This is a genomic window from Paenibacillus uliginis N3/975 (assembly GCF_900177425.1).
GTDB classification, from domain to species: Bacteria; Bacillota; Bacilli; order Paenibacillales; family Paenibacillaceae; genus Paenibacillus_AQ; species Paenibacillus_AQ uliginis.
Window position 1 is genome coordinate 2668366 of record NZ_LT840184.1, and the last position, 115343, is coordinate 2783708.

The window sequence follows — 115343 nt, forward strand, 5'->3', positions numbered from 1 at the left end:
TGCGGGCAAAAATTACGGTACCTCGAACCTGCTTTTGGTCAAAAATTACGATGCGGACAGCAATCTGAACAGGCAAGCGTACATGAAATTTGATCTGAGTACACTTACCGGGGAGATTGGATCGGCCAAATTAAAGGTGTATGCCGTCGATACGGAGAATTCGACGATTGGCGTGCAGGCCTACGGCATGGAGGATGATGCGTGGGAGGAAAACACGGTTACCTGGAACAATAAACCTGAAATCGATCATTATTTGGATACCGTTAATGTAGGAAAAACGGCAAGCTGGCATGAATTTGATGTAACTGCCTTCGTCAAAAAGGAAATGGCTTTGGACGGAACGGCTAGCCTTGCGTTGGTGGAGCAAGCTGCGAAAGGCCATGCCGTATCGGTCAACAGCAAGGAAAACGCAGAGAACCGTCCCTATTTGGAAATTTCGGTCAATAGGACAAATGAAAATGCTCCGAGCTGGCCTGATGGCGGAGTTCTCAATGTTTCGAACATTACCGAGAACGGCATGCAACTGGAATGGTCTGCCGCGACCGATCCTGCAGGCGTGACCGGTTATACTGTTTATCAAAATGGAAGCGCTATCGGGAAGGCGAATGGCACGACGACCTCCTATGTGGTAACGGGGCTTGCGGTCGGCCAGAAGTATACGTTTAAAATTGAAGCCGGGAATACTCAAAATGAGTGGAGCAGTGACGGGCCATACATTACTGCGGCGACGCCGACAACAAAATTGGTTCAGCTTCGTCCAGGCAATGTGTTTACAGACGGAGAACCGATCAAATTTAAGGTGCGAACGGCAAGACCAACGGTATCGTGGGCCGTTTATGATTATCAAGGAGCGCTCGTGCAAGAGGGCGTTGAGCCATCAGTTCAAAATGAAGCCATATGGACAGTACCTCATTCGAAGTATGGTTATTTCACGCTGCAGGTTAGAGCGGAACTTGCGGGAAGCGATCCGGTTTTGATCAAGACGCCATTTGCCGTGCTTGCATCTCGGGATGAATCGGGGAATGAGCATTCGCCGTTCGGGGTGTCGACGCATTTGCACCGTTTTCCGCAAACGTTGACTGCCGATATCGTGAGCCTGATGAAGGATGCCGGCATCGGATTGGTGCGGGGCGGTTATGAGTGGCGTGGCATCGAGAAGCAGCAGGGCAGCTATACGTTTACTCCTCAGCCTGACTATTATATGAACATGCTGGATAAGGATCATTTTGACTTCCTTTTCGTTTCGGGATATACGAACCCCAATTACGACAATGACAGTACTCCGTATACGGATGCAGGGCGTGAAGGATTCGCCAATTACATGAAGGCTTACGTGGACCAATATCAAGGCCAGATGGATGCCGTCGAAGTGTATAACGAATTTTATGGTAGTTTCGGAGATCGCGGCAACGGTCCTGCCGATTCCAAACCCGAATATTACTATCCGCTGTTAAAGAAAACGTATGAAACGCTCAAAGCCTCTCACCCCGATTTGCCGGTTCTCGGAACATCGACGGCGGGGGATCTAAAATGGATCGAAGACGTGCTTAAACTTGGCGGGATGTCGTACATGGACGGCTTTTCGATTCATCCCTATTTATATCCCGGCCCGCCGGAAGGCTATGAAGACCTGATCACGGGTGTAAAGGATTTAATCCGAAAATACAACAATGGAAATTTGAAACCGATTTGGATTAACGAAACAGGTTGGCCGACGCAATTGGATGCCCGGGGCGTGGATGAGAAGACGCAAGCGAATTATCTGCTTCGTGCCTATGTCGTTGCCTTGGCGAATGGCGTGGAGAAGGTCGTTTGGTACGATTTGATCAATGACGGACTTCAAAATATAAACGAGGATAATTTCGGCCTTTTACGGAATCCGAACGATAAGCTTGGGAGCCTTACGCCGAAGCCCGCCTATACGTCCTTCGCAACCATGACAAAAATGTTGAATAGCAGGGCGTTCGTGCAACGGGATTCTACGGACAGCGATATCCGAAGCTATCTGTTTGACAAAAATGGCGGCAATGTCCGTGTTTTATGGACGACAAGTCCTTCTGTTCCGGCCGTCATTCGTACTACAAATCCGATCGAAATCACAGATATGATGGGGAATACGCATACGTATACACCTTATAACGGAAACGTATTTGTGACGTTAAGCAACGAACCGTTTTTTGTGGTTGGGGAAGTTACCGCTATCGAAAAGGATTCGACGTTTGCTCTGATGGGGGAATCTTCACAGGCAGGCGATTCGATGTCGTTCACCTTGCAAACCGATAACGCGATGTCCGAGGATTTTGATTTCAGCCTGAACGTGGAAGGGCAGCTTTATCCCGTTAAAACGCCAAGTGGGCAAAAAACCGAACAAACGATTCAAGTTCCGAGCGGAAACGAGCCAGGCAGCCGTTTGGTAACGGGCGTTTTGATGAAAGGAAATGAAAATGTCGGACTGCTTAGGAGTTCGTCTTCGACACTTCCATCCTATGATGTTCAGGTTCGCCCCATTATGAACGAACCGGATATGAGTAAAGCGCTTATGGTTGCAGTCAAGAACGAATCGAAATCAAAGGCATTACAGGTTAAAAAAGTGGATTGGCGATTTGGGACCCAATCGGGCACCGAGGTCCTAAACGCTTCGGTTCCGTCCGAATCTTCTACTTCTGTGGAAATTCCGCTTACCGGCTTTAGCAACGGCGTTACCAGTACCATTAAAGTGACTGTTTATATGGATGGTTTCGACCCGTACACTTATGAAGGAACTGCCGAATTTAATCCCGTTCCTCGCAGATCCGTCACGGTGGATGGGACGATTGATCCTGAAACCGCGGGCAGCGCATCCACGATCGATCTGTCCAAAGGTACGGTGAAAATGACCGGATATCAAGGGGCAGGCGATTTAAGTGGTAATCTTTGGCTAAGCTACGATTCCGACCGCTTCTATCTTTCCGCGAAGATTAAAGATGATATCCAAGCATCGACGTCCGCGGGGGCTGAGATTTGGAAAAACGATAGCATTCAATTTGCAGTTGCGAACGGTCTTCCGGGAGAAAGCCGTTATTGGTACGAATATGGAATTTCTCAAACCCCTGAAGGTCCGCAAATATACCGCTGGATTACGCCTCCGGGCGTGGAGAAGGGGGCGGTTGAGAATGGAAGTCTTGCCGTCACAAGAGACGAAGATCAGAACTACACCATCTATGAATTATCGCTGCCCTGGTCGGAAATAGCGCCGATTAAGGCGGAAAAGAATGGGGTAATCAGCTTCTCGATGCTTGTCAATGATAATGACGGAAACGGCAGGAAAGGATTTATTGAATGGGGAGGGGGTATCGGAGACGGGAAGCTGTCTTCAAAGTTTCGCTCCATGCAATGGTTGGTTACGGCTGACGCTACCCCGCCGAAAACGGTCGTTTCTCTTGAAGGGACGGAACGGAATGGCTGGTATGTAAGCAAAGTACAGGCAACGCTTAGCGCTACGGATGACTCATCCGACGTAACAACGACGGTATATAGCCTGGACGAAGGAAAGAACTGGCTGCTTTATACGACACCCTTGACGTTTGATGAAGACGGATCGTATACCCTCTCTTATAAATCGACCGACAATGCAGGGAATGCGGAGGAGGCACAAACAGTTACTTTTCGTATAGACCAGACCGCGCCGACAGCTTCAATCGTTTATAGCATTACAGAGCCTACCAACCAGGAGGTTGTCGCAACGATAAACCCAAGCGAGCCGGTTACGATTACGAACAACGGAGGGGCGGACAGTTATACGTTTTTGGAGAACGGAAGCTTTACCTTTGAGTTCGTCGACGGTGCCGGTAACCAAGGAACGGCGACGGCGGTTGTCAACAATATCGTTTCAAGTGCTTCAGGCGCGCCGGGAAAACCGAAGCTGTCATCCGATAACGGCCATGATACGGGCATCAAGGACGGCAGCTACAACATAACGATGAACTTGTGGTGGGGGAATAACGGAACAAGCTACAAATTATATGAGAACGACATCCTGATTGATACGCAAATGCTGAAGGACGCTTCGCCCAATGCCCAATCCACCGTAACGTCCATTACGTACAAGGAGAACGGGACGTATGAATATGTGGCTGAGCTGACGAATGCATACGGTACGACGCGAAGCGATGTCCTGGTTGTGCGCGTGAACGGTGCAGCGCCGGGCAAACCCGTTCTCTCACATGATAATTGGGACGGGGATGGAAATTTCAAAGTCACCATGAACCTGTGGTGGGGCACAAATGGATCGACGTACCGGTTGTATGAGAACGGCGTTCTTATCGATACCCAAACGCTTGACGATAAGACGCCACAAGCGCAATCGGCTGTAACGGAGATCCGTGACAAGACGGCGGGTACGTATGAATATCGATGCGAGCTTGTTAACGAAGCAGGGATGACATCGAGTGAAACAATAATAGTAAATGTACGTGAATGATGGTTAACAGCGTTATTCAACAAAAAAGTTAGTGTTTTGGAGACTGCCTGCTCTGAGGAGCGGGCAGTCTCTTTCAAACGCCTAAGGATCTAAGGATTGCATAGCTGAATGTTGAACACGAAAAATCGCCCTTACCTCGCGAGGAAGGGGCGATTTTAGCGCATTTTATTCGTAACAGCGCACTTCAAGGATTTCCGCTCGAGTGCCACCGTTCGTGGATGTTACAACGACGCGAAGCTTGCTTGTAAGTACGGGGGCTGCCAGTTTATGGACTTTTTTTCGCACATGATTATTGCATTCATCGGTTACGGTAATCCATTCGCCATTGATCCAGGCTTGGACTTGATAGTCTTTAACCAGCTCAGGAATAACCTCAAATGGGGTACGATGGTGATGCAGATTAATTAAATCTTCATTCACATCATCATTAAACGTGACATGGACGGATCGGATCTGAACAGGCTTCGTCCAGCCAAGTTCTAACCATTCTGGCGTGCTTGGTTCCATCGCTTGCGATGACCACATATGCGGTCCGCCGTATGGGCGAATATAACCGTCCGTCGCTTTATCTGCGGTAAGCCCTAAAGTCGGCGAACACAGCCTGAAGCACAAGGGCTTTCGAACAAAATCCTTGCCACTCCACTCCAGAACGGGCTGGTGATGATACATATCGCCAAAGTCCTTGAAGCTTTGCTCATTCACGGCGTGTTTGAAGGAGAGCACACCGGAGAGCGGGCGACCGGACTGATGCAGGGCAGCATCTGCATGCTTTTTCACTATGATGAACGCATTTTGCGCGGTTTTCGGATGCCATGACAGATTCGCCAGCGCCCATTGCTTCTCTCCGGCTTTAACTTCAATCTTGCAGGCCGATACAAGCGTATGGGGGACGTAGTTTTGCGGCTTGCTCGTGCTCCACAGCTCGACAGTAAGTTCAATATCATGTACAGCGTCGATCAGCAGCTCAACACCGTCGATACCGGGATCGGCAGGGACGATGAAACCAAGATCGGCATCCAGCGGCACCGTTCCAATCGACTCTTCCAGTGCGATCCGCGTTAACGTGCTGGATGCGGTCACTTCGGCCCGAAGCGCCAGATCGGTTGCATCCGTATTCCTGAGGCCTAACACCGATGCATCTTGACGAAGCAGCGTCTGCTGCAGTTCACCCAAGTATTCCGCGTGCAGCTTACGCGGCGAGACGTCGTTCTGTACGCATAGCGAAGCGGCTGTGCCTGCCGCTTCGCCAATAACGGCGCAAGTCGCCATGACGCGCGTCGTCCCGAAGGCAACGTGAGAGGCGCTGATATTGCGGCCTGCCATTAGCATATTGCACACATTGGCAGAGTAGAGAGAACGAAAGGGGATATGATAGCTTCCATCCGTGTACATATGCTTCGATCCTTTGGTTGTCGCATACATTCCTTGCGGCGGATGCAAGTCAATCGACCATCCGCCGAATGCGACGCGATCTTCGAATTCAACCTGGGCGATGATATCGTTCTGGTTGAGTACGTAATCGCCAATGAAACGGCGGTATTCTCTTTTGCCTGGTATGGAGCCGATCCATTCCAGTGTTAAGTTGTCGGCGTCGAACTTGCCGGAGTTTTTAATGTAATCCCAGATCCCGTAAATGACGGAAGACAATTCATCACGAATTCGCTCATTATCATGCACCGTGTCAAGCTCGCCGCCCCATTCGATCCACCAGTAAGCACAGCCGTTGTCGCCGCTGCGTATAACACGGTTCATAGGAATGGATGTCTTCGTGATGTCCTTGGCGAAGCTGGGGGCAATATACTTCACGGGATGACCAGCATCCTTCGTGTAGAAGAAAAGGGTGCTTCCCAGCGTAATGTCATCGGATACTAGCGGTGCCCATTCCTCGTTGAATTCTTCCTGCGATTCACGGCCGATGCGATGCTTGGCGCCAGCGAGGAAGCCGACCAAACCGTCGCCTGTACAATCCAGATAGACCTTGCTATCGAAGCGTATTCGGCGCTCCGATCCCATCATCCAGCCCGTTACGGTGGTAATCCGTCGGTTGTCTTCATGGCCACTCGCTTCCACTTCATGCACATCCGTATTCAGGAAAAGCGTAATGTTACTTTCCGCTTTCACCTTTTCGAGGACAATCAAATCCCATATATACGGATTCCCATCGATATTGCGGTATTGATTTTCAATAAACAACTCACCCATGATACCGGTTTCACGAGCATTCCGGTGAACGCCGTGCGAAGTCGCTCCGCATACCCAAACGCGTACTTCACTGCTTGAATTTCCGCCTAGAACGGGGCGATTTTGAACAAGTGAAACGGTTTGGCCCAAGCGGGCCGCAGCAACAGCCGCACAAACACCGGCCAGTCCGCCGCCGATAACGGTTATATCCGAGTTAACGGCTTCAAGTCTCATAACAACGATGGCACCTCACTTTAGTGGAATATCTTCAATTTCATTGTAAAAGATCCTATTTCCTTTGAACATGCATACAGTTACAATAAGCATATACTTTGTTTCATAAGAATAAGAGGTGCTTGTGGTGTCGCTGCCAGATATCGGACTGAAGCTTGTGTCTCATGTTTATTGGCATCAAAAGCCTGAATTTATGCTCCCGTCAGACAACTACTCCTGCTGGACTTTGTTTGCTGTTGAAGAGGGGCGTTTTCATTACACCATAGGAGCGGAGAGCGGTGAAGCAGGCTTTGGTGATTTGGTTCTTTGCCCGCCTCATCAACCGTTTCAACGGCAGATGCTCGAGCCATTGTCATTTCACTTTCTGCAATTTGTATGGTTGACTGAACCGTTTACCGCGAAAGAAGAAGGATGGAGCGGAAAGCTCAAGGTAATCGATACAGATAGGTTACGGTCTGACTATCGGTATTTAAGACAATTCGACAGAAGGGACGAAGCCTTCATGCAGCTTAAGCAGCATATGGTGATTGACATGCTAAGGCTGGTCATGCTGGAACAGAGCGAACAAAAGGGGAATTCGGGACAAAGCGATGTACTTATGGATGAAGCCCGGAAGCGATTGACGGAGCAAGCTTACGAAAGCTTCTCCATGCAAGAACTGGCCGAACAGTTAAAGCTGACGCCTGTACAGCTAACTCGTCGGTTCCGAAAAGCGTTCGACGTGACACCGTCCGAATTTCTCAACGAAGTTCGGCTTACAAGAGCACGGCATCTGCTGGAAGCCACGACACTGAAGTTGGATGAAATCGCTGCACAATGCGGGTATGAGAACGGCTTTTATCTGAGCCGTGTTTTCTCTAAGAATACGGGTATGCCACCGTCTGTATACCGTAGTCTGCACCGTGTGTAGCACAAAAGCAGTCGTTTCACTTATAAACCTTCATTAATTTCATTTTGTTGTGGTTAGGGCTCGATTTTGTAAACACACTATTTTTGTGGATGCTTGAGGACACACGTTCCACTAGTTCTCCATTTTTGACCTTTTTGGCTGTGTACGCGGACAGGGGATACGCTATTATCCGTAAACTCAGGGGATTCAGGGAGTTCACAAGCAAATAACGGAACCTAAGTCCGCGAGTATCACAAAAAAACGCTACTTCTCACAAATAACGGATTCTCTGTCCGACTTTCCATTCCCATCGGTAGAAGTCTAAAAAGAAACCCACAAAAAATTATCTAGTGTTTATATTATGTAAACAAGCACCTGATTAAAAATTTTAACATAGCAAATGAGGGCTTAAAAATGCACAATACAAGTAACCAAAAATACTCTCCATACATTTCTTTTAATAGGACACAATGGTCAACCTTGGGAGAGAACAATAACGATGCTTCTCTAAATGACATTAACCTTGGATCTCTTCAAGGAATAAATGAGCGCTTGTCATTAAAAGAAGTGACAGAAATCTATCTTCCTTTAACTCAACTGGTAAGATTACATTATTTGAACAAAAAAGATCTACATAGAACAAGTAACAATTTTTTTGGACTAAAAACCAACAAAGTTCCTTTTATCATTGGGATAGCTGGCAGTGTAGCTGTGGGTAAGAGTACAACTGCAAGAATCATTCAATATTTAATTTCACAATGGGTTGATAAGCCAAACGTGGAACTGGTCGCAACGGATGGTTTTCTTTATCCGAACGAACAACTTGAATCAAAAGGGCTAATGACAAAGAAGGGTTTTCCCGAAAGTTATGATGTTGTAAAACTTTTTAGCTTCCTGTCTGAATTAAAGTCAGGTAAAACCGAGGTAAAAGCTCCAGTATACTCCCATTTGAAATACAATATTCTTCCTGATAAAGAGCAAGTTATAAACAGTCCAGATGTAGTTATAGTTGAAGGAGTAAATGTACTTTCGCCTCCGAAACAAGCAAAAAAACAAATTAAAACATTCATCTCGGATTTCTTTGATCTCTCCATATATATTGATGCAAACGAATCTGACATTGAAAAATGGTACATAGAACGCTTTAATCTACTCCGTCGAACTGCATTTACGAATTCTGAATCCTATTTTCAAAAGTATGCCAATCTTTCAGAGGAAGAAGCTTTACAAATTGCTAATCGTATATGGAACGAAATAAACAGAGTGAATCTTATCGAAAATATTTTACCTACCAAAAATAGGGCAGATCTGATCTTAACAAAAGGTGAAGGACATTCTGTTACTGAGATTAATATTCGCAAACTATAAATTTACTCATCTTCAATAAGCTAACGGAGTTTGAATGCCCTGTTATACAGGTCGGCCCTGAGATTCAAGTTGGCATAGAAAAACAGGGTATTCCCTTTTCACTTATTCAACAAAAACACGTCAGTTCAGCAGCATTTCTAAGAACGCCCCGGCTGCAAGCGACGGAGACGAATGCTTTCGAACAGCGATACCGATATGCCGATCAGGCAGTGGAACTACCGTGCGAAGCTCCATTAAGGACCCGGACAATATACGTGACGTTACAAAGTCTCGTGGCATGAATGCCGCTCCGTACCCGCGCTCGGCGAATTCGGTTAGCATTTCCAGGCTATTCAGTTCGAAATCGGCTTCCGCTTCAACCCCTTGCGATCGGAACCATCCTTCGATGAAGGAACGCGTCGTGCTGCCGGGGGACAGCATCAAGAGAGGAAGCTCCATTAACCTCTCTGTCGTCAATGGCTCCAGTGACCAGTCTGCGAAGTTCCTTCCAACGACCACGCAATAAGGCAAAGCATATGAGGTGACGATCTCGATTTTTTCGTCCGATACGGGCAGATATACGTAGCCGAGATCCAACGAACCGCGCTTCAACCGCTCTAATATGAGGCTCGTCTGCCCTTGCGACAACTTGATGTGGATGTCGGAGTAACGGAAATGAAACTGGTCAAGTAAGGGAAGAAGGAAGTCTTTTACAATCGCGCCATTTGCGCCAATCCGTAGGTGTCCTTCACGAAACTGCTTCAGCTTTTTCATGCGGCTCTCAGCGGATTCAAGTTCCTCAAACGCTTGCCGGACATGCTGATATAGGGCCTGTCCTTCTTGTGTTAGCCGGACACCTTTAGATAATCGGTCAAACAGACTGACCCCGAGCGCCTTTTCTAGCTGCTTAATCGCATAACTCACGGAAGGCTGCGTCATATGAAGGCTTTGCGCAGCCTTGGTCAAATTGGAAGAGTCGGCAGCATGGAGGAAAATACGGTACCACTCCGTGTTGGCAATCATTTGTCATCAATCCTCTCTATGACAAGTATTGAATATTACAATTTCATTTATTACAAGTATACCCTTAAACTAAAGCAGAAGGAATTCTAAAGAGTAGGGGTGTAGGGACATGGCAGGAAGCACGTTCGGAGAGCGGTTGAAAGTTACCACGTTTGGGGAATCGCACGGAGAGGCGGTGGGCGTCATCGTTGAAGGCGTAACGCCAGGCGTCGAGTTGGATGAAGCATACGTCCAAATTCAGATGGATCGCAGAAAACCGGGGCAATCCTCCGTCACAACTCCTCGGAAGGAATATGATAAGATCCGCATCTTATCAGGTCTCTTCGAGGGTCGAACGACGGGGACTCCGCTGTGCATAATGCTTAACAACACGGACATGCGTCCGTCGGCGTACGACGATATCAAATCGATGTTCCGGCCCGGGCACGCGGATCTTGTCTACGAGAAAAAATACGGGTTGCGTGACCATCGCGGGAGTGGTAGGGCTTCGGGCAGGGAGACGGCAGCGCGTGTGGCCGCAGGAGCGGTTGCGCGCAAGCTGCTGGAACGGCGGGGCGTCTCGGTATTGGCGTATACAATCGAGATCGGTGGCATCCGATGCGAGACATTCGACTCCGATGCCATCGAACGCAACTCAGTGCGGGCTTGCGATCCCGTGGCGGCGGGACGCATGATCGAGCGAATCGAACAACTAGCTTCAAAGGGCGACAGCTGCGGGGGAATCGTGGAATGCCGGATTAGCGGCGTTGCAGCAGGAATTGGGGAGCCCGTGTTCGACAAGTTGGATGCGGAGCTGGCAAAGGCAATGCTGTCTGTCGGAGCGATCAAGGGCATCGAATTCGGTGCGGGCTTCCAGGCGGCATCGATGCTGGGTAGCGAACACAACGATCAGATGGACGCAAGTGGATTTCGCACAAACAATGCCGGCGGAATCATCGGAGGGATCAGCACCGGGGCGGATATCGTGTTCCGAGTTGCCGTAAAGCCGACCTCATCCATCTCAATTCCGCAACGGACCGTCGACTCGTATGGCAACGAACAGGAGATCGTGACGATAGGTAGGCACGATCCTTGTATCTGTCCTCGCGTTGTACCGGTGATTGAAGCAATGGCTTGTTTGGTGATCGAGGATCATTACAAGCGACAAGCAGCTTTGTTAGACGAATAAAAGGCTCTTTAACTAAAAGACAGTAAAGCATATTCTACAAGGAAAAGGACATCCCGCAAAGGATGTCCTTAAAACTTGCCGTTACAGATAGCTAGGTGAACCGTATTACAAATGAGGGAAATATTTTTCATCGCTTGAAGAATTCAAAGCTTTTCTGAAAAATTAACCTGCCTTGGTATTTCGTCTGACGTAATCTCTTCCCAATGCGTTACGCCACGAAACAAAGTTACATACAGTTTTATATATGCCCCCGTTTGAAGTTGTTTGCTGGTCGAGAAGCTCAGCTGCTTTGGCTTTCCTTGGTCTGTATAACCTGTTAATTCGTAATTGTATCTGCCGTTATCACCTTTTTTTGCTGAAGAATTATCTACGATGGTATAATACGTCGTTTTGCCTGCCGGATTGTCGGGGGTTAGCTTATCGGGGGCCATGAAGAACAGCCACAAGCAAGTCAAAATAATAAATACCAGAGCAAGTAATATAAATGTTTTTTTCATTCCGGGTTATCCTTTCTCTAATATATTCAGGAGGATTAAATGTCCTTGTGTTTCAGTCGATGGATGGACCAGATAGCAAACAATATGATAAAGATACCATTCATGAGGAGGAAGGCCAGGTTCTCCGTACGTGTAAGATCTTGCTGACTAAGTACACTCATTCCGATGGTCAGCAAGGAGAAGGGGAACAACATGCCGATTTTTAGTACATACATACCCAGGCCAAGAAAAACGGCGCACAAAGCGAGACCTATAGGTGTAGCAAAACTCCGTATACGTATCGACAAACCTAACTGCAGAGCGGCAATGGAGATGGAAGCAATCCAGCCGCGGAGGCTCCAAATCACCGTTTCCATTGGGAACGGGCCAGGGATGGAGAACATCTGGCCAGCTAACCAGTACATCACTATAAATAACGTCTGCGCTGATAAAATCAAAATGCTTACAATGATCAATTTAGCGATAAACAGGTTGGTTATGGGTAAAGGGGAAGCCAGTATCATATTCCAGTTCCGGTTGGCATGTTCCAGTCTGCATACATAAGCACAGCAGATGGCAATGAGTATAGGCAAGAAAAATTCCCCGTAAAATAAACTGACCTGTGTCCATAAGCTATACCAACCATTTTGCAGGGCAGCTTGATTGACGTAAAAGTTAAAACCTCCGATCAGCAGACTGATGACAGGCAGGATTGCCAGTACCAGGCTGATCCGGGAATGACGAAGTTTAAGCCATTCGGCAGAAATGCTCCTGAACATGTAGTTTCCTCCTTAGATCGCTTGCCTTGAGACATGGGTATTACCAGCAAAATAAAAAATTACAGTCGTTACAATTGACACTATCAGCAAACCGAGAGGCATCGTTCCCGTCACGTATGTTCCGGAGGAAGCTCTGTAGATATACGTGACCGGGCTCAGATCCATGTAATAGGACCAGATAAACCAATGGCGTATTGCCGAAGGAAATAGGCTTGACGTTGTTCCGATAAAACCGCCTAACATGCCCAGACATAAGGAAAAGGCCTGATTTTTCACTGCAAGGGATAACCATTGTTGTAAAGCCGTTATGGTTAAGTTGGTTAACAGCGTTCCCGCAATGAATTGTATCAACAGTGATACGGGCAACGGTCCGGAGATGTTTTTGAATAATCCGAACCCTACGATAAACACGGCTTGCGCAACGATTCCGTACAGAATTAGACTGTTGGCACATATGTATTTGGCCGCGTACACATGATTACGCCCTATATTGGTGGTCATTAACATTTTCCAGGTGCTCCCCTTGTGCTCCATATCACATAAGCGCGATACAACAATTGCTGAAATAATCGGCAGAAACAGACCGTTCATGGAAGAAATGCTAAAGATCAGTGCTTCCCAGCTTGCATTAGCTGCACTGCGGGAAATGGAGATGCTCATGGACATGGATGCCCATATCATCTCTGCGCTAAGGAATAGAGTCAGCATGACCCATATCTTTTTACGACGAATTTTGAAGTACTCCAGCGATAATGCTTTAATCACAGACTCCGCTCCTTTCCGGTAAGATCAAGAAAAATATCCTCCAGACTTTTTTGGTGTTCCTCAATACGACTTACGGGGATGTCGTGTTCAACCAGCAGTTTGTTCATCCGAGCTACTTCTTCTTCGCGCAAATATTCGAGCACAAGCCGTTTTCCCAGTATTCTGGGCATGTACCCTTGAGTTAGAAGCACTTTTTCAGCCCGGGCCATATCATTCGTTTGAATAAGTATCTTTGGCTTGTTGCTTGCCTGAAGGCTTTCCATCGTTCCTTGAAAAAGAAGTTTGCCGTCACTGATAATGCCTACAGAAGTAGCGATCTGTTCGATCTCTGTCAACAGATGACTGGAGAGCAGAATGGTCATCCCGTATTGCTTAGGGAGTGACTTGATTAATTCCCGGATCTCGCCGATACCTGCCGGATCAAGGCCGTTCGTAGGTTCATCCAAGATCAGCAGACTCGGAAATGCGAGTAAGGCCATGGCAATACCAAGACGCTGTTTCATACCAAGTGAATACTGGTCAGCTCGTTTATGCTTCTGGTTCTCAAGGCGAACAATTTTGAGTGCTTCATCAATATTTTTGCTCGGGACGTTCCGCAGGTGCTGCATGACTCTCATGTTCTCCAAGCCGGTCAGATGACCGTAATATGATGGAGACTCGATAAGAGAACCTGTTTTGTTCAGAATGTCTGGGCGATTGTTCCTCAAATCTTTACCAAACACGTTGACTGTGCCTTCAGTAGGCTTGATAAGACCAAGCAGCATTTTTAACGTTGTGGTTTTGCCGGCTCCGTTAGGGCCGAGAAAGCCAAAAATCTGACCAGTTTGAACAGCTAAATTAATCTGGTGTACCCGATGTGTGCCGCCATAAGATTTGGACAGATTACGGGTTTCAATTATAGGGGAAACGTTCATCAATCAACTCAGCTCCATTTCAATAAGTGTTTATCTTGTTTTAAATATAGAGTGGGCATCTTTCACTCAGCTGAAGATGACCTTACATTTACCTTAAATAGAAATGGAACAATCGGGTGCAAAACTTTATCATGTATAATTAAATAGGGTGATGTAAATTGGACATGATGAAGAATAAAAAAATATTGATTGTTGATGATGAACCGGAGATTCGGGAAATGATTGAGCGATTCTTGCGGAAAGAGGGCTTTTTTCGTATTTACACAGCAAAGGATTATAACACTGCGTTGTCCATTTGCAGGCTGGAGAAACCAGATATGGCCATTCTGGATGTTATGCTGCCTGACGGAGACGGGTTTTCGCTTCTCTCATCAATCCGATCTTTTTCGGACATGCCTGTGCTGTTTCTGTCTGCGCGTGGCGAGGATGAGGATCGGCTGTTGGGCCTAGGGATGGGGGCTGACGATTATATGGTTAAACCTTTTTTGCCGAGGGAACTGATTTTGCGGCTGATGGCTATTCTGAAGCGGGTGTATGCTTCCAATGTTGTCGAGAGACTACCTGTTTTTCGACTCGGTGGACAGTTAATCGATTTGGAAAGTGCTGTAGTAAAGAGAGAAGAGACAGAATTATCACTGACAGCTAAAGAGCACTCCATCCTGATTAAGTTGTATGAGAATCAGGGCCGAATTGTAACAAGTGATGCTTTATGCCAAGCGGTATGGGGAGATGACTGCTATGGTTACGAGAATACATTAATGGTTCATGTTCGAAGAATTCGGGAAAAAATAGAAGAGGACCCTTCTAACCCCGCATTTTTGCTAACGGTAAGAGGTTTAGGTTACAAGCTTATGGTACAGGAGTGCCGCTAATGGATGGAGTTGTCCGAATTTTACGGCGATTTGTCGGATCGACAATTCTGGTTTCTTTGATGTTACTGCTATTCAACCTGATTCTACTTGGTTCTCTTATATTTAAGGAAATCCATACACAGCCATCACCGGAGTCAGTTGTAGAGCAAATTGCCGCGGGGCTCGAAGGTAAGGATGGAAACTATACCTTGGCTCCACAGGCGATAAGTCTCCTGGATTCGAATCAGGCTTGGGCCATGCTACTGAATTCAGAGGGGAAGATGAAGTGGAGTGACCGGCTCCCTGAAGAGATTCCCCATACCTATAGCATCACGGATGTGGCCAAGTTTTCACGTTATTATCTAAAAGAATATCCCGTTTATGTATGGGAGCATAAAGAAGGATTGCTGGTTGTGGGCTATCCTAAAAACAGTTATGGAAAATATCAATTTAATTTTTTGACTGACTGGCTCAAGTCGCTACCTATAAGAATTTTGTTATTGCTGGTGTGTAATGTGGCGTTGGCCTTATTGCTATCGGTGCTGATCGGTACCCGACTCATTCGCGGCATAAGGCCCCTGATTAACGGAATTCAATCACTTGCGAAGGAGAAGCCGGTTCATGTCGAAACCAAGGGGATTTTTTACGATTTATCAGAAAGTATAAATGCTACGTCCAATATCTTGCAGAGTAAAAATGACGCTCTTAAAGCGAGGGATGAAGCACGTTCCAATTGGATTTCAGGGATTTCCCACGATATACGTACACCGCTGTCGATGATTCTGGGTTATGCCAGTGAACTGGAGGACCAGCCGGGGCTGACGACTGAACAGAAGCAGCAGGCTGGCATTATACGCCGCCAAGGGGAGAGGCTGCGTTCTCTGGTGAGTGACTTGAACCTTGTTTCTATGCTTGAGTACGAAATGCAGCCGCTTCACTTGAAGCAAATCAGGTTTTCGGTTATGGCTAGACAGGTGGCAACTGAATTTCTGAATAATGGCCTGGATGAACGTTATTCGATTACATTAAATATCCAAGAAGAGAGCCTATACATTATGGGGGATGAGAGATTATTGTATCGTGCTGTAACGAATCTTGTACATAACAGCGTGCTGCATAACCCGGAAGGATGCGAGATTATGCTGGAAACCTTACGGTCACCGAAAGATTCCTTTTATCTATTTGTAGTTTCTGATAACGGGACTGGCATCCCCAAAGAGTATTTATCCGACGTTGTTGTGCTTCCCTATACTACAGGGCGTATCCGTCCCGTTCGCCAGGGGCATGGTCTTGGGCTTCCTATGGTTGCACGCATCGCGCAAGCTCACCAGGGTCAACTTATGCTAGAGAGTGACACTGGACAAGGGTTAACTGCTGTGATAAAATTGCCTGCGCCATAGGCGAGGTTCCTGTCAGATGACTGTGACCTTGCCCCCGTAGAGTAGACAGTATTTTAAAACTGAAACACATAAAACAACCTTAGTTCGATATTCCACCGGACTAAGGTTATTTAGTTTGGCCTGAATTAATTCTTGCACTGTTATTCAAAAATTATCTCTGCATATTTCTGCAAATAATCGATTGGTATGGCGAGCCCTACGGTGATGGATTGATCCCCCTGTGTCGTATTTGAGGTGGCGAACACAACAGCGATAACGTTCCCCTCCTTGTTGATCACAGGGCTGCCGCTGTTTCCGTTATGGATAGGCGCCTGTATCATAAGCATGGGAAGCTCACGCTTCTCAGATGAAGTCAATCCTAGCACGGTACCTTCAGTGGCGATTCGGTAAAATGCTAACGGATTGCCAATGACATTTATAGGGTCGCCCTCTTGATACGATGTCTCTGTTTCCAGTTGCAGTGTAGGCAGGTTGGTCTCATCGTCTCTAATTTTAAGTATGGCGATATCGAGTTCTATGTCACTGACGATGACATCTGCCAGATATGATTTTCCATGAAGGAACTGGATAATGCCAGCTTTGTCATCTGCCATTACATGTTGATTCGTAATAATGAGGCCGCTCGGTGCGATATTAAAGCCTGTGCCTTTTCTATCGCCGACACTGACGTTAACAACGGATTGTTTATATTTCTGGATCTGTTCCTCTTGCGATAACTCTGAATCCTTTTTCAAAAAACGGAGTGAAGGCAGATTATATATCTGCGGTATAAAAGCGATCAGATTGCCGAAAAGTAGAAGGGCCAGAATCACAATAATTGTTTTTTTGATCCATGTTCTTTGGGGTGGAGGATTCAGCTCATCATCTTCATCGTCGTTCTCCATGTTCCAAAATTCTTCTTCCCATTCATGAACTGGTTCTGTAGTATCATCTAGTGACTCGGCGGGTGTTTGGGGATCGTTCAGCTCATCGTTACGGATGGAAAATACCTCCCTGCTAATGAGAAATTATGAAAATCACGGATTCAAGACAATTATATCAAACCTTGGGAGACTATGTCAGGAACGAAGGGATACGTGCTAGATAAGCAAAACAAGCTGCAGCCACACTAGACTGCAGCTTGTTTATTCATCATTTCAAATGCTCGATGATCGTGCGGTAAGCAGTGACCGCCTCGTAATCATGAACATTAAATATCGTCGGATCAACTCCGGTTTTAACGATAACCGTGCGTTCCTTCTGGTTCACATAAATATGCTGCCCGTAAATGCCGCGCGCCATAAATTCAGTGCCGTTGCTGTCTTGAGGAACCCACCATTGGTATTGGTACCCAAAGAAATCATTAGCTGCCCCAGGTAGCAAATCCGCCCGGCCGTCGAGCGTAACCGATTGCTTGACCCAATCTTTAGATACGATTTGGCGGCCATTCCAATCTCCATTATGTAAATAAAGTCTTCCGAACTTGGCGTAATCCCGAAGTGTCACGTTAACGAACGTGAATGCTATCTCGGTGCCATGCAGATCGGTGTTCCAATAAGCATCGTGTTCCATGCCAAGCGGCTGCCATATTTTTTCTTCCAAATAAGCAGAGGCTTTCTTTCCGGTTGTTCTTTCAATTAGCATGCACAAAATTTGAGTATCAACGCTTTTATATTGGAAACGTCCAGGCGCCTCCAATCTTGTCAGTTTTTGTACGTATTCAGAAATGGGAACAGCCTTTTCGCCGAACACATCACTCAAGAAAGTGTGAATTTCCGCATCTTTGTCACTGTAATCTTCATTAAAGCGAACGCCGGAAGACATTTGCAGTATATCCTTAATACTCGCCCCGTCAAAGCCGCTTCCGATTAACTCCGGCAAATATAAGGTCACGGGATCATGAACATCGTTCATTGCCCCTTCATCAAACGCAATGCCGATTAATGCGGAAACTATCGATTTAGCCACGGACATAGACATCGCAGTCGAATGCTCATTATACCCGTTAAAATACTGCTCGGTCACAATCGTATCGTCTTTTATGACCAGAAACCCGGTGGCGAACACCTTTTGCAAATAATCCGAGACTTTGATGCTTCTGCCGTCGAATTCATAATTTATTTCGCTTAACGGCTGTTCGTTTTCTTGAAACAGAAATTTGTGTTCTGGGGCTTGAATATCGTTTTTGGGCATAATCTGGTTCATATTTCTAAAGCTCCACGCGATATGGTCTTCGTGCAGCATCGTTTCTAATTTGCTTAAATCGTAAAGTTGATTATGTACAGTATTCAAATTCATCGAAACCTCCAGTTGTGATAATAATTCCAATTTCCGATATTCTTCCATTGTACCGTACTATTAGAAGTATACAAAATAATGATTACTGAATACGATACAGATAAGCACCTGACACAGAAGCTGTTGGAATATACGTATGAGCCGACCCCTATCTTTGCATGCAATCTCTACGCCCCTTTATCTTTCTTGGGAGGTAACCAAGGTGAAGACAATAAATACGGAAAAGGTGTTCCAAAAAATTCAAAACAGTGATCAATAAGCGCGATATCTCCTTGATGGACAAGGAAAACTGTATCGCTACCTCTATCAGTACGCCGGCTTTATCGCTCACTATGATATTCATTGCTTTAAATCTGTTTATAAGGACGAGGGGTTCCTTAACTTTATACGACATTTTGAAGAATGCTATTATCTGTGTTACGGCGATCGAGGGGCATTCAATACAGAGCTGAAGAAATATGTGGCCGCACATGCGGAAAAGATACGCACCGAATTTGCGATTCGAGAGGAACAACTCTGGAAAAGTACGAGCAGGAAAAACATCAGTTACAGGAACAGCTCAATGCCTTAGGGAATCGATCTGAGATGGTTGATCGCGTAGTAAAGGAATTGCATGAAGATGCGTTTGTATTGATGAAAAAAATAAAGTACACATCCTTGGAAAAAGAAGAGTAACGAACCGCACGTCAACAAATATTAGACTCCCTAGAACTAATTAATTAGTTAGAAGAATACTTCGTGGTACCCTCAGAGTCAAAAAGTAATAAAGAGGCGCTAGCTGCCTTTCAAGAGAAAGTAGAATCACAAAGGGAAGTAGCAATAAAATGAATTCCTGGTTGGAGAAGCTTAGTGATGAACTCTGGGGACCTGTAGAGCATTCTCCTATACTGTACTTAAGCAGAGCAAAAGCCCACTATTCATCAATTGATGAATATTACCGGTTTAAAACCGGTTATATTCCTTTATACTTAGGGAAAAGCAAAAGCGTATTCTCACGGATACAAAACCATCACGATGGCTTTTATTCTGGCACTTATGGACTACGATTAAGAGAACGAAGGACTTAGCGATGTTAAATTTCGTATAACAAGCTCAAATCTAAGCGAACTTGCCCACGAAGATTTATACTCAATAGTGGGAGAAATAGAAAAAGGAGTTAACTCCAGTTAACGAAGTGAAAGAATTAAAAAACTTATATTGTTCAGCGCTAGTCAATAAGACTATTGAATTTCTAGCTCCAAGAGGGGGAGAGTTCTTTCGATGTCCGAGATTCCATTTGGATATATGATAGAGAATGGGAAAATGGTTAAGCATCCCTTTTAGTCACAAGACTGCAGCATGAATATACACAATATCAGGAGGGCTATGATATGGCTAAATCCAAAGTAGCAAAAAGACCAACAAGAGATGAGTTTGTGTTAGAAGAACTCGGAAATCAACTCACAGAGGCTTATCAAGAGGAATCAGAGATAGTTTTAACTGTTTGGGGATGGGAAGAGGCTGTTCGTGGCAAGATCGATCAGATGGACTCCAGGACAGGCAAAGTACACATCAAAAAGAGTGGTGGTATTACGAAAGTTCCTTTCATGGATATCATGCAAGTTAATTATCCGAGGGATTAACTTAATCAAATAACTATTTCATTAGAATTAGATATTAAATTGAGGAGTCTACATAATGCTAAGGGTCGACCTTGACCGGGAAGGACCTTTTAAACAGATTTTCAAAGTGCACTGACATCCACTTCGTTCTCATATTGGCCTACGATATTAAAGTTAGTGCCTTTGCCATATGTGGTTGGCGGTATAATGACACCCTCGTTTCTACATCCTCAACTGGAAGGTTTGCTTAACAGGCTGTCGATAATTTCGACCGCCTGTTAAGCAACGAATAACGATTGGGTGAGGCAAGGAATGTACACAAAAGAAAGGTATTCGAATTAACTTGAAGGCTGGCCTACACTATGATTCGGCAGCCTTCGTTGTTTGAGTTTAAGATGTTGATGCTCAAACAAACCTGCGCAATGGAAGCGGCTAAAGCTTCGGTCTCGCAAAACGTCCGACAATTTCCGTGGACTGCACCACATTCATAAAAGCGTCAGGGTCAGTTTGGACTACCGTTTTTCGGACGGCCGCCAATTCATAACGGGTGGTTACCGTCATAAGCGTGTAGTTTTCTTGCTCGCTGTACCCCCCCTCCGTATGGATGCACGTTATTCCATGGTGCAGCTTGCGCAGCTGACAAAGCATCTGATCTTTTTGCTTTGTTATGATGAAGCAGGTGACCTTGATATGCCCGACATGAATTATGTCGACCACTTTTCCCTTCACAAACGTAGATAACATGGAGTAAAGCGCCAGGTCCCAGCTCCGGAAAATGCCAAGTGTCAAAATCACTATGCCGTTCAAGAGGAACAAGAAGTTGCCCATCGGAACGTCCCATTTGCGCGTTACGATGGAGCCGAGGATATCGAACCCGCCTGTAGAGCCGCCGACCCGCAGCGAAAAGCCGATGCCCGCCGCCGAGATGATGCCGCCGAATACGGCGGCCAGAATAGGGTCTTTGGTTATCTGGATAACAGGAATCATAGCCATAAACCAAGTGGCGCTGACGACCGAGACGCAGCTAAGGACGATATATCTCCGTCCGACCGCCTTCCATCCCCAGAAGATGAGAGGGACATTAAGCAAAAAATATACGACGGAAATATTCCACCCGGTTATATAACCAATGATGGAAGCAACCCCCGTAACCCCACCGGATAAAAGCTGATGGGGAATCAGGAACAAATTGAGACCAGCCGCCACAAGCAGGGAGGAGAAGAGAATTACTCCAATCTCCTGCAATGGTTTGAGCACAGTTTTGATCGGTTTACTAATGAACGGTAAGTAATAATTTTGACTCATGATCCGGGCCTTCTTTTCTCATATTTTAGTCATAAAAAAATCTTATCGGTATAAATTATTATTTTTATCGTTATACCAGACAATGACAAATATTATAGCTAAAGAAGTGAATTAATGAGTTTTTTTGCCTCGTAAGGGCATTAGGAAAACAATTTATAGGTAGGGAATGAGCCGCTGTTGGAGCTCAGTGGGAACAGTAGCATTCACGTGAAACGATAGTTGAATAACAAACCATTAATGAGTAAACTGGTACCCATAGACTGGACAATTTGAAAAAAGGTGAGGATGCAAGCGTGTACTTTATTACACCTTAACAATGTGTCTTAAGATGAGGGAGTGACCTTGAACTTATACCATCACTTTACTGGAGGAATCTATCATGTTATCAACTTCCCGAACGACCAGTGACAGCCTAAAGATTACATCACCCAAAATCCCCAGACAGCTCGAACCCATCCTGCTGACGGACTGCGGAATAGAGGATGACGCTTGCTTTAGACAAGTCATCTTTCAGGACGAACAAATTTCATATCTCAATGCAAATAAAGCACTGTTCGACCAGACTGTGTTTCAAAATGTTACGCTTGAACATGTTTCACTAAAACATGTGGAACTGACCGACGTCGTGTTTAACCACTGTGATTTGTCCAATGCTGATTTTAGTGATGCTATTATTCACAGAGCTCAGTTTAACCACTGCAAAATACTCGGACTTGATCTTACAGCCGCAACGATTCGAAACACATCCTTTAACCACTGTACCGGAGATTACGCAGCCTTACGCTTTGCGAATATGAAGCAGGTGTCTTTCCGTTCCACCTCGCTACTCAAGTCGGATTTCTATCATTCTGAACTGTACAAAGTCGAATTTGATGAAGCAATCATCGATCAAGCTCAATTCTCTGGCACGAAATTAGCCGGAATTGACTTAAGCAGAGCGGATTTTCATAACCTGGGCTGTACGCTGGAGGATCTGAAGGGTTGTATTATATCTCCGGCTCAGGCAATTCTGTTTACGAAAATATTCGGGCTGGTTGTGAAAGAATAACTCCAAGTCTTTCAATCAATGTAAAGTCGGGAAAATTCTTGAACAATAACTATTGAAGAGATACAATATAAATAATCTTTTAGTTGAGGTGAAAAAGATGTCTTTCCGTATCGTTCGAAGTAACTAGTTTTCGGGCTGGGTAAAAACGCGTACCAGCTATCAAGGGGGCAGTCTGTCCTTTTGATTGTACTAAAACTAGAACTTTGAATGGTGTCGGCAAGTCATTATTAAAGCCAGGGCACTTAGCTATTTAACATGAAGAACCGTGAATTTATTCAAATGAAGGTTCCTTATAGTTAAATTGTGTGGACTCCTGGTTTTTTTATACTCATTTAAAAGATTGGGGTTTATCTAAAATGTTGAAAAAGTGTCTTTTGTACTTTAAATGGTGGATATTTCTATATACTTTTTTAGGTTTTACAATTCAATTTTTAAGCAGTTTAGGGATTGTTGTCTTCCAAAAAATATTAGATCAAGCTGTGAAAATCAACAGTTTAGGGGAAATATCAAATTTAATCATTATTTATGGGGTATTGTTAGGTGGAACGGTTATCTTCAATTATCTTGACGAATATCCTAGTACACATTTATCGAATAGTATAACAGAAAGATTAAAAATTATTGCATTATCCAAAATATCAAGAATTGATTATCAGGCGTATCAAGATATTGGTACTGGACAAATGATTAAGGTTATTGAAAATGGTGCATCAGCTGGGAATAGTATCATTTTCTCTTTTTTCCTTAGAACAGTACATGAGTTATTACCAACCATTCTGTTTAGCTTATTCTTTATTAGTTTTTATGACATAAGAATTATGTTGGTTATTGCAGTTGGATATGTCGTAATCTTTTTTGTAACGAATATGCTTTTGAAATATTTGTATAAAATTAAGTCAACAATCCTCAAAGAACAAGAAAATATGTCTAGATACTCAATACGTGGATTTATGGAATTGGTCGTTTTTAGAACAAATAAAAGATATGATAAAGAGATAAATAAACTGACCCAAACAGCAAGCAAAATAGTAAATAAAAGTTCTCAACTTAAGATGATACATGAATCTTTCTTTGCAATTTTCGAGCTGTTTATTACACTTATAAAAATAATTATATTGATTTACGGCATAAAAAGCATTCTAGCAGGTGAGACATCGATTGGGATTATGGTCGCATTATTTTTGTTTATTGACAAAATTTATACACCTATTGCAATTTTCAATATTTTATTTGTAGATTATAAGCTTAATAAAGTTGCGTATAAAAGATTTGAGAATTTTATTAATGCTCCAGAAGATAAAAATTTAGAATCTGGAGTAGCAGTTAATGAAATTAAAGGGAATATTGAATTTAGGAATGTATCCTTTCATTATGGAAAAGTTAGAACATTGAACAATTTATCATTTTCTATTGAGCAAGAAATGTCTGTCGCTTTTGTCGGATTAAGTGGGGGTGGAAAATCTACTATTATAAAGTTAATTGTAGGATTACTAAAAAAGAATGAAGGTAATATTTTATTGGATGGTACTGATATTGATGATATTAATTTGAATAGTTATTATGATCAGATCTCATATTTATCACAAGATACTCCTATTTTTGATACTACAATTAGGGGCAATGTTGATTTTGATCATACTATTTCAGACGAAGAAATCTATGATATCTTGGAAAAAGTTCATTTAAAGGAAAAAATATTAGAATTACCAGAAAAGTTAGATGCTTTGGTCGGCGAGAAAGGGGTAAAATTATCAGGAGGAGAAAGACAACGATTAGCATTTGCCAGAATTATTTTACAAAAACGAAATGTTTTAATACTTGATGAACCTGTGTCAGCACTTGATAATATTACTGAGAAAAGCATAATGGAAACCATTTTCAATGAATTCAAGGGCAAAACAATAATCATTATTGCACACAGACTAAATTTCATAAAAGATGTTGACAAGATAATTGTGGTGGGGAATGGTTCTGTCGTTGGTGATGGCAAATTTGATTATTTAATAGAACATTGTGACTCATTTAAAGAGTTATGGAGTAAAAAAGCCTTAATGAAATAAACAAAATCCGTATTAAAAATTGAACGCACCCATTCCGGGTGTGTTTTTTTTAACTATAATCATGCTTGACATTAGAAGGCTGGGAAGAAACTAACTACGCGCCAGGGGCAGCAAAAGCGACTCCTTCTCGGCACTCTACTCGAACTCAGTGTTTAGGTGTCACTTTTATGTATGAGTAAGTGTTATATAACTTATACAAGAAAAAAGCGGGGTGTGTCTAAGAGTTGGACTCGATAGAGGAACACATAAGGCGTGTTAAAGCTGGTGAGGTGGATTGTTTCGAGCTGATCGTCGAAACGTACAAAAAACAAATATACATATACTGTTGCCGAATGCTCGGCTGCAGGCAGGATGCCCAGGACGCTGTTCAAGACATATTCATCAAGGCATTCACTAAGATCCACTTGTATGAAGTAAAGGTATCGTTCTCATCTTGGCTATACAAGATTGCTTATCATCACTGTCTCAATATGCTACGTAAGAGACGCGTTCGTATACGGGTGAATCGGCTTATTAAACCGGCAGGGGTCGCCGAAAGTGCGGAGCAGACGCTGGAACGCCGATGGTTCAGTGAGCCGCTGGAATATGCCATAACCAAGCTGTCGGATGAAGAACGTAATCTACTGGTGCTAAGAGTATTTGAAGATAAACCGTTTACGGAGATTGCTCAAATTCTGGATAAGAATTCAAGTGCAGTGAAGAAAAAATATGCACGGATGAAACAGAAAGTAATGAAGCTGATTAAGGAGAAAGGGGGGGCCGAGCTATGCGAGATCCAGGACAGACGGACCAAGATCGAGGTCTGAGAAGCATGGAAATACACTCCGTTGATGAAGATGTAGACGTGACCCACGCCATCATGCAAAAGGTACGCCAAATCCACCAAATGAGACATGGGAGACAAGAGGGTAAGCGTCGGAGATCCATTCTCATCGCGACACTTTCTGCTATTTTTGTTCTTTCCTCCATTACTGTATACGCGAGCACATATTTGGTACAAATCAAAAACAAGGAAGGACAAATCATTCTATCTACGATGGAGCCGTGGAAATTCTCAGTCTCAGAATATAACCAAAAACGTAGAGAGGAGACAGAGGCGGAACTGAAGAAAAAGTTAAAACCGGGTGAGCAGGCTGTTTATTATATCAAGGATAAGCAAATGACTGCGGATGCCAAAGAGCACCCCCTGAATTATTGTTATCTCCCGATCCAGCACAAAGATTATGATGATCTTGCAAAAGATATTGAGGAAAAAGGTGCTCCCGAGATACAGAATCCTGCCTATGTCCCTGAAGGATATACATTTGATCATGGCAGAATTCAAATTACGAACGAGCCTGTATGGAATACACCGGAATATGAAAGTCTTTTGAATGAACTTAAGGAAAAGGCCGAGAAGTCTGAGGAGGAGCGTAAGCTGTTTTACAAAATCGTACCTTGGTCCCAGGTAGCCTCAACAGTGATCCAATACCGTAAAGGGGAGAGTCAATTGACTATGATTGCTTTCGCCAGATCTAAGGGTTCGACGGTAAAGGTTCCCTCAAAACAAGCAGTAAAACTGACAGTAAAGGGAACAGAAATGATCTTGTCTTCCTCTACTGGTCAAAGCCGCAGATTAACATGGCTTAGTGAGACCGAGGAAATATTATATGTGATCACCGACGACCCGAAGGATCCGTTGTCTAATGACGAGTTTGCTAAGATAGCCGCGGGCATGATCCGTGAATAAATAGATATTAATTTTGAATTATTTGTAACAAAGCGTCCCTTTTGTTGTTCGTAAGGTGTTATACGAAATGTAATTTAAATCAAAAGGCCTTACGCCGAAAGGAGCACGAAAGTTACATGATGAATAATAAGATGAAAGTCGCATTGTTTCTCGCTACAACGATGATGGTTGGATCAGCCAATGCATATGCAGCAAATACATCTGCAACACAAATGAAGCCCATAGCTGCCGCTTCAACCAAATCAGAGAACAAAACAGCCTCGATCGATGATCAAATTGACAAACTGACAAAAGGACTTAAACCGGGTCAAATGATCGCTTATTATGTTTCAGACAAAGAATATAACCAGCTTGATAAAATATTCTTTACAGGGAAAGGCTTCGTTCTTAATAAGTATAACGACTATTTAACCAAAGCCAAGGAAATGAAAGCACCGTCCCTTACGAAGCCTACTGCTCTGCCAAAAGGATATAAACTCAAGGAAGGGATTCTATATTTGAAGAGCCCAGATGAGACGTCTGCTTTGTACAAGGAATTGGAAAAAGAGCTGAAGGCCGAGGCAGCAGAAGGTGGGCAATCCGTATACTCCAAATCCGTAAAGGTTAGTGAATCGTTCAGCACCATCCTCAATTATGTGAAAGGCAAAGTGAAGGTTTCCGTAGTTGCCACCTACCTAAATCCTTCACAGCCGATTGGCGGGACACCTGTACCGTCTACGAATCCTAACCAGAAGACTGAAACCATTCAGATTCATGGTGTAGAATGTATATATACAACAGATTTGAAGGGAACAGACCATTTGGATTGGGTGGATGAGGAACAGCAAGTCCGCTACACCATTTGGGCTGAAAGCGCGAAATCGGATGTGCTCAGCTTCGCAAAAAAAATGCTGGCTGATTAATTGAGGAAGGGTTATACTTGGAATAATTTAAAGAAATGGTGGGATCAGTGTGATGATGAATATGTTCCAGACAATAGTTATCGGTTAATAATTAACTGAATAGCACATGAGCTAAGTAAGCAACTCACACTCAGTATAGAGAGGTGAATTTTGTCTTACCAATGTTCATGTATGTCTGATTGAACCATATTGATCATCATTGCTTCGTATAGATTGCTATTAGTAGACATCGGTCTATTTCTAGTTGTCTTGTACAAAAAGCCGTGAATGAACTATGTTCATTCACGGCTTTTTGTGCTGCGATCTCGAGATAAGTGATGAAGATTTAGAGGAGGAATTTAATTGTTAAACGTATTTGACGTTTCGGACGCGTTAGTGAATCATATCAGGACCCATTTTTCAGATGACATTGCTATAATTGCTTACTATGGTTCGTATGCTCAAGGAACAGCAACAAAACGGTCGGATTTAGACTTTTTCTTCATTCCAGCAACGTCTGATGGTTACCGTGCGAGCATTCAGTTTATTGTGAATGATATTAGTTTTGATTTTTGGCCTATTGGTTGGGAACGGGCTGAGAAAATGGCTCTAATGGAGGACTCAAAAACTACGATTATTGCGGACAGTCGTATACTGTACGTTCGATCAGATGAAGACCATGCTCGTTTTATGAAGCTGCGAGAGAAGATCAACGATATGCAAGATCCAAAGAATGGACAGCATCTCACAGAGAGAGCTGAAGCGCTGTTGCACGATGTCTATGTACACTTATATAAAATGAGACGGAATGAGGAGTCTGATAGTTTGACCTTATTCCGTATAGAAGCGTACGAAGTTTTAACGAAAGTACTTGAATGTCTTGCACTATTAAACCAGACTTTTTATACAAAGGGCTGGGGCAAAAACATGGATCAGATTATGCGACTTCCATTGAAACCAGCTCGTTTAGAAATGTTGATTGACGCAATCATGACAGCTAAGGTTGCTTCAAAAGTTCGACAAGCTTGTGAAGAGCTAGTATCGGATACTCTTGAATTGGTTTTGATTAAAAAGGAAACATACACCACTTCTCCTTCTTATCCGGACAGAATGTTGGGATATTACGAAGAGGTGAAAGGGGTACTAGATAAGGTTGTAACAGCATGTGAAAAAAACGATTATTCAACAGCCTTTTACGGGGCTATTGGTGTACAGGATCAAATTGCTCACTTCCTTTATTTCGCTGAAAAGGGGCATTGGCCAAGCCCATTAGATCACACTATGGTCTATCTGGATTTATATAAAGAGCTTGGGTTTCCCAACCTAATCAATCTTCTTAACCCTGATGACTTAACACCACTTCAAACAGCAATAGAAAATTTAGACAAACTTTTAGAATGCCATCTCAAAAACCATGAAGTCAAAGTAAACCGATTTGCATCTCTTGAAGAATTCAAAGCTTTTCTGATAATAAAACAGACCAGCTGATCTAAGGAGTAATTGTTAATTATATACTTTAAAGGGATTTTGAAATATGATGTAACTACTTAGGTACGTGACCTAAAGCTTTGGTTCTTGAGGGCTTCCGAGTCTGGAGTATATGTGAACATTTCGAAGAGTAAGGAGAATCTCATTAACTGTGAAACCATATCTAACACTAAAAGAAAAGGGTGCAGTCTTAATGATAAAAAAATTCTGTTTACTTCTCTTATTGTTTTCTACTATTTTGGTCAGCTGTTCTAATCAAAAAGAAGAGATTTCTGAACATCAAACTCCAAGTGGTCCCTCTATCGCTTTAAAGATAGCTGTATTAGGAACTAATCAAATGCCATCAATTGATAATGTAAATTACGTGAATATTAATCTTCAAGATTTAGCTGAAGACGAAAATCAACATTTCGATGGATTAATAATCTCTAAAGAATATCTTGAAGAAGTAGCAAAAAAAGAGTATAAAGATTTTTTAAAAAATATAAAATATCCTGTATTCTTCTTGGGAACAGAAAATATATTAGCATCTGTGTTTCATGAAGAGAATCTTACCTTAGAGCATATAAACCTAGATGGCCGAGGACCTTATGCATCTGGATTTGTCAGTACTGAAGATGGGGGGTATTACGATCATTCTTTATATTTGCCTAATAATCCAACTCACGATGACAAGAATATAAATATGATCGTGCGAATCTGCAATATCATACAACAACATAAAGAGGGTATAAATAAATAGAAAACAATACTTTTGTGTATATTTTCCATATGTTTCGGGGGAGAAAGTATGAAAAAAGGAAATATTATTTTATTAAACGGAGTTTCAAGCTCCGGTAAGACAACATTAGCAAAAGAATTATTAAAGAAGCTGCCTGATTATTTCCATTATAGTATTGACGATTTCGACATTGTTATTGATCATATGGAAGATAGAGAAAATAATCGATTGATTCCTGTTGAAACAGAGTATTTTTTCCATCGAACAATTGCTATGTTTTCTGATAAAGGAGTTAACCTTATCGTTGATCATGTTATTTATGACCAGTTTACAAGAGCGGATTGTGTAAAATGCCTATCAGGATATCCGCTGCTATTGATTGGTGTTCATTGTCCGGTAGAAGAGCTTAAACGCAGAGAAAAAGAAAGAGGAGACCGAAGAATAGGGCAAGCCCAAGAACAACTAGAGTTTGTACACAAGGAAGAGGTTTATGACATAGAGGTCGATACATTTATAGATGGCTTAGAAAACTGTATAGAAAAGATCGTTCAGAAGGTACAAGAAGATCATTAGTGTGATTATGATCAACTTCAACTTTCTAAAAAATATTGGCAGGTGTCGACATGAGTGATAGGTCATGGAAGATTTTTATAACCTTTGTTGCTTTGATTGTTCTGAGTGCTCTCGTGTTTTCAGCGATCCAATCCAGGACCTCATTTAAGGCGCTAGTCCTCGATCAGATGGGTGAATCGCAAGAAATTCGTTCGATCCATTTGATGAAAGAATTCCACGAACTCGACGATCTAGGAATCAAAATTACGGACAGAAAGACGATAAACATGATCATGAATGTTTTTGCTGATATCAAATTAAGGGTCAGCGATAGCGATTCTCCAATAGGAGAAGCCAGTTATCGGATGTATATTCATCCCAAAAACGGCCCTACGTTTTCAGTGTTGTTCAACGATCAAAACCTCATGAGAATAGACAATAGTATCAGTATACATAAGAAATACTCCTGGACTTACGAGGTCGTAAATGATTTCGATCTTGCAATTATTCAAGACATATATAAATAATAAGCGGTATAGCTGTATTATGCTGGAACTTTGGTGTACTTGCATCTGATAGAAGCCTAATATTATCATCGAATCGAGACCGCATTTATAGTCGGCATATATGTGGTCTGGATCTATAATTACAAAATTAAAAAATAATGTTTACCCCTGAAATGGTTTATTATATTATAATCGTATCAAATGCGATGAAGAGACGAGTAAATAAATGAATTCTTTCACAGAGAGCTCCGGCAGTTGAAAAGGAGTAAAGGGTTCCTTATTGAATAAAGCCTCAGAGCAGCACATCGGAACTTTATTAGAAAGGGATGGTGTGACAGGAGCTCCTGTTACAGAGCTAGAGTATATGCATTCACTGTAATGCTGTACTTGATGAGGCTAATGTGGCGACATATTGGCAAATCTGGGGTGGTACCACGAGTTTAGTAATCTCGTCCCTAAGACTACGGTCTTGGGGGTGGGATTTTTTTATTGTTTGGTAAGGAGATCGCAGCACATATGTAAGAAACGTACACCAATTCAGACTATTTGAATAGTTATCTAGAAGAAGCTCATTGCATGCCTTGTCCGTACTCGGATGATGGTTGATGCACGGAATTATAATGTCATCACGAAAGGATTTGAATAACTAATGTCAGAAAAACTTAAAGTTGGTATTGTCGGTGGAACAGGTATGGTTGGTCAGCGCCTAGTTCAATTGCTGGATGAGCATCCCTGGTTTAAAGTAACGGTCATTGCAGCAAGTAGCAGTTCGGCAGGCAAAGCATATGAAGAATCCGTGCAAGGTAGATGGAAGCTGTCTAGCCCAATTCCTGAAAAAGTGAAAAGTATCGTCGTTCAGGATGCTTCGAAAGTAGCGGAGGTTGCCGCTCAGGTCGATTTTATTTTTTGCGCTGTTGATATGAAAAAGAATGAAATTCAAGCATTAGAAGAGGCTTACGCAAAAACGGGTACACCCGTTATTTCCAATAATTCAGCTCATCGCTGGACACCTGACGTTCCGATGGTTATTCCGGAAATTAATCCAGGGCATATTGAAGTGATTGCTGCACAGAGAAAGCGGCTGGGAACTTCGACTGGGTTTATTGCTGTTAAACCCAACTGTTCCATTCAGAGCTATGTACCGGCACTTCATGCATTACTCGATTACAAACCAACAAATGTGGTTGCATCGACGTATCAGGCGATATCTGGAGCCGGCAAGAACTTTACGGATTGGCCAGATATGTTAGATAATGTAATCCCGTATATTGGCGGTGAGGAAGAGAAAAGCGAGCAGGAGCCGCTGCGTATATGGGGCAGCGTTGTAGATGGCGAAATTATAAAAGCAAATTCACCATTAATTACTACGCAGTGTATTCGCGTTCCCGTAACGGATGGACATTTAGCTACTGTATTTGTATCGTTCGAGAACAAACCTTCGAAAGAAGAAATTATAGATCGTTGGCTGCAATTCAAAGGACGACCGCAGGAGCTTGATCTGCCAAGTGCACCAAAGCAGTTCATAACGTATTTTGAAGAAGAGAACAGACCACAGACGAAACTGGATCGTGACATTGAGCGCGGTATGGGAGTCTCGGTGGGAAGATTGCGCGAGGATTCGATATACGATTATAAATTTGTAGGACTATCGCATAATACTTTACGTGGCGCAGCAGGCGGTGCCGTCCTAATTGCTGAATTGCTTAAAGCTGAAGGGTACATTCAATCCAAATAAAAAATACGCAAGTTTGTCTGAAGGCGACTGCTCGAAGCTGTCGCCTTTTTTGGCATTTTTCCATTCTCTCCATCACGATATGAATATCGCCTCGCTCCATTTAGCTGAAAAACCCAGCTTTGTATGTTCATAACATTGACTCTATTCATACTTATCGTTAATATTACCTCTGTGCTTCAATGCGAAAAAGCCAAAAAGCTTAAAAGTAAAAAAGTACAGGGATATGAATCTTATTCCGCTATAACAATGTATAAGGAGTCCTATCATCATGGATCGACAGCTTAGTTTCTCAAAAAGCATCATTCTCATCGTTTTTATTCTGGCACTTCTGTTTATATCGATCTTTCTTTTAAAAGCAGAACCGCATCTCCCGCTTCTCGCAACAACGGTTGGCACAGCCACCTTATTGCGCTTATTCGGATTTTCTTGGAAGAAACTCGAATCCGCCATCATTCAAGGCATTCAAACGGCCATTATGCCGATTCTCATCCTCTCGCTCATTGGTATTCTAATCGCCGTATGGATGATGAGCGGTACGGTCCCGACGATTTTATACTATGGTCTGGATTATATTAAACCGCATTATTTTGCAGTGAGCGCGTTATATGTCACCATCGTCGTCTCGATGTTCACCGGAAGCTCGTTCACGACAGTCAGCACGGTTGGCGTCGCCTTCATGGGGATTGCGTTAACAACGGGTATTTCTCCAACGCTGGCTGCTGGAGCGATCATCTGTGGGGCTTGTTTTGGTGATAAAATGTCGCCATTATCCGATACGACGAATTTTGCTCCCGCGGTGGCTGGCGTATCTATATTCACACATATTCGCAACATGGTATACACAACACTGCCGGCTCTTATCGTAACAACTGTCTTTTTCCTGCTCGCGCCAAAGACAAATACCATCGATTTATCATCGATAGAACAAATCAAGCTTGCATTGCATGACGGATTCCATATTCACTGGTTAACGCTGCTATCACCGCTTGCTGTTATTGCTTGCTCCATCAAGCGGATTCCGATTCTTCCGACACTAGTCGTCGGTATTGTCACCGGACTTCTAGTGACCGCCTTGATTCAGCAACAGACGGCAATTGATGTCTGGTTCAGTGTGATGCAGAGTGGCTACAAGAGCACGATCGCTAACGAAACGGTCGCTTCCATCGTTAACCGCGGTGGATTGCAATCTATGATGTGGTCCGTATCTCTGATCTTAATTGCTTTATCATTAGGAGGATTGTTACAGCATTGCGGCGTCATCGAAGCCTTCTTCCGTAAAGTCATTCAACCACTGAAGCGCAACAGCAGCATTGTTCTCATGACAGGTGCATCATCTATTGCGGTAAACGGTATGACCGGCGAGCAATATCTCTCTATCCTTTTGCCGGGACAAATGTTCAAGGATGAATACACCCGCAGAGATATTCCAGCGAAGACGCTGTCCCGTACACTGGAAGATTGCGGGACGCTCGTTAACCCTTTGATTCCATGGGGCGTCAGTGGTGCTTTCTTCGCAGCTACACTTGGTGTTCCGGTTATCGAATATGCACCCTATGCAATCTTCTTGTGGTTAAGCCCACTGTTCACGTTTGCCTATGCCTTAATACCGAAATTGCAGAAGAACTCACTTGGTAAGGATAAAGTGATTTCAGGATAATTACTACAGCCATCGGTCTTGCCTCCAAATATTTAGGAGACAAGACCTTTTTAATGTTGGCCGCCACTATAACGACACATTCGAGCATCATGATAGATTTTCATCCAAATCTCTGATGAAAAACCATCAGCTGCGATTCACAAAACAGGAATTTCATCGCAACTTACTAAATATCCTTAAACTTTGTCTTATGTAGTGTTGACAATCCAAAATAGGGGTATTACACTACACCCTGATTCTTTATACTAAAATGAAAAAAATTCCATGTTGATAAGGGCAGGGAATATGTTTCGAGAATTAACGCCAACAGAGTTGAAAGTAATCTTGAGTTCGATAAATAGGGAACAGCATTTTCTGTACTATTCATATCTTACATTCCGTAAGCAAAATACGGTGCATTACGGACAGTATACAGACCAGGGCGAGTTGCTAGGAGTAATGGCTTTTTTAAGGGGGCTTCCCTTTTATGCTTTTTCTGTCTTTCCCGTCCAAAAGTCATTTTGTCTCCGGTCAATGCTATCATTCATGAAAGAACAACTTCATTTACCTAACGATGCCATCGGTAACTTTATTATTAATGAAGAAGAAATGGCAGTTCTCGCTTCTCAGCTTGAGCTTCTCAAGTCTCCGAAAAAACTGCTTCTTATGAAGCATATCCATGAGGAAGCGTTACCACCAGTCGATAAATGCGTCTTATACTTGGGACCGCCTTATTTTGACCTTATTGAGTCGAAAATGGCCGAACTACATACAATGGCTTTTACAAGAGAAGAACTACGGCACCCGTTCTATGGTGTAATGGAACAACGGGAGCTGGTTGCGGTAGGAGGATACCACGTTTATAGTGAGGATTACGTTGAACTGGGGAATATCGGAACTGACGTCGCATGGAGAAGACAAGGCTACGGAAAAAAGGTCTGTGCAGAGTTAACTCGCACGGGGAGATTGGTTACACCAAACGTATACCTGAATGTCCTAGAGGAGAATGTAGGTGCAATTCGTCTATATCAGTCGATTGGTTATGAACTCGTTTGCAAACAGTATATGGTTGAATTTGTTATTGGCAGTTAACAAAAATCCTTAGGGTATGAAGAACGTTATGCGTAATTACTGCAAGACATTTTTCTAAAGAGATAAATATTATCTTCTAAAACGACTTTGACTTGGGGGCTGAACATGGAGTTATTTGTAGTTGGTGATGTGCACGGTTGCTTTCATACTTTTAATAAATTGATTGATGATCATTGGAATAGAGATAAGCAAGTGTTAGTGCAACTAGGAGATTTATTGGATCGGGGAAACTTCTCACCTGAGACCATTTTATATGCTATCGAATTACAAAAAAGCAATCCCGATAAAGTAAAATTCCTTAAAGGAAATCATGAGTTTGAAGTTATCCAACATCTAAATGAAGGAAACGAAAATTGGTTTAGACAATGCGGGCAAGAGACAATAAAGCAATTTGAAAGAAAATCATTAGATTTGATTAATTATATTTCTTGGATGGAATCACTGCCACTATATTTTGAAACGGATAATGTTTTTATTAGTCATGCGGGTATTTCTTTAACTGCAGAAAACCCAATGGAAGAATCACATCCAGAAAGTGTTTTGTGGACTAGGGGGCAGCTAAAAAATCTTGGTAAATTGCAGATTATCGGACATACCCCTTGTAAATCAGGTAGGGCAGAATTGGATAAGAAAAGTAATACATTGAATATAGATACTGGAGCATATCGGCATGTAGGACTATCAGCCGTAAAAGTTAATGGTGAAGGTAAAATAAAGGAAATAGTATTTGTACCAACGGTATCAAAAGATGTAACAGCTTGAAAGGACAAAAATAACCATACATCTTCTCGATGAGATCGGAAATATCAGATGACAAAATAAAAATTCAGATAAAAATACACTACGCAAAAGAAAATGGACTATTTGCGTAGTGTCTCAGACACAATAAACATCAGTTATGAAAGTATTTTGTCCCTTTTATTAGAATGCTTTTACGAAAACATCATATCTGGTATATTGCCCATTTGCATACACATCGATTACAGCTTGTCCAGGTTTTAATCCTTTGACTGAACTTGGTAGTTGCACAGTGATTGCTCCCATTGCATTATTTACTACAAAGACAGTACCTTGAAAATGATGACTTTCTCCGGGGCGAAGGATCAAACTTAGGTTTGCGTAAGGAGAGACAGAATCTGTATTGGCAGGAGAAGCACTCACACCCACACTTCCAAATAGCATAGATACTCCTACTAGGGCGCCTATAGTTAAAGATTTGATATTCATAGTTTATTCCCTCCTTAAATTTGGTATAAACTAACAATAACATATTAAGGATTCCATATCTCGGGTATTTTGTATCGTTTTACCCTTGAATTAATTGTTGACATCTGGGGTAATATGTCTGAAAAGCAAATTGGTTTAAAATAGTGAAGGAGTAAAATTATTGACAGACCCAATTAAAAACAGCGAATTATTCCATAGAATAATTCGCTGCTAGGATTATTAATATTCTGCACCGTGATTAAACAGTTTAATAATTGGTTCATTGTAAGAAGTTTCTGCTTCTATTGGATTACTGTTCACTACTCCCAACAAAATAACTGCTAAAATTAAGGCTTTCTTCATTTTCCATCTCTCCCTTAAATATTTTATTGAGTATGTTTGAATACTCGGTTAATTGAGGGACTGATGCGTAAGTTTTAAGTATCTCAAATAATGCAACAGACTTTTTAAAATACTTATCGTTATTTAGTTTATCAGAAGCTACCAAACTATGTATAGTGTAATCTAGTGCATAAGAATAATTTTTATTTAAATAATTGTATAGAGCCAACATATATTGAAGGGATAAGTACTTAGATGCAATAACTTGTTCTTTGTAAAAACTATAGTCGCGAACATGGCGCATCAATAATGAGAGTTCATTATCGATATTAAAGTGATGTACAATTGCTGACTCAAGAATCGTAATAAGTCCCGATAAAACCTGATCAGAGTTGTTTTCAAGATAATCAATGTATTCTGACATTTTGTATTTGTTTCCAGTTAGGATTTCTAATGTTAATGAGTTTGCTTTTGAGAAAAAATGAAAGTCTTCAATAACTATCTTTGCAGACTCTGTTGAATCATCAAGCCAACTCAAATCAGCATAATACGAGACACATTCGATTGATTTTGAATATTCCTTTAATTTTTGATGTGCCAATCCTTTCATTAGATAACTATAACCAAAGTAATATGAAATATGTCTATTCAATCTTCTGTTAGTTTTTATCAATTGCGATTGTTCAAGTCGGATATCTTTTACTGAATCTAGCAGTGTGGTAGACAATGAGATTACCCTCTCCCAATTCTCGAAGGAGTATGCCATCTTAATCATACTGACAAGACTGTCTATCTCTATAGGTTCAATTGAAATATCATTTTCCAGCAAAGACAATTCCTCCTTTCCGTTACAATTATTTACTTTTATCTATTATAATCGAATAATTTACACATGGTCAATAAGACTTTGATAATTATGGTGAATTTTTGAGAGAAGGTTGGATTCGGGAATCTAATTCCTGAAGAAGTGATTTTTGATGAATTGAAATTAAGAAAGAAGAAGTCCTGAAGCAGCGGGCCTTCAGGACTTGATGGAATTTATCTTTTTGATTGAAAATGTCAAATATATAGGGTTATTGGGAGTGGGTTCTTAATGAATAAAGTATATCTCTAAAGCTGGAGTCAATGTGGGTGAGCCCGTCGTGCACCGTCTTGGTGAACTGTTCCTGACTTAAACTATCTTTACCTTCCAGGTGAGTCTTAATCACTTTAACCAAGCCTGCTTTATAAACAGCAATATCTTTAAGGGCCTTATTACTTTCTTTTTTAATGTTCTTTTTGCTAGCTGAACATTCTTTCTTAGCTTTACTCAGTAGCTTTTTGTCCTGGTCTTTATCTGCTTTTGCTTTGGCTAAAACGTCCTTGCTTGGTTTACTTTTCGCAACGGTCTTATATTTAGCCACGGAAGCTTTTGATTTGGAAGTAAGCTTCTGCACGTCTGGACACACTACTTTATTCATTTTCTTTTGTGCCGCCCGAACTTCTTTGACACTGTCTTTATAAGACTCGAAATATAATTTCTCTACATATGACGTAGATACTGACGCTGCAAATGCTTGGGAGGGCAGTAACATTACTAGCATTAGAAGTATTGCAATAGTCTTTTTCATGTTGTATCTCCTTGTTTTGTAGATGTGCTTTTATCATAAGGTAGATTATGGGATAAAACAATACTTGTTACGCATAAATGAAAAAATGACTAGCCACCCTTCATTGAAGAATTTTTATACGATTTAATTCATTTACTATTGCTTTTTTCTTAGTAGATCTTCATTTAATAAACAACCATTAAGGAGCGGTTTGGTCGCATGGCGAAAGAACCATTGATTCACCTATTTGATTGGTCGCCGCATGTGTACGTAGATCCTTTCCATACGCACGACCATTTGGAAATCGGCTACTGCTTGTCGGGGAGCGGAACGTTTTATTTCGGAGATAAGACGTTTCCCGTTCAACAGGGCGACGTATTTGTCGTCAATCATTTGGAACGGCATGCCGCCGCATCGAATGCGGACAACCCTAGCCGGTATTTATTTTTATATTTTGATCCGACCCTTATCGAACAGGCGGACCAGGAGCTGCTGCTTCCGTTTGTCTATTTGCCGACGAAATTCCAGAACCGGATTCCTAGCGGACTAAAGGCAGCCCGGAAAATCGGGGAGCTGTTTCTAGAGCTTGCAGATGAACATGAGAATAAACAGCCAGGCTATCGGGGGATGATGCGGGGCAAAATTTTGCAAATATGCGTCCAGTTGCTCCGCCATTACGTCGAAGAAACCCCGTCCGCCGACTGGAATCGCACGTTGACGTCGTATTACCGGATCAAGCCTGCGCTTGACTATATTAACGAGCGTTTTCGGGAACCGTTATCGCTAGAAGATGTCGCAGAAAGGTTAGCATTGAGCCCCTCCCGGGCGAGACATCTGTTTCAAGAGAAGCTCGGCACCGGGTTTAAGCAATATTTGCTCCAACTACGAGTGAACGAAGCAAAAAAGCTGCTGGCGAGCTCCGATCTGCCGATTGCGGACGTGATGTACGCGGCGGGCTTTCAAAGCCCTGGGCCGTTTTACCGCGCGTTTAAGCAGATCGTTGGCGCCGCTCCACTCGATTATCGAGAGCAAGCCGCAAAGTTAGCCCTTTTTGAGAAAATATCGGGTGAAAACAAGACGACGCGAGAAGCTCTCCCTCGTTAGAATGAAGAAGTAAACCATTCATTCAGTTATGATGATGAAGATCGGGGGATAAGCTTATGTCAAGTTGGGGATGGCAAGTGCTGCAAAATTTGGTGCAAGCGGAAATCAAGCAGCGTACGGAAGAGGGCTGCGAGGTCGAAGGGTTTCAACAGAAGCTGGAAGACGCGGGACAGGATGCTGGCAAGTTGACGGCTGTTTACGAAGAGTTGACAGCGCTTCCGATTGCGGCTAACTTCCCGTATTATGAACCGAACGGGCTGGAGGAGATTCGTGCGGCGAGACCGGAAGGTCCTCGCAATATGAATGTGGACTGGACAGAGGAGCAGTGGCGGAACAAATTTCATGGTGCATGGCTCGGCAGAAGTGTTGGTTGCGCGCTCGGCAAACCGCTGGAAAGCTGGTCGTTCATGAACGGTACAAACGAAAATCCGGGCTGGAAAAACGTCCAGCTGTGGTTCGAAGGAGCGGACGCTTGGCCAATTAAGAACTATACGCCAGGACAATCGCGGGCACAGGAAAAACATGGAATCGAATTGGCCAATTATGCACGGCAAAGCGAGCTAGAGCGCATTCAGTATATGGAAACCGATGACGATATTCGATATACCGTTCTGAGTCTTCTGATGCTTGAGGAGAAGGGGCTGGCTTGGGACTCGTGGGACACTGGATTGATGTGGCTCAAGCATTTGCCGTTCGGCAAAGTATTTACCGCCGAGGCGCAATCGTATGCGAATTTTTCGGCGCTGGCGAACCAGTACGGCTGGAACCGCGGTGAGGATTCCGAAGCGCAGAAAGATTGGGTGCGGACTCACTTGAACCCGTACCGAGAATGGATTGGAGCGCAAATTCGCGTTGACGGATTGGCCTACGGAGCGGCAGGAAGGCCTGAGATCGCAGCAGAGTTAGCTTGGCGCGACGCTTCGTTCTCGCATGTGAAGAACGGTATTTATGGCGCCATGTTCGTATCGGCCATGATTGCTGCGGCGTTTGCAGAAAATGATCCGGAGCGTATTGTCGAGATCGGTTTAAGCGAAATTCCGCGTCATTGCCGGTTATCTAGCGATATTCGATTAGCCGTCAGCATCGCGAATGAAGCGACGAGCCAGCTGGAGCTTGTTGACCGGATTTGGGAATCGTTCAAGCACTACCATCCGGTGCACACGAATAACAACGCCGCGTTGTGTGCGGCTGCGCTCGTATTCGCCCGAGGCGATTTCGAGACGGCGATCACGACCGCCGTACTCGGAGGCTGGGATACGGATTGCAACGGGGCAACCGTCGGTTCGATCATGGGCGCCATCGATGGGGCGAAGCAGCTGCCGGAAAACTGGACTTCCAAATTAAATGACACGATGTATTCGGAAATTAACGGCTTTCATCCGATCGCTATATCCGAGTGCGCGCGGCGCAGCTACGAGGTGTACCGTAAACTACACGGCTAATTCGAACAAAATCAATGCTTACAGGAAAATCCGTTGGAGATCAACTCCAACGGTTTTCTGCATTTTAACTTAAAAAAAGTAAAGAAAACGAAAGTGTATGTCAATGAATTGAAATTGTTTCCATTTGGTACGGATATTACAATCTTAGTTGTAGACATGGAGTGACAATTCTTTAGTTGGTGATGAGGGAGGAGCGATGTCATGGATCAAGCCCATCAACTCATTCGAAAACCAAGGTGGGTGGTTGCGGGCGTATTTCTGCTTGTACTTACGATCTTCACTTCTGCCGCATGGGCGAAAGAGAAGGGGGATGCCAAAGATGAGGATGACTATATTGCAAAAATCAATGACGTTCCCATTAGCCTCTCCGAGTTTGAACGAGCGGTTCGAAGGAATAAGTCAAGCGTCCTTCATTATTTTCAAGAAAAGTATAACGTAGAGCAGACACCCGAATTCTGGACCACGTCGTTTCAAGGAGAAATTCCTGCAGCGATGTTGAAGAAGCAAGCATTAGACGACAGCGTGCGCATTAAGCTCAGACAACTGATTGCCAAAGAACAAAACGTTGTCCAAGACATTAGCTATGAAGGATTCTTGCAGCAATTACAGCAAGAGAATGAACGAAGGAAACAAGCTATCCAAAATCATGAGGTCGTCTACGGACCTGCACAATATCAAGAAGAAGCCTATTTTGAATACAGGATGACAAATGAAACGATTACCGTAAAGCAGAAGATGAGCGCATCCAAGGTCAATGAAGACTCTGTGAAGCAGTTCTATGATCTGCATAAAGACGAGCGATACGTGACATCCGGTTACGTGAAGGTACAGCGCATTTCGATTCCTTTTTTAGATGCGAAACAACACGTGGATACGTTCAAGAAAGAACAAGCCCAGATCGAATTAGAGAAAGTACGACAAGATTTGGCTGCGGGAGCTTCTTTTGCAGATCTTGCGCAAGCCTATATGACAACGGATCAAGAGATGGAGCTGACCTATCACCTCGGGAACGACCGGCAGAATGCAAGAAGCCCGTTGGCTCAGGCAGCGGCAAAGCTCTCAATTAACGGAATTAGCGGCATGATTGAAGAACATGGCAGTCTTCATGTCATAAAGTGTATCGAGAAAATTGATCCGGGCTCCGCATATATACCTTTGGAGGAAATTCGAGAACAGGTACGCCAAGATATGATCGATGACCAGTATGAATCATATGTCAGCAAGAGGTTGTTAGAGGTGACAATCGTACGGAACGAATCCCAGTATCAATCCTATCCCATGCCACGCTAAACCTATGTTTTCCTCACTTTTGTAAGCGTTTCAATGAAATATCGTTTAAGCTTTTACATACATCAAAAAAGAGGAAGGAAGAAGACTTATGTTCAAAGGAACAGCCCAGAAAATTATTAGTCTGGCCGTTGCGGTGCTTATGTTCTCTAGCGTTGCAGCGGTGTCTCCGACAAAGGTGATGGCAGAAGCGGGAAATACGTACTATGTTGATAACTTCAGCGGAGATGACAATCATGGGGGGACAGATCAAAGCGCAGCATGGAAAACGTTAGCTAAAGTAAATGCAACTACCTTTGCGCCCGGAGACAAAATCTTGTTCAAAGCAGGCGGTTCTTGGCAAGGACAGCTATGGCCGAAAGGCTCGGGTTCAGACGGCAGCCCCATCGTCATCGATATGTATGGAACGGGGAATAAGCCGCTCATTGCTGGCGTGACGTCAGAATTATCGACTGTTTTCCTTAAAAATCAGGAATATTGGGAAATCCAAAATTTAGAGGTCACCAACCCTTCTTCCGAGCCTTTTACAAGAGATTGGAAAGGAGCGCGGGGGGAACGGCGCGGCGTCTACATACTAAATGAAGAGAGCGGGATATTGAACCATATTTATATCAAAAACTTAAACGTTCATGATGTAGATGGCGTATATACAACGCGCTCTGGCGGAATCATCTTCGATTCGGTCGGCTCCATCGTGCCGAGTGCGTTTCACGATATCCTCATTGATGGAAATACATTAACCGATGTTGATGCATACGGAATCTATATCAGCTCCAATTGCATCATACGTTATGGCATGGGCGATCTATGGGAATGGGTTCCGAAGCCTTATGGCCCGTGGACGCCATCAACAGGCGTGAAGATCTCTAATAATACGATCGTTAGAGCCGCAACGGGCGGGATTGCTTGGAACGTGACAGACGGTGCCGTGGTTGAGCGGAATACCGTCCAAGAGGCTACCTATCTCGCGACTAATGCATCCATCTGGTGGGCGTATGCCGACAACAACGTCGTTCAATTTAATGAGTCTTTTGCTAGTCGCAATGGTTCAGAAGACAGAACTGGCTTCGATGTGGATGCGGGAAATCTCGGGTCACTCGTGCAATACAACTACAGTCACGACAATGCAGGCGGTTTTATGCTCTATGTGAATGATACCTACAATACGATCAATACCATTGTCAGATATAATATTAGCCAGAACGATAAAGGCCGTATCTTCCGTTACAGCGGCTCGATTGATACGGTTATGAACTACAATAACACGATTTATGTAGGAGCTGCTTCCGGCAATCCTGTCATGAGTGATTATTTCACCAAATCTTCTGGCAGTCCCAAAAATATTAAAAACTACAATAATATCTACTACAGTGTTGGAGACCGCGGATGGACGTTGACGGGTCAGACCTTCGATAATAATGCATACTTTGGCGGGAAAACCTTAGTGAGTTCGGATGCTCACAAAATAACGGCCAATCCGAAGTTGTTGAATCCAGGCAGCGGCGGAGTTGGCATGAATACGGTGGACGGCTATCAATTACAAGGTGACTCTCCGCTCATTGGTGCAGGAGTTCCGATTGCAGACAATGGCGGACGCGACTACTTCGGCAATACATTATATAACGGGGATCCTGATATTGGCGCATTCGAATATCAAGGCGACGTACCGCCAGCCACGAATAAACCGCCAATCGTATTCACACCGGCACCGATTACGCCATTGCCGAAACCACCCGGACCTGCCGTGGGCAATCTGACGCCGTTAGCGACAGCAAGTGCGTCCATAGCTACCTTATCGGGCAGTTCGATCAAATGGCTGAATGACGGCTTGTATGATAAAGCGTGGTCTAGTGTGGATAAAGGAGTTACGTTCCCGAATTACATTGCGCTAGATTTTGGTGCGAGAACCGTGACCGTGAACAATATGAAGGTCGTAACCCGCTTCGGAACAGGTCAAGGGGTAACGAGCCTGGATATCGAAGCTTACGACGGCACGTCATGGGTCCCAGTGCAGACAGGCGTGCAATGGGTTTGGCAATCGAATGACCAAACGAATGAGACTAAAAGCGTAGACTTTACGGCAACGACGGCAAGCAAATTCCGGTTAAAGATCAACGGAGCGAACCTGAAATGGGGCAACTTCGCGATCAATGAATTGGAACTTTATAATCTCAACCCATAATAGAAGAGGATCGAAGATGAAAGAGACGGATGAGAAATCATCGGTCTCCTTTTTTCGGTAAAAAGGGATTATACTTAATGTTGAACTTTGTCAAAAAATGGAGGTGTCGCATGAAACTGCAGGCTACGGGGAAGGCCAAATGGTTAGTCTATCAGAAAATCGTCATCGTATTTATCGCATTCCTTGTCCCTCTCATTTCGATGAACATTTGGGTGAATTACAAGGGAATGTCCTTTATGAAGAATGCAATCTTGGATTCATCGCTGGCGGGCGCGTCATTCTATTCGAAGCAACTCGACAAAGAGATGTATTTCATTCGCAATCTACAATTGCAATTTTTGGGTGATAAAGATTTGCAGAAGCTTAGCTTTCAAGGCGGCAGGTTAGGGCGTTATGAAGAGGTTGAACTCATCAATCAGATTAGCGACCGGTTAAGCACGCTCCTATCGTCCAGTGATTATGTAGTCAATGGTGGGGTCTATGTCGAGGCCATCGGCAAAACCATCAGCAGCATGACAGGGGTAACGAATACGCCGAATGATGAATATAAGCGAATAGATTCGCTACTGAAGACGAAACCAAAGCCGTCTTTTTTTAGGGATGGAGATCGAATCTTTTTCATAGAAACCGAAAATAATGCAGGAGTCTGGTCGTATATTGAAATTTCCCGATCCAAGCTCTTAGAGGCTCTTCATGAAATAGCTACCTTATATCAGGAATCCGAAGTTTTGTTAGGGAACCGCGATATGGGGAAGGTCCTATCCACGACACAAGAAGACCAGGTATCGACTGCCGTTCTTAACCTGATGGATGAACAGAACGAACATGATTCGGACTTGCCGGAAATGAAAAAGGTGAATGGCAAAAGCTATTTTATTATACATAACAATGTCAGTGCGTTGAATTTATCGTTAGTCATGTATGTCAATCAGAATGAAATCACTCGTCCCTTAAGCCAGTTCAGCACGTGGTTCTATGCCTTGTTCATTATCGCGATCGCAGTCATGCTGCTCTATTCTTACTCGGTGAATATCATGATTCATAGACCACTCTCTAAACTTTTGAAAGCGTTTCATTTGATCGAGACGGATAACCTCGATCTCGTCATCGAGTCCAGAAGCAAGGACGAGTTCCACTATTTGTTTCATAGCTTTAATCGCATGGCCTTTCGGCTCAAACGCTCCATTGAGGAGAACTACGAACAGAAAATTGCCCTACAGCACTCGCAGTTGAAGCAGCTTCAATCGCAAATCAATCCGCATTTTCTGTATAACAGCTTCTTTAATATCTATATGATGTGCAAAGTAGGCGATGCCGACAGCGCAGCGGAGTTATCCCAGAAGCTGGGCAGCTATTACCAGTACATTACGAGGAGCGGTTCCGATGAAGTGCCGTTCTATAAAGAGTATCGGCATGCGCTTGATTATTGCGAGATTCAGTGTATTCGATTCTCGAATCGGATCCATTACGAATACGATGAGATTTCGGACGCGACGAATGTGATTGCTGTTCCAAGATTAATCATTCAACCGATTGTCGAGAATGTGTTCGAGCATGCCTTTGAAGATGGTACGATGCACGGCGTGGTATATATTGGCGCGGATTGTCAGGAAGGAAGAGTCCGAATTACGGTAGAGGATAATGGGAATCTATTAACGGACGAAGATATCTTGCAGTTACAAGAGAAGCTAGCGAAGCATTCCAGTCAAGTAGAGAACACCGGTCTCATCAATGTAAATAACCGATTACAACTGAAATATGGAGTAGGGAGCGGCTTATTCGTCTCGCGCAGCTCGTATGGCGGATTAAAGGTAGAACTAATCATAATCTATGAACATGAGGGGGCATAACTATGTACCGACTATTAATCGTAGATGACGAGCCTGTCATCGTAAATGGCCTCGTACAGCTGTTTCAGGAAAATCGTGAGTTTGAACTGGATATTTGCAAAGCTTATTCAGCCGGCGAAGCGCTGGACATTGCGAAGAAAACTAAGCTGGATATCTTAGTAAGCGATATTCGCATGCCGCAGAAGAACGGGCTTCAACTCGTGGATGACATTATCTACTATTGGCCTTTATGCCGGATAATCTTTCTTACCGGGTACAGCGAATTTGATTATGTATATGAGGCAATGCGCAAGCATGTCGACAATTATATTCTGAAAACCGAAGGCATTGAACCGATCTTCCAAGCTGTGAAGACGGCGATCGGCAAGCTCGAAGAAGAGAATGGACGCAGGCTTCAGCAGGAACGGGCACAAATGCATTTTCAAATTGCTGAGCCGTACTTGAAGAAGGAATTAATGGCGTCGATGTTGAGCGGGGAGTCGATCACAACCTTGTTATCTCATACCCATTACGTGGACGTGGAGTTTCTGATTTCGCTCGCTCGACCTGCTTTCTTCTTAGTAGGCCATGTGGATCGGCTCGAGGGTCACTCGTCGCAAATCCTTGCATCGGTGCAACGGATATTTGGCAATCATTTGCCGAGTTCCATCATCAGCGAAAAAGGGATTTATGACGACCGTGTGCTCTTCTGGTTATTGCAACCGGATGAAGAATTGCTACAGAAGCTTCAGGTTCACCAGGATACGGAAAATCCATGGCATGGCATGGTTGTTTATATGAAAGGGATTCTCGAGCTGGTACAGACTCAATGTGAAGAGCTGCTCGGGGCTTGTGTCTCCTTCGGTATATCCGGGAACCTGTTGAATATATGGGACACGATACATCTTCAGGTCGAAGCGGCGCTTGCCGGGATTCAGCGAAGAGCTTCCCAAGGCCATAACATGGTCATTGTTGATCTTGAGAAGTCAGGGAATCAAGACGATACCCTCGTTCAGAATAACGTGATTGAACAGGAAGATTTCAAGATGCTTGTCATTGAACAAATTCACCGTTTTGTAGAGCATAATTTGTCTGCAGATGTATCCCTTACTTCGATTGCGGATGAGGTTCATTTCAATCCATCGTACTTGTCTCGTTACTATAAGCAGATGACAGGCCGAAACTTACAAGAATATATTCAGTCAACGAAGCTGAAAGTGGCTATTCAATTGATGGAAGATAAGACCTTGAAATTGAATGAAGTCGCCACGCAGGTAGGGTTTGATTCGCACTCCTACTTTACGACGTTTTTTAAGAAAAAGATGGGTGTTTCCCCCCTGGAATACCGAAATTCGAAATAAGTAAATAAAGTAAAAGCATTGTAAAGAAATCAAAATTGATAGCGCCTTACCTTCAACCTAGAATAAAAGTAAGCACCTACAGATTGTTGATACGGCAGCACCAAACAAAGGGGGAAAGGGTCAAGATGAAGACATTCAGATCATGGAAATTGATTGTGCTGGTTACGATGATACTTTCGGTATTTACAGCCTGCGCGAGTCAAGAAAAAGAAACGGCTAGCACGACGACGCCAACCGCTACGGAAGACAATAAGGACAATGCAGCACCGCCGGATCCGTTAGGTAAGTACCCGGAAACAGTTACCGTCTCCGAGGTGCTAGGGTATAATCCACCCGAAGATCCAAGAACGCCTAAAGGCATGACACCCGACCAGAATGCTTATCTGAAAGATCTTAAAGAAATGTTGAATATTGAAGTGAAATATAAGTGGACGGTGCCTTCTAGCCAGTTCGAACAGAAGTTCTCGCTTGCCATGGCATCCGGGGATTTGCCAGATATCATGGAGCTAGATCAGAAGAACTTTGAGAAGTTGAAACAGCAAGATATGCTGGCTGATTTGACAGAAGCTTATCAACAATATGCTTCACCAGCCCTGAAGAAGTATATGGAGTCGGACGGTGGATTCGCGATGAAGACATTCAGCTCGGACGGCAAGCAACTGGGAATTCCAGCATTTGAAGATCCGTTCCTGTCCACGCAGTTACTATGGATTCGTAAAGATTGGCTCGATAACCTGAATTTGCAACCGCCAAAGACGATGGATGAGCTGGAGAAAGTGGCAACCGCATTTGTTCAACAAGACCCGGATAAAAACGGTAAGAATGATACGTACGGCATCGCTATGCAGAAGGAATTGTTCTTCTGGGGATTTGATGTGAGAGGATTCTTCAACGGATTCGGGGCATATCCATCCATTGGTGACAGACAGTCTGCTTGGTTGAAAGACGGCGATAAATTAAAGCCAGGCATCATTCAGCCGGAAGTGAAGACCGCGTTAGGGAAATTGCAATCTTGGTACCAGAACGGGATTATCGATAAAGAGTTCGCGCTGAAAGATGAGAATAAAGCCGTGGAAGATATTACAGCAGGTAAAGTGGGCATTTCCTACGGGGAATGGTGGTACCCGAACTGGCCGTTGAATCTGAATGTGGACAAAGATCCGAAGGCGGAATGGATCGCCATCCAAGTTCCAGGGTTGGATGGACCAGGCCAATCGCTTGTCCCGAAAATCCGCAGCGGTAAATTATTCGCCGTGAACAAAAAAGCGAAGAACCCGGAAGCAGCGATTAAAATGATCAATTTCTATATTGAAATGGGTAACAAGAAATATATGGATCAGAACAAAGCGGAAAAAGGCTATGTATATAACTGGTTTAACCCGCGCATCTACAACCCAGCACAAATCGAGACCATCTATACTGAAGTGAATAAAGCACTTGATGCAAATCAGACGGAAATTACGCTAGACGATGAGAATTATAAGAACGTAGCGGATGTATTTAAGGCCGCGAAGGATTATCTTGCAGGAAATACAAAAGAAGCTTCCAAAGGCGTCAATTGGGATCAATATTACAGCCGTGCTGCCAAAGAAGGCGGTTGGGGATTGACGAGACAGATTAAAGATAGCAAAGCATTCGTGAACAATGAATTCTATGGTCTTCCTACGTCAACCCAAGTGGAAAAGGGCGGCCAACTGGATAAGCTGATGCAAGAGTCCTTCACGAAAATTATTATGGGTGCTCCGCTGGATGAATTCGATAAGTTCGTAGCCAGCTGGAAATCCCTTGGCGGCGATCAAATCACTCAAGAAGTTAATACATGGTATAGCGAGCAATCTACCAAATAAATGATGAGATCGTAAAGCGGGAGAGTGAAATCGATTCGTCGGCAACCCTCCCGGTTTAAAATTCGGTTATGGGTTAGGAGGATCATCGATGAGAACGCTGAAAAAAGAATATCCGCTTCATTTGATGTTGGTACCTGGAGTTATTGTAACTTTGATTTATGCATACGGCCCGATGGCGGGTTTGGTCATGGCGTTCCAGCAGTTTGAACCGTTGTCTGGTTTTTTCAAATCGAAGTTCATTGGGTTTGACAATTTTCGTTACGTATTTGAATTGCCAGATTTCAACCAAGTCCTCTGGAATACAGTTGTTATCGCCCTCTTCAAGATGGTGTTATTTTTACTCGTCCCGCTCATCCTTGCGTTGTTATTGAATGAAGTGACGAAAAAATGGTTCTCACGTTTTATCCAGTCGGCAATCTTCTTGCCTTTCTTTCTTTCATGGACCGTACTTGGCGGTGTAGTTATTGAATTATTCTCCTTGCATGGACCCGTTAACGCAATGTTAAGCTCTATCGGCTTGGAGCCTATTATGTTTATGCTAGACAACCAGTGGTTTAGAGGCATTGTGATCGGATCGGATGTCTGGAAAGGGATGGGCTATAACATGATTGTTATGCTCGCTGCCATTACTGGCATCAACGCGACGTTGTATGAAGCTGCAGAAGTAGACGGGGCCGGAAGATGGAAACAATTGATTCACATTACACTCCCTGGCATGGCTCCGATCTTGATTCTGCTTAGCGTATTAAGTCTTGGTGGAATCTTGAATGCAGGCTTCGAGCAAATCTTAATCATGTATAACCCAACGGTGTATGAAGGGTCAGATATTATTGATACATTCGTCTATCGTCTCGGGATGTTTACCCAACAATTTGGACCTGCTTCAGCTATTGGACTCTTTAAATCGGTCATCTCGTTAGGGTTGGTATCTGCAACCTACTATGCGGCTTACAAATACAATAATTATCGAATATTTTAGGCTGGAGGTCGTACTGTGATACACAAACCAACAATCAGCAGAAAACTCTTTGTCATGATCAATACCATCGTATTAACAGGCATCACCTTGCTTGGAATTATTCCGTTCATTCACTTGTTATCGATCTCACTCAGTTCCAATACTGCGGCAATGGCTGGAGAAGTGAAGCTATGGCCCGTCGGATTTTCTTGGGATGCTTATGTGTACTTAGGCGAGAAAGTCGAATTCTTCCGGTCCTTATGGGTATCCATTGAACGTGTCGTGCTGGGGACAGCCGTTAATATGTTTCTCGTGTTCATTACCGCGTTTCCACTATCGAAATCGAACGACCAATTTAAATATAGAACGCCGTATGTGTGGTTTTTTGCGATTACGATGTTTTTTGGGGGCGGATTGATCCCAACCTATATCGTTGTCAAAAACACGGGTTTAATCGATTCGATGTGGTCCCTGATTTTGCCGGGTGCCTTAAATGTATGGAACATGGTCTTAATGTTGAACTTCTTCAGATCGATCCCGAAAGAATTAGATGAAGCAGCGAGAATTGACGGTGCGGGGCATTGGAGAGTCTTGTGGCAAATCTATTTGCCGGTATCCCTACCATCGATTGCAACCATTGGGTTATTCACCATAGTAGGGCATTGGAACGCCTGGTTCGACGGGATTTTGTATATGAACTCGCCAGAGAACTATCCTTTGCAGACGTATCTCTCAACCTTAATTATGTCGATTAACGCCCAGATGACATCGATCTCAATTGAACAGCTGAAGGCGATGGAGAATTTAAGAGAGAAAACCCTTCGGACTGCCCAAATATTTATGGGAGCTCTGCCCATTATGGTGGTATATCCGTTCTTGCAGAAGTATTTCGTCAAAGGGATGACCGTGGGTAGCGTCAAGGAATAGTTCCATATCACTTGAGAGGAGAAGGATGACAGATGAAAAAGGTTAGAGTTGCATTAATTGGAGGGGGATTACGAGGCGTGAATTATTTGGATTATGCACTGCAGCACCCGCATGAACTCGAAGTTGTCGCCGTGGCGGAGCCTGTCGCGGAACGGCGGAATGGCTTCAAGGAGAAGCACGGCATTGCAGATGACATGTGCTTTGAACATTGGGATGAGTTCTTTGCCGTACCGAAACTCGCAGACGCCGTGCTCATATGCACGCAAGACAAGCAACATTTCGAACCCACGATGAAGGCGCTTGAAGCGGGGTATCATGTATTACTTGAGAAACCGATGTCTTCGGATGCGAGGGAATGTATTCTCATGGGGGAAAAAGCTTCGCAAATGAACCGTGTTTTCTCGATATGTCACGTGCTTCGGTATACGAACTTTTTCTCGACGATTCGCGAATTGTTGCAGCGGGAAACCATTGGTCAGCTCATGTCCATCCAACATAATGAGAACGTAGGGTATTGGCACCAAGCGCATAGCTTTGTGAGAGGGAATTGGCGTCGAAAAGATGAATCCAGCCCGATGATTCTAGCGAAGTCTTGTCATGACCTTGATATTCTGCTCTGGCTGGCCGATGCGGAATGCGTGCGTGTGTCTTCTTTCGGATCGTTATCTTATTTTAAGGCGGATCAAGCCCCAGAAGGAGCTCCGCTACGGTGTTTGGATGGATGCCCGGTATCTGACGAATGTCTCTATTATGCGCCGAAGCAATATTTAACGAGCGATACGAATTGGCCGACCTCGGCGATCAGCGATGATCTGAGTTACGAAGCCCGCTATAAAGCGCTGCAGGAAGGGCCGTACGGCAGATGTGTCTATCATTGTGATAACGATGTCGTAGATCATCAGGTCGTGAATTTGGAATTCGCGAATTCCGTCACGGCTGCATTTACGATGAGTGCATTTACCCGAGACGTTAGTCGCACGCTCAAGCTGATGGGAACCAAGGGAGAAATTCGCGGTGCGATGGAGAAGAACGAAATCGAAATCATCCATTTTGGCAGCGGCAAGGTGGAGCGGATTTCATTTGAGGATATGGGCGGGCATGTCGGTCACGGGGGCGGAGACATGGGCTTAATCAAGGATTTCCTCCGGTTGGTGCGTGAGGACGGTAAGAGCCAGGGGCTCACCTCGGCACATCATTCGGTACAAAGTCATCTGATGGCTTTTGCCGCGGAACAATCCAGAATGGATGGGAACAGCATTCATCTGCAGGATTTCGCGCAGCAGCTTAGCATGCCCGTGGAGACTTGAATCACTAATTAAGCAGAAAAATTTTGCGATTGACTGTAAAGAGTAGGATTATAATGGTAGCTTTAGGGGTCACCCCGAAGCTACCGTTTTACTTTTTGGTATATGTTTGTTTTCTTCAACAGATTAAGGGCAAGGGAAAGCCAACCGACCTTCAGGCCTACTTTTGCTAATCCACGAAGCAGGTGACAATGTCTGTATTACCCAAACATATAGAAGAGGGTATTTACGAAGTTCAGCAATTCACATAATATGGAGTTGTTAGCAAAGTTCAAAACATGAGGTGAATCAGTTAATGGATGATTTTACAAAGAAAAGAATAATTAAAATTATGGACAATTATACAAAGAATAAAGTTCCTAAACACATTCAAAATCAAATAAGGCTGAGCTATAAGATCCGAGGTAATAACATTACTTTAATTGAAGAAAGACCAGCATTTAGGAGTGATCAATGGGTTCAGTTGGAAATCGCTCAATTTAGATTAGACCAAAATAAATGGAAAATATATTGGAGAGATAGCAAGAAAAAGTGGCATTTTGTAGATGATATTCTACCAGATGAGAGTTTTGAAAAACAATTAGATCAAGTAGAAAACGATAATATGGGAATATTTTGGGGTTAATCATTAGTTTTTTATGAGGTGATAAAAATGGGGATATCCAGTACTTTACAGACGAGAAAAACAATTATTGATGATTTAAAACGACTGGGTGTAAAAGAGGGAATGACCTTGATCGTCCACTCCTCTTTGAAATCTCTAGGAAATGTTGTAGGGGGACCTGTAACTGTTATTTTAGCATTGGAAGAAGCGGTAGGATTTAACGGGAATATTGTTATGCCGACTCAATCTGAACATTTGTGTGCTCCGACGGAAAACAATGAGGACTTAACCTTAGAGGAAATAAAAATAATAAAAGAAAATATGCCAATATATTACCCTGACATAACAACAACTTCGTATATGGGATTCATTCCTGAAACATTTCGAAAACAAAATGGAGTGTTAAGAAGTTCACACCCCCATGTTTCATTTGCTGCGTGGGGGAAAGATGCTAAAAGAATAACGATGAATCATACACTAGATTATGCATTAAGTGAGGATTCTCCCTTGGGAAAGATCTATGAATTAGAGGGATTTATTCTATTACTTGGAGCTCCAACTGATGCTAATAGTTCATTACATTTGGCTGAGTATAGCCAGAAAAACTCTTATATAAAGCCTAAAGTTTGGGAAGTGAAAATGAGTGTAGATGGAAAAGAGCAATGGACTACTTATGATGATATCAATAATGAATCTGACGATTTTAACATGATTTTTGATGAGTTCAAATCCAAGACTACTTTGGTAAAAGAGGGCTTGGTAGGGAAAGCGGTGAGTTATTTAATACCACAGAAAGAAATGGTTGATTTCGCCTTAGATTGGATGAATAAGAATAGAAGATAGATGCGCGTTAAGTCTCTCGAGTTCGTGAATGCGGAAACGTTATAGGAAATCAGCACGAAAAACTTGGAACCATCTCAATAAATCGTTCACGAGGAGTAGATTTTTTTGAAAGAAATAATCTTAAGTGCAAAAAAATTCTTTGCAAATGCTGGCTTTGATTGGTCCATTTGTGGTGGTGGAGCGATCGATATATGTTTAGGTAATAAAACTAGAACTCATAAGGACTTAGATTTAGCTGTATACTGGGAAGATAGAAAAGCCATTATTGCTTATATGTTGAACTCGGGATGGAGAGTCTTTGAAGCATGTGGTGGAGGGATAATACATGAACTATTTACAGTCGATAGTTCTGAAAAGCGGAATTTATTTTGTTTCACAAATAATGAAACACGTTGTTATTTAGAACCCATTGGAAGTAACAAGTATCGATTTACATTTATAAATGAGGAACAACTTGCTTTTAGTTATGTAGAATTTCTATTTAACTTCAGAGATGATAAGTTTTTTTATTATACAGGTAATTCAAGTATTAAGAGGAGCATTGAAAAAGCAGTAATATTAAAAGACGGGTATTCTATTTTAGCACCGGAAATTGTACTTTTATACAAATCCACTTATTTAGAAGGTAATGATTCAAATGATCATCTCCATGATTTTAATCTATCTGTACCGCATCTAGATCTCGAGCAAAAACAGTGGTTAAAGCAAGCTCTGGAAGTAGTGCATTTAAATAACCATCAATGGATTCAAAAACTGTAAGATTATCAAAATAGCGGTGAACACAATATTAAATGTGCTGATTTTGAAAGGTGATTCAAAGAAGGTGCTGGCATCCTATAACAGCGTATCTACGCTGCGTCGCTAACGATCCTTAGTCTAGATGCACATCAAGGAAATTGGCAAGAGTTTTTAAGGCAAAAAATAAGGGATTGGCGAACTTACCCTCGGCTAACTGATGACCAATTAAGAGGTATAAGCTGTCCTACTTTGTTTATCGCTGGGGAGTATGATCAGTTCGCTCCAGAGGAAGAACTTAAACGGGTGACAAGACTAATTCCTAACTCTCGTTATGTTGTAGTACCTGGTGGCAGCCACAGACCTCATATGAGTCGAGAAAACCCGGTTTTTGTAAACGATACCATTCTTCAATTCTTAGAAATACAAAGTTGATAATAAGAGTTCGTATAAATGCCATATGTAAAAGTTAAGGACTTGGAAATGTTTTACTAAAAAATGGGTAATGGCACAAAAATGTTTTGAAATTATCGGCCAGCTCCTGCAGCTGGCTGTTTGTGTTGTAGAAATAATGTACATTAATGTAGATCGACTCTCTATTGACATAATAAAAATCGAAATGTATTCTATTGAAAACATACGCTACCGTATCTAGAGGTGAGTTATGCAATTAACCAGGGAAGACTGGGTGAAAGCTGGATTAAACAATTTGGCCGAAGCTGGAATACATGAAGTTCGTGTCGAAATACTTGCTCGGAAGCTGAAAATAAGTAAAGGTAGTTTTTATCACTACTTTCGAGACCGTAAAGAACTTCTAGATTCCATGATGGATTACTGGGAAGATTATGCAACTAAGCAGATCATTCATAGTATAGAACAAGATAATTCCTCATTGGAACAGCTGCTTCACATTAGTATCAATCGGGACAAGAAAATTGAGATTGGCATTTATGCCTGGGCCAAACATGATCCTATCGTGGCAACCCGATTAGTTGATATTGAGGAACAAAGAATTAATTGTATTTCCAGACTGTATCAAAGGCGAGGGCTGACGCTTTCAGAAGCGATAGACAGGGCTAGACTTACATATTTAACTTATGTAGGGTGGATGACAAGGTTTGAGTCCAATACCAATTTTGATATAGATAAAATGTTTGTGATTTTATTAAGTATATGATTACGCATGTCCCTAATGTGGTTGTACGATCCATTGGGACATAAAAAATACATAAACATACGGTATCGTATGTTTATGTATTTCTAACAATCCTTTTATGGAGAAAGGAGATTTTTATATAAAAACTTTTTACTTTATTGTGGCATTAATGATAATGCTTTTGGGGATTATTCATATTTGGATAACACCCAGAATATACAAATCCATGACCCAAGAGTCTATATGGTTCGTAAGCGGTGGGTTGGCAGTAATCTCAAACGCTAGCATTAATTTAGCAATGATTAACGTTAAGATGGGACCCAGTTTGTTGAATTATATTTGCCAAGTAAATAATGTACTGACTTTTATATTTTCACTTTTTTTAGTTCGTGTACTCCCTAGGCCGCAAACGAAATTGTTGGTGTGTTTAATGTTCTTGGAAACCTTGTTAGGATTTTTTGAGCAAGTTTAAATAAGGTGATTTGGGAGGCGATTTAATGAAATTTGTTATGACATTATCAACTGTAAGTGTTTTGGCTCTAATCAGCATCTTACATATTTATTGGGCGTATGGGGGGCGCTGGGGTATCCGGGCGGCCATACCTTCGAGAGCGGGGGAGTATAAACCTGCTTTTGTTCCTGGGAAGGTAGGTACACTATTTGTGGCTATTCTTATTCTAATTGTATGCTTCATACTTCTGATTCAGGGCGGTTATACACACTACTTTATAGCAAATACCATAACAAGAATTGGGTGTATCGTCTGCGCTTCTGTTTTCTTTCTTCGGGCGATTGGTGACTTTAGACATATAGGGTTTTTCAAAAAAATAAATCACACAGTATTCGCGAGAAATGATACATGGATCTATAGTCCGCTTTGTCTGTATTTCGGGATAACATGTACGATTCTTTTGTTTTAATCGGTATTTATACTTTAAGTATAAAAGACTTTGGTCTGTTTCATCATTGGATGACGGACTCTTGAGTGAAAATTAACGCTTTCGCTTGTTGCTTACCTGCGGCGAGTAGGTTGTCGCTCATATCAGGATCGTTGACAGATCGAGAAAGCATAAGTGCTCCAACCATCGAACTTAGCAAGCTAGACCCTGTAGCGTAGTCGATATTCGCGACATCTGCAATAAAATCGATCATCCGTTTCAACTCGTCGGTGTAGACTTGCCGAACCTCTTCAGAAGATCGTGAAATTCCGCTGGAAAGGGCAGGAAGGATGCAACCAAAATTCGTACTGTCCCGATGCTGCTGGCTGAGGTAGTAATCAATGACCACATGGATTGGAGGTCTTTGTTTCTCCTGTTCGGCAGCTTTCTGGAGGAACGCAATCGTATCGCCGATTGCATAACGGCAGGTCTCAGCAACCAGTTGTTCTTTATTATCAAAGTGCGCATAAAATCCCCCGTGTGTCAGTCCAGCACCTTTCATTATGAAAGGAACGCTGATGTCGCGAATTCCATTTGTGCGAAAAGCACGGGCAGCACTTTCAATGATTTTACCTCGAACCTTCTCCTTATGGCCTTCTGGATAAGGCATTGCAATCGCTCCTCTCACTCCAATAGTTCATTTAAAATATTATAGTCATCATAATAAAAGCTGTCAATTCTGCTGCTGTTATGATGAGGACATGAAGAGGGCCATTGACCGATTTAAAATATGATGACTATAATATATTATGATCATCATATTTTAAAATCCGTTTTTATACAGGAGGTCTCTGAGTATGAGTCAGTTTGAAACTGTAGACACATTGGTTATCGGATCAGGTCCTGGCGGCTACATGGCAGCGCTGCGATCCGCTCAGCTTGGCCTGAAAACGGCCATTGTTGAACGAGGCAAGATTGGCGGAGTCTGCACCCATGTAGGCTGCATCCCATCGAAAGCGTTGATTGCCGAATCTCATCGCTATCGAGTTCTCCGTCAATCGAATAAGACGGAGGTCGCGACTTCATTCATGAATGCACAGGCATTCAAGGAAGGAGTCGTTAACAAACAGTCTGGTGGAGTTGGGTTTCTGTTGAAAAATGCTGGAGTTACGATCATCGAGGGAGAAGCAAGCCTGGTTGATAAGCATACGGCTGTTATTAAACAAATGGACGAGGAATCCACGATATCTTTTCAGCACGCCATATTGGCAACGGGCTCCCGTCCGATCGAGCTGAAAGCCTTGCCGTTTGGTGGAAGAATTCTTTCCTCCACAGAAGCTCTCTCGCTTTCGCGTATTCCGACCAGCCTGATCATTATCGGAGGCGGATATATTGGCGTGGAGTTGGGACAGATGTATGCGAAATTCGGAACAAAAGTGACGATTCTGGAAGGAGGGCGCCAAGTGTTGCCAGGCTTTGAGCCAGAACTGACGGCTCCAGTTCTCCGGCAGTTAAAAGCTGACGGCATAACGATCATAACGGAAGCGACTGCCGTACAAGCGGAACAAACTTCCGATATGGTCACGCTTCATTATTCGATAGATCAGGAACTGCATGTTCTTACGGCAGATTATGCACTGGTCACCGTCGGTAGAAAACCCAATACTGACGGAAATCTAGGACTGGAGCGTATCGGTCTGCGCACAACAGATCGGGGATTGATCGATACCGACGAACAATGCAGAACGGCAATCCCGCATATATTCGCCATTGGAGATATAACGGCAGGTCCGGCGCTTGCCCATAAAGCGTCATATGAAGCCAAGGTTGCAGCTGAAGTGATTGCTGGCCAAACCTCGATGGTTGACTACAAGGCGATTCCGCTTGTCGTTTTTTCGGAGCCAGAGCTGGCAAGTGTAGGCCTGACTGAAGTGGACGCAAAAGCAAATGCTATTCCAACTGTCATCGGGAAGTCACCATTTTCAATTAATGGAAGGGCTTTAGCTTTACAAGCTACGGATGGATTCGTCAAAATCATTGTGGATCGAACCTCGGGAGCCGTAATCGGCGCGCAAATCGTAGGGGTGGAGGCTTCGACCCTTATCTCGGAGATGGCTCTGGCTATCGAGATGAGCGCGAGCGTGGAGGATTTGGCCTTAACCATTCATCCTCACCCTACGCTGGGGGAAGTCATAATGGAAGCTGCTGAGAACGCCGTTGTAAAAATGAACCAACCAGCTACTTGAGTCTCTTTTTTTGCGTTGGAATGAAGTATGCATAACAGATATTTACCTTGTGCATAGTAAAGACGAACTCTACTCAGTAAGGGAGGTCTTTCTGTATGAATGTTCAAAGAGCACAAGAAATAGCGTCCTCCCCCGAAATGGCATATGTGTTGTGTGATGGGACAGCGATCTATATTCAACATGTAAACGAGCAAAGTGAGACGGCACGCATCTATGCGTTAAATAATCCGGAAGAGGAGCGGGAAGTCCCTTTGTACGCGTTAACTGAACAAGATCAGGAGCTTATATAAGAGGTGAGGAGGTGTTGAGAAGATGGAAAAAAATAAGCAAAAAGAGATCGAGGCCGACCGTTTAAATTTTAATGACGATACGGATGATGTAGTGCGACAAGTACCTGCTACGACGGATGCCAGCGAAGCAGTTGCAGCGATAACCTCACATATCAATAAATACGATATACCGGATGAGTTGGAGGAAAAATAGTGATTGGCCCAGGCGCGCACAGGCTAACCTGCTGCGTGCTTTTTATGTATGACGATAAATAAAGAAGGTAAGTGTATGCATATAATAGAAATAGTTATCTCCTGAAGAAGAATGACGAAGTAGGGGAGTATATTATGGAGATATCAACTGATATTCCTGAGAATCATAGACTATCTTCGAAGGCTTTATTAGAGTTTTTCACAAAAATAGAACAACTGAAATTAGAAGTAAACACTTTTATTTTGTTACAAGATGGCAAAGCTACCGCTCAATTTTGTCGCTCACCATATCGTATGGATAGTCCACAGCTATTATATTCTCTGAGCAAAAGCTTTACTTCTATAGCTGTAGGTATCGCATGGGATAACGGATATTTAGACTTAGATGATAACGTCATATCTTTTTTTCCTGAAAAACTACCGAGATATATTACTCCAAACTTAGCGAAAATGACCGTACATCATCTGTTATCTATGAACGCAGGGCACCATGATAATATCTATGCTACAGTAGCTAAGGAACAAGACTGGGTAAAGACATTTTTATCTTTAGATGTTGAACATGAACCGGGAAGCCACTATCGTTATAGCACTCATTCTACATACATGCTGTCTGCAATTATTGAACAAGTAACAGGTCAAAACATGGTTGATTTTTTAATGCCTAGATTATTTGAACCATTGGGGATACCAAGACCATCGTGGGAAACCTGCCCATTGGGCATTACAGCAGGTGGAATGGGATTGAGTATTTCAACCGAAGGTATAGCTAAATTTGGTCTTATGCTCTTAAACAAAGGGGTTTACGAAGGGAAAAGAATTGTTTCAGAGCAATTCATTAAGTTGGCTACATCAGAACAAAGTGATAATCGTGCAGGAGCAGAGAGAATAGATTCAGCCCAAGGTTACGGATATCAATTTCATTTATGTCGGCGCGGCTGTTACAGGGGCGATGGTGCTTTTGGTCAATTATGTTTTGTAGCTCCAAAAGAAAATATAGTCATTGCGGTAACTTCTAGCTTCAAGAATATGAAGCCATTACAGACACTTTTAGATTTAATTTATGAACATATTTTCGACCAATTAGACAAGAATGTTTTCTATTATCCTGAAGACAATATCGAACTGAAAAATCTATTATCTAATTTTAACCACTCTGTTCCTACAATTCGGCCTGTTCCCGTTAACATACCGATTGTAAATAATAGTTGTTATATGATGAATGGCAATCCCCATGGACTTAAAAAAATAACCTTCCATTTGAAGGATAAACATTTGGAACTTCAAGTTTTTTATGGAGATGATAGAGATAATACTTTACCATTTGATTTTACGAAAGCGATGCATACTAAGGATGTATTCAATAAAGATTTATCCATGCATCTTCAAGAAGTTATCACTTATGCTTCATGGCAAGATAACAATACTTTACAACTTACTCTTTTTTACATCGAAACTCCCTACAAGGTCACTTATACAATAACATTCCATGACCAAACAATTGATTTTCAATTGAACATCAATGTATCCCTTAACATATCAGAGTATAGAGTAACTGGGAATTTAATGAATGTTCAAGTATGATTTACAGAATAAAAAAGCGGATTTTTCCGTTTTAGGATTCTCCCCTATGCGAAATGTATATTTTCCGTTAGAATAAGTCAGTACTATTCTGGTATCGGCAGAATGACATATTATACAGGATTACCCCTGAAATTATTGGAGGCTTTTTTACTACCATGAACAATCAACAGAATACTAACATCAAAATCGTAACAGCCGACCCAAGCGCAATCGGCTTGTTTGGACTGGCTATCGTTACGTTCGTAGCGTCCTCACAAAAGCTCGGTTTGACTGAAGGCCTCGGCCTCGTTATCCCATGGGCCATCTTTCTCGGTGCTTTTGCTCAGCTCTATGCTTCCATCCTTGATTCTAAACACAACAATACATTTGGCACGACTGCTTTTGGTGCATATGCTTTCTTCTGGTTCGCGACTGCATGCAGTTGGCTGGTAAAGCTCGGCGTATTCGGCGAAGTTCTAGCCGCAAATGCTGACGGCAAGCAGCTCGGATTTGCATTTGCTGGTTATCTCATCTTTTCCGTACTCATGACGATTGGGGCCATGGAGACAAATAAAGTATTGTTCTTTATTTTCGTACTAATCGACCTGCTTTTTGTGGGCCTGACTTTTGATGCATTCGGAATCGCCTCTGAGGTGTTCCACTCAATGGCTGCCTATGCTGAGATGGGTATCGCTCTATTCTCGTTCTATGGCGCGGGTGCAGCAGTGTTGAATACTCACTTTGGAAAAGTGTTTCTTCCTATCGGTCGTCCGTTTGGTATTTTCAAGGCTCGTCCATAAAAGGAATATCGCTTGTATTAAACATATATATCAGCCGCTCATCGCGCCGATCCGCGATAGAGCGGCTTTTTTATATACATGAGAGCATCCTTTATTCATTGGAAATTGCTAAGACCGATTTCACAAAAAGAGAAACGACCGCCCACGCAGTAAAATACTGGAGAACGGTCGACGCGTAACAATATTGTCTTGCCTACGCTGTGGGTATTTAACAGAGCCGGACGGTTTATTTAACGGCTTTCTTGTAATACTCAATATCATCTTTGTACACATTGTACGCTTCGGAATACTCCATCACTCTAGCTACATCCGAGATGAAGCCTTCGTCATATCCGGCACGTCTCAACAAATGGAATCCCATTTCCATGCCTGAAGCGATGCCGGCTCCAGTAATGATTCTACCGGTATCGACAATGCGCGCTCTGCTGATTGTGCAAGCCGGCGCGATCTCGGCAAGGCGATCAATCGGCACTTTGCCCATTTCGGACGCTTCCAGACGATCCGGTTCCTTCCGGCTTGTCGCAGGCAGTCCATCCAAAAGTCCCATTTGTCCATATATCCAAGAACCGGTGCAAACGCTGGTCAGTAACGTTGTCTCGGGCAGAGACCAAATATATTGATGCAGTCGTTTGTTATAGGTTTCCTGGCGAGTTCCGAAACCGCCGGGAATCAAAAATGCATCCATATCAGGCAATTCGTTGAAACTATAATTGGGGTGCACTGTAAGGCCCGCTTGGGTTTGGACGGGTCTTAATGAATCTGCGACAAGAAATACGTCAAGCTCTGGGTCCAACCTCCGCGCGACAGAGAACACACCGTAAGGTGCCGCATAGTCAACGACTTCAGCATCCTTGAAAACATAGACACCAACTCTGAAACCTTGCTTTTTACTCATAAATACTCCTCTCACTTTCCTATCGAATTTTAAAATCTATTTCTTATGTTGTTTCGGAAATTATGATATCATGAAATTAGATATTGCAGTCATGATATAATTCAATACAATACATTTCATTTTTCGATATCAGGAGGAGGATTATAGTGATTGAATTGCTGGAAGGGAGATTTATTAAAACCTTTATTGTCGTGATGGAAGAAAAAAGCTTTAGCCGTGCAGCGGATAAACTGGGGTATGTTCAGTCCACGGTGACAACCCATATTCAATTGTTAGAGCAAGTGTGTAAACAGAAATTGTTCCACCGATTGTCTCGTGGTGTAAAACCAACAGCGGCTGGTGAAAAACTCTTGAAATATGCCTATCAATTTGTTCAATTAGGAGCTACGATCGAGGATGCTATGAATGAGATGGAACAGCCGAGAGGCACGGTGTACCTTCGTATGCAGGAATCCTTTTTTTTGACACGGTTTTCTTCGTTTATGCAGCATTTTGGGAAGGAATATCCAGAAGTGAAATTGCGGATTTCTTCAGGATTTCATCAGGATATATTGGATCAAGTGCTTGAACATGCAATTGATTTTGGAATCTTGCCCCGTGATCCAAAGCGGAATGATATTGTATTCTATCCTTTGGTTGAAGAGAAATTGATATTTATCGCATCCAATACCTTGATGATGGACGTAGAGACTGAAGGAGTTTCCCGATTAAACAAGGAAATATTGATCAGTTTCGGAAGCATATGTTTATACCATACACATGCCAGTAAGGCACTGAAGGAGGCGGGAATTCAGGTGAAGGATGCAATTGAACTCCCGAGTCTGGAAATGATTAAACAATCCGTTGCATGCGGGATTGGTTTTGCTTTGGTTCCGGAAGTTGCGGTGCAACATGAACTCGACGCAGGCACTTTTAAAGTACTTCCTTTATGTCCAGAAAGCTATTCCATGCATGGATTAATTGTTCATAAGAACAGAGAGTTAAGTCATCCGGCAAGATTAGTAAAGTCAGAATTGATAAAGCCGTCTGCACTCAATACTCGCATGTGAGAAACGATAAGGAGCGATCGTTGTGATCGCTCCTTTAACTATATCATTTGAACTATATTTCTTGATTAAGAACCTAACACAAAGTCATGTCGAAGTAGGCGTGATGATGCAAGATGAGAATACATATGCTTAAGGATCGTTGCTATTAATTTATCGGATAGGATAGCTTAGTTAAGAAGGGATTTTTAGTTGAAATGAAGAAAATATAATAATGCTTACAGAAGTTGATCGTTTGTGCAAGCTCATGAATGTGCTCCGTCCACAACGTAAAGTCAGCATCAGACAGGTTTACATGATTTGATAGACAGGAGGACCTTTGAAATGGTTCATGAAGTAGTTATTGGAATTGATGGGGGCGGATCGCAAACGCGAGTCATGGTCAGCGATTTGTCTGGACATATATTGTCCTATGCAAAAGGCGGGGCATCGTCGATCCATAAAGACAGCAACGCCCACGAAAATGTTCAAAAAACCATTCAAATGGCGCTTTCCGTAGCCGGTTGCAGCATCGATCAAGTCAAAGGAATATATGCGGGGATAGCAGGTTACGAGTCCGAGCAAGACTTAAAGTGGGTTAAACGTTTAACTGATGTAGAAGGGTTACATTGTCCGAAATGGTATGTGAACGATTCCGTCGTTGCGCATGCGGGAGCTTTCTTGGGGAAGCCTGGTATCGTGGTTGTGTCAGGTACGGGATCGATCATTTTTGCAGTTACTGAACAAGGGATTCAACTTAAAAATAATGACTTCCATCATTATGCCGAGAGTGCTGCAAGATTTCTTTCATATGATACAATTTTCGAAATACTGGCTGGGAATATTCAACGATCAGATGAGACGATGGTTCGTAATATTCAATCCTATTGGAATGTTGAAAACTTAGATCAACTTCGTACCCTAGCGGCTCGAGGATTTATAGAGGATCGAAGGGAACGAGATAAAAAATTTGGAGAGATGGCCTCAATCATCACGAATGCCGCTCAGGAGGGGAGCCGATTGGCTCAGATCGTATGTGATAAAGCCATCGATCAAATCATGGTTGGAGTGGAGATTCTTGGATCATTCTTCCAATCCGGCCTCCTATCCGTAACGGGTATAGGAAGTGTCATCAATAGTCCTTATATGAAATCTAAATTTATTGAAAGCTTGCAATCCGGTAAAAATAAACGATATCGTTTTAATAATCCCGAGTTATCAGCAGTATCCGGTGCTGTGATGATGGCACTTAAAAGTTTAGACATACCGATTGATTTTAAAACTATTGAATTAATTAGGGACCACCCTCATTCGACATGGTAGAGTAGAAGAGAACTTGGTAAATCTTTTAAGGATATATGTTCTTGTCCTCCGATGGCACGACAAGAACAGAAAAACCACGTAAATCGTGGTTTTTTTGTTCGACATAAGTTCCAATCAGGGTTAAAACCTTGGAGAAGGTGAACTAAAACCTATAAATCCCATTGCATATGGTAATAAAAAACTATAATATCAGACGGGTGCAAATTGCAAAAATATAATTTTGGCATCAAACTATTGACATTACAAAACCTGACAGCGAGGTAAACATGAAGAAACGAAGAAAAATCATATTATTATCCATTCCGACAGCTATTCTTGTGATATTGTTTGTATCGATTTTATTCAATAAAACGTCCCGTACCACATTCGAATCATTGGCTGAAACTGATCAACAGATGTTAACAGAGCTCTCCAATGTCTATAAACAGTTTGAACAATCAAGTGATCAGCTGTGGAGTGATCAATATTCATTTGAAACCAAGCCGCTCTTGCTCGTAAGGACGAATAAGGATCGTGGCATATTTCGGAAAGAAGCTTTTGCTGTAAATGTGCCAATGGGGAATAGCGTTTTTGCTAAGGAAATCAAAATGCCAGAGTCGCTAGGTTTACCAAAGGTGTACCGAATCAGTCGTTTTTCACCAGCGACGCTTACTACATGGCTGCCTATTAACTTTGGAACGTTGAATATCAAGGACACGGAAACGATGTATTACAGATATTATCCGAAGATGTTAAGCGATCCCGAACTGTATTTTGATTTCTCTTCATTTTTGTTACATGAGGCATTTCACATTTTCAAACAAAAGCATTGGACCTATGACGCTAATGATGCGGAATGGATTGAAAACTATCCGGAGAAGCAAGAACATTATGCGTTGATGGGGATGGAATTCAAACTGCTGGATCAAGCAATGACGGCAACAAATCCTCAATCGATTAAACAAAATTTACATGATTGGACCGTCGTACGAAACTATCGATATCAAAAATGGCCACAGTTGATCGGAGAGATCAAGACGGAGGCGATTGAGGGTACCGCACGATATATTGAGTATCGCTACAATGAGCTGATGGGCAGAAAATTGACGGTTTTAGCGGCTAAACAGGAGCCTTATCATGTGACATTCATGCAAGTGTTTGATTTCATTGCCAGCGATCAGATGGAGCCTGCATTTTTAAAAAGAAGTATGAGGTACGAAACGGGAGCGGCACTTGGACTCATGATGGATAAGGCGAACATTCCGTGGAAAGAAGCAATCGAGGATGAGCCGGACAAACCAGGGATGACTCAATATGAGATACTAAATGATTATTTCAAGGTACAGGATACAGCTGTTGAAGCTGAGATTGAAGAACTGAAAGAGACTTATGATTACAAGGGCTTGCTGCAGCAAGGAAAGAAAATTGAACAGAGAATGAACGTTGATCAATAAATGACAGTAATATTTGATCGAAGCAGCGATGCTACTCATGACCAGAGTTGGCGTGTTGGGACCATGGGACAACAGTTAAAAATAAAGATGCTCGCATATAGGAACCGCGTAGATATGGGGCTCGTCCGTAAAAGAAAAATCGTTGTATTAAACATTTATATCAGCCGCTCATCGCGCCGACCCGCGATAGAGCGGCTTTATTGTATGCTCTATATCCCTGACAGTTATATGGACGACTTCATACTTTTATAGAGAATTGCTTTTCTGTCTAAATTATAGCTGATAAAGGTCAGCAATGAGGCAGCGATCGCAATAATCCCTCCAAACCAGGAAACATCGATGAGTTCCATGTTCGTTGTTACAAATCCACCCAGAGCTGATCCAATCGCAATTCCGACATTTACGGACACAGGAGTTAAGGATGAAGCCAGATCTTTGGCTGACGGATAATGTTTATCTGCCAGATCAATGAAATACAATTTGCATGGTGGAGTTCATTGTATAAACGATAAGGGCAATGAATGATATGCTAAGCAATCCCCCGACAATCGAGTTGGATGAAAAAAAAAGCGATACGAAGCATGAATGTCTCATACACGATCATCCCGGGATTTTTGAATCATGCTTATTGCAATCCGGTCATTCGCGCAACCTCTAGGGTTATTCCTAATGAAATGTACGTTGCAGTTCATTCAATGGCTCGAATATAATAACGATAATGATTATTATTATCATTATTATCATTATTATAAAAACTTGATCGGAGTATAGGAGTAATGACTGGAATAGATTTTCATCACAATTTCAATCTTTTTTTCGATGGACTCGAACTGCCGCGGCAGAATAAGGATCGCACAGAACACATGGCGCTACATTCGCAAAGAGGAGAGGGGTTCGTTCGCCGTTTCGTCCCACGCTTTGATATCGATGTGGTTGTATCCGATTTTACATTTCGTCAGGATTGTAGCTTGCCTCTTGTCACGAAAACAGCAATGGTTGAGCTTAACTACTGTTTGCATGGAAGAAGAGAGATTACGGTTGAAGGTGCGCAGTATGAGTTTGTTCCGGGAAGTTGTACCCTTCAATTAATGAATGAAGTCGGAGCTAATTTTGAATTTATCGGTAATGAACCTTATCTCATGCTAGGCATAGGTATTCCCGTTTCAACCTTTCATCATTTCATGGAAGAGGGCGGTGGTGGGAGGTCCACTGATTTTACTCGGATACTTGGACAATCGCCGTTTCGTGTTTTCCAGGAAACGCTGCATCCGGCTGCTCTTATTATTCTTCAGCGAATGTTGGGATCTCTTCAAAATCGCAGCACGAGAAATTTAGAAATCGAATGCAGCGTATTGGAGCTATTATCCATGGCCTTTCAATCTTTCCTGACAGACGGTTCTTCTGGGATGACGAAGTTGTCCAAAAGTGATATGCAAAAAATTAGGGAAGCTCGGGACATTATAATAGAACGTATGATAGATCCACCAACGCTGATTGAGCTCTCCCGCTTGATCGGTATGAATGATTTTAAATTAAAGACCGGATTTAAAGAAATGTACGGAACAACCGTATTTGGTTATTTACGAGATAAAAGGCTGGAGAAGGCTTTACTCCTATTACAACAAGGCAATATGAACGTTAACGAGACCTCATGCGCTGTAGGTTATTCCAATTCAAGCTACTTCTCAGAGGTGTTCCGGGAGAAATACGGGATCAATCCCGGTAAGCTCGTCAAGCAGTTTGCTACTTCCGCTCTGCTAACTTCAGAACAATAGACGAACAAAAGGAATAGGGAATAAATAGAAGTTTACTTTAAACTGCTCTTCGGAGCAGTTTTTTTGTGTCGGATAATCCCGCTAACCAGTAAAGTACTCCGCCTACTGGTAGAAGGGCTGAGAGAACACATAGTATCATTATTTCATTGATAATGAATCTCATTTGCAACGTGTCACAATGTATAAGAGCTCTAAAGGGACTTATAGCGACAAAATGCAAATAAAAGGAGAAGTGGAATAGAAATGCGAGGAATAAAAATAGTTTCGCTCCTCATCCTTGTTGCCCTGATTGGATTGGTGGCAGGTTGCGGAGGAACAAATTCGGAGTCTTCGGTAGGGGAGAAAGAGAAGCACAGCCATGCTGAAAGTAAGATGAATAGCACCTCTTCTACATTTCCAAGAACAATTGCACATTTAAAAGGTGAGACGGTGATTGAAGCAAAGCCAATCAAAATAGCCACGCCATATATTGCCTTTGTCGATTACCTAGCCGTTTTGGATGAATATCCGATTGCCGCACAAGGTGTTGATACGATCAGACGGAATTTTCCAAGTCTCAGCAAGCGTGTAGAAGGGAAAGACATCATGGATCTCGGTATGGAAGTTGACTTGGAGAGATTGCTGTCCGCACAACCAGATTTGATTATTGCCGCAGATGACATGAAGGATCAGTATGAGAAATTAAGCCAAATTGCTCCAACCGTTATATTCCCTCAAGCAGGGGATTGGAGGGATACACTGCAGCAAATCGCTGAAGTGATCGGTAAAGAGGATAAGGCCAAAAGTGTGCTGGCAGATTTTGATCGCAAATCCGCCGAATACAAACAGCAATTGGCGTCCCGCAGCGAGGAATCCGTAATGTTTGCAATGTACGGCGGCAAGGAGCAGTTTATTACGTGGAAGGATGGCAGATTCGATCCCTTCTATAAGGGGCTGGGACTAAAGCCCGTAGAAGGTATGATATCAGATGGACCTTTAACACTGGAAAGTTTGGCCGCGCTCAACCCGGATCATCTGTTCATCATTAACAACTGGCAAACTCCGATTCAGGGTGGTGTCAAGGAGGCTATGAAAAACAGCAAGGTGTGGAATGGCCTCAATGCGGTGAAGAATAATCACATTTACGAACTGGAAGACCCTTCGCTTCCGGGACCGATGGCTCTTGCTAAAATTGATGGTATTGAAGAAATCATGAAGGCTCTGAAGAAATAGACAGGAGATGTCGTACACATCAAGAAAGGGGGCTATGTCATGTCAACTTCACTTCAATTCTTGCTCCGTCTGGCTGGCAAACAGCGCGGAAAACTGATATTGTCCTGTCTCAGCTCCGCAGTTAGCGCTTTATGTACTTTGATTCCATTTGTAATTGTGTATCAATTAGCAGAAGTAGTTCTTGAACAGCCTGTCGATTTTGCTGCGGTTCAGAAGCTTATACTGATTGCACTGATTGCTATTTTACTTAGGTTTGTGTTGATGGGTATATCAACGATGCTAGCACACGCTGCGGCGTTTCATGTGTTGTATGATTTGCGTGTCCGTCTGATCGACAAGTTGGGAAAGCTGCCACTTGGTTTTTTCAGTGCACAGCATTCCGGGGGACTGAAGAAGATTATCGCAGATGATGTTGAGCGTATCGAATCTTTTATTGCACATCATCTGCCTGATCTGACCGCTTCAGTCGTAGCACCGCTGCTAACGGCGGCATACTTATTCACTGTTGATTGGCGGTTGGCGATTGCTGCGCTACTTCCGATCCCTGCAGCGTTTGCTGTTCAGGGACTGATGACAGCACGCGGTAGACGAAGCGACGATATGAAACGGATGCATGATCTTTCAGAAAACATGAACGGAGCGATCGTAGAATTTGTCCATGCGATGCCGGTCATCAAAGCGTTTAACCAAACGGTACAATCGTTTGCCCGTTATCATGACTCCGTGGAGAATTATGCAGACTTATGGACGCAAATAGCCCGCAGAAAGACACCATTATATGTCTTGTTTCTATTGCTGCTGGAATCGGGGCTGCTATTTATCATGCCTGCAGGACTCTGGTTATATAGTCATCATGCGATTAATTTCTCTGTCTTGCTGCTCTTCCTGCTGCTAGGTGTTGGGCTAACGGCACCACTACGGCAAATTTCAACGCTTAGCCACATGATGCAGAACAATCTGGAAAGTGTTCGTCGCATTGAAGCTGTGCTTGCGGAAGAAGAACAGTCAGTACCTGAACACTCCACGGCACATCAGCCACAGCGGTTTGATATTGATTTCAAAAAGGTCCATTACTCCTACGGCAAGCGGGAGGTATTGAAAGGGGTCGATCTAAACGCGGGGCATGGCAAGGTAACTGCCTTTGTTGGTCCATCCGGAGCGGGTAAATCGACCGCCGCCCAGTTAATCGCCCGTTTCTTCGATCCTGCTAATGGAGAAATAACGCTCGGAGGTATCGATCTTCGTTCCATCGCACCGGAGCAATTGATGGATATGGTGTCGTTTGTATTTCAGGACGTGCCAGTGATTAGTGATACCGTTTCCGCTAATTTGCGGATGGGTAAAAATGCTGCTGACGATTCCGAGCTGATTCAAGCGGCACAAGCAGCTCAGGCTCATGAATTTATCATCGCGCTGCCTGACGGCTACGATACGCAGATAGGCGATGGTGGAATTCCTTTAAGCGGAGGGGAACGCCAGCGACTTGCGATTGCCCGTGCTATTCTGAAGAACTCTCCAGTCCTGATTCTCGATGAAGCTTTTGCTTTTGCCGATGCAGAAAATGAGTCGAAAATACAGGTTGCGTTAAGCAGTCTACTACAGGGTAAGACGGTTGTAGTTATTGCACATAGGCTTTCCACGATTGCAGATGCGGATTGTATTGTCGTCTTTGACGACGGGCATGTCATTGGAACGGGAACCCACACGGAGCTGCTTGAGCACTGCCCTCTGTACGCCAGCATGTGGAAGGCCCACCGGGAAGCCGGAGATTGGTCGCTGGAAGGAAAGGAGGAATCCCATGTTTAAAACCATCCGTTTAATTACAGGAGAGTCTGGCAAATTATTATCTCGGGCTACCTGGTATACCGTGCTTGAAATTATTGCTAACGCAGCTCCCGCCGGTCTTTTATATTTTATTCTGGCATCCTTGTTTCAAGGTGAGGTAACGCTAAAACAAATTCTTTGGTGGTCGGCATGGTTGGTCGGGATGTTTGCCCTCCAGGCGCTATTTGCCAGTCGTGGACAGATTGAGGCTCAAAGCAGCGGAGCTTCCATTATGAAAGATGTCCGTCTGCGTCTAGGTGAGCATCTGAGGAAGCTGCCCATGGGCTATTTTTCCCGGCGGGACCAAGGCGATATCAGCCATACCTTACTGGCTAATGTGGATGAAGTAGAAATGATATTGACTCATCTCTTTAATCAAGTCATTGGTTCGATTATCCTGCCAGTCGTCAGTGCGCTATTTTTGCTGTTCATTGATTGGCGGCTGGCTCTTGCCGTGCTCGTATCCGTACCGCTGGCGCTTCCTCTCTTGTTCTGGTCACAGAGTCTGATGAGCAAGAGGAGCAAGAAGCGGCAGGAAGCGGCAGCTGCCGTGAACTCTCGGCTGCTGGAATATGTTCAGACGATCCGGTTGATCAAAGCTCATAATCAGACAGGACAGCGGTTTTCGCGTTTAGACAACGCGATGGCACGGCTTAGAGACGATAGCATCCGGGTCGAAGTGATAACCTCTCCAGTTGTCATGCTGTTCTCCATTATTTTGGAGCTTGGATTTGTGTTTCTACTATTTATTGGTAGTTTCTTATTGGCAGGCGGTGTCCTGGATACGTCCGTATTCCTGATTTTCCTTGTGGTAAGCATGAAGTTTTATCAGCCTTTACGGTCGGCGGGAACAGCGCTGACACAAATGCGATATATGGCTTCTGCTGGAGAGCGTATTCGCGAATTGTTTGCTGAATCCGCACTACCTGAACCGGAGCATCCACAGCGTCCTTCCTCGTTCGATATCGAGTTAGAGGACGTGCATTTTTCTTATGGAGACAAGGAGATTTTGAACGGGATTCAATTTCAGGTTCCCGAAAGCAATTTGGTCGCTTTGGTCGGACCTTCTGGTGCGGGAAAGTCGACGATTGCCGGTTTGGTTTCGCGTTTTTGGGACGTAACGGGAGGTGCTGTGAAGATTGGAGGCATCGATGTAAGAGCTATGTTAAGCGATGAACTTCTGGCCATGGTAAGCACGGTTCAGCAGCAGCCCTATCTATTTAATGAAACGATCGCAGCCAATATCCGAAAGGGCAGACCGGATGCTACGACTGAAGAGGTAATTGAAGCAGCCAAAGCAGCGCATTGTCACGATTTTATCATAAATTTACCCCAAGGATACGACACCGTTGCCGGGGAGGGTGGGGCAGCGCTATCCGGCGGAGAGAAGCAGCGTATTTCAATAGCTCGGGCTATTCTCAAGGATGCTCCTATCGTCATTCTCGACGAAGCCACCGCTTCCCTTGATCCGGAAAATGAAGTGCATTTACAAAGAGCGATCAGCAAGCTGGCTTATAGTAAAACGGTGCTAGTCATCGCTCATCGCTTAAAAACAATCCAGGCGGCAGACCGGATTCTAGTTGTAGATCAGGGAAGGATTGTGGAAGCAGGCAGACATGAGGAACTTTTGTCCATGGGCGGTATATACCACAGATTGTGGCAAGAGCAGCAGAGACTAGGGGGATGGAAGATCAAGGCACAACAAGTTTCTGAAGTATAATCTAGGAGAACAACGATAGAGGACCGTCACGGTTTTTTAATGAGGTATGAAAAAGACAGCCCATCAGGAGCTGTCCTTGTTACCAAGAGTGGCTCTATGGCTACTCTTTTGTTGTTTCGGTTACCAAAAACTGCATCGGATCGATCGGCGTGCCGTTTTTGAGAATCTGGAAATTCAGGTGCGGTCCCGTGCTTCGCCCAGTACTACCTAACAGACCGATGAGCTGACCTTGGGTAACAGTAGCTCCAGCGGTAACCTCCAGCTTTTCCAAGTGAGAATAAACGGTTTGATATCCGTCTTCATGCACGATAATGACGTGGTTGCCCAATGTGGTATTGTATTCCGCCTTGAGCACTTTGCCAGCTGCGGCTGCTTTTGCAGGCGTATTCAAATTGTTAATGATGTTGATTCCCTTTTGATCAGGCGTGCTACGGATGTCACCTGCCACTGGTGTGACGAAGGTGAGTTCTTTACCTAGTACTTTTTGTGCATCGGTAAGAGTGAAAACACCTAAAGCCAAGACGACAATGATACCGGATGCCGTCCACGTGTAAGCCCGTTTTTTGAACCTACTAATCATTATGATTCTCCTTTTTACATGTTTTTTGGAGCTGGAAAATCCGGCTGTGATGCTTATCTTTTTTGGCTCTGCGTATAGTTCGAGCATTTTGATCATGGTGTGGCCGTAGAGCGGTACTTCCGTTTCCTTCAAATAAGTAAGGACCAAAGCATCACAAGCCATTTCCTGATCCTGGCGCATGCGGGAAGCGGCGTACCATAACAGCGGGTTAAACCAGTTTACAATCAGGAGCATACTTATGATACTGTTCACGCCAATATCTCGTCTTTTCCAATGCGCTAGCTCATGCAATAAAATGTGCCGTAGCTCTTGCTCGTCGAGGTTTTCCAAAATGCTTGCAGGAAGCCAGATTTGCGGTCGCCATATCCCCATTAAAGCAGGGCTCGTCATTCGGTGACTCATCCGCAAAGGTATGGGTGTGGTGACGCCCATCTGCTGCTTGCACTGGGAAAGAGATCGCAAAATAGTTTGATCCTGAACAGTCGAATCGTCTTTTACCCGAGAAAGAAATCTGTATGTGGTGTAAATCGTAGTGACAGCAAGAATAATGACCCCGACGATCCAGATGAGCGAAAGGACGCTGAACCATGAAAAGCCCGCTTCAGTAGAAAGGTATGTATCTCGGTGGGGGATGGAATTATGCGGATAGGCCTCTTCAGTAGGCTGAAAAGAACCAGATGCCGTTAGCAGGTGAGCTTCCTGGATGCTACCCAAAGACGGCGTGGGTAGCCAGTTGAACAAACTAAGAGAGCTATCGGACGACCACGGAACTACCAGTTTCCATATGAGAAGGAACCATACGGCGTAGTGCCATCTGACGGGCAGACGTTCTTTGCCAAGCTGCTTGCAGAGCAAGATCAGGAAGACGAGAAAGCAGGCCTGTATGGAGTTATGCAGTGTCCACGAAAATGCTTGATTGAGATAAAACGTTACTGAATTCCAATCCACCAGGTTATTTCTCCTTTTCGGAAAGGATTTTCTTCAACTCATCAATCTCTTGGGAGGAGAGCTGTTCTTCTTGTAAATAGTGAACCAGCATCGGCTTTAGTGCGCCACCATACACGCGTTGCAAAAAGGATTGGCGTTCTGTACGTTTGCATTCCTCTTCACTTCGTGCAGGAGAGTAATAATAGACTCGGTTGATCTGTTCAAACGTGAGAATTCCCTTTTGTAAAAGTCGGTTGAGTAAGGTTTTGACCGTCTTGTCTTTCCACGTCTTGTGGTCTCGTAGCGCAAGAATGACATCTGATGCAGTAGCAGGTGATTTTGTCCAGATTACCTTCATAATCTCCCACTCCGCATCTGAGATTCGTGGTTGCTCGTCCACACATATCATCTCCTTTGATTACAAGTGTAGTCTATTTCTTTTCAATAGATTACAATCATAATCTATGTTTGTCAACGGACGATTCCACATCAAATGAGCTGGCTATAAAGAGACAGCAAAAACCCTCTCCAATCAGACAATACGAATATTAGAGGAAGTGCACACAAGATAGGCGGCATCCAGGAGATGTCGCCTACTTTCGTTTAGTGGCATTTATACGCCTTCCGAGTTCGTCCATTGTTCCAACTGATTCTTTTTATAAGCAAGAGGTGTCATGTTCATCGATTTACTAAATTTATCAATAAAATAACTTGTACTATTGAATCCGACTTGATAGGCAACCTCGGTTACATTTGATTCCGGACGCCGGAGTAGGTCTAAGCTTTGTTGGATTCTGTATTCGATAACATAACTTAACGGTGACGTTTTTATCATTCGTTTGAAATATCGGCATGTTTCAGAACGACTTAATTGGCCAACTCTAGCAATATCTTCGAGCCTGATCTTCTCTGTATAATGTTGATGTATCCAGTTCAACATTCGTTTGATTCTTTGATAACTCATGTTTTCCGTCTGATCGTTTTCTATTTGAGGGGTGTTCGATACAATGCTACGCCATATAAAAGTCAGCATAACCGATATATCGATCTCATACCGTGGAGGTTTTTTCTGAATACATTGATTTATTTTCACGATCGCATCTAAAATTTCCTTTCCAAAGCTTTCGTTAGGATTTAAAAAATAGTAAGGAACATTCGTTGCTTGAATATAGGGATATACATAAGAAGCGTGAAGCTCCTTGGGTAAAACAAATTGCGGAGAAACGTTCAAACAGATATACGTGCAACGGGTATCGTTCCAATCTTCTGCCATGTGCAAACAACCACTATTAATAAATAACCCTTCACCTTGCCGGATGACCATTTCTTCATCATTGATTTGAAAAAGTGCTTCGCCTCGCACGATGTATACAAACTGCAATTCATCATGCCAATGGAGAGGGATGTAGCCATGTATGTTGTGATTTATAGTTGTTTCATAACAGGCAACGGGTAACTCGACTGTACGATGTTGAGTTAGTTCCTTTAGACTTTGATCAATCATGATATTTTTGATTTGCAAGCCATCACCTCAATATATTTATATTTTTATATATGATTATGGTATGAAAACAACATGTTCCTCTTTATTATAACAATATCATTATATTGAGGGGACCATCCATGATAAACAACCAACCTAATAGAAAAACCGGACTACTGCTGGTGATGACGGGAGCCATCTGTTGGGGCGTTGGCGGTACCGTATCACAAAAACTCTTTCAACAATATGGCGTAAGTGTGAGTTGGCTCGTTACGACCCGTCTGCTCATTGCCGGTATCTTACTGTTAACAGTTCAATATTTTGCAAAGGACCGCTCCCAAATCCTGCGTGTTTGGAGACATAAAAAGACAGCCGCACAGCTGGTTATCTTCGGGTTATTGGGTATGCTTGCCGTACAATACACGTACATGGCTTCCATTCAACAAGGCAATTCGGCTGTTGCAACGCTATTGCAATATTTGGCACCTGTTATGATTATTTTCTATTTGATTCTACGCAAACAAGCTATGCTAAAGCGTCAAGATGTATTGATTGTTTCGCTTGCATTGGTCGGTTGCTTTCTCCTGCTAACCAATGGCTCTTTTTCTCATTTATCTGTTCCAGTCGCTGCCATCGTATGGGGTGTTTTGTCAGGTGCGGCTTTAGCATTCTACACGTTATATGCCGTTCCACTGCTAGAGAAATTTGATTCGCTTGTCGTAGTAGGTTGGGCAATGGTCATTGGCGGTGTTGCCTTAAGCTTTATCCATCCGCCGTGGAAAATTGATATTAATGTGCTTACAGCTGAAGGCTATCTATATTTAGCATTCGTTGTGGTATTTGGCACCATGATCGCATTTTGGTTTTATATCGAAAGCTTGCAAAGTCTCTCGCCGAAAGAAACAAGCCTCTTGGGCAGTCTTGAGCCACTGGCAGCCGTTCTGACAACGGTAGTTTGGTTAAAGGAACCTTTTGAAGGGTTTCAGTGGTTGGGTGCAGCTTGTATCATCGGGATGATAGTCTTTATAGCTACAACAAATTCTACAGATTCGGGATAATGCTACTGCGGCAGCATTCAGAACAATTTTTGGAGCATCGATTCGGATTGTTAGGACAACGATAGTGGACCATCACGTTTTTTAATGAGATATGAAAAAGACAGCCCATCAGGAGCTGTCCTTGTTACAAAGAGTGGCTCCATGGCTACTCTTTTTTTGTTTCGGTTAACAAAAAATGTATCGGATCGACGGGCGTGCCGTTTTCGAGAATCTGGAAGTGCCTTCAGCCATTCTTGGCATGGAATCGGTTATTGTAAACAAGAATATGAGATCGGGTTTGAGACTCTTCGGCGCTGCCGTATTTTATTTTTGGATTTAACCTAGTGTTAAGCTTGTTTGACATTAATCTTCGGATTTTTACGTAGAAAACATTCTTAAGTGAGATTGGTTTTCTAAAATCATTAATCGGATAATTGTGTGGAAGAACATCAAATAAGCATTTATAGAAAGATAATGATTGACTAAGGCAAGTTATTTGAAAAAATGTGACGACTGGGCAAATTTTATGCTCAGTTTTTTTGCGAAAATATTGCAAGAAATTTTTTCGGAAATTTAAGCCAAACTAAATAGTTCTCCGTCTAATGGGTGTAAGTCAGAAATTAAACAGAGTTAGAAGGTGAATGTTATCATTCGGACAGTCAGAAAGGCACAAAGGGGAAACGATAAAGCATTCTTAAAACTATTCCAACAATATGAGGAAGATTTATATCGTATCGCTTATGTGTATGTCAAAAACAAAGACGATGCGTTGGATGTGGTTCAAGAAACAGCTTACCTGTCGTTTAAAAAGATCAATACATTGAAGAATCCAGAGTATTTCAAAACATGGTTAACGAAAATTGCTATTAGTTGTTCGATCGATCTTCTTCGAAAACGCAAGAAGGTAATTCATTTAAAGCCAGGATATGAAGAATTTGTAGGTTCGGATGATGAAGATGTTCCACTCTCGTTATCACTTCAAGGATTAGTAGATACGTTAAATGAAGATGAAAAAAGTATTGTTCTTCTAAGGTTTTATTATGATCATACCTTCAGGGAAATTTCAGAGATATTAGAAATTCCCTTAGGAACAGCAAAATCCGTATTATATCGTGCATTAGATAAACTACGTAAACAAGTGAAGGAGGCGGGTATGTATGAGTAATCGAATAAAACAAGAACTAGAAAAAATTGAAATCCCAAAAGAATTACATGAAAGAAGTGAACTAGGGATTAAAGCAGCAAGTTCTGAAATGAAGGGAAGAGGAATAATAAATAAAGCTATAAAAGTTCTAGGAGGTGTAGCTGCGGTAGCTGTTTTATCAATTAGTTTAACGGCGGCAGTTAATCCTGGTTTCGCAAGTTCACTTCAAGGTTTTTTCAAGGACATTACGAATTGGAAAGGTGCAGTTATAGGTACGGAGTACTATCAAGCGACTGATGAAATAAGTGTTACGGTTTCCGACTTGAACATGAAAAACAATCATTTTGTTTTACCAATCACCGTTACTTTTGAACAAGCAGATAAAACTCCTTTTATTATGGCTGAAGCCTTAACATTCGGTGAATTTAAAGTTATAAGTCATTCTGGAGTCGAAGTTACTGCGGAGCAAATTCAAGTCGAACCTCAAGCATCAAAGGAATTCAGCTTTGACATTGAAGACAGCCACAAATTACTAACAGAAGTAGAAAACAAAAATCCCACAAAAAGGGAGTTTAAAGCAAGCCTTGTCATTGATAAAGAATTCTTAGGCTTTGACGACACATTTACCATAGTCATTAATTCATTTTTTGAACATAGTAAGGGAGATGCACGCTTGGAGATAAAAGGAAATTGGAAGTTGGGATTTTCAACAAAATAATTAACATTGAGAGGTCATGGTTAAAATGACCTCTTTATGCCGAAATATGCAGGTAAAGGCTTACTAATCTATGATACAATGGGATTTATTGGTGCCATACATTGGTCAATTAATAACATGGGAGAGGTGCTTAGCGTATGTCGAAAATTTTAACCCGAGCAGAAGTGGATACGGAATCAACATGGAATTTGAATGATATCTTTGAAACAAAAGAGGCATGGGAAGAAGAATTAAACGCTGTTCAGAAGGACATCTCCTCTGTTACGAAATATGAAGGAAGACTCAGAGAAGGAGCAGATACACTGCTAGCCTGTCTTAATGCACAGGAAGAGCTGCAAGGCAGAATCAACCGTGTAGGAGCCTATGCTTATCTGCATCAATCTGGAGACAGCATCAGTCCTGAGAATCAGATGAACGCTGCGAAAGCGCGCGATCTTTCTTCACTAGTCAGTTCAGCTCTTACCTTTATCAAATCCGAGATTATCGCGCTTCCAGACGGAACGATTAACCAGTACATAAAAGAACAGCCCGAACTTCAGGTGTTCGAACGCAGTCTCGGATTGCTTTTGCAAACCAAGCCGCACAGATTGACAGCAGAGACGGAAAAGGTTCTTGCTTCTTTTGGTGAAGTATTAGGGGCGCCTTACCGCATCTATGAGCGCAGCAAGCTGGCAGATATGACATTCCCGTCTACAGAGAACGGCCGAGGGGAAGAAGTGCCGGTTTCGTTTGCACTTTATGAGAACAAGTACGTTGAATCTTCGGACACTGAGCTGCGCCGTAATTCGTTTAAAGCCTTTAGCGAAACACTGTACAAATACCGCAATACGTTTGCTGAAGCCTACGGTACCGAAGTGAAGCGACAAGTGATTGAATCGCGTCTGCGCGGATATGACTCCGTTACGGATATGCTCTTGACGCCGCAGCAAGTCTCAACGGAAATGTATAACAACATTTTGGATATTCTGCAGGAAGAGCTTGCGCCTCATATGCGAAAATATGCCGCACTCAAGAAACGGGTGCTCCATTTAGACGAGATGACGTTTGCAGATCTGAAAGCTCCGCTTGATCCTGATTTCAGTCCTGGCATTTCTTTTCAGGAAGCAGGAGATCTAATCAAGGAAGCCTTAACCATCCTTGGTCCGGAATACGGGGAGATCGTATCGGATGCCTTTAATAATCGTTGGGTGGATTACGCGGATAACGCAGGGAAGAGAACGGGTGCGTTCTGCATGTCGATTCCTGGAGTCCATTCCTATATTTTGATTAGCTGGGCTGATAGCATGAGAGGTGCCTTTACGCTGGCCCATGAAGTGGGACATGCCGGTCATCTAATGCTGGCGAGCAAATATCAGCGTTTGACGAACTCTAGACCTTCGCTGTATTTCATTGAAGCTCCTTCAACGATGAACGAACTCCTGCTGGTGGATCATTTGCTGGCACGTTCTAACGATCCGAGAATGCGCCGCTGGGTTATTTCCCAGTTGCTCGGCACCTATTTCCACAACTTTGTAACCCATTTGCTTGAAGGAGAGCTTCAGCGCCGGGTCTACGATCTTGCTATGAAAAATGTACCGATTACTGCCGTGAAATTGTGTGAGTTGAAGGGAGATATCCTGTCTTCGTTCTGGGGAGAGGATGTGGTTATCGATGAGGATGCCAAGTTAACCTGGATGCGTCAACCGCATTACTATATGAGTTTGTACCCTTATACTTATGCAGCTGGTCTAACCGCTTCAACGGCTGTAGCACAGCTCATAAAAGAGGAAGGACAGCCTGCCGTGGATCGCTGGCTCGAGGTGTTAAAAGCCGGAGGATCTATGAGCCCGCTCGAACTGATGAAACTGGCAGGTGTGGACATGTCGAAGCCTGATCCAATTCGTAGCGCTGCAGCCTACGTAGGATCACTTATTGATGAGCTGGAGAGTTTGTATTAAGATCATGCTATTCTCGGGAGAATGCCTTATTTTGAAAAAGAAGCATTAGTACTGTGTTGAAATAATTTAAATCTATTTTAAGGGGTCCTTAATTTTAAGGACTCTTTTTTTATGGTCAATTGAGCATTGATTATGATGATAACAATAGGATCATTCAAACGAGTGAAACTGGAACAGTTACTAAAGACTCGGTATGACCCTTTAAGTATATGTCATGAAGATTCCGTGAATTATATAGAAAGCTTATAATAGCAAGATTTAAGATGGTTTTTTATGTTAATTCGCAGGAAGGAAGCAATCACTATGAATTCCAAATACATAAGAAAGAATGATGAAATTACGAATCGACTTCGAGTGTCTCTAGCATCCAACGAAATTCAGAAATTCATTTTAACTTTTCTAAGTCTACATGTATCAGACCAAGCAACATTCTTTTTAGAACTGAATGAAAGGAAGCGCGAAACGGTTCTTAAGTCTCTAAAACCGAGTGAGTTTGCCGGCATATTTCAGGAACTGAGTTTGGACGATCGAAGGCTTATAGTAGCGTATCTTGACTCTAAATATGTTACGGAAATGCTGAACTTTATGGTCTCGATCGAAGCAGCGGCTTTCGTAAGATCCCTTTCGCGGCGTAAAGCCGCTTCACTATTGAATGCTATGCAGCCTGAAGCTAGAACAAAGGTGGAGCGGATCTTGAAGTACCCAGTAGACTCTTCGGGTGCACTTATTCATACGGAGTTTCAAACCGTAGATAAAGCGGATACTGTTGAGGCGGTACTGAATCGGTTGCGTCTATCGAGCGAGGACAATTATTATTTTCTGTATGTTACCAATCAGGACCTTCGTTTGATCGGTGTAGTATTGATACATCAACTATTGCGAGCCCGATCAGACAGCAAGATGGAAATGCTCATGAACACGAATATCATCTCTATTCACGATCATGCTGATCAAACCAACGCAGCAGACTTGATCAAAAAGTATGATCTTCATGAGCTCCCTGTTACGGACCAAGACGGAATCATGATTGGAATCATTAAGGTTGATGATGTTCTCGATTTGCTGGAAGAGCGGATGACGCAGAGAATTCAGAATATTGCCGCGTTAAAAAGTGGATTGTCGTTTTCTTCAAGTACATTTAGATTAGTAACCCAAAGATTGCCTTGGCTTATTGGACTTACGGTGCTGGGTTTTCTGATGACTAAAATCATGGCTCCTTTTATTGCCTCACTGGAACATTTTACGACGCTAGCACTATTTATCCCGGTAATACTAGCAATGTCGGGTAACGGCGGAATTCAATCCTTATCTGTTGTCATTAGAAGAATGAGTGTGAGCCCAGTGAGAGGTAAGGACAGTTGGTATTTACTTGGAAAAGAAGCGGGCATCGGTGTGCTGACGGGGTTCGTTTGTGGGGTCTTCGCAACCGTGCTGTCAATCCTATTATTGGATTCGTCGCTGATGTTTAGCACGATCGTCGGTTTGGCACTATTTATATCTGTTCTGTTCGGAACAATAACCGGAGCAATACTCCCCTTAATCGTTAAACATCTGAATATAGACCCTGCAATTGCTTCTGGACCAGTGGTAACAACTTTAACTGACGTAGTGGCATTATTAATTTATTACAGTGTTTCTACTCTTCTTATACCATTTGCAACATCTTAACAAGAAGGAGTAGATATGTATGATCCTGATCGGGAAAACCTCACGTACGGTTTGATGAGGAGGGGCTGATGTTATTCAGCCCTTTTCTCTAGGCAAAAAGGCATATTTTCAGCTTGGAGTTATCTCTGGAGCTATTAGATGGTTAGTATGTTCTCTACTCAGCAAAAAATATTGAAGACGCTGGAGTCCCTGATTCAATTCCTCGGTATCGTGCACTGAAGACAGTGAAATACGAATGAATTGAGATTCTGTTTGTTTACGTGTTAGAAAACGGAGAGAGTGGTACACGTGGACTCCAGCCTTTAAAGCACTCTGTTCAAACTCCTGTAAACTATACTGCCTGGATAACGGAAGCCAGCGAAAAAAACTAAGGGGATTTTCACCTGAGTCATAGAACCGAAAATAATTCTGGTACAGCTTATTACGCTCCCGAGCAATCGTTCTTTTCTGTCGGATGATCTGATCCGCAATGTTGGAATGGATCAGTTCTGTAATCACTTCCGAATTCAAGGCTGAAGTTTTAATATTGACATTGAAAATCCCATAGGTCATTTTTTCAATAAATTGGTTTGCATAGGCAATATATGCTACTCTCATTCCGGAACTGAGTGATTTGGATGTGCTCAATATATATATACAGCGATCTGGCACAAAATGGGAGACCGGCAGTTCTCCTGGTGGTGCCAGAAAAGAATAGATGTCATCTTCAATTAAGATTAATTTGTGCTTGTTAATGATTTCAGCGATGTCTTTTCGCCGATTCGTCCCCATCATAATTGCAGTCGGATTATTGCAGGACGGAACAAGGTAAATTCCTTGTACGCTGTTCATTGTGCATACCGAATCAAGGTTCTCCGGCAACATGCCCGATGTGTCTCCTTCTACAGGAACTAACTGAATATTCAATATATTCGCCAGTTCAATGAAATTAGGATACGTATATACGTCCACAGCGATTTTATCACCAGGATGAAAAAGAGACATTAGCGTCAGAGCAAGCGCATTTTGTGCCCCGGAAGTGATCGCAATATTTTCCACATCAACGTCCATTCCAAACCGCTGCATCCATGCTCTAGCTGCTGATCTATGATATGGCATGCCGAGCGGTTGCCGGTAATCCAGCAGGGTTTCTAAATAATCTTTACCGGAAATCTGCCGAATGATTTCTGCAACCTGTGTATTGCATTCATCTAGAGGTTGTATAATTCCCATTTCAATACTGTGAAATTTCTCCGCGTGATCCTCAAGAAATATGGCATTTCTCACATTTGGAGTGACAAAAGTGCCCCTACCTGTAACTGCGTATATTAGTCCTTTAACCTCGCATATTTTAAAAGCACGTGTGATTGTACTCAAATTAACATCCAGATAATCTGCCAGTTCACGCTGAGGTGGAAGCTGTATATTAGGGGCCAGATAACCGTTGATAATATCATATTCAAGTAGACTGGCAATTGAGCGGTAAATCGGTGAGGCCAACTTTTTTTTGTCTGGCGTCCAGCTCATCGGATAATTTTCAAAAGAATTTACAGGCATAATGGTCCTCCTAATATTGTGTTGCATACAATTTTATCATTGAATACATACAATTTGTAATGATAAAGTGATATTTATGATTTAACATGATCATTCGAGGAGGAGTACAATTGAAATATTATGTAGTTGATGCATTTGCGGAACAAGTATTCGAAGGGAACCCCGCAGGTATCTGTATTATGGATCAATGGATTTCCAATGATCTGATGCAAAAAATCGCTGCTGAAAATAATCTTTCTGAAACGGCGTTTGCTGTAAAAGAAAGAGAGCACTACCAGTTAAGATGGTTTACGCCTGCGGAAGAAATTGACCTTTGTGGACATGCCACCCTGGCAACCGCTTATATCATCGCCAACTATTATGAACCTGATGCCGACCGTTTTACTTTCCAGACATTGAGCGGGGAACTGGTTGTACTTAAAAAAGGGGAGTTATATGAAATGGATTTTCCGAGCCGGATGCCTGAACCATTTACATTGACTCAGGAGATGGTGGAGGCCCTTGGCGTGACTCCGGTAGAAACTTATCTCAGTAGAGACTTGATGTTTGTGCTAGAGAGAGAAGAGCAGGTGCGGAATATAACGCCTGACTTCTCTAAACTTAAAAATTTGCCAGATGGAATAGGGGCTTCTGTAACAGCAAAAGGGACGAATTTTGATTTTGTGTCCAGAAGCTTTTTTCCAAAATTGAATGTGAATGAAGACCCTGTATGCGGTTCGGCACACTGCAATTTTATCCCTTTCTGGGCCGGGCGCCTCGGAAAAAATGAGTTGTTAGCGAGACAGCTCTCCAGTCGCGGCGGTACACTGCACTGTCGGCTGGAAGGAGACCGGGTAAAAATCAGCGGGACTGCGGTTCTGTACGCCATATCAGAGCTGCAGATCGATTAACTCAGTAGGGACCGGCAATTATGCGTGCGTAGCAAAAACTGCAGAACTGGGCATTTCCCTTCCTGAAAGAATGGAACGCATCAAAAAAAACTGATGCTTGACGTGTATCATATGGCTTGCTACAATGAACGCATCAAAAATAATTGATGGGAAGTTGAGGTGACAACATGGAGGTTCCTATTATTCAAGAGGACATCTTGAGCGTGTACGAACAGAAATTTAAAGCTCTTTCCGATAAAAATCGGTTAAGAATCATTTATGAATTAAACCAAAGAGGTAAAGTTTGTGTGTGCGAATTAACCGACATGCTTGATCTGCCTCAGTCGAAACTGTCTTATCATTTAAAAATGTTACTTGATGCAAATCTTATACTTGTGGAACGCATTGGAAAATGGAACTTTTATGAGCTAAACAACGAAGAAGTCAGAGGACTATTATCTGAACAGCTGTGCTGCATTTTTTATCCGCTTTGATCCGACCCTTGTGGTCGGTTTTTACATTTAAGCAAGAAGGAGTAACTAGACATGAAAGGCACAAATGATTTGACCCAAGGTCCTATTATGCCTACTTTGATGAAATTGACGATTCCCATCATTGCAACCAATTTCATATCTACAACCTATGGTCTTGTCGACATGATCTGGGTAGGGAGGCTAGGAAGCGGTCCTGTTGCGGCGATTGGCACGGCAAGCTTCTTCATCAATTTAGCGATTGCTTTAGCGACAATGATAACGATCGGTACAGGGATCAAGGTTTCACATTGTATGGGAGCCGGTCAGGTAGAACAAGCTAGGTCATATGTGAAGAACGGATTTGTTATGTCTGTTGTATTAGGGCTTCTCTACATGGTTTTTATCGTATTGACTAAGGACCATCTTATTGGTTTCTTTGATCTTGGAAGTGATGAAGTTGAGTTGATGGCGAAGCAATTTTTATTGATTTCAATAATGGGTATCGTATTCTCAATCCTAAACACCTTATATGCAACCATTTTGAATGCTATGGGAAATAGTAAGCAGCCGTTTCATATTTTTTCAGTTGGTCTCATTTTGAATATCATCCTCGATCCATTCTTAATATTTGGAGTGGGCAGTTTTGAGGGTTGGGGAGTTGCAGGGGCAGCGATTGCCACTCTAACGGCCAATGTATTAGTGACCGTGCTGTTTATCATCCAAACAAGAAGTTCCCAATTTATGTCTAAATCGTCGGTTTGGGATAGCCATCTCATGAAACAAGTAATCCGGATGGGGCTTCCGATAACTATTCAACGGGTCACCTTTACAATTATATCGATTATCATTGCAAAGATCATTGTGCGGTGGGGTGCTGACGCCATTGCGGTTCAAAAAGTCGGGATACAAATTGAATCTATTTCCTATATGACCATCGGTGGTCTACAAGGGGCTATTGCTGCCTTTTTTGGACAAAATTACGGAGCTCGTCAATTGGATCGAATTCAGCAGGGTTATCGCAAAGCATTGCTGCTGACATCTATATTTGGTACTTTCATTTCACTTGTATTTATCATATTTCCACAACAACTCTTTTCACTGTTCCTATCCGATGAGGCTAGTTTAAAGTTAGGAACGGATTATATGCGAATTATCGGTTTCTCCCAATTGTTCATGTGTATGGAACTGATGACAGTAGGTGCATTTAACGGCATTGGCAAGACGCATATTCCGCCGATATTTAGTATTTTATTTACTGCGTTACGAATACCGCTTGCTTTAATCTTATCCGAACCGTTTGGTTTAAATGGGGTGTGGATGTCGATTGCACTGAGTAGTGTGTTTAAGGGTGTCATTCTGGTCTTCTGGTTTAGAAAATCTTTGCGCAATATAAATGTTCCGCAAGCCATTCATTTATAACAAGTCAAAAAGGAAGGTCATTAACATGAATTTGTTAAATCGTGAACTCATCCAACTTTTGATAGACAAAGCTTTACATAACGATCTGCTTCGAGGACATTTCGGTTTGGAAAAAGAAAATGTGAGAGTCGATCTAGATGGAAAACTTGCATTGACACCGCATCCTAAAGCCTTTGGCAGCAAGACGGAAAATCCTTATATTCAAACTGACTTCTCAGAGAGTCAACTTGAGATGATAACCCCAGCCTTTGACTCGATTGATGAGACTTATCATTTCATGGAAGCTTTGCACGACATTGTTTCTTTAGAATTGGAAGGGGAATACTTATGGCCCAGCAGTAATCCCCCTATGTTGCCCGAAGAGCAGGAGATTCCAATTGCCAAAATGAACGATCCCATAGCGGATGACTATCGAAGCGAATTGGCGGACAAGTATGGTCGTAAGAGACAATTGCTAAGTGGAATTCATTATAATTTCTCGTTTGATGAAGGGTTTCTTAGAAAGCTATCTGAAACAGAGGCGCGGAACACAGACTTTAAAGAATTCAAAGATGCGATCTATTTTAAAGTAGCTCGTAACCTGTTGAGATACCGTTGGCTGCTCATTTATTTAACAGGGGCAAGTCCTGTTTTTGATAAAACGTATATCGATCGATGTGTTGCTTTAGGGAATTCACATGACAATAAAAGCTACTATGTTTCCAATATGAACTCACTTCGGAATAGTGCATGCGGCTATCGGAATGAAAAATCGTACTATGTATCCTTTAATTCGACGAAAGACTATGTTCATGATTTGAATAAGTTGATTCAGAAGAATGAATTACTGAGCGTAAAGGAATTTTACAGCCCTATTCGCATGAAAACAGCAAAGGGCATCAACGTATTACAGGAACTTGTGGAAGATGGAGTTGCATACTTAGAGCTTCGATTTATTGATATAAACCCACTTCAAAGAATAGGAATCAGTAAAGAAACGATGCATTTTATACATTTGTTTATTCTTTTTATGCTGCTTAAAAAAGATGAACCCTTTAATGAAGAAGATCAAAGAATAGCTGAATTGAATCATGATCAATTGATCATGGAAGGCATAGGCGGACGTTTAAACGATCATGAAGATCGTCAGTTCACGATGGAGGTTATGGCACTTGCTTGTATCGATGAGATGCAGGAAATGGTGCAGCTGTTGTTCCCTAAGGTTGAGGACTACCTACACATACTGAATGGTGAGAAGCAAAAGATTCTTCATTCTGATTTGAACCCTGCATCTATGGTAAAGTCCGACATTCAAAAGACATCCTATCTGACTTACCATTTGGAAAAAGCAAAAAAGTACGCTGGGGAAAGTATTCAGAATGGATATCGTTTTGCAGGATATGAGGATCTCGAATTATCCACCCAATTGCTCTTAAAAGCAGCAGTGAAGAGGGGAATTAAGTTCAAACTGGTGGATCGGGATGAGAATTTTGTATTGTTATCACATGGTGAGCACGAAGAATATGTGAAGCAAGCTACGAAAACGTCCTTGGACTCCTACAGTACGGTGTTAATTATGGAAAATAAGGTTGTTACGAAAGAAGTTCTCAAACGACATGGAATTCGTGTCCCATCAGGGGAAGCATATAGAAGCTTGGATGAAGCGATATCCGCCTACGAAACGTATAGTGGTATTCCAATTGTGATCAAGCCTAAATCAACCAATTTCGGGTTGGGCATTACGATCTTCAATCGCGAATATTCGAGAGAGGATATGAAAAAAGCGTTTGAAATAGCCTTTACACATGATCGGACAGTACTTCTCGAGGAATTTATGACAGGCAAAGAATATCGCTTCCTGGTTATGGGAGATGAGGTGGTTGGGGTGCTGCATCGTGTTCCTGCAAATGTCGTGGGAGATGGTGTCCATACGATCGAACAGCTTGTTAAAGAGAAAAATAAAGACCCACTAAGAGGTCGTGGATATAAAACTCCCCTTGAGAAAATTCAGTTAGGGGAAGCAGAAGAGATGTTTTTGAAGAATCATTCTATGGGTTGGAACGATATACCACAATCAGGGGAAGTTATCTATCTGAGAGAAAACTCGAATATTAGTACAGGTGGAGACAGTATCGATTTTACCGATGACATACCCAATAGCTATAAGGATCTAGCCATTCAATCAGCTAAAGCTGCAGGAGCAACCATATGTGGTGTGGATATGATGATTGATCATATAGAGGAAGAAGCAACGGACACCAATTACAGCATTATAGAAATCAATTTTAATCCAGCGATCCATATCCACGGCTACCCTTATATTGGAAAGAATAGAAAGGCAGACGAAAAGATTCTGGATTTATTGTTTGGTTAAACCATGTTAAGTATATATAAGTCGGTTCCATCAGGGGCTGGAACCGGCTATTACTTACAGACATAAATGTATAAGCATAAAATCATATGATTAACATTATGATTTCACTAATGAAAGGAATGAATTTTATTGGAGCAGTTGAAAGAAATTGCCGAGAAGTTAAAGTTGCTTGGAGATAAAACAAGACTTACCATGTTGACGCTCCTTAAGGAAAGAGAGTGGTGCGTTTGTGAGTTTGTTGAAATTTTTGACATGTCCCAGCCTGCAATCAGCCAACACTTAAGAAAATTAAAATCTCAGGGAATTGTAAATGAAAGCAAACGTGGTCAATGGGTGTATTATTCCTTAAATGTAGAAGATAAGCCATATATTAAAGCGGTTTTGGATGAAATGCCTACTTCTCAAGAGATATTATCATCATTTAACAAAGACATTAACTGCGTTTGTGAATAACGGTTTGATCAGAATAAATAGCATTGGAATAACGGAAATATCTCTGTTTATTATATAAGTATATAGTTATATAATAATTTATAATGATTAACCGGAAAGTGCATTACCTTATCGAACTCATAAAAAAGAGTAGGATTTTTAACTGCTACATAACTGGAGGGTTGTACATTGCTTACCGCTGTACTTGCTAGTTTGATTTTTCTTGTGACATTAATTCTTGTCATATGGCAACCCAGAAATCTATCCATAGGATGGTCTGCTTGCGGTGGTGCGGCATTAGCACTCTTAGTTGGTGTCGTTGACTTTCAGGATGTATGGGATGTCACCCAAATTGTTTGGAATGCGACACTAGCCTTCGTCGCCATCATTATCATTTCGTTGATCCTGGATAAAATCGGTTTCTTTGAATGGGCTGCTCTACATATGGCTAATGCAGCTAGAGGAAACGGCATCCGCATGTTTGTCTATGTATCCGTGCTCGGAGCTATAGTAGCTGCATTTTTTGCAAATGACGGAGCGGCACTGATCTTAACACCGATTGTGCTTGCTATGGTCAGGGCACTTAATTTTGACGAGAAGAAAGTATTTCCCTTCATCATTGCTAGTGGATTTATTGCGGATACGACTTCACTTCCACTTATCGTCAGCAACTTGGTGAATATTGTGTCCGCAGACTTCTTTGATATTTCGTTTACCGAATATGCTAGCCGAATGATTGTTCCCAATTTGTTCTCATTAGTAGCCAGTATTCTTGTGCTTTATTTGTTCTTCCGTAAGAGTATTCCAAGACAATTTGACGGTACACAGCTAAAACAACCATCTACAGCTATCCAAGACCGAAAAATGTTTCGTTGGTCATGGATCGTACTAAGTGTTCTGCTTATCGGTTACTTTGTATGTGAATCCTTCAATATACCGGTATCCATTGTGGCGGGAGTTATAGCGATTTTCTTCCTACTGATGGCAAGAAGAAGTCCGGTTGTGCAAACGAAGGAAGTACTGAAAGGAGCCCCATGGGCTATCGTCTTTTTCTCCATTGGTATGTATGTCGTAGTATATGGCTTGCGTAACGCAGGTCTCACCGATCTTCTCGCAAGTGTCATTCAGACTATTGCTGATCAAGGTTTGTTTGAAGCAACAATGGGGATGGGTTTTATTGCTGCGATTATTTCATCAATCATGAACAATATGCCGACGGTCATGATTGATGCGTTAGCAATAGATGCTACGAATACATCAGCAGCTATTAGAGAAGCGTTAATATATGCAAATGTTATTGGTTCCGATTTAGGTCCAAAAATAACACCGATTGGCTCATTGGCAACCCTATTATGGCTCCACGTCCTTTCAACAAAAGGTGTGAAAATCAGCTGGGGCACTTATTTTAAGACCGGGATCATATTAACGATTCCAACTTTATTTATAACCCTATTAGGTTTATATATTTGGTTAACTATACTTTAATTTCACACTAAGGGAGAGAATGAACATGGAAAAAAAGACACTTTACTTTTTATGCACAGGCAACTCTTGCCGCAGTCAAATGGCTGAAGGATGGGCAAAAAAACATCTTGGTGATGATTGGAATGTCTACAGTGCAGGTCTTGAAGCACATGGTCTAAATCCCAATGCTGTCAAAGCTATGAACGAGGTTGGTATTGATATTTCGAATCAAAAATCCGATATCATCGACCCGCAGTTGTTAAATAATTCGGATTTGGTAGTAACGTTATGTGGAGATGCTGCAGATCGTTGTCCGATGACTCCTACGCATGTTCGCCGCGAGCATTGGGGATTTGAAGATCCAGCCAAAGCTCAAGGAACTGATGAAGAAAAATGGGCTGTTTTCCAACGTGTTCGTGATCAAATTGGTGAGCGTATCCAAAAATTCGCTGAAACCGGCGAGTAATAAAAATTGATTTATTATGAATAGTACTGTATATTCTACCTCAAATTGTCGTGGTAAAATAAGGAATCAGAGGGTTGAGGAGTGGCAGTATTATAAAAACCCATATTCACGTTGCTGATTGCTATAGGTACTGGCTTGGATCATACGCTTTTAAACAGAAACGAACTGATTTTTCATTTGCTACACATAATGAGATTGAACGCTCGGATGTCAAGTGGATTCGTGACAGATTTGAGTTTAACGTCCAACAGTTTGTAACGATGCTGGAATAAGGCGATATAATTTATCCCTAATCAATCATTATCGATTCTGAACTAACGGGACTCGAGAGCCTAATGTTAAGAAGGAGTTAACGTGAGTACTATAGAATATTTAGTTATTAAGTAATCAGTTATCATAAATCGTGAAATCGTGATAAGGAGGGTGAGGATTGAACAAAAGTGTCGCAAATGTCAAGCTCCATGCAAAGTCTATATTATAACCATGGCGGATTTTTGTATGGAGCTTAATGAAGTAACCGCATGTTTTCATTCTGACCTGTAAGGTGAAAATAGTTTATAGTATAGATTTTGCTCCCTTAAAATTAGAATCTATTTTAAGGAGTATATCTACTTTGAAATATACAAATGCTGAAGCTATTTTGCCAGAAGATTTGCTAAAGGAAGTACAGAAATATGTGCAAGGTCGAATGGTCTATATCCCCAACTCAGAAGGGTCTCGCAAAAAATGGGGTGAAAAATCAGGGAACAGAAATTACCTGATCCTTAGAAACGGCCAGATTCGCCAAAAATTCAATGAGGGATCAACGATTGATCAGCTCTCAGAACTGTTCAGTCTTTCCCATGATAGTATCAAAAAAATTGTGTACTCAAAAAAGAAATAAATCAAAAGGTTTGTCGGGTTAAGCCCGCAAGCCTTTTTTATGTTCTAAACGCTTAGTAATTGTTTTTTATATATTTTTAAAAATATATCACTTCTATAATAAAGACCATAGGATTCACAAGAATGAAATAAATAAAAGACCCAAAATCGAAAGTAGGAGCTCACCATGGAACATAATTTTGGATTGAAAAAATTAAATAGCGAAGAAGCAACGATATTTGAATTACAGGATGCCATGAATAAGGGGGAAGTTACCTCAAGGGAACTTGTAATGTATTACATGTATCGTATCGCAACGTTTGACCAGAGTGGACCAATGATAAACTCTATTATGGAAATAAATCCAGATGCGATTTTTATTGCAGAAGCATTAGACCAAGAAAGAAAATTACTAGGAGCAAGAAGCCCTCTACATGGTGTCCCCGTATTATTGAAAGGAAATATTGAAACAAATGATAAAATGCATACAAATGCGGGTGCATTAGCTTTGGAAAACCATGTAAGCTCAAGAGATGCCTTCCTTGTCCAAAAATTAAGGAACGCAGGTGCAATTATTTTAGGAAAAACAAATTTGACAGAATGGGCAAATGGGATGTCATCATCAAAAATGTGGGCTGGATATAGTTCAATAGGTGGACAAACGAAAAATCCATATGGGGATTATTTTCCTGGTGGTTCTAGTACAGGATCAGGGGCATCCGTTGCAGCAAATTTTGCTACAATCGCAGTTGGAACAGAGACATCTGCCTCTATTTTAAGCCCAGCTGTACAGAACGCTATTGTTGGTATCAAGCCAACCGTAGGTTTAATAAGTCGATCAGGAATCATTCCGTGGAGCAACTCTCAGGATACAGCTGGACCTATGGCAAGGACTGTGACAGATGCAGCGATCTTATTAGGTGCTCTTACGGGAAAAGATGAAAGTGACCCCGCTACTTGGAAGAATGAACATTCTAATATGGACTATACAGCATTTTTGGATAAAAACGGATTAAGTAACGCAACCATAGGCATTTTTAGGAATGTACCACCTGAGAAATATCGTGATATTGGCGAGTATGATGAAAGATTATTTAATGATGCTGTGGCTAAACTTAAAGATTCTGGAGCCAATGTAATAGAAGATATAGAAATCCCATCTTTCTATAGAGAGTGGGAATATAAGAAAAAGAACTTTGAATTTAAGCATTCTATTGAAAATTATTTGCAAAGCCTCCCGGCTCAATTTCCTATTCATTCATTAAAGGAGTTGATTGAATGGAACGAGCAGAATACTGAGAAGGCTTTGAAATATGGACAAGATTCATTGAAATATCAATTACAACTAGATAATCCATTAAAGAATCAGAAATACATTCTAGAGTCTATTACTGATTTATATTATTCGCAAAATATGGGTATAGATCATGCATTACAAAAGTATGGATTAGATACAATCCTGTTTCCTTCTTATGTCGGAGCTGATATATGTGCTAGAGCGGGTTATCCATCCATAGCAGTACCTGCTGGATTCCAAGATAATGGAAGAGCATTCGGGATTACATTTGCAGGAACGGCATTTAGTGAACCGACATTAATTCGTATTGCATTTGCATTCGAACAAAAAACGAACCACAGGAGAATGCCAGATTTAATAGGAGGAAGATAGAGTGTCAAATGAAATAAAGAGTTACATTGGCTATCCAATGGTGAAAATTCAAGGGGGAGAAATAGAATTAAGAGACGATAGAATAAAAAGCAAATGGAAAGCTGAAATAAGACCGTTTCTTCTTGCACGGTATCCTGTAACTACGAGTCTATACTATGCAATTACAAATAAATCTCCTAATTCTTTTGACGGAGATCTAAAACCGGCTGTGAATATTTCTTGGAACAGGAACCACTGGTTATAGATACGGAGAGCTTGATAAGATTGCCTGGTATAATGAAAATTCAGGAGGCAAAATCCATGAAGTAGGAAGAAAGGAACCGAATGCATGGGTTCTGTATGATATGTTAGGGAATGTTTGGGAGTGGTGCTTTGATTTATATGATGAACAAGTGTACGGCTCCTACCGAATTTTTCGAGGAGGTAGCTGGGCTGAGGAGGCAAGGGGTTGTGGGGCTTCGTGTCGTCGTCGTAGCCATCCGTCATTTTGCATAGACGACCTTGGATTCCGTCTTGCCCAGTCTTTTTAACTTCAACAAACCAACTTTCGAGGTTATAGCATCGTTCCAGCTTCAGGAGGACAACCACAACGAATTCTCCGAAATATCTTTGATTTACGACTTGGAGAACTACTCTGCAGTTGTTCATGGAAAGGGATCCACACAAGAAGAGGTCTTGACTCCCCATCCAAAATAAAAAGGAGAGAAAAGGTCGCATCCCGTGAACATGTTCCGACGCATCATTGGCGATGGTATTGAGATCATAAGAGACGAGCATATCTTAATTGGTGACAACCATTGTGGTGTATTGGATTAAACCGGATGAGAAATCCGTGTGAATTTTGCACCTAATATGATTATCGGATCAGCGCATCCTGCACTGGATCTACAGATAACCAGAATAACAGTTATTAAATTAACTAAAGTCTAATTTCTCGGTGTTGTAAACGAGAAATTAGGCTTTTTTTATACATATGGATTTCCTTAACGTTGTAAATTCGCATTTTCCTGAAGCTACCCCAGGTAGAAGTCTCGCTTTGTGATGCGGAGCCAAGCTTATGAATCTGCTCTTCGAGACAAGAGTGTTCGGAGAAAACTCCGGGCCTTTTACAGATGGGTGGTGGTTGTGGCTAGCTTATCTATTTTCGCAAAATAACGAAACTGTAGCCTAAAGCCACGACAACGTTTACAATGAAAATTATATGTATTAAATGTAAAGTGAGGTGGGAAGATGGAAGTCTACCGCTGCATGAATCATTCCGATGAACCGGCAGTTGCCCAGTGCAGGCGCTGCGGGAAGCCCGTTTGTGAACAATGTCATGACCAGGAAACAGGACGCTGCCGGTATCGTTGCGGTGAAATGAGTTACGGATCATCAATGCCCGTACAACAAAGAAGCACGTTATGGACGGTTGTCGTTTCCTTGCTTGCCATCCTTGGCGGGCTTGCGCTGCTTCTGATAACGATTTGCGGAGCAATGCTTTTTTCGTATTAAAGTTAAAACGACAAGGAGTTGCAGATGGAATTTCCTGTATATTTAAACTTGGGTTCCTGGCGGATTCATCCGCATGTGCTATTTGAATCGCTGGCTTATTTTATCGGCTTTCGAGTGTATTTATGGACCCGACGCCCGAGCGGTATGTCCAAATTGATGAGCCTGCAGATTCTGGCCGGCATTATTGCGGGAGCAGCCATTGGCGCCAAGCTGCTGTTTTGGCTTGAGGATCCGGCCGCAACCTGGGAGCAGCTAAGTCAATTCCACCTGTTATGGGGCGGAAAAACGATTGTCGGCGGTCTTTTAGGAGGGCTGATCGGGGTAGAACTGACGAAGCGATGGGTCGGATGGAAGCAATCTACCGGCGATGATTTTGTGTACCCGCTGATTCTTGGCCTGGGTCTGGGTCGGATCGGCTGCTTTCTGACAGGATTGGATGACCACACCTATGGCACGCCAACAACCTGGATCACCGCTGTGGATTTCGGCGACGGAATTTATCGCCATCCCACCCAGCTCTATGAAATCTTGTTTCTGATCATACTCGCTCTACTGTTAATACCGCTGTACCGCCACAGCCGCGGCAAGTCTACTCGTGAGGGATATGTGTCTGGCACGATGTTTCAATGGTTTATGGCCGGTTACCTATTTTTCCGCCTTGTAATTGAATGGATCAAACCTACGCTGCATCCGTACTTTGGCCTTAACAATATTCAGCTGGCCTGTATATTCGGCCTAATCTATTATGCGTGGCTCATTGGCGGCAGGAACAGAATAGGCCCGTCTATCCCGGGTTCTCAAATTTCAAGCTGATAAAGGAGCGTTATTTTTATGCCAAACCGGCCTTATCTGTATCATGAATTGACGAACAGCATTTGCACTATATGTTACCGCAAAGTTGAAGCGAAAATTATTGAGGAGAATGGTAAAATCTATATGGTCAAAAGATGCCTCGTTCACGGTCCGGAAAAAGTGCTGATCTCCACAGAGGTCGATTACTACCACCAGACGCGGCGGTTTATCAAGCCTTCCGAAATGCCGTTGGTCTGGAATACGCCGATTCGTTACGGCTGTCCGTACGATTGCGGACTTTGTCCGGATCATGAGCAACACAGCTGCCTCACACTGCTGGAAATAACGGACCACTGCAATTTGCAGTGTCCGATATGCTTCGCGGAATCCTCGCCGCACCGTACCTCTTACAGGTCACTTGCACAGATTGAATTTATGCTCAATCGGATTGTGGAGAACGAAGGGGAGCCGGATATCGTGCAGATCAGCGGCGGCGAGCCGACTACGCATCCGGATTTTTTTGAAATTCTGGATATGTGCAAAAGCCGGCCAATCAAGCATATTATGGTGAACACCAACGGTATCCGCATTGCCCAGGACCGGGAATTCGCGCGGCGGCTTTCGGAGTATATGCCCGGATTTGAAATCTATTTGCAGTTCGACAGCTTTGAAGCACATGTCCTAAAAGATCTGAGAGGTGCCGATCTCCGCCGTATTCGCCAGCAGGCCATTGATCATCTGAATGAATTCAACATATCCACCACGCTGGTCGTTACGCTGAAAAAGGGACTTAATGACGGAGAGATCGGCGACATCATCAATTACGGACTGCAGCAGAAAGCCGTGCGCGGCGTTACCATTCAGCCGATTCAGGCCGCTGGCCGGCTGGAAGGGTATGACCCAGCCACCGACCGGCTGACGGTAAGCGAAGTACGGCGGATGATTATCGAACAATCCGAAGTTTTTCAGGACGCGGACATTTTGCCGGTGCCTTGTCACCCGGATTGTCTAGCCATGGGCTATGCGCTGAAGTTGGGCGGGGAGGTGTTACCCCTGACGAGGATGATCGACCCTGAAATTTTGCTGGAGGGAGACAGCAATACCATCGTATTCGAGCAAGACTCGGTGATCCGGGGCAAAATGTTCGAGCTGTTGTCCACAGGCCATTCGCCGCAGTCTTCGGCACTTTCACTGAAAAGTCTGCTGTGCTGTCTTCCTTTGGCCGCCGTGTCGGAGCAGATTACCTATAATAATGTATTTCGGGTTATCATTATGCAATTTATGGATGCCTACAATTTTGATGTTCGCTCAGTCAAAAAATCCTGTGTCCATATTGTCCATCCAGACGGCCGGATGATTCCGTTTGATACGTATAATCTCTTTTATCGGGATGATAAGGAAGAGCTGCTGAAAGAACGGAAAGAGGATATTGTTACGGCCTGGGATTAAGATAATAAATTGAAGTACGTTCTCTAAACATAGGCATATGATGTGTTTATAAACCTATGGTGGAGGGAATGACAAAAATGTATTATGTTCCTAATACGTACTTCTATCCTTATTACGCTAATGTTAACACACCAATGTATCACTCAGACTATATGTCAAGAAATCATCAACAAGTATTTGAAGCTATACTTGCTGGAATAAAAAGAGAAACTTCAGGCATGGATCTTTATAGTCGACTAGCCAATGTGGCGCCAAACCAAAAGCATAAAAATAACATTCTTCATGCCTTAGAATACAAAAAAGTTCATTTAAATCAATTTACTAATCTTTATATCACACTTACTGGAAGACAGCCTATGTACCAAATCGATAAAGTGACTTTTCATAGTTATGGAGAAGGTTTAAAAAAGGCTCATGAAGCAGGAGTAGAGGGTTATGAAGAATATCGAAAGAATTGTTTACTTACTCAATACCCACTAGTTCAAAATGTATTTTTACATGTTTCTACTGGTGAAAAAGAAAATGCTACACGATTGGGTTCTTTGAATGAGGAAGTATTAAAAGATTATGGATCAAAACCATTTGTAGTTAATATTGAGGAGGTTACTGAGCAAAACAATACTTACCGTACCGCTTTATGGACAGGTAGTAATTTTCAAGTGACCGTGATGAGTATCAATGTTGGAGATGACATCGGTTTAGAAGTTCATCCGACAACTGATCAATTCATACGTATTGAAGAAGGTCAAGGACTTGTTCAAATGGGTGATAGCAAAGATAAATTAACTTTTGAGGAAAAAGCCTATGATGACTATGCAATTATGATACCTGCGGGAAAATGGCACAATCTAACCAATACGGGTAATAAACCACTTAAAATTTACGTTATCTATGCGCCGCCAGAGCATCCATATGGTACAGTTCATGAAACCAAAGCAATTGCAATGGCTTCCAAAGAAAACCATTAATTAAATCGAATAAACCATCAATTCAATTGGCATGAGTGGCTTTTCTTTATCTACTGACGTATATTTTATGGTCAAACTGTACTTTGTGCTTAGATACAGATCCGTATCACATGCGAAAAAAAAGTTTTTTCGATGACGGGAATGTTATCCTTGCGTTCTGATCTGCTATATTTAAAACAGCATATGTACAATGGAGGAAGCAATGAATCGAAAGATGAATGAATTGATGATGACTGATATCGTACAATCAATCTACTATAATGAAGCATCTGACATATTAAGGCGTGAGATCGCCGTAATACTGGATCGGGTTTGGCCGCCAGATGTTAGTCCAATACCAGGAGAGACGATTCCAACCACTCACGAAGCTGTACTCAATGCCCGTTCTTTCTATTCCTACGTAGATGGACGGTTAGTCAGCTATGCAGGTGTAGTCCGCAAGACCATCAATCACAATGATCAGACATTCAACATAGCTGGACTTAGCTGTGTCGCAACCGATCCTGATTATCAAGGCCGAGGGTTAGGATTGCGTACGGTTGCTGCCGCTACTCGTTGGATCGAACAGAGCGATACAGATTTTGGAATATTCACTTGCAAACCGTCTTTGGCCTATTTCTATGAACGAGCCGGTGCCTGGCCGGTCGTGCCGGATGTGGCACTCATTGGCAGTCGTGATGATGGCGCTTTATCCAGTGAATCCTTACAGGTTGCCGTTTTGATGCGCCTGTTTTCAGCGAAAGCTCGTACCCGTGAGTCGATGTTACGCCATACTACCATTGATCTTGGCCTTCCAGTCGGCCATTTTCTATAGCGAATGGAAAGGGTCCGAATGAGATATCCGAGCGGTCTGAGCTGAAACTATAGCCAAGGTAGACATTATACCAACAATGGGCTATTCCAATAGTCATGTAATGACTATTGGAATAGCCCATTGTTTTTTTGAAAATGAATTGTTTTATGATTTCATAGGTGGTATTTACCGTTCATAGGGCAGCTTCACAACCATTTGACAATGAAGAATAGTTAGTTTAGAGTATACTTAAAATATTTTAATTAAATTTTTTGAAGTTAATCGTCAAAAAAAGGGGCAAGATATGCTAAATAATCTAATTGAAGATTTTTATATGAAGCTTACCATGAGTTTTTACAAAAATGCATCTCAAAACGAAGCTTTAGACATAGGTGATATAAGTACTGTAGAAATGTCATGTCTCGAAGTTGTATATTTTTTGAAAAATCCAACCTATAGCGAGCTTGCAGAGTTTCTTAATATATCACAGCCAAACGCAACCTATAGAATTAACAAGTTGATTAAGAAAGGATATCTTACAAAAGTAAACGATAAAAAGGACAGACGTATATTTTATCTTCAAGTAACAGATAAATTTATGGACTACTATTGCCTTAATGATAATTATTTGAATAACGTAATAGCAGAATTAGAAAAAAGATGTACTGCAAATGATATACAACAATTTGAAAAGATGCTGAATATTATAACAAAAGACATTATGGAGTGATCAACAATGGAATTGAAATTTAAAAAGTATAATAAAAAATATTTAGAGAGTTGCGCAAATTTAATACGTAGTACATGGCCATTTGAGAAAGAGTTTAATCAACCCAAAAATCCAGAAATTATATATCAATCATATGTATTATCTTGCGAAATGTATTCGGAGCACCTTGACTTGATAGTTGATGAACATGATAACGTAAAAGGAATACTATTTGGTAGTATAGAAAATGCAGGTTTCTTCAGCCAAATGAAATATAGATTCAAAGGATTTAAAAACAATTTTAGAACTCTGTATTATTTATTATGCGGAGGCTTTGGAAATCGTAGAACAGCCTGGAAAATTAGAAATGAGCACAATGAAATAGATACTTTAGGAGAGACGACTGATAAACAATTTGACAGCGAAATTAACTTATTTATTGTTAGTCCAGATCTTCGCGGTATGGGGTATGGAAAAAAATTGATGGACCGCTATATAGAATTTTGTAATTACAATGAACTTCGTAGTGCGTTTTTATGGACAGATCTTGGATGTTCTTATAATTTTTATGAAAGATACGGCTTCAAACTATATAAACGATTTTTCCATGGAAGTTTAAGCGAAAGTGATAAAAAACAACCAAATGGAATGATATATTATTTAGATATTCAATAAAAAACAACTTAGTAGCCACATAAAGAATGGAGATCATTAATAATGCAAATGACAGAGAAAAGACCTAGAGGAGTATGGAAAAAGAGAATGCTTATATCGGTTGTTATCGTTGTCGGGTTGGTTCTTGCGGGAATCAGCTATTGGAATCTTTCACCAACACCAAAGGCATTCCTGATTAAAAAAGCATTTGAAGGCGGAATGTTTGTTCCTTCTGATAACTATGACAATGCTCTAGAAGACACAAAAATCATTAAGGATATCAATTATAATTCCAAATTTCCGGATGGCAGATTAGATATCGTTTACCCAAAAAATCATATAGAAAAAACACCTGTTATTTTTTGGGTACATGGTGGCGGATTTGTAGGTGGAGATAAATCAGACATCACAGGGTATGCAGTAGAATTAGCTGCTCGTGGATATACAGTGGTGAATATAAACTATGCTCTTGCTCCTAAAAGAGAATATCCTACGCCAGTACTCCAACTAGGTGAAGCTTATGAATATATCAAAGAAAATGCTAAGAAATATGAGTTGGAACTGGATCAGGTTTATTTTGCAGGAGATTCTGCTGGAGCACAAATATCTGGTCAATTCGTTAATATTCAAACATCTCCTGAGTATGCCAGGTTAACCAAGATTGACGCTATTGTTGATCCATCTACAATAAAAGGCGTGCTGTTATTTTGTGGCCCATATAATATGCCTGAGTTAGCTATGATGGAAACAAGTAAACAAGTACAAGACTTTTTGCGTGCCGCAGGTTGGGCTTACTTTGGAGATAAAAACTTTGAAAAATCAACTGAGATAGAGATTGCTTCTATTTTCAACTATGTTACAAAAGATTATCCACCAACTTTTATCACAGATGGAAATACTGCGTCATTCGAAGATCAAGGAAAGGCATTGGCTTCTGCTTTGCAAAATAAAGGGGTGCCTGTAGATGGACTCTTCTTTGATAAAAATGTATCTGGCGAGTTAGCACATGAGTTTCAATTTATAATGAATACCCCGGCTGCTCAAGAAGCATTTAACAAAGTTCTCGAATTTTTAAGTGAAAATAAGTAATAGGTCTGATATTTGTATAAAAAATGGAAAACAGGGAAAAGAGGGAACAGATGCCTACTATACTGGTTGCTGACGATGATGCGAACATTCGCGAACTCGTCTGTTTATTTTTACGCAACGATGGATTTGCAACAGTCGAAGCTGAAGACGGCAAAGAAGCACTAGCTGTCTATGCCTCGACGCATGTCGATCTTGTCGTGCTCGATATTATGATGCCAATCATGGACGGCTGGACATTATGCAAAGAGCTCCGAAGAGCCAATCCTGATCTTCCCTTACTGATGCTTACTGCGAGAGGCGAAACATGGGAGAAAGTGAAAGGGTTCGAACTGGGTACGGATGATTATTTGACGAAACCATTCGACCCGTTGGAGTTGACGGTTCGTGTTCGGGCACTACTCAAACGATACAAGATCGGCTCTACGCAGACGATCAAGTTCGGCAACGTCACGCTTGATCGACAGACCTATAAGGTGATCAGAGGGACAGAATCGCTCACGTTGCCGCTCAAAGAGTTCGAATTGCTGTATAAGCTGGCTGGAACTCCCGGACAAGTCTATACACGCGAGCAGTTGATCGATCAGATTTGGGGGATCGATTACGCCGGAGATGATCGAACGATAGACGTACATATTAAACGGCTGCGCGAACGGTTCGCAACGACACCTGATTTTCGGATCGAAACGGTACGCGGGCTTGGCTACCGACTTGAGGTATACGAATGATCCGATCTTTATATATACGTGTTGTCCTGACATTTCTCGTCTCCGTTATCGCAGGTACGATCATTTCTTTTTTTGCGTCCACTTGGATATTCGAAGATAAATTAAACCAAAACGCGCAAATCAACTTACGTAACTTTGGCCAAGACATTGTCCGGATTTACAAGACCCTTCCGTTACGTGAAGCGGACTTGTTCGTAAGTGAAATGAAGCTACTCGATTCCTATCATATTCGAATTTACGAAGCAACGGGTCAGTTCAAGTCTTACGGAAAGCTTAACGGACACAAGTCTGCCCCTGTGACGATGGAGCAGCTAAAAAAGGTAATCGATGGCGGCGTTGTTCAAGCCACGCCAAATGGTATTGCTGCGGTCCTCTTAGGGTTGCCGTTGAAAACAGAAATGGGAACAAAGGCGATGTTTTTGGAAACCCTCGCCCCCCCTTCCGCCACTTTTGTCGCCAGTTGGGCAATGATCTTTGCAACCTGTTCGTTGATCGCAGGAAGCTTATTGATTCTGGTTGCCTCTATATTCTTGGTAAGGCCAATCAAAAAACTGACAAAAGCAACCAAGCGGATAGCCGCTGGAGACTTCAACGTCAAGCTGAATATTAAGCAGTCGAGTGAGCTGGGTACGTTGGCTCGCAGCTTCGAAGACATGATGCACGATTTGAAGCAACTTGAGCAGATGCGCAGGGAATTCGTGACGAACGTGTCGCACGAGGTGCAGTCTCCGCTCACTTCGATATCCGGTTATGCTTCAGCACTCAAGCAAGTAGGTCTCTCAGAACATGAACGAAGCCGTTATCTGGATATTATTATCGCTGAAGCGAAGCGGATGTCCAAAATGAGCGATAGCCTGCTCAAGCTGAGCATGCTGGAATCGCAGTCACAGCAACTTCGTTTGACCACACTTAGCCTTGATGAACAGATCAGACGGGTCATCGTTGCGCTCCAGCCGCAATGGAATGCTCGCAGGCTACAGTTTGAGCTTGATTTAGATACGATACAAGTAACGGCGGATCATGAGCTATTAAACCAGGTATGGACGAATATTATTGGCAATAGCATCAAATTTTCTGAGGATGGCGGCATGATTAACGTGAGCATTCAACACTATATCAACAACGTGATCGTCCGAATATCTGACACCGGTATCGGCATCCCCCTTGAGGACCAGAAGCGTATATTTGAGCGATTTTTCAAGGCTGATCGTTCCCACAGTCGCAAGGTTGACGGGAGTGGGATGGGACTTGCCATCGTTAAACAGATCGTATCGCTGCATCAAGGCGACATTCGAGTAGAAAGTGAGCTTGGTCAAGGAACGACCTTCTTTGTCACACTGCCAATCACATCACCAACAGATTAATTCGATTGCTAAGGCTTCATGCGCAAATTTCCTTGCGTGTGAAGCCTTTGTTTTTGGTCTGTTCATTTTCCGTTCATATTGTCGTCATCGAGGGTACATCTTCGCCGTATAAGCTTCTCTTAACGGCTTCTTATTCAAAGCAGCCCAATAAAGAGATAAGGGACAGGAGAAGATGAACATGAAACCACAAGAAGAGGTAATGAAAAAGAAAATGCGTAAGCCGCTGCGCATTTTACTCAAAACCTTAGGAGCTATAGCCATATCCATCGTGCTTTTTCTAGCCATTGTATTTATCGTGAATGTGATCTGTAACAAATCGGAGCAAGGTAAACTAGAATCCTATGGTCAGTCTGTAACCGTCGACGGGAAAAATATGAATGTTCTGATCCAAGGAACAGGCGAAGAAACCGTCGTACTCCTACCTGGTCTTGCAACAGCGGCACCCGCACTGGATTTCAAGCCGCTAATCGAAGAGCTATCACCCTTCTACAAAGTCGTCGTTGTTGAGCCTTTTGGATATGGATTAAGTGATGTAACCGAAAAGGAACGGACCACAGAGAATATTGTCCATGAAATTCACGATGCCTTGCAAGGTCTTAACATTGAACGTTATATTCTCATGGGACACTCCATTTCAGGCGTTTACGGACTCGATTATGTGAATAAATACGAAAACGAGGTCATTGCATTTGTCGGGCTCGATAGCAGTGTTCCGACGCTAACGGAGAAGATTGAATCGTCCCAACTCGAAATGGTTAAATGGCTCAAAAAATTAGGTCTCTCCAGATTGGCTATGAAATTGGGTACGGACTCATTAGCTGCACTGCCCTATGATGATGGAACGAAAGAACAAATGAGAATTCTTATGCACAAAAACATGTTTAATGCGAACATAATAAATGAAGTTGAACATATGTATTCTAATTTTAAAGCAGCTGAAAGCGTATCATTCCCCACAAATCTTCCTATTATTTTCTTTATCCAAGCGAATCACCCCGTAACGGATCGATGGGTTCCTGAGCATGAAGCACAAGTAAAAAATTCTGTACATGGAAAAGTGATGCGGTTTGAAGCAGATCATTACATCCATCGTACCAAAGCCAAAGAAATCGTAGAGAACTTGAGAGAATTTATGAAAGAAATAACATAAGTGTACTAGAGAAGGTCTCTCTTCGATTTTAATCTTAGGGATTGTGATAGATAACCGTCCTAATGGACGGTTTTTCACTGTTTGGATGTGTTGACCTCCATGTTAGGGAATCATGTGCAAGCTTCCTTGCAAGTTCATATTCCGTTCATATTGGCGTCATTGAGAGTACATCTTCGTCATATAAGCTTCTCATAACGGCTTCTTATTCAAGGCAGCCCAATATAGAGATGAGGGACAGGAGTAGATGAACATGAAACCAAAAGAAGAGGTAACGAAAAAAAGGATGCGTAAGCCGCTGCGGATTTTACTCAAAACCTTAGGAGCAATAGCCGCTGCCATCGTGCTTTTTCTAGCCATTGTATTTACCGTGAATGTGTTCGCAACAAAATCGGATCAAGCAAAAATCATGCCGTACGGTCAACACGTGTCTGTGGACGGTAAAAATATGAATGTGTTAATTCAAGGCGATGGCAAGGAAACGATCGTGCTTCTGCCTGGTTATGGAACAGCTGCACCAGCGCTTGATTTTAAGCTGCTCATCGATGAACTATCTCCATATTACAAAGTTGTTGCAGTTGAGCCTTTCGGTTATGGATTAAGTGATGGAACGGAAAAAGATCGAACCACAGAGAATATCGTAAGTGAAGTTCATGAAGCGCTACAGCAGCTTAACATTAACCGATACATGCTCATGGGCCACTCCATTACAGGCATTTACGGTATTGATTATGTGAACAAGTATCCAAACGAGGTGACTGCATTTGTCGGAATCGATAGCAGTGTTCCAACACAACCGGGTATGGATGTTAAATTCCCATTAAAAACGTTTGCATTTCTTAAAAAATCAGGTCTCCAAAGATTGGCGGTCAAATTTGGTGGTGACCCTTATGCTGGACTCGCATTTGATGATCGCATCGTAGAGCAGATGAAAATGCTGTCGAATAAAAACTCGAATAGTTCCACGATGTTAAATGAAATGGATCATATCTCCTCTAATTTCAAAGGGGCTCAAGGCTTAACATTCCCTAAAGACCTTCCACTTCTACTCTTTGTACAAGCGGATAATCAAGGTGTAGCCGGATGGATCCCTCTGCATGAAGGGCAGATCAAGGACTCGGTGCATGGGAAAGTCGTCCTCATGGAAGGCTCCCACTATTTGCACCACACCAAATTCAAAGAAATCGCGGAGAACGTTAGAACATTTATGAAAGAAGCAAAATAAATAGAACGTATGGAAAGCCGTCCCTAAGGACGGTTTTCCACAGTTTATCCAATTCGGCCCGTGTCTGGGTCTATTGATGAAAGAGAGGGTTACTAATGAGATTATTTGAAATACTTTTAGTTCTATCCTGTTTGGCTTTACTGCTAGATTTATTGTTTATTAAAAGAAGCGCACAGAAAACAGAAGTGGGTTTGTGTATCGCAAGTAGCGCTATATTCGTCGTCCAATTGCTTGTTGAGGGATACAGATGGCAGTTGCTTTTGGTCTATATCATGACGGCTCTATTCATACTTATCATTCTATTAAGGCATTCAAGAAAAATGGTGAATCTAAAAATAGGGAAGCTGTTGAAATATAGTTTATCTTCTATCCTCATCATTCTCATGGTTGTATCTACTAGCTTAACGATATACTTGCCTGTCTTTCATTTGCCAAAGCCTGAGGGTCCAGAGAAAGTCGGGACTCAAACATTTCATTTTACGGATCAGAACCGAGATGAAGTCTTAACGGAAGATCAAAGCGATAAGCGGGAGCTAATGGTTCAAATTTGGTACCCTACTGAAAATAAGAATAACAACAAGCGTGAAGCGCTTTTTCCAAAAGATAAAGAAATGTTCAAAAAGTATATTCAGACATACTCTAATTCTTTAAACCTTCCCGATTTTGTGTTCGACTACTGGAAGTATAGTAGAACTAACTCTTATGAAAATGTAGAAATATTACCATCTACAAGTCCTTATCCCTTGGTACTGCTATCTCATGGTATGGGAACCAGTAGAGTTCTACATGCATCACAGGCCGAGAATCTGGCCAGTCATGGTTTTATCGTGGTCACAATCGATCATACGTATAGCACCTTTGCTACCATTTTTCCGGATGGCCGTGTAACGGACTATAAAACAAAGATGACAACAATAGATGATCGTGGAAATATTGGGAATATATGGACACAAGACGTAGAGTTTGTAATCAATCAAATTGAAAAGCTAAATTCAGGTGCAATCGAAAGTCAATTTAAAGGGAAAATAGATTTAAATAACTTAGGCGTGATGGGGCATTCTTTTGGGGGTGCAACGGCGTTTAATACAACATATTTAGATCATAGAATCAAGGCCGGGATCAATATGGACGGGTCATTATATGAAGTGGAAAATAGAGATGATATAAACAAGCCGTTTATGTTCATCAGATCGGGAAATTTTAAAGACTGGTTAGCCAATTTTGAAAATGATAGAAATTCGGATAACGAAGTAACTAAATCTCTTTCAGATGAGCTGCACATTATCAAAAATGTTATCAATCATGGTGGAAGTGCGATTTATGTAGAAGGGACTCAACACTTCAATTTCACGGACCTTCAATTCTATTCAGAGTTGATTAAACTGACGGGCATAACAGGAGACATAAATGGTAAAAGAGGATCAAACATCGTAAACCAATATGTACTCGATTTCTTTAACAAGCAACTGAAAGGAACGGGTGGAAATCTGATTCAGGGGCCGAACGACTTGTATCCAGAGGTGAAATTTATAGATCCGGAAGAACTCTAACCAATCATGTCCAGCATTTTTTTAGCCTGTTCATACTCCATTCATATTGTCGTCATTGGCAGTACATCTTCGTCGTATAAGCTATCTGTATTGGCTAGTTAAAACGTAGCTAATAAACAGATCAGAACAGGAGAAGATGCGAATGGTAATGACAGTGGGCAAGAAAACAGCTAGGAAACGAACTTCAATCGCCGCGTTAACCCTCGTGTTAACCATGTTAGCTCCCATATCTGCAATGGCCGCACCGGCTAGCAGCAGTAGTGATCTTACTTTTGATGCGACGAAAAAAATAGTTGCTGAGAAAGCCAAGTTACTCACCGAAAAGTACGGCACGACAAGTCTGCAATATGCGCTTATCGATCATGGTGAGATCACCATCTCAGGACATGCTGGCAAAAACGACCTGAAGAATGAAGTTCCCCTTACTTCACATACGATATATGGCATAGGTTCAACGAGCAAAATGGTGCTCGCAGCATCTGTTATGAAGCTAGTGGACGACGGTAAGGTAGATTTAGATATGCCCGTTGTGAAGTATATCCCTGATTTTAAGATGAAAGACAACCGTTACACACAGATTACTCCGCGCATGCTGCTGAACCATTCTTCCGGTCTTCTCGGAACCTCAGGTAGTAATGCAGCATTGTATGGGGATCATGATACTTATGCACATGATACGTTCTTAGAGCAATTGGCAACGCAAAGCTTAAAGGCCGATCCAGGAGCGTTCTCGGTCTATTGTAACGATGGTTTTACGCTAGCGGAGATTCTGGTAGAGAGAGTTAGCGGCATGGGCTTTACGGCATTTATACACAAATATTTTACAGAGCCACTGGACATGACCCATACCGCTACACCACAGGACTTGATCGATCCAGCGAAAATGGCCGGGATCTATTCCCCTCTGTATGAGGGTCAACTTCCGCAGGAGAATATTAACATCATTGCCTCTGGAGGTATTTACTCCACAGCGGAAGATCTCGCCAAATTCTCGCAAATCTTCACAGAACAGGTCGATGGCATTCTTTCGAAGAAGTCGGTAGAGGCGATGGCACAAGAAGAGTATAAACGAGGCATGTGGCCAGAGGATAGCGATACGTCTCTTTCATATGGGTTAGGGTGGGATAGCGTGAGCTTGTTCCCATTTAACGAATATGGTATCAAAGCGCTTACGAAGGGTGGAGACACGCCATCGTACCATTCATCATTCGTGGTGCTCCCGGAATACAACATGGCTGCAGCCGTTACCTCTTCAGGCGGTTCAAGCGCAACAGATCAATTCATTGCGAGTGAACTGTTGCTCAGCGCACTTGAGGAGAAGAATATGATTCAAGAACGGAAACCGGAGAAATCGTTTGGCGTGCCTATCAAGGCAGATATGCCGAAGGAAATGTCCCGGCATGCAGGTATGTATAGTGGTAGTTCAGGTAAGTTAATGAAGGTAGAACTGAATGCTGCCGAACAATTGTCGATATCCACGCTTACGGCTCCGGGCAGTCCTGACCAAACGTATACGTATACATCGGATGGTTCTTTTGTGAACGATGAAGGCACCATAAAGTTGAAATTTGTTGTAGAGAAAAATGGACGCACCTATCTGTGGTCCCGCTCCTATTTATCCTTACCGGGACTTGGACAATTAGCTTTCTCAGAATATACTGCAGAGAAGATTGAAGCGAACGAATTACCCCAGGATATTATCGCCTCATGGGAAAAACGCGAAGGTAAAAAGTATTATCTCATGAGTGAGAAATATACATCAACGGCCTATCTCAATTCTTCAGTTATCATTCCTTTTCATACCTTGAAAGAGGTTCCTGGGTATTATTTGAATAATAAGATGATTGCTGCAGACAAAGCAGTCAATGGGCTGCAAATCCCTGGCATGGCTGGTCGTGACACGATGGAAATCAATATCTTTACGAAGAACGGAATCGAATATTTTACAGCCGTAGGTAATGTATACGCGAGTGAGGAGCTTGTCAAACCGCTCTATTCGGGTAAAGGTTCTTCGACTACGATCGACGCGGACGGCTATGCCAAATGGTACTCCGTGCCTGCGGCAGCCAAAGGAAAGGTCATGACGGTTAAAATGCCTTCAAATGGCGCCTTTGCTGTCTATAATCAAGCGGGTACTTGCATCAACCACACCGTGGTTAGCGGTAAGAATCAGGTCGTACTACCGGAGAACGGCAGCATTGTATTTGCAGGTGAGGTCGGTTCGAAGTTTGTCATTTCATTGAAAAAGTAAATACGGACTAAGAACCTCCACGCATAAGAAGTCGCGAAAATCGCGGCTTTTTTTGTTTTATCGATATTCAAACAACACGGAATTATCTGATGCCCGTAGAACAGGCTGAATGAGAAAACCGGGAGGCATATCGATTATGGGCAGTCCGTCGATGATAAACTCGGGAGTCACCCTAGACAGTGCAGTTGTCGTGCTTGTTAGATGTGGGCACTCGGCTCTCTTAAGCGAAACTGGACTTAAGTCGGGGCTCCAATCTCATTCCCGGGCCCAATGTTTGAGTTTTTCAGGGGTGCTATACTGAACAGGACTTCGGAATTTGCAGCGGAGAGAGAAAAGGGGAAGATGGAAGGAATGAAGAACGCTATGCAGAAGAAAAAAGGTTTATTGATCGTAGCGGTGGGTGTGCTGCTTCTGATCATTACGATGAACCCGATAAAAACCTTTTCGGGTATTAACTTCGGCTTTTCATTTGATACCAAAGAAATTAACGGAGAGCAAACATTCGACGCCAATGATTTCCGTCACTTGAACCTTCGTACAGGTAGCAGCGATATACATGTCGTTCAAGGGAATGCGGATCAGATCAAGGTTCGCCTTCATGGAAAGGTAAGCCTCCAGATTGCGGAACAAGTGAAATTGAAGGCTGAACCTAACGGCGATACGTTGGTACTGGGGGTCGATATACCGCAAGGAATCGACTTGGGCGTACGGGTCATGAATATCGATTTGACGGTGGAACTACCCGAGAAGCAATGGTCATCGGCCGGGATTGAAAGCGGGAGCGGCGATATCGAGATCGCACAAATGCAGGGAGACTCGGTCAAAATCAAGGCAAGCAGCGGCGATGTCAACGTACAGCAGGTGAAGGCTGACGAGATAACGGTGCACACTGGCAGCGGCGATATCAAGGCCGAGGAGATCGATGTTGAATCAATCGCGCTGGAGTCAGGCTCTGGCGATATATCGGCCGAACGCTATAAGGCTTCGATGTTAAACTTTCAGAGCGGGAGCGGCGATGTCGAACTGAAAGACGGAGAGTCAGGCATACAAGGAAAGACGGGCTCCGGAAACATACGCCTGGATGCGGACCAGCTCATACATGATGCCGAACTGCGATCCAGCAGCGGTCGTGTGACCGTCGATCTGGTTAAAGAGCCATCCTCGCTGAAAGTTGATTTCGAAGGGAGCTCCGGCAAGGGGGATATGCAGTGGGACGGAATGCGTTATGAGACTAACGACAAAGACAAGAACCAGTTGAAGGGAACATTCGGCAGTGGCGGCGTGGTGCTGAAGGTTCGCACAAGCTCTGGGGATTTCACGCTGAAATAAATGAGATCACGATGGGTTTAAAAAATAGACGAGAAGGCATCCTTGACGGGGGTGTCTTCTTTGCTCGCTGGCAGAAATGTTTTGTTATCAGTCGATATCAAAACAGAAATTCCATGAATGGGAACCGGCAGCAGCCAGTATAATGGGGAAGATGATAAAAGGGCTATATGCCTTTTCTGACCTAATCCTTGGTGAATTGGACATGTGACTATGTTAAATATTATAGTTAGAAGAATGAAGTTAGCGAACATTAGTTGAATATTCGTAGTTGAATTTCTTCTCCTGAAGTGATTTTACATTTTAATAAAGGATACATAAGTTAGGAGGACACATATGGAGCAACCCCGCATTTGGCCGGATCGCTTCAAGCGATTTTTTCTGAACAACAAGTTTGTACTTCTTTTGCTTATCCTGCTACTGGCGGGACTTAACGTATTGGTGCTGAGCAAAATTTCATTTGTTCTGCATCCGCTCGCAGTACTGATTAAGACGATCGTATTGCCGATCATACTATCCGGAATATTATATTACCTGCTTAATCCCCTTGTGGATATTATGGAAAAAAGGAAAATCAAGCGCGGATGGTCCATCCTGATCCTATATTTAGCTATTGCTGGTATTCTGACGGTGGTCGTGCTTGCGGTCATTCCGGTGCTTCGCAACCAGATTATGGGGTTGATTGACAATTTCCCGACATATAGTGAAAATGTTAAACTGCAATTTGAAGAACTTACGGGTAATCAGTTATTTAGTCAGCTCCAGGAAACTGTGAGCATTAACTCCCAAGATTGGTGGAGCACAGTTACCAAGAAAGCAACGGAAATTCTGAACCACACGTGGACCAGAGTGGGCGGATTCCTGGGTGCTTTTACCGAGATCGTGTTGTCGATTGTAACGGTTCCGTTCGTTCTGTTTTATATGCTGAAAGACGGCAAGAAGCTGCCGCAGAAGATTTTGTCTTTCCTGCCAACCAAAAGTCGTTCCGGCATATTGCATGTACTTCAAGATATTAATCACCAGATCAGTTCGTTTATCCGTGGACAGATTATCGTCAGCTTTTGTATTGGTATTCTGCTCTACATTGGTTACATGATCATTGGTCTGGATTATGCGCTTATTCTAGCCATAATTGCATCGTTTACCAATGTTGTACCTTATCTAGGGCCTGCGATTGCGATTACGCCAGCGCTGATTGTGGCTCTGGTCACATCTCCGGTAATGCTGCTGAAGATGGTGGCAGTCTGGACGATCGTACAGCTAATAGAGGGTAAGTTCATCTCGCCACAGATCATGGGCAAAACGCTGAAGATTCACCCCATCACGATTATCTTTGTTATTCTGACATCAGGTAACCTCTTCGGTGTGGTTGGCATTCTGCTGGCCGTTCCTGGCTATGCGGTTCTTAAGGTTTGCGCATCCCATATTTTCCAATGGTTCAAAGACACTTCGGGACTATATGATCCACCGCAAAATGATAGCCTTACTTAAACAGAACTCCTGTCCATCGGCGATCGGCCGAAAGGCGGGAGTTTTCTGCATAACATAAACCCACTAACTCATTGTGCCATGCAGGAGAAGGTTGGTGATGGTGATTACCAAAAGTCATAATAAGAATAAATTGATCTTCATAGCCGATTTGAGGATTGTCTAACAGATATCAATTGGGATTAAATGTTAATATTATACATTCATTCCGTGTTCGCTATAATGGAATCAGTGATTTAGGAAAGGGATGTAATCATGAAGAAAGTCATCGTAATTGGATCAGGAATTCTTGGAGCATCGACAGCATACCAGTTAGCAAAAATGGGTGCAGATGTCCTTATTGTAGATCGCAAAGATAAAGGACAGGCTACGGATGCCGCTGCTGGCATTATCTGCCCCTGGCTATCACAAAGGCGTAATCAGGCTTGGTACCAACTGGCAAAGGCCGGCGCACGATTTTATCCTGGGTTGATTAAAGAACTCAAAAGCGAGGGCGAAACGGAAACAGGCTATGCTCAAGTTGGTGCTCTTAGTATTCATGATGATTGGGAGAAAATAAAAAAGATGGTGGAGCGGGCACAACTACGAAAAGTGGATGCACCAGAAATCGGTGAAATTACCCAGCTTAATGAAAAAGAAACCCATGAGCGGTTTCCTCTGTTAGGAGAAGTTTATCATTCTGTTCATATTAGCGGTGCCGCAAGGGTAGATGGCCGTGCGCTGCGCGATGCGTTGGTCCGATCAGCACAAAGAAACGGGGCTGTGCTTATACATGGGGATGCCAGGCTTCAATATGAGTCGAACCGTGTAACAGGAGTAACTGTCGGTGCAAAAAACTTCTCGTCTGACGTAGTTGTTGTTTGTGCAGGCGCATGGGCCAATCAACTGCTGCAGCCTTTAGGCATTCACTTTATGGTTAGTTTTCAAAAAGCACAAATCATGCATTTACAAGTTCCAGATAGACAAGACACAGGGATTTGGCCTGTAGTCATTCCGCCGACTGATCAATATCTACTCTCTTTTGATAATCAGAAGATCGTTATAGGGGCGACTCACGAAAATGAAATTAAAGGCTACGATACAAGAATAACAGCCGGAGGAATACAGGAAATTCTGAACAAGGGGCTAGAGTTGGCACCTGATTTAGCAAATAGCACTTTTCAGGAGGTAAGAGTTGGTTTTCGCCCTTTTACACCCGGTTTTCTTCCCGTGATCGGGGCTGTTCCTGGCTGGGATGGTCTTATAACGGCAAACGGACTTGGAGCGTCCGGATTGACGATGGGCCCCTATATTGGAAGCCAGCTTGCAAAGATGGCACTAGGAATGGCTCTGGATATCGATCTAAATGATTATGATATTCGAAAAGCTATGGATGAAAGTTGATTAAAGCTATGGGAAGAATCAGTAACAGCTACTCATAGCTTTTTGAATTTCAAGGATAAATAGGAAATAAAAAAAGAAATCCAAAAAAAAGCAGAAGTGATCTTCTGCTTTTTTGTTTATATCATTTTAGAAAATCAGGCCTCAATCTAGTGATGAAGTGCAGATGAATTCAAAAGGTAGCAGCAAGACCAAGAGGAGTGTAACCGCTTTAAAAGTGGAATCTTGCGAATTTCGGTACATAGTAGCGTGACCAGTATTTAGTAGGCTAGGCCGATAGCTGGAGATGACGAAAAATATCGAGAAAAGGTTTCTTCTCTAGGGCTTGTGGGTAACCATTAAACGACGATTTACCCGGTATATAGGTCTATTGTTGCGCTTCAGGAGGGGGTAATTTTCTCGAAAATAGGGATAAGTTCCCATCATTTCGACATTTTTTCATAAAAATTGTAAATTCACATATTCCATATTTAGGGGTTGTCTGCTACAATTGCGAAGAAATTGGAGAATATTGTATGGATTAGATGTTGAAATGAGGGTGAACGATGATTAAGAACGAACGGGGATTTGCTCTCCCGATGGTACTCATCTTAGTAACAGCTTTATCCATATTAGGAATGACCCTTCTTGGAGTTAGCGTAAGCCAAGCTGCCCGAACCGTTCATCAGGAGAAAAAAGAGCAAGCGTTCTACATTGCGAAGTCTGGTGCAGATGCGATCGCGTCGTATATTATCGAGAATTATAATCCAACCACACTACTTGAGAACTATAATCCAGCCACACTAACATCAACAGCTATATCCACTCTAAATAACGACTATTTAAATCAAGATATTCATCTTGGACAAGGTACTTTTCACGCACAAGTGACAACGGGTGCTCCTCTCAATCCAT

General features: G+C 42.6%; 98 protein-coding genes, 4 pseudogenes and 1 other annotated feature (2 of these 103 only partly in view). Of the genes and pseudogenes, 83 read left to right on the forward strand and 19 right to left on the reverse strand.

The genetic code is table 11. The features are described from left to right. A pseudogene (locus B9N86_RS12640) lies at positions 1 to 3640 on the forward strand (CBM96 family carbohydrate-binding protein); its annotated part reaches 77 nt to the left of the window's first position; the annotation flags it as partial. Positions 3641 to 3886: 246 nt separating this feature from the next. Beyond that, a pseudogene (locus B9N86_RS30260) lies at positions 3887 to 4459 on the forward strand (chitinase N-terminal domain-containing protein); the annotation flags it as partial. Between the two features lie 165 nt (positions 4460 to 4624). Here B9N86_RS30260 and B9N86_RS12645 read toward each other — a convergent pair. Then, the gene (locus B9N86_RS12645; RefSeq protein ID WP_208919539.1) at positions 4625 to 6874 is read right to left on the reverse strand and encodes an FAD-dependent oxidoreductase; all 2250 of its coding nucleotides are present in this window, start codon (positions 6872 to 6874) and stop codon (positions 4625 to 4627) included. Positions 6875 to 7001: 127 nt separating this feature from the next. On the opposite strand from B9N86_RS12645, the gene B9N86_RS12650 reads away from it, so the two are divergent. Then, the gene (locus tag B9N86_RS12650) at positions 7002 to 7784 is read left to right on the forward strand and encodes a helix-turn-helix domain-containing protein (RefSeq protein WP_208919541.1); all 783 of its coding nucleotides are present in this window, start codon (positions 7002 to 7004) and stop codon (positions 7782 to 7784) included. A gap of 393 nt (positions 7785 to 8177) precedes the next feature. After that, complete coding sequence (gene coaA, locus B9N86_RS12655; RefSeq protein ID WP_208919543.1) at positions 8178 to 9131, forward strand: type I pantothenate kinase; 954 nt, start codon at positions 8178 to 8180, stop codon at positions 9129 to 9131. 120 nt (positions 9132 to 9251) lie between these two features. On the opposite strand, the gene B9N86_RS12660 is transcribed toward coaA, so the two are convergent. Continuing rightward, positions 9252 to 10133 (reverse strand): LysR family transcriptional regulator, encoded by an 882-nt coding sequence (locus B9N86_RS12660; protein ID WP_208919545.1) that lies wholly within the window; start codon positions 10131 to 10133, stop codon positions 9252 to 9254. A gap of 109 nt (positions 10134 to 10242) precedes the next feature. Here B9N86_RS12660 and aroC point away from each other — a divergent pair, with 109 nt between their 5' ends. Then, positions 10243 to 11301: a chorismate synthase gene (aroC, locus tag B9N86_RS12665; RefSeq protein ID WP_208919547.1), complete on the forward strand. Its 1059-nt coding sequence runs from the start codon at positions 10243 to 10245 to the stop codon at positions 11299 to 11301. Between the two features lie 143 nt (positions 11302 to 11444). Here aroC and B9N86_RS12670 read toward each other — a convergent pair whose 3' ends face one another. Genes B9N86_RS12670 through B9N86_RS12685 form a run of 4 tightly spaced genes read right to left on the reverse strand, consistent with a single transcriptional unit; the run spans position 11445 to position 14235 of the window. Beyond that, positions 11445 to 11798: a YxeA family protein gene (locus B9N86_RS12670; protein ID WP_208919549.1), complete on the reverse strand. Its 354-nt coding sequence runs from the start codon at positions 11796 to 11798 to the stop codon at positions 11445 to 11447. Positions 11799 to 11833: 35 nt separating this feature from the next. Continuing rightward, positions 11834 to 12556: an ABC transporter permease gene (locus B9N86_RS12675; protein WP_208919551.1), complete on the reverse strand. Its 723-nt coding sequence runs from the start codon at positions 12554 to 12556 to the stop codon at positions 11834 to 11836. 12 nt (positions 12557 to 12568) lie between these two features. Beyond that, complete coding sequence (locus B9N86_RS12680) at positions 12569 to 13321, reverse strand: ABC transporter permease (protein WP_208919553.1); 753 nt, start codon at positions 13319 to 13321, stop codon at positions 12569 to 12571. Next, a complete protein-coding gene (locus B9N86_RS12685) occupies positions 13318 to 14235 on the reverse strand; it encodes an ABC transporter ATP-binding protein (protein WP_208920307.1) in 918 nt (305 codons plus the stop codon). Before B9N86_RS12685 ends, B9N86_RS12680 begins: the two co-directional genes overlap by 4 nt. A gap of 164 nt (positions 14236 to 14399) precedes the next feature. Here B9N86_RS12685 and B9N86_RS12690 point away from each other — a divergent pair, with 164 nt between their 5' ends. Both B9N86_RS12690 and B9N86_RS12695 read left to right on the forward strand, forming a co-directional pair. Next, a complete protein-coding gene (locus B9N86_RS12690; RefSeq protein ID WP_425298585.1) occupies positions 14400 to 15107 on the forward strand; it encodes a response regulator transcription factor in 708 nt (235 codons plus the stop codon). Next, positions 15107 to 16486, forward strand: a complete 1380-nt coding sequence (locus B9N86_RS12695; RefSeq protein WP_208919562.1) for a sensor histidine kinase — start codon at positions 15107 to 15109, stop codon at positions 16484 to 16486. Before B9N86_RS12690 ends, B9N86_RS12695 begins: the two co-directional genes overlap by 1 nt. Before the next feature lie 140 nt (positions 16487 to 16626). Here B9N86_RS12695 and B9N86_RS12700 read toward each other — a convergent pair whose 3' ends face one another. Further along, entirely contained in the window at positions 16627 to 17370 is a 744-nt protein-coding gene (locus B9N86_RS12700) for a S1 family peptidase (RefSeq protein ID WP_244563064.1), read from the reverse strand. A gap of 247 nt (positions 17371 to 17617) precedes the next feature. Next, positions 17618 to 18763, reverse strand: a complete 1146-nt coding sequence (locus B9N86_RS12705) for a serine hydrolase domain-containing protein (RefSeq protein WP_244563065.1) — start codon at positions 18761 to 18763, stop codon at positions 17618 to 17620. Between the two features lie 1370 nt (positions 18764 to 20133). Here B9N86_RS12705 and B9N86_RS12715 point away from each other — a divergent pair. Then, positions 20134 to 20385 (forward strand): YolD-like family protein, encoded by a 252-nt coding sequence (locus B9N86_RS12715; RefSeq protein ID WP_208919565.1) that lies wholly within the window; start codon positions 20134 to 20136, stop codon positions 20383 to 20385. Between the two features lie 411 nt (positions 20386 to 20796). Here the strand turns inward: B9N86_RS12715 and B9N86_RS12720 are convergent, their stop codons facing one another. Next, positions 20797 to 21669: a YitT family protein gene (locus tag B9N86_RS12720; RefSeq protein ID WP_208919567.1), complete on the reverse strand. Its 873-nt coding sequence runs from the start codon at positions 21667 to 21669 to the stop codon at positions 20797 to 20799. 379 nt (positions 21670 to 22048) lie between these two features. On the opposite strand from B9N86_RS12720, the gene B9N86_RS12725 reads away from it, so the two are divergent. From B9N86_RS12725 to B9N86_RS12785, 13 genes are all read left to right on the forward strand, one after another. Continuing rightward, on the forward strand, positions 22049 to 22717 hold the full coding sequence (locus tag B9N86_RS12725) for a pentapeptide repeat-containing protein (protein WP_208919569.1): 669 nt from the start codon (positions 22049 to 22051) through the stop codon (positions 22715 to 22717). A 305-nt stretch (positions 22718 to 23022) separates the two neighbouring features. Further along, positions 23023 to 24777 carry an ABC transporter ATP-binding protein gene (locus B9N86_RS12730; protein ID WP_244563066.1) on the forward strand — a complete coding sequence of 585 codons (1755 nt, stop codon included), beginning with the start codon at positions 23023 to 23025 and terminating at the stop codon, positions 24775 to 24777. Between the two features lie 224 nt (positions 24778 to 25001). Beyond that, entirely contained in the window at positions 25002 to 25583 is a 582-nt protein-coding gene (locus tag B9N86_RS12735) for an RNA polymerase sigma factor (RefSeq protein WP_208919570.1), read from the forward strand. Beyond that, complete coding sequence (locus B9N86_RS12740) at positions 25544 to 26506, forward strand: hypothetical protein (RefSeq protein ID WP_244563067.1); 963 nt, start codon at positions 25544 to 25546, stop codon at positions 26504 to 26506. Before B9N86_RS12735 ends, B9N86_RS12740 begins: the two co-directional genes overlap by 40 nt. A gap of 116 nt (positions 26507 to 26622) precedes the next feature. Further along, on the forward strand, positions 26623 to 27408 hold the full coding sequence (locus tag B9N86_RS12745) for a hypothetical protein (protein WP_208919572.1): 786 nt from the start codon (positions 26623 to 26625) through the stop codon (positions 27406 to 27408). A gap of 342 nt (positions 27409 to 27750) precedes the next feature. Then, the gene (locus B9N86_RS12750) at positions 27751 to 28875 is read left to right on the forward strand and encodes a kanamycin nucleotidyltransferase C-terminal domain-containing protein (protein ID WP_208919574.1); all 1125 of its coding nucleotides are present in this window, start codon (positions 27751 to 27753) and stop codon (positions 28873 to 28875) included. A gap of 151 nt (positions 28876 to 29026) precedes the next feature. After that, on the forward strand, positions 29027 to 29617 hold the full coding sequence (locus tag B9N86_RS12755) for a hypothetical protein (RefSeq protein WP_208919576.1): 591 nt from the start codon (positions 29027 to 29029) through the stop codon (positions 29615 to 29617). Between the two features lie 48 nt (positions 29618 to 29665). Further along, positions 29666 to 30169 carry a chloramphenicol phosphotransferase CPT family protein gene (locus B9N86_RS12760; RefSeq protein ID WP_208919578.1) on the forward strand — a complete coding sequence of 168 codons (504 nt, stop codon included), beginning with the start codon at positions 29666 to 29668 and terminating at the stop codon, positions 30167 to 30169. 50 nt (positions 30170 to 30219) lie between these two features. Continuing rightward, a complete protein-coding gene (locus B9N86_RS12765; RefSeq protein WP_208919580.1) occupies positions 30220 to 30675 on the forward strand; it encodes a hypothetical protein in 456 nt (151 codons plus the stop codon). Between the two features lie 176 nt (positions 30676 to 30851). Beyond that, positions 30852 to 31114, forward strand: a binding site (T-box leader). 189 nt (positions 31115 to 31303) lie between these two features. Then, entirely contained in the window at positions 31304 to 32389 is a 1086-nt protein-coding gene (gene asd, locus B9N86_RS12770) for an aspartate-semialdehyde dehydrogenase (RefSeq protein WP_208919581.1), read from the forward strand. Positions 32390 to 32657: 268 nt separating this feature from the next. Beyond that, entirely contained in the window at positions 32658 to 34046 is a 1389-nt protein-coding gene (gene nhaC, locus B9N86_RS12775; protein ID WP_208919583.1) for a Na+/H+ antiporter NhaC, read from the forward strand. A gap of 525 nt (positions 34047 to 34571) precedes the next feature. Next, positions 34572 to 35117, forward strand: a complete 546-nt coding sequence (locus tag B9N86_RS12780; RefSeq protein WP_244563068.1) for a GNAT family N-acetyltransferase — start codon at positions 34572 to 34574, stop codon at positions 35115 to 35117. 105 nt (positions 35118 to 35222) lie between these two features. Further along, entirely contained in the window at positions 35223 to 35879 is a 657-nt protein-coding gene (locus B9N86_RS12785; RefSeq protein ID WP_208919587.1) for a metallophosphoesterase family protein, read from the forward strand. A gap of 159 nt (positions 35880 to 36038) precedes the next feature. Here the strand turns inward: B9N86_RS12785 and B9N86_RS12790 are convergent, their stop codons facing one another. The 3 genes from B9N86_RS12790 to B9N86_RS12800 all read right to left on the reverse strand — a co-directional run bounded on the left by B9N86_RS12790 (position 36039) and on the right by B9N86_RS12800 (position 38275). After that, complete coding sequence (locus B9N86_RS12790; protein ID WP_208919589.1) at positions 36039 to 36344, reverse strand: hypothetical protein; 306 nt, start codon at positions 36342 to 36344, stop codon at positions 36039 to 36041. A 289-nt stretch (positions 36345 to 36633) separates the two neighbouring features. After that, positions 36634 to 37494 carry a hypothetical protein gene (locus B9N86_RS12795; protein WP_208919590.1) on the reverse strand — a complete coding sequence of 287 codons (861 nt, stop codon included), beginning with the start codon at positions 37492 to 37494 and terminating at the stop codon, positions 36634 to 36636. 244 nt (positions 37495 to 37738) lie between these two features. Next, positions 37739 to 38275, reverse strand: a complete 537-nt coding sequence (locus tag B9N86_RS12800; protein ID WP_208919592.1) for a hypothetical protein — start codon at positions 38273 to 38275, stop codon at positions 37739 to 37741. Positions 38276 to 38473: 198 nt separating this feature from the next. On the opposite strand from B9N86_RS12800, the gene B9N86_RS12805 reads away from it, so the two are divergent. The 16 genes from B9N86_RS12805 to B9N86_RS12880 all read left to right on the forward strand — a co-directional run bounded on the left by B9N86_RS12805 (position 38474) and on the right by B9N86_RS12880 (position 56753). Continuing rightward, complete coding sequence (locus B9N86_RS12805) at positions 38474 to 39358, forward strand: AraC family transcriptional regulator (RefSeq protein ID WP_208919594.1); 885 nt, start codon at positions 38474 to 38476, stop codon at positions 39356 to 39358. A gap of 56 nt (positions 39359 to 39414) precedes the next feature. Then, positions 39415 to 40800, forward strand: a complete 1386-nt coding sequence (locus tag B9N86_RS12810; RefSeq protein ID WP_208919596.1) for an ADP-ribosylglycohydrolase family protein — start codon at positions 39415 to 39417, stop codon at positions 40798 to 40800. A gap of 201 nt (positions 40801 to 41001) precedes the next feature. Further along, complete coding sequence (locus tag B9N86_RS12815) at positions 41002 to 42090, forward strand: peptidylprolyl isomerase (protein ID WP_208919598.1); 1089 nt, start codon at positions 41002 to 41004, stop codon at positions 42088 to 42090. 88 nt (positions 42091 to 42178) lie between these two features. Further along, the gene (locus B9N86_RS12820; RefSeq protein WP_244563069.1) at positions 42179 to 44269 is read left to right on the forward strand and encodes a right-handed parallel beta-helix repeat-containing protein; all 2091 of its coding nucleotides are present in this window, start codon (positions 42179 to 42181) and stop codon (positions 44267 to 44269) included. A 110-nt stretch (positions 44270 to 44379) separates the two neighbouring features. Further along, the gene (locus tag B9N86_RS12825; RefSeq protein WP_208919600.1) at positions 44380 to 46119 is read left to right on the forward strand and encodes a sensor histidine kinase; all 1740 of its coding nucleotides are present in this window, start codon (positions 44380 to 44382) and stop codon (positions 46117 to 46119) included. Positions 46120 to 46121: 2 nt separating this feature from the next. Then, on the forward strand, positions 46122 to 47459 hold the full coding sequence (locus tag B9N86_RS12830) for a response regulator (protein ID WP_208919602.1): 1338 nt from the start codon (positions 46122 to 46124) through the stop codon (positions 47457 to 47459). A 125-nt stretch (positions 47460 to 47584) separates the two neighbouring features. Beyond that, positions 47585 to 49306 carry an extracellular solute-binding protein gene (locus B9N86_RS12835; protein WP_208919609.1) on the forward strand — a complete coding sequence of 574 codons (1722 nt, stop codon included), beginning with the start codon at positions 47585 to 47587 and terminating at the stop codon, positions 49304 to 49306. Between the two features lie 88 nt (positions 49307 to 49394). Continuing rightward, positions 49395 to 50285, forward strand: a complete 891-nt coding sequence (locus tag B9N86_RS12840; protein WP_208919611.1) for an ABC transporter permease — start codon at positions 49395 to 49397, stop codon at positions 50283 to 50285. An 18-nt stretch (positions 50286 to 50303) separates the two neighbouring features. Further along, positions 50304 to 51191, forward strand: coding sequence for a carbohydrate ABC transporter permease (locus B9N86_RS12845; RefSeq protein ID WP_208920318.1), 888 nt, complete (start codon positions 50304 to 50306; stop codon positions 51189 to 51191). Between the two features lie 32 nt (positions 51192 to 51223). After that, on the forward strand, positions 51224 to 52498 hold the full coding sequence (locus B9N86_RS12850) for a Gfo/Idh/MocA family protein (protein ID WP_208919613.1): 1275 nt from the start codon (positions 51224 to 51226) through the stop codon (positions 52496 to 52498). Positions 52499 to 52790: 292 nt separating this feature from the next. Beyond that, complete coding sequence (locus B9N86_RS12855; RefSeq protein WP_208919615.1) at positions 52791 to 53120, forward strand: DUF3024 domain-containing protein; 330 nt, start codon at positions 52791 to 52793, stop codon at positions 53118 to 53120. A gap of 27 nt (positions 53121 to 53147) precedes the next feature. Next, positions 53148 to 53942 carry an AAC(3) family N-acetyltransferase gene (locus B9N86_RS12860; protein WP_208919617.1) on the forward strand — a complete coding sequence of 265 codons (795 nt, stop codon included), beginning with the start codon at positions 53148 to 53150 and terminating at the stop codon, positions 53940 to 53942. Between the two features lie 105 nt (positions 53943 to 54047). Further along, positions 54048 to 54701: a nucleotidyltransferase domain-containing protein gene (locus B9N86_RS12865; protein ID WP_208919619.1), complete on the forward strand. Its 654-nt coding sequence runs from the start codon at positions 54048 to 54050 to the stop codon at positions 54699 to 54701. A gap of 108 nt (positions 54702 to 54809) precedes the next feature. Then, a complete protein-coding gene (locus tag B9N86_RS30265; RefSeq protein WP_342193875.1) occupies positions 54810 to 55112 on the forward strand; it encodes an alpha/beta fold hydrolase in 303 nt (100 codons plus the stop codon). A 229-nt stretch (positions 55113 to 55341) separates the two neighbouring features. Further along, positions 55342 to 55854 carry a TetR/AcrR family transcriptional regulator gene (locus tag B9N86_RS12875; protein ID WP_208919621.1) on the forward strand — a complete coding sequence of 171 codons (513 nt, stop codon included), beginning with the start codon at positions 55342 to 55344 and terminating at the stop codon, positions 55852 to 55854. A 488-nt stretch (positions 55855 to 56342) separates the two neighbouring features. Then, positions 56343 to 56753 (forward strand): DUF3995 domain-containing protein, encoded by a 411-nt coding sequence (locus B9N86_RS12880; RefSeq protein ID WP_244563139.1) that lies wholly within the window; start codon positions 56343 to 56345, stop codon positions 56751 to 56753. 43 nt (positions 56754 to 56796) lie between these two features. On the opposite strand, the gene B9N86_RS12885 is transcribed toward B9N86_RS12880, so the two are convergent. Next, entirely contained in the window at positions 56797 to 57381 is a 585-nt protein-coding gene (locus B9N86_RS12885; protein WP_208920330.1) for a TetR/AcrR family transcriptional regulator, read from the reverse strand. A 187-nt stretch (positions 57382 to 57568) separates the two neighbouring features. Here B9N86_RS12885 and lpdA point away from each other — a divergent pair, with 187 nt between their 5' ends. The 5 genes from lpdA (at position 57569) to B9N86_RS12910 (ending at position 61802) form a co-directional block, all read left to right on the forward strand. Further along, on the forward strand, positions 57569 to 58957 hold the full coding sequence (gene lpdA / locus B9N86_RS12890) for a dihydrolipoyl dehydrogenase (protein WP_208919626.1): 1389 nt from the start codon (positions 57569 to 57571) through the stop codon (positions 58955 to 58957). Positions 58958 to 59052: 95 nt separating this feature from the next. Further along, a complete protein-coding gene (locus tag B9N86_RS12895) occupies positions 59053 to 59247 on the forward strand; it encodes an H-type small acid-soluble spore protein (RefSeq protein WP_208919628.1) in 195 nt (64 codons plus the stop codon). Positions 59248 to 59269: 22 nt separating this feature from the next. After that, positions 59270 to 59440 carry a hypothetical protein gene (locus tag B9N86_RS12900; RefSeq protein ID WP_208919630.1) on the forward strand — a complete coding sequence of 57 codons (171 nt, stop codon included), beginning with the start codon at positions 59270 to 59272 and terminating at the stop codon, positions 59438 to 59440. 134 nt (positions 59441 to 59574) lie between these two features. Further along, positions 59575 to 61023, forward strand: coding sequence for a serine hydrolase domain-containing protein (locus tag B9N86_RS12905; protein ID WP_208919631.1), 1449 nt, complete (start codon positions 59575 to 59577; stop codon positions 61021 to 61023). Positions 61024 to 61178: 155 nt separating this feature from the next. Further along, positions 61179 to 61802, forward strand: coding sequence for an acetate uptake transporter (locus tag B9N86_RS12910; protein WP_208919634.1), 624 nt, complete (start codon positions 61179 to 61181; stop codon positions 61800 to 61802). Positions 61803 to 62028: 226 nt separating this feature from the next. On the opposite strand, the gene B9N86_RS12915 is transcribed toward B9N86_RS12910, so the two are convergent. Next, positions 62029 to 62697, reverse strand: a complete 669-nt coding sequence (locus B9N86_RS12915) for a DJ-1/PfpI family protein (protein WP_208919635.1) — start codon at positions 62695 to 62697, stop codon at positions 62029 to 62031. 146 nt (positions 62698 to 62843) lie between these two features. On the opposite strand from B9N86_RS12915, the gene B9N86_RS12920 reads away from it, so the two are divergent. From B9N86_RS12920 to B9N86_RS12930, 3 genes are all read left to right on the forward strand, one after another. Next, positions 62844 to 63746 (forward strand): LysR family transcriptional regulator, encoded by a 903-nt coding sequence (locus tag B9N86_RS12920; RefSeq protein ID WP_208919636.1) that lies wholly within the window; start codon positions 62844 to 62846, stop codon positions 63744 to 63746. Between the two features lie 321 nt (positions 63747 to 64067). Beyond that, positions 64068 to 65045, forward strand: a complete 978-nt coding sequence (locus tag B9N86_RS12925) for a BadF/BadG/BcrA/BcrD ATPase family protein (RefSeq protein WP_208919637.1) — start codon at positions 64068 to 64070, stop codon at positions 65043 to 65045. Positions 65046 to 65311: 266 nt separating this feature from the next. Beyond that, the gene (locus B9N86_RS12930; protein WP_208919638.1) at positions 65312 to 66478 is read left to right on the forward strand and encodes a hypothetical protein; all 1167 of its coding nucleotides are present in this window, start codon (positions 65312 to 65314) and stop codon (positions 66476 to 66478) included. A 224-nt stretch (positions 66479 to 66702) separates the two neighbouring features. On the opposite strand, the gene B9N86_RS30270 is transcribed toward B9N86_RS12930, so the two are convergent. Next, positions 66703 to 66888 carry a hypothetical protein gene (locus B9N86_RS30270; protein WP_244563070.1) on the reverse strand — a complete coding sequence of 62 codons (186 nt, stop codon included), beginning with the start codon at positions 66886 to 66888 and terminating at the stop codon, positions 66703 to 66705. A gap of 366 nt (positions 66889 to 67254) precedes the next feature. On the opposite strand from B9N86_RS30270, the gene B9N86_RS12940 reads away from it, so the two are divergent. The 4 genes from B9N86_RS12940 to B9N86_RS12955 all read left to right on the forward strand — a co-directional run bounded on the left by B9N86_RS12940 (position 67255) and on the right by B9N86_RS12955 (position 73009). Next, the gene (locus B9N86_RS12940; RefSeq protein ID WP_208919639.1) at positions 67255 to 68253 is read left to right on the forward strand and encodes a helix-turn-helix transcriptional regulator; all 999 of its coding nucleotides are present in this window, start codon (positions 67255 to 67257) and stop codon (positions 68251 to 68253) included. A 243-nt stretch (positions 68254 to 68496) separates the two neighbouring features. Beyond that, positions 68497 to 69465: an ABC transporter substrate-binding protein gene (locus B9N86_RS12945; protein ID WP_208919640.1), complete on the forward strand. Its 969-nt coding sequence runs from the start codon at positions 68497 to 68499 to the stop codon at positions 69463 to 69465. Positions 69466 to 69504: 39 nt separating this feature from the next. Next, the gene (locus tag B9N86_RS12950) at positions 69505 to 71271 is read left to right on the forward strand and encodes an ABC transporter ATP-binding protein (protein ID WP_208919641.1); all 1767 of its coding nucleotides are present in this window, start codon (positions 69505 to 69507) and stop codon (positions 71269 to 71271) included. After that, positions 71264 to 73009 (forward strand): ABC transporter ATP-binding protein, encoded by a 1746-nt coding sequence (locus B9N86_RS12955; protein ID WP_208919642.1) that lies wholly within the window; start codon positions 71264 to 71266, stop codon positions 73007 to 73009. Before B9N86_RS12950 ends, B9N86_RS12955 begins: the two co-directional genes overlap by 8 nt. A gap of 100 nt (positions 73010 to 73109) precedes the next feature. Here the strand turns inward: B9N86_RS12955 and B9N86_RS12960 are convergent, their stop codons facing one another. The 3 genes from B9N86_RS12960 to B9N86_RS12970 all read right to left on the reverse strand — a co-directional run bounded on the left by B9N86_RS12960 (position 73110) and on the right by B9N86_RS12970 (position 76038). Then, a complete protein-coding gene (locus B9N86_RS12960; RefSeq protein ID WP_208919643.1) occupies positions 73110 to 74537 on the reverse strand; it encodes a M23/M56 family metallopeptidase in 1428 nt (475 codons plus the stop codon). Positions 74538 to 74541: 4 nt separating this feature from the next. After that, a complete protein-coding gene (locus B9N86_RS12965) occupies positions 74542 to 74916 on the reverse strand; it encodes a BlaI/MecI/CopY family transcriptional regulator (protein ID WP_208919644.1) in 375 nt (124 codons plus the stop codon). 213 nt (positions 74917 to 75129) lie between these two features. Continuing rightward, positions 75130 to 76038 (reverse strand): AraC family transcriptional regulator, encoded by a 909-nt coding sequence (locus tag B9N86_RS12970; RefSeq protein WP_208919645.1) that lies wholly within the window; start codon positions 76036 to 76038, stop codon positions 75130 to 75132. 101 nt (positions 76039 to 76139) lie between these two features. Between B9N86_RS12970 and B9N86_RS12975 the strand changes: the two genes are divergently transcribed. The 5 genes from B9N86_RS12975 to mgtE all read left to right on the forward strand — a co-directional run bounded on the left by B9N86_RS12975 (position 76140) and on the right by mgtE (position 82503). After that, positions 76140 to 77057, forward strand: coding sequence for an EamA family transporter (locus B9N86_RS12975; protein ID WP_208919646.1), 918 nt, complete (start codon positions 76140 to 76142; stop codon positions 77055 to 77057). 616 nt (positions 77058 to 77673) lie between these two features. Further along, positions 77674 to 78201, forward strand: a complete 528-nt coding sequence (locus B9N86_RS12980) for a sigma-70 family RNA polymerase sigma factor (RefSeq protein WP_208919647.1) — start codon at positions 77674 to 77676, stop codon at positions 78199 to 78201. Next, the gene (locus B9N86_RS12985; protein ID WP_208919648.1) at positions 78194 to 78898 is read left to right on the forward strand and encodes a hypothetical protein; all 705 of its coding nucleotides are present in this window, start codon (positions 78194 to 78196) and stop codon (positions 78896 to 78898) included. The genes B9N86_RS12980 and B9N86_RS12985 overlap by 8 nt, the downstream gene beginning before the upstream one ends. Before the next feature lie 137 nt (positions 78899 to 79035). Next, a complete protein-coding gene (gene pepF, locus B9N86_RS12990) occupies positions 79036 to 80835 on the forward strand; it encodes an oligoendopeptidase F (RefSeq protein ID WP_208919649.1) in 1800 nt (599 codons plus the stop codon). Between the two features lie 303 nt (positions 80836 to 81138). Further along, entirely contained in the window at positions 81139 to 82503 is a 1365-nt protein-coding gene (gene mgtE, locus B9N86_RS12995) for a magnesium transporter (RefSeq protein WP_208919650.1), read from the forward strand. A 108-nt stretch (positions 82504 to 82611) separates the two neighbouring features. Here the strand turns inward: mgtE and B9N86_RS13000 are convergent, their stop codons facing one another. Then, a complete protein-coding gene (locus tag B9N86_RS13000) occupies positions 82612 to 84039 on the reverse strand; it encodes an aminotransferase-like domain-containing protein (RefSeq protein WP_208919651.1) in 1428 nt (475 codons plus the stop codon). Positions 84040 to 84149: 110 nt separating this feature from the next. On the opposite strand from B9N86_RS13000, the gene B9N86_RS13005 reads away from it, so the two are divergent. The 29 genes and pseudogenes from B9N86_RS13005 to B9N86_RS13145 all read left to right on the forward strand — a co-directional run. Further along, entirely contained in the window at positions 84150 to 84929 is a 780-nt protein-coding gene (locus B9N86_RS13005; protein ID WP_208919652.1) for a PhzF family phenazine biosynthesis protein, read from the forward strand. Positions 84930 to 85096: 167 nt separating this feature from the next. Further along, on the forward strand, positions 85097 to 85402 hold the full coding sequence (locus tag B9N86_RS13010; RefSeq protein WP_208919653.1) for an ArsR/SmtB family transcription factor: 306 nt from the start codon (positions 85097 to 85099) through the stop codon (positions 85400 to 85402). A gap of 51 nt (positions 85403 to 85453) precedes the next feature. Next, on the forward strand, positions 85454 to 86800 hold the full coding sequence (locus tag B9N86_RS13015; RefSeq protein ID WP_208919654.1) for an MATE family efflux transporter: 1347 nt from the start codon (positions 85454 to 85456) through the stop codon (positions 86798 to 86800). Positions 86801 to 86825: 25 nt separating this feature from the next. Next, positions 86826 to 89153: a bifunctional glutamate--cysteine ligase GshA/glutathione synthetase GshB gene (gshAB, locus tag B9N86_RS13020; protein ID WP_208919655.1), complete on the forward strand. Its 2328-nt coding sequence runs from the start codon at positions 86826 to 86828 to the stop codon at positions 89151 to 89153. Positions 89154 to 89282: 129 nt separating this feature from the next. Continuing rightward, positions 89283 to 89606, forward strand: a complete 324-nt coding sequence (locus B9N86_RS13025; protein WP_208919656.1) for an ArsR/SmtB family transcription factor — start codon at positions 89283 to 89285, stop codon at positions 89604 to 89606. Between the two features lie 168 nt (positions 89607 to 89774). After that, positions 89775 to 91070: an arsenic transporter gene (locus B9N86_RS13030; RefSeq protein ID WP_208919657.1), complete on the forward strand. Its 1296-nt coding sequence runs from the start codon at positions 89775 to 89777 to the stop codon at positions 91068 to 91070. 25 nt (positions 91071 to 91095) lie between these two features. Further along, on the forward strand, positions 91096 to 91515 hold the full coding sequence (gene arsC, locus B9N86_RS13035; protein ID WP_208919658.1) for an arsenate reductase (thioredoxin): 420 nt from the start codon (positions 91096 to 91098) through the stop codon (positions 91513 to 91515). An 80-nt stretch (positions 91516 to 91595) separates the two neighbouring features. Next, positions 91596 to 91772: pseudogene (locus B9N86_RS13040) on the forward strand (DinB family protein); the annotation flags it as partial. Positions 91773 to 92128: 356 nt separating this feature from the next. Then, positions 92129 to 92398: a CD3324 family protein gene (locus B9N86_RS13045; RefSeq protein ID WP_208919659.1), complete on the forward strand. Its 270-nt coding sequence runs from the start codon at positions 92129 to 92131 to the stop codon at positions 92396 to 92398. A gap of 165 nt (positions 92399 to 92563) precedes the next feature. Then, entirely contained in the window at positions 92564 to 94045 is a 1482-nt protein-coding gene (locus B9N86_RS13050; RefSeq protein WP_208919660.1) for an amidase family protein, read from the forward strand. A 37-nt stretch (positions 94046 to 94082) separates the two neighbouring features. Continuing rightward, positions 94083 to 94575 (forward strand): annotated as a pseudogene (locus tag B9N86_RS13055) (formylglycine-generating enzyme family protein). 700 nt (positions 94576 to 95275) lie between these two features. Further along, positions 95276 to 95539, forward strand: coding sequence for a B-box zinc finger protein (locus B9N86_RS13060; RefSeq protein WP_208919661.1), 264 nt, complete (start codon positions 95276 to 95278; stop codon positions 95537 to 95539). Positions 95540 to 95563: 24 nt separating this feature from the next. Continuing rightward, positions 95564 to 96352 (forward strand): prolipoprotein diacylglyceryl transferase family protein, encoded by a 789-nt coding sequence (locus tag B9N86_RS13065; RefSeq protein WP_208919662.1) that lies wholly within the window; start codon positions 95564 to 95566, stop codon positions 96350 to 96352. A gap of 18 nt (positions 96353 to 96370) precedes the next feature. After that, complete coding sequence (locus tag B9N86_RS13070) at positions 96371 to 97780, forward strand: radical SAM protein (protein ID WP_208919663.1); 1410 nt, start codon at positions 96371 to 96373, stop codon at positions 97778 to 97780. Between the two features lie 77 nt (positions 97781 to 97857). Further along, a complete protein-coding gene (locus B9N86_RS13075) occupies positions 97858 to 98748 on the forward strand; it encodes a cupin domain-containing protein (RefSeq protein WP_208920332.1) in 891 nt (296 codons plus the stop codon). A gap of 226 nt (positions 98749 to 98974) precedes the next feature. Continuing rightward, complete coding sequence (locus tag B9N86_RS13080; RefSeq protein ID WP_208920334.1) at positions 98975 to 99562, forward strand: GNAT family N-acetyltransferase; 588 nt, start codon at positions 98975 to 98977, stop codon at positions 99560 to 99562. A 313-nt stretch (positions 99563 to 99875) separates the two neighbouring features. After that, positions 99876 to 100271 carry a MarR family winged helix-turn-helix transcriptional regulator gene (locus tag B9N86_RS13085; protein WP_208919664.1) on the forward strand — a complete coding sequence of 132 codons (396 nt, stop codon included), beginning with the start codon at positions 99876 to 99878 and terminating at the stop codon, positions 100269 to 100271. Positions 100272 to 100277: 6 nt separating this feature from the next. Further along, on the forward strand, positions 100278 to 100925 hold the full coding sequence (locus B9N86_RS13090) for a GNAT family N-acetyltransferase (protein ID WP_208919665.1): 648 nt from the start codon (positions 100278 to 100280) through the stop codon (positions 100923 to 100925). Positions 100926 to 100973: 48 nt separating this feature from the next. Then, complete coding sequence (locus tag B9N86_RS13095) at positions 100974 to 101993, forward strand: alpha/beta hydrolase (RefSeq protein WP_425298610.1); 1020 nt, start codon at positions 100974 to 100976, stop codon at positions 101991 to 101993. Between the two features lie 50 nt (positions 101994 to 102043). Further along, a complete protein-coding gene (locus B9N86_RS13100; RefSeq protein ID WP_208919667.1) occupies positions 102044 to 102718 on the forward strand; it encodes a response regulator transcription factor in 675 nt (224 codons plus the stop codon). After that, the gene (locus B9N86_RS13105; RefSeq protein ID WP_208919668.1) at positions 102715 to 104082 is read left to right on the forward strand and encodes a sensor histidine kinase; all 1368 of its coding nucleotides are present in this window, start codon (positions 102715 to 102717) and stop codon (positions 104080 to 104082) included. The genes B9N86_RS13100 and B9N86_RS13105 overlap by 4 nt, the downstream gene beginning before the upstream one ends. A 178-nt stretch (positions 104083 to 104260) precedes the next feature. Next, the gene (locus B9N86_RS13110) at positions 104261 to 105232 is read left to right on the forward strand and encodes an alpha/beta fold hydrolase (RefSeq protein WP_208919669.1); all 972 of its coding nucleotides are present in this window, start codon (positions 104261 to 104263) and stop codon (positions 105230 to 105232) included. Positions 105233 to 105482: 250 nt separating this feature from the next. Then, positions 105483 to 106454 carry an alpha/beta hydrolase gene (locus tag B9N86_RS13115; protein ID WP_208919670.1) on the forward strand — a complete coding sequence of 324 codons (972 nt, stop codon included), beginning with the start codon at positions 105483 to 105485 and terminating at the stop codon, positions 106452 to 106454. A 95-nt stretch (positions 106455 to 106549) separates the two neighbouring features. After that, a complete protein-coding gene (locus tag B9N86_RS13120; RefSeq protein ID WP_208919671.1) occupies positions 106550 to 108004 on the forward strand; it encodes an alpha/beta hydrolase family protein in 1455 nt (484 codons plus the stop codon). A gap of 142 nt (positions 108005 to 108146) precedes the next feature. Next, positions 108147 to 110255: a serine hydrolase domain-containing protein gene (locus tag B9N86_RS13125; RefSeq protein ID WP_244563071.1), complete on the forward strand. Its 2109-nt coding sequence runs from the start codon at positions 108147 to 108149 to the stop codon at positions 110253 to 110255. Positions 110256 to 110606: 351 nt separating this feature from the next. Further along, positions 110607 to 111584, forward strand: a complete 978-nt coding sequence (locus tag B9N86_RS13130) for a DUF4097 family beta strand repeat-containing protein (protein ID WP_244563072.1) — start codon at positions 110607 to 110609, stop codon at positions 111582 to 111584. A gap of 333 nt (positions 111585 to 111917) precedes the next feature. Further along, complete coding sequence (locus tag B9N86_RS13135) at positions 111918 to 113072, forward strand: AI-2E family transporter (protein ID WP_208919672.1); 1155 nt, start codon at positions 111918 to 111920, stop codon at positions 113070 to 113072. A 252-nt stretch (positions 113073 to 113324) separates the two neighbouring features. After that, on the forward strand, positions 113325 to 114452 hold the full coding sequence (locus tag B9N86_RS13140; RefSeq protein ID WP_208919673.1) for an NAD(P)/FAD-dependent oxidoreductase: 1128 nt from the start codon (positions 113325 to 113327) through the stop codon (positions 114450 to 114452). A 542-nt stretch (positions 114453 to 114994) separates the two neighbouring features. Beyond that, a protein-coding gene (locus B9N86_RS13145) for a pilus assembly PilX N-terminal domain-containing protein (RefSeq protein ID WP_208919674.1) crosses the window boundary here: on the forward strand, positions 114995 to 115343 show its beginning. 779 nt of this gene lie beyond the right edge of the window; the window shows 349 of its 1128 coding nt (coding positions 1-349); its start codon is at positions 114995 to 114997; its stop codon lies off the right edge, out of view.

Excerpts from the sequence above, each read along its gene's own strand:
- B9N86_RS12645 (WP_208919539.1), bottom strand. The coding sequence starts at position 6,874 with ATGAGACTTGAAGCCGTTAACTCGGATATAACCGTTATCGGCGGCGGA.
- coaA (WP_208919543.1), top strand. The coding sequence starts at position 8,178 with ATGCACAATACAAGTAACCAAAAATACTCTCCATACATTTCTTTTAAT.
- B9N86_RS12660 (WP_208919545.1), bottom strand. The coding sequence starts at position 10,133 with ATGATTGCCAACACGGAGTGGTACCGTATTTTCCTCCATGCTGCCGAC.
- aroC (WP_208919547.1), top strand. The coding sequence starts at position 10,243 with ATGGCAGGAAGCACGTTCGGAGAGCGGTTGAAAGTTACCACGTTTGGG.
- B9N86_RS12670 (WP_208919549.1), bottom strand. The coding sequence starts at position 11,798 with ATGAAAAAAACATTTATATTACTTGCTCTGGTATTTATTATTTTGACT.
- B9N86_RS12675 (WP_208919551.1), bottom strand. The coding sequence starts at position 12,556 with ATGTTCAGGAGCATTTCTGCCGAATGGCTTAAACTTCGTCATTCCCGG.
- B9N86_RS12685 (WP_208920307.1), bottom strand. The coding sequence starts at position 14,235 with ATGAACGTTTCCCCTATAATTGAAACCCGTAATCTGTCCAAATCTTAT.
- B9N86_RS12690 (WP_425298585.1), top strand. The coding sequence starts at position 14,400 with ATGATGAAGAATAAAAAAATATTGATTGTTGATGATGAACCGGAGATT.
- B9N86_RS12695 (WP_208919562.1), top strand. The coding sequence starts at position 15,107 with ATGGATGGAGTTGTCCGAATTTTACGGCGATTTGTCGGATCGACAATT.
- B9N86_RS12700 (WP_244563064.1), bottom strand. The coding sequence starts at position 17,370 with ATGGAGAACGACGATGAAGATGATGAGCTGAATCCTCCACCCCAAAGA.
- B9N86_RS12705 (WP_244563065.1), bottom strand. The coding sequence starts at position 18,763 with ATGAATTTGAATACTGTACATAATCAACTTTACGATTTAAGCAAATTA.
- B9N86_RS12715 (WP_208919565.1), top strand. The coding sequence starts at position 20,134 with ATGGCTAAATCCAAAGTAGCAAAAAGACCAACAAGAGATGAGTTTGTG.
- B9N86_RS12720 (WP_208919567.1), bottom strand. The coding sequence starts at position 21,669 with ATGAGTCAAAATTATTACTTACCGTTCATTAGTAAACCGATCAAAACT.
- B9N86_RS12725 (WP_208919569.1), top strand. The coding sequence starts at position 22,049 with ATGTTATCAACTTCCCGAACGACCAGTGACAGCCTAAAGATTACATCA.
- B9N86_RS12740 (WP_244563067.1), top strand. The coding sequence starts at position 25,544 with ATGCGAGATCCAGGACAGACGGACCAAGATCGAGGTCTGAGAAGCATG.
- B9N86_RS12745 (WP_208919572.1), top strand. The coding sequence starts at position 26,623 with ATGATGAATAATAAGATGAAAGTCGCATTGTTTCTCGCTACAACGATG.
- B9N86_RS12760 (WP_208919578.1), top strand. The coding sequence starts at position 29,666 with ATGAAAAAAGGAAATATTATTTTATTAAACGGAGTTTCAAGCTCCGGT.
- B9N86_RS12765 (WP_208919580.1), top strand. The coding sequence starts at position 30,220 with ATGAGTGATAGGTCATGGAAGATTTTTATAACCTTTGTTGCTTTGATT.
- asd (WP_208919581.1), top strand. The coding sequence starts at position 31,304 with ATGTCAGAAAAACTTAAAGTTGGTATTGTCGGTGGAACAGGTATGGTT.
- nhaC (WP_208919583.1), top strand. The coding sequence starts at position 32,658 with ATGGATCGACAGCTTAGTTTCTCAAAAAGCATCATTCTCATCGTTTTT.
- B9N86_RS12780 (WP_244563068.1), top strand. The coding sequence starts at position 34,572 with ATGAAAGAACAACTTCATTTACCTAACGATGCCATCGGTAACTTTATT.
- B9N86_RS12785 (WP_208919587.1), top strand. The coding sequence starts at position 35,223 with ATGGAGTTATTTGTAGTTGGTGATGTGCACGGTTGCTTTCATACTTTT.
- B9N86_RS12790 (WP_208919589.1), bottom strand. The coding sequence starts at position 36,344 with ATGAATATCAAATCTTTAACTATAGGCGCCCTAGTAGGAGTATCTATG.
- B9N86_RS12800 (WP_208919592.1), bottom strand. The coding sequence starts at position 38,275 with ATGAAAAAGACTATTGCAATACTTCTAATGCTAGTAATGTTACTGCCC.
- B9N86_RS12805 (WP_208919594.1), top strand. The coding sequence starts at position 38,474 with ATGGCGAAAGAACCATTGATTCACCTATTTGATTGGTCGCCGCATGTG.
- B9N86_RS12810 (WP_208919596.1), top strand. The coding sequence starts at position 39,415 with ATGTCAAGTTGGGGATGGCAAGTGCTGCAAAATTTGGTGCAAGCGGAA.
- B9N86_RS12815 (WP_208919598.1), top strand. The coding sequence starts at position 41,002 with ATGGATCAAGCCCATCAACTCATTCGAAAACCAAGGTGGGTGGTTGCG.
- B9N86_RS12820 (WP_244563069.1), top strand. The coding sequence starts at position 42,179 with ATGTTCAAAGGAACAGCCCAGAAAATTATTAGTCTGGCCGTTGCGGTG.
- B9N86_RS12825 (WP_208919600.1), top strand. The coding sequence starts at position 44,380 with ATGAAACTGCAGGCTACGGGGAAGGCCAAATGGTTAGTCTATCAGAAA.
- B9N86_RS12830 (WP_208919602.1), top strand. The coding sequence starts at position 46,122 with ATGTACCGACTATTAATCGTAGATGACGAGCCTGTCATCGTAAATGGC.
- B9N86_RS12835 (WP_208919609.1), top strand. The coding sequence starts at position 47,585 with ATGAAGACATTCAGATCATGGAAATTGATTGTGCTGGTTACGATGATA.
- B9N86_RS12840 (WP_208919611.1), top strand. The coding sequence starts at position 49,395 with ATGAGAACGCTGAAAAAAGAATATCCGCTTCATTTGATGTTGGTACCT.
- B9N86_RS12850 (WP_208919613.1), top strand. The coding sequence starts at position 51,224 with ATGAAAAAGGTTAGAGTTGCATTAATTGGAGGGGGATTACGAGGCGTG.
- B9N86_RS12855 (WP_208919615.1), top strand. The coding sequence starts at position 52,791 with ATGGATGATTTTACAAAGAAAAGAATAATTAAAATTATGGACAATTAT.
- B9N86_RS12860 (WP_208919617.1), top strand. The coding sequence starts at position 53,148 with ATGGGGATATCCAGTACTTTACAGACGAGAAAAACAATTATTGATGAT.
- B9N86_RS12875 (WP_208919621.1), top strand. The coding sequence starts at position 55,342 with ATGCAATTAACCAGGGAAGACTGGGTGAAAGCTGGATTAAACAATTTG.
- B9N86_RS12880 (WP_244563139.1), top strand. The coding sequence starts at position 56,343 with ATGACATTATCAACTGTAAGTGTTTTGGCTCTAATCAGCATCTTACAT.
- B9N86_RS12885 (WP_208920330.1), bottom strand. The coding sequence starts at position 57,381 with ATGCCTTATCCAGAAGGCCATAAGGAGAAGGTTCGAGGTAAAATCATT.
- lpdA (WP_208919626.1), top strand. The coding sequence starts at position 57,569 with ATGAGTCAGTTTGAAACTGTAGACACATTGGTTATCGGATCAGGTCCT.
- B9N86_RS12895 (WP_208919628.1), top strand. The coding sequence starts at position 59,053 with ATGAATGTTCAAAGAGCACAAGAAATAGCGTCCTCCCCCGAAATGGCA.
- B9N86_RS12900 (WP_208919630.1), top strand. The coding sequence starts at position 59,270 with ATGGAAAAAAATAAGCAAAAAGAGATCGAGGCCGACCGTTTAAATTTT.
- B9N86_RS12905 (WP_208919631.1), top strand. The coding sequence starts at position 59,575 with ATGGAGATATCAACTGATATTCCTGAGAATCATAGACTATCTTCGAAG.
- B9N86_RS12910 (WP_208919634.1), top strand. The coding sequence starts at position 61,179 with ATGAACAATCAACAGAATACTAACATCAAAATCGTAACAGCCGACCCA.
- B9N86_RS12915 (WP_208919635.1), bottom strand. The coding sequence starts at position 62,697 with ATGAGTAAAAAGCAAGGTTTCAGAGTTGGTGTCTATGTTTTCAAGGAT.
- B9N86_RS12925 (WP_208919637.1), top strand. The coding sequence starts at position 64,068 with ATGGTTCATGAAGTAGTTATTGGAATTGATGGGGGCGGATCGCAAACG.
- B9N86_RS12930 (WP_208919638.1), top strand. The coding sequence starts at position 65,312 with ATGAAGAAACGAAGAAAAATCATATTATTATCCATTCCGACAGCTATT.
- B9N86_RS12940 (WP_208919639.1), top strand. The coding sequence starts at position 67,255 with ATGACTGGAATAGATTTTCATCACAATTTCAATCTTTTTTTCGATGGA.
- B9N86_RS12945 (WP_208919640.1), top strand. The coding sequence starts at position 68,497 with ATGCGAGGAATAAAAATAGTTTCGCTCCTCATCCTTGTTGCCCTGATT.
- B9N86_RS12950 (WP_208919641.1), top strand. The coding sequence starts at position 69,505 with ATGTCAACTTCACTTCAATTCTTGCTCCGTCTGGCTGGCAAACAGCGC.
- B9N86_RS12955 (WP_208919642.1), top strand. The coding sequence starts at position 71,264 with ATGTTTAAAACCATCCGTTTAATTACAGGAGAGTCTGGCAAATTATTA.
- B9N86_RS12975 (WP_208919646.1), top strand. The coding sequence starts at position 76,140 with ATGATAAACAACCAACCTAATAGAAAAACCGGACTACTGCTGGTGATG.
- B9N86_RS12985 (WP_208919648.1), top strand. The coding sequence starts at position 78,194 with ATGAGTAATCGAATAAAACAAGAACTAGAAAAAATTGAAATCCCAAAA.
- pepF (WP_208919649.1), top strand. The coding sequence starts at position 79,036 with ATGTCGAAAATTTTAACCCGAGCAGAAGTGGATACGGAATCAACATGG.
- mgtE (WP_208919650.1), top strand. The coding sequence starts at position 81,139 with ATGAATTCCAAATACATAAGAAAGAATGATGAAATTACGAATCGACTT.
- B9N86_RS13000 (WP_208919651.1), bottom strand. The coding sequence starts at position 84,039 with ATGCCTGTAAATTCTTTTGAAAATTATCCGATGAGCTGGACGCCAGAC.
- B9N86_RS13010 (WP_208919653.1), top strand. The coding sequence starts at position 85,097 with ATGGAGGTTCCTATTATTCAAGAGGACATCTTGAGCGTGTACGAACAG.
- B9N86_RS13015 (WP_208919654.1), top strand. The coding sequence starts at position 85,454 with ATGAAAGGCACAAATGATTTGACCCAAGGTCCTATTATGCCTACTTTG.
- gshAB (WP_208919655.1), top strand. The coding sequence starts at position 86,826 with ATGAATTTGTTAAATCGTGAACTCATCCAACTTTTGATAGACAAAGCT.
- arsC (WP_208919658.1), top strand. The coding sequence starts at position 91,096 with ATGGAAAAAAAGACACTTTACTTTTTATGCACAGGCAACTCTTGCCGC.
- B9N86_RS13050 (WP_208919660.1), top strand. The coding sequence starts at position 92,564 with ATGGAACATAATTTTGGATTGAAAAAATTAAATAGCGAAGAAGCAACG.
- B9N86_RS13060 (WP_208919661.1), top strand. The coding sequence starts at position 95,276 with ATGGAAGTCTACCGCTGCATGAATCATTCCGATGAACCGGCAGTTGCC.
- B9N86_RS13065 (WP_208919662.1), top strand. The coding sequence starts at position 95,564 with ATGGAATTTCCTGTATATTTAAACTTGGGTTCCTGGCGGATTCATCCG.
- B9N86_RS13070 (WP_208919663.1), top strand. The coding sequence starts at position 96,371 with ATGCCAAACCGGCCTTATCTGTATCATGAATTGACGAACAGCATTTGC.
- B9N86_RS13075 (WP_208920332.1), top strand. The coding sequence starts at position 97,858 with ATGTATTATGTTCCTAATACGTACTTCTATCCTTATTACGCTAATGTT.
- B9N86_RS13080 (WP_208920334.1), top strand. The coding sequence starts at position 98,975 with ATGATGACTGATATCGTACAATCAATCTACTATAATGAAGCATCTGAC.
- B9N86_RS13085 (WP_208919664.1), top strand. The coding sequence starts at position 99,876 with ATGAAGCTTACCATGAGTTTTTACAAAAATGCATCTCAAAACGAAGCT.
- B9N86_RS13090 (WP_208919665.1), top strand. The coding sequence starts at position 100,278 with ATGGAATTGAAATTTAAAAAGTATAATAAAAAATATTTAGAGAGTTGC.
- B9N86_RS13095 (WP_425298610.1), top strand. The coding sequence starts at position 100,974 with ATGACAGAGAAAAGACCTAGAGGAGTATGGAAAAAGAGAATGCTTATA.
- B9N86_RS13100 (WP_208919667.1), top strand. The coding sequence starts at position 102,044 with ATGCCTACTATACTGGTTGCTGACGATGATGCGAACATTCGCGAACTC.
- B9N86_RS13105 (WP_208919668.1), top strand. The coding sequence starts at position 102,715 with ATGATCCGATCTTTATATATACGTGTTGTCCTGACATTTCTCGTCTCC.
- B9N86_RS13110 (WP_208919669.1), top strand. The coding sequence starts at position 104,261 with ATGAAACCACAAGAAGAGGTAATGAAAAAGAAAATGCGTAAGCCGCTG.
- B9N86_RS13115 (WP_208919670.1), top strand. The coding sequence starts at position 105,483 with ATGAAACCAAAAGAAGAGGTAACGAAAAAAAGGATGCGTAAGCCGCTG.
- B9N86_RS13120 (WP_208919671.1), top strand. The coding sequence starts at position 106,550 with ATGAGATTATTTGAAATACTTTTAGTTCTATCCTGTTTGGCTTTACTG.
- B9N86_RS13125 (WP_244563071.1), top strand. The coding sequence starts at position 108,147 with ATGGTAATGACAGTGGGCAAGAAAACAGCTAGGAAACGAACTTCAATC.
- B9N86_RS13130 (WP_244563072.1), top strand. The coding sequence starts at position 110,607 with ATGAAGAACGCTATGCAGAAGAAAAAAGGTTTATTGATCGTAGCGGTG.
- B9N86_RS13135 (WP_208919672.1), top strand. The coding sequence starts at position 111,918 with ATGGAGCAACCCCGCATTTGGCCGGATCGCTTCAAGCGATTTTTTCTG.
- B9N86_RS13140 (WP_208919673.1), top strand. The coding sequence starts at position 113,325 with ATGAAGAAAGTCATCGTAATTGGATCAGGAATTCTTGGAGCATCGACA.